Annotated in this window: 111 protein-coding genes and 1 pseudogene (2 of these 112 running past the window's edge); 57 read left to right on the top strand and 55 right to left on the bottom strand. The window is 64.5% G+C overall.

The features are described from left to right. Together WN73_RS10575 and WN73_RS10570 are read left to right on the top strand one after the other, a co-directional pair. Positions 1-220, top strand: partial view of a glutathione S-transferase family protein gene (locus WN73_RS10575; RefSeq protein WP_028173779.1) — the end only. Its footprint begins 425 nt before the window's first position; 220 of the gene's 645 nt are visible here — the last part of the coding sequence; its start codon lies beyond the left edge, outside the window; its stop codon occupies positions 218-220. A 17-nt stretch (positions 221-237) separates the two neighbouring features. Beyond that, entirely contained in the window at positions 238-666 is a 429-nt protein-coding gene (locus WN73_RS10570; protein ID WP_011090582.1) for a DUF6157 family protein, read from the top strand. Here WN73_RS10570 and WN73_RS10565 read toward each other — a convergent pair whose 3' ends face one another. The 4 genes from WN73_RS10565 to WN73_RS10550 form a co-directional block, all read right to left on the bottom strand. Next, positions 667-1,452: an enoyl-CoA hydratase/isomerase family protein gene (locus WN73_RS10565; protein ID WP_011090581.1), complete on the bottom strand. Its 786-nt coding sequence runs from the start codon at positions 1,450-1,452 to the stop codon at positions 667-669. Positions 1,453-1,464: 12 nt separating this feature from the next. Then, positions 1,465-2,574: a cyclic nucleotide-gated ion channel gene (locus WN73_RS10560; protein ID WP_011090580.1), complete on the bottom strand. Its 1,110-nt coding sequence runs from the start codon at positions 2,572-2,574 to the stop codon at positions 1,465-1,467. A gap of 205 nt (positions 2,575-2,779) precedes the next feature. Beyond that, on the bottom strand, positions 2,780-2,998 hold the full coding sequence (locus WN73_RS10555) for a hypothetical protein (protein WP_271552643.1): 219 nt from the start codon (positions 2,996-2,998) through the stop codon (positions 2,780-2,782). 123 nt (positions 2,999-3,121) lie between these two features. Continuing rightward, on the bottom strand, positions 3,122-4,567 hold the full coding sequence (locus WN73_RS10550; RefSeq protein ID WP_271552642.1) for a TAXI family TRAP transporter solute-binding subunit: 1,446 nt from the start codon (positions 4,565-4,567) through the stop codon (positions 3,122-3,124). Between the two features lie 405 nt (positions 4,568-4,972). On the opposite strand from WN73_RS10550, the gene WN73_RS10545 reads away from it, so the two are divergent. Next, complete coding sequence (locus WN73_RS10545) at positions 4,973-5,320, top strand: DUF3307 domain-containing protein (protein WP_049832502.1); 348 nt, start codon at positions 4,973-4,975, stop codon at positions 5,318-5,320. A gap of 221 nt (positions 5,321-5,541) precedes the next feature. After that, a complete protein-coding gene (locus tag WN73_RS10540) occupies positions 5,542-5,940 on the top strand; it encodes a hypothetical protein (protein WP_028173785.1) in 399 nt (132 codons plus the stop codon). On the opposite strand, the gene WN73_RS10535 is transcribed toward WN73_RS10540, so the two are convergent. Together WN73_RS10535 and WN73_RS10530 are read right to left on the bottom strand one after the other, a co-directional pair. Then, positions 5,937-6,260: a YkgJ family cysteine cluster protein gene (locus WN73_RS10535; RefSeq protein ID WP_028173786.1), complete on the bottom strand. Its 324-nt coding sequence runs from the start codon at positions 6,258-6,260 to the stop codon at positions 5,937-5,939. The genes WN73_RS10540 and WN73_RS10535 overlap by 4 nt on opposite strands. 5 nt (positions 6,261-6,265) lie before the next feature. Then, entirely contained in the window at positions 6,266-6,964 is a 699-nt protein-coding gene (locus tag WN73_RS10530; protein ID WP_011090575.1) for a helix-turn-helix transcriptional regulator, read from the bottom strand. A 124-nt stretch (positions 6,965-7,088) separates the two neighbouring features. Between WN73_RS10530 and WN73_RS10525 the strand changes: the two genes are divergently transcribed. Together WN73_RS10525 and WN73_RS10520 are read left to right on the top strand one after the other, a co-directional pair. Further along, positions 7,089-7,352 (top strand): hypothetical protein, encoded by a 264-nt coding sequence (locus WN73_RS10525; protein WP_011090574.1) that lies wholly within the window; start codon positions 7,089-7,091, stop codon positions 7,350-7,352. Positions 7,353-7,388: 36 nt separating this feature from the next. Next, positions 7,389-8,117, top strand: coding sequence for a glutathione S-transferase family protein (locus tag WN73_RS10520; protein WP_271552639.1), 729 nt, complete (start codon positions 7,389-7,391; stop codon positions 8,115-8,117). A 76-nt stretch (positions 8,118-8,193) separates the two neighbouring features. Here the strand turns inward: WN73_RS10520 and WN73_RS10515 are convergent, their stop codons facing one another. The 12 genes and pseudogenes from WN73_RS10515 to WN73_RS10460 all read right to left on the bottom strand — a co-directional run bounded on the left by WN73_RS10515 (position 8,194) and on the right by WN73_RS10460 (position 19,220). Beyond that, positions 8,194-9,345 (bottom strand): ABC transporter substrate-binding protein, encoded by a 1,152-nt coding sequence (locus WN73_RS10515; RefSeq protein ID WP_271552638.1) that lies wholly within the window; start codon positions 9,343-9,345, stop codon positions 8,194-8,196. 94 nt (positions 9,346-9,439) lie between these two features. Beyond that, on the bottom strand, positions 9,440-9,859 hold the full coding sequence (locus tag WN73_RS10510) for an acyl-CoA thioesterase (protein ID WP_271552637.1): 420 nt from the start codon (positions 9,857-9,859) through the stop codon (positions 9,440-9,442). 183 nt (positions 9,860-10,042) lie between these two features. Continuing rightward, positions 10,043-10,804, bottom strand: a complete 762-nt coding sequence (locus WN73_RS10505) for an SDR family NAD(P)-dependent oxidoreductase (protein WP_011090570.1) — start codon at positions 10,802-10,804, stop codon at positions 10,043-10,045. Between the two features lie 25 nt (positions 10,805-10,829). After that, complete coding sequence (locus WN73_RS10500) at positions 10,830-12,713, bottom strand: feruloyl-CoA synthase (protein WP_028173787.1); 1,884 nt, start codon at positions 12,711-12,713, stop codon at positions 10,830-10,832. Then, positions 12,710-13,519, bottom strand: a complete 810-nt coding sequence (locus tag WN73_RS10495) for a crotonase/enoyl-CoA hydratase family protein (protein ID WP_011090568.1) — start codon at positions 13,517-13,519, stop codon at positions 12,710-12,712. Before WN73_RS10495 ends, WN73_RS10500 begins: the two co-directional genes overlap by 4 nt. Positions 13,520-13,648: 129 nt before the next feature. Then, positions 13,649-14,329: a DUF2270 domain-containing protein gene (locus WN73_RS10490; protein WP_011090567.1), complete on the bottom strand. Its 681-nt coding sequence runs from the start codon at positions 14,327-14,329 to the stop codon at positions 13,649-13,651. A 79-nt stretch (positions 14,330-14,408) separates the two neighbouring features. Next, positions 14,409-14,525: pseudogene (locus tag WN73_RS10485) on the bottom strand (DUF3237 family protein); the annotation flags it as partial. Between the two features lie 7 nt (positions 14,526-14,532). Beyond that, positions 14,533-15,222 (bottom strand): hypothetical protein, encoded by a 690-nt coding sequence (locus WN73_RS10480; RefSeq protein ID WP_271552633.1) that lies wholly within the window; start codon positions 15,220-15,222, stop codon positions 14,533-14,535. A gap of 177 nt (positions 15,223-15,399) precedes the next feature. Beyond that, a complete protein-coding gene (locus WN73_RS10475; RefSeq protein ID WP_271552632.1) occupies positions 15,400-15,858 on the bottom strand; it encodes a DUF3237 domain-containing protein in 459 nt (152 codons plus the stop codon). 228 nt (positions 15,859-16,086) lie between these two features. Next, complete coding sequence (locus WN73_RS10470) at positions 16,087-17,406, bottom strand: TRAP transporter large permease (protein WP_028173789.1); 1,320 nt, start codon at positions 17,404-17,406, stop codon at positions 16,087-16,089. 2 nt (positions 17,407-17,408) lie between these two features. After that, on the bottom strand, positions 17,409-17,918 hold the full coding sequence (locus WN73_RS10465) for a TRAP transporter small permease (protein WP_011090564.1): 510 nt from the start codon (positions 17,916-17,918) through the stop codon (positions 17,409-17,411). 285 nt (positions 17,919-18,203) lie between these two features. Continuing rightward, the gene (locus WN73_RS10460) at positions 18,204-19,220 is read right to left on the bottom strand and encodes a TRAP transporter substrate-binding protein (RefSeq protein WP_271552631.1); all 1,017 of its coding nucleotides are present in this window, start codon (positions 19,218-19,220) and stop codon (positions 18,204-18,206) included. Between the two features lie 265 nt (positions 19,221-19,485). Between WN73_RS10460 and pobA the strand changes: the two genes are divergently transcribed. Further along, positions 19,486-20,655 carry a 4-hydroxybenzoate 3-monooxygenase gene (pobA, locus tag WN73_RS10455; protein ID WP_271552630.1) on the top strand — a complete coding sequence of 390 codons (1,170 nt, stop codon included), beginning with the start codon at positions 19,486-19,488 and terminating at the stop codon, positions 20,653-20,655. Positions 20,656-20,882: 227 nt separating this feature from the next. Next, the gene (locus WN73_RS10450; protein WP_271552628.1) at positions 20,883-21,302 is read left to right on the top strand and encodes a PaaI family thioesterase; all 420 of its coding nucleotides are present in this window, start codon (positions 20,883-20,885) and stop codon (positions 21,300-21,302) included. 86 nt (positions 21,303-21,388) lie between these two features. Here WN73_RS10450 and WN73_RS10445 read toward each other — a convergent pair whose 3' ends face one another. Further along, positions 21,389-22,273 (bottom strand): LysR family transcriptional regulator, encoded by an 885-nt coding sequence (locus tag WN73_RS10445; RefSeq protein WP_028173793.1) that lies wholly within the window; start codon positions 22,271-22,273, stop codon positions 21,389-21,391. Between the two features lie 121 nt (positions 22,274-22,394). Between WN73_RS10445 and WN73_RS10440 the strand changes: the two genes are divergently transcribed. After that, entirely contained in the window at positions 22,395-23,018 is a 624-nt protein-coding gene (locus WN73_RS10440; protein WP_011090559.1) for a pyridoxamine 5'-phosphate oxidase family protein, read from the top strand. A gap of 153 nt (positions 23,019-23,171) precedes the next feature. On the opposite strand, the gene WN73_RS10435 is transcribed toward WN73_RS10440, so the two are convergent. The 3 genes from WN73_RS10435 to WN73_RS10425 are packed head-to-tail and all read right to left on the bottom strand — an operon-like array spanning position 23,172 to position 26,717. After that, entirely contained in the window at positions 23,172-23,903 is a 732-nt protein-coding gene (locus tag WN73_RS10435) for an ABC transporter ATP-binding protein (RefSeq protein WP_011090558.1), read from the bottom strand. Beyond that, positions 23,900-25,669, bottom strand: coding sequence for a branched-chain amino acid ABC transporter ATP-binding protein/permease (locus tag WN73_RS10430; protein WP_271552626.1), 1,770 nt, complete (start codon positions 25,667-25,669; stop codon positions 23,900-23,902). The genes WN73_RS10435 and WN73_RS10430 overlap by 4 nt, the downstream gene beginning before the upstream one ends. Positions 25,670-25,676: 7 nt before the next feature. Next, complete coding sequence (locus WN73_RS10425) at positions 25,677-26,717, bottom strand: branched-chain amino acid ABC transporter permease (protein WP_060908881.1); 1,041 nt, start codon at positions 26,715-26,717, stop codon at positions 25,677-25,679. 177 nt (positions 26,718-26,894) lie between these two features. On the opposite strand from WN73_RS10425, the gene WN73_RS10420 reads away from it, so the two are divergent. Further along, on the top strand, positions 26,895-27,428 hold the full coding sequence (locus tag WN73_RS10420) for a MarR family winged helix-turn-helix transcriptional regulator (protein WP_011090555.1): 534 nt from the start codon (positions 26,895-26,897) through the stop codon (positions 27,426-27,428). Positions 27,429-27,784: 356 nt separating this feature from the next. Here the strand turns inward: WN73_RS10420 and WN73_RS10415 are convergent, their stop codons facing one another. The 9 genes from WN73_RS10415 to WN73_RS10375 all read right to left on the bottom strand — a co-directional run bounded on the left by WN73_RS10415 (position 27,785) and on the right by WN73_RS10375 (position 37,692). Then, positions 27,785-29,068 carry a glycerate kinase type-2 family protein gene (locus WN73_RS10415; protein WP_271552624.1) on the bottom strand — a complete coding sequence of 428 codons (1,284 nt, stop codon included), beginning with the start codon at positions 29,066-29,068 and terminating at the stop codon, positions 27,785-27,787. 197 nt (positions 29,069-29,265) lie between these two features. Then, on the bottom strand, positions 29,266-30,495 hold the full coding sequence (locus WN73_RS10410; RefSeq protein ID WP_011090553.1) for an ABC transporter substrate-binding protein: 1,230 nt from the start codon (positions 30,493-30,495) through the stop codon (positions 29,266-29,268). A 240-nt stretch (positions 30,496-30,735) separates the two neighbouring features. Continuing rightward, positions 30,736-31,962 carry an ABC transporter substrate-binding protein gene (locus WN73_RS10405; RefSeq protein WP_271552623.1) on the bottom strand — a complete coding sequence of 409 codons (1,227 nt, stop codon included), beginning with the start codon at positions 31,960-31,962 and terminating at the stop codon, positions 30,736-30,738. 121 nt (positions 31,963-32,083) lie between these two features. Then, positions 32,084-33,313, bottom strand: coding sequence for an ABC transporter substrate-binding protein (locus WN73_RS10400; protein ID WP_271552621.1), 1,230 nt, complete (start codon positions 33,311-33,313; stop codon positions 32,084-32,086). A gap of 25 nt (positions 33,314-33,338) precedes the next feature. Next, on the bottom strand, positions 33,339-34,358 hold the full coding sequence (locus tag WN73_RS10395; RefSeq protein WP_011090550.1) for a branched-chain amino acid ABC transporter permease: 1,020 nt from the start codon (positions 34,356-34,358) through the stop codon (positions 33,339-33,341). Positions 34,359-34,360: 2 nt separating this feature from the next. Continuing rightward, positions 34,361-35,239 (bottom strand): branched-chain amino acid ABC transporter permease, encoded by an 879-nt coding sequence (locus tag WN73_RS10390; RefSeq protein WP_011090549.1) that lies wholly within the window; start codon positions 35,237-35,239, stop codon positions 34,361-34,363. 12 nt (positions 35,240-35,251) lie between these two features. Further along, positions 35,252-35,965, bottom strand: coding sequence for an ABC transporter ATP-binding protein (locus tag WN73_RS10385; RefSeq protein WP_011090548.1), 714 nt, complete (start codon positions 35,963-35,965; stop codon positions 35,252-35,254). Next, entirely contained in the window at positions 35,962-36,759 is a 798-nt protein-coding gene (locus WN73_RS10380) for an ABC transporter ATP-binding protein (RefSeq protein ID WP_011090547.1), read from the bottom strand. The genes WN73_RS10385 and WN73_RS10380 overlap by 4 nt, the downstream gene beginning before the upstream one ends. 66 nt (positions 36,760-36,825) lie before the next feature. Next, the gene (locus WN73_RS10375; RefSeq protein WP_028173799.1) at positions 36,826-37,692 is read right to left on the bottom strand and encodes an IclR family transcriptional regulator; all 867 of its coding nucleotides are present in this window, start codon (positions 37,690-37,692) and stop codon (positions 36,826-36,828) included. 130 nt (positions 37,693-37,822) lie between these two features. Here WN73_RS10375 and WN73_RS10370 point away from each other — a divergent pair, with 130 nt between their 5' ends. From WN73_RS10370 to pimD, 5 genes are all read left to right on the top strand, one after another. After that, positions 37,823-39,919 (top strand): 3-hydroxyacyl-CoA dehydrogenase NAD-binding domain-containing protein, encoded by a 2,097-nt coding sequence (locus tag WN73_RS10370; protein WP_271552619.1) that lies wholly within the window; start codon positions 37,823-37,825, stop codon positions 39,917-39,919. Positions 39,920-40,064: 145 nt separating this feature from the next. Then, a complete protein-coding gene (pimA, locus tag WN73_RS10365; RefSeq protein ID WP_028173801.1) occupies positions 40,065-41,747 on the top strand; it encodes a dicarboxylate--CoA ligase PimA in 1,683 nt (560 codons plus the stop codon). After that, positions 41,744-42,931: an acetyl-CoA C-acyltransferase gene (locus WN73_RS10360; protein ID WP_028173802.1), complete on the top strand. Its 1,188-nt coding sequence runs from the start codon at positions 41,744-41,746 to the stop codon at positions 42,929-42,931. The genes pimA and WN73_RS10360 overlap by 4 nt, the downstream gene beginning before the upstream one ends. A gap of 142 nt (positions 42,932-43,073) precedes the next feature. Beyond that, positions 43,074-44,264 carry a pimeloyl-CoA dehydrogenase large subunit gene (gene pimC / locus WN73_RS10355; protein WP_028173803.1) on the top strand — a complete coding sequence of 397 codons (1,191 nt, stop codon included), beginning with the start codon at positions 43,074-43,076 and terminating at the stop codon, positions 44,262-44,264. A gap of 131 nt (positions 44,265-44,395) precedes the next feature. Further along, positions 44,396-45,538, top strand: a complete 1,143-nt coding sequence (pimD, locus tag WN73_RS10350) for a pimeloyl-CoA dehydrogenase small subunit (RefSeq protein WP_028173804.1) — start codon at positions 44,396-44,398, stop codon at positions 45,536-45,538. 320 nt (positions 45,539-45,858) lie between these two features. Here the strand turns inward: pimD and WN73_RS10345 are convergent, their stop codons facing one another. From WN73_RS10345 to WN73_RS10325, 5 genes are all read right to left on the bottom strand, one after another. After that, positions 45,859-46,950: a TRAP transporter substrate-binding protein gene (locus tag WN73_RS10345; protein ID WP_028173805.1), complete on the bottom strand. Its 1,092-nt coding sequence runs from the start codon at positions 46,948-46,950 to the stop codon at positions 45,859-45,861. Positions 46,951-47,247: 297 nt separating this feature from the next. Continuing rightward, positions 47,248-48,561, bottom strand: coding sequence for an NAD(P)H-dependent oxidoreductase (locus tag WN73_RS10340; protein WP_028173806.1), 1,314 nt, complete (start codon positions 48,559-48,561; stop codon positions 47,248-47,250). Between the two features lie 187 nt (positions 48,562-48,748). Next, complete coding sequence (locus WN73_RS10335; protein ID WP_028173807.1) at positions 48,749-49,549, bottom strand: phytanoyl-CoA dioxygenase family protein; 801 nt, start codon at positions 49,547-49,549, stop codon at positions 48,749-48,751. 139 nt (positions 49,550-49,688) lie between these two features. Then, positions 49,689-50,366, bottom strand: coding sequence for a GntR family transcriptional regulator (locus tag WN73_RS10330; protein WP_028173808.1), 678 nt, complete (start codon positions 50,364-50,366; stop codon positions 49,689-49,691). A 235-nt stretch (positions 50,367-50,601) separates the two neighbouring features. Then, a complete protein-coding gene (locus tag WN73_RS10325; RefSeq protein ID WP_028173809.1) occupies positions 50,602-51,471 on the bottom strand; it encodes a sigma-70 family RNA polymerase sigma factor in 870 nt (289 codons plus the stop codon). Between the two features lie 99 nt (positions 51,472-51,570). Here WN73_RS10325 and WN73_RS10320 point away from each other — a divergent pair, with 99 nt between their 5' ends. Continuing rightward, positions 51,571-52,029 (top strand): carboxymuconolactone decarboxylase family protein, encoded by a 459-nt coding sequence (locus WN73_RS10320; RefSeq protein WP_011090535.1) that lies wholly within the window; start codon positions 51,571-51,573, stop codon positions 52,027-52,029. Positions 52,030-52,096: 67 nt separating this feature from the next. Here WN73_RS10320 and WN73_RS10315 read toward each other — a convergent pair whose 3' ends face one another. Both WN73_RS10315 and WN73_RS10310 read right to left on the bottom strand, forming a co-directional pair. Next, positions 52,097-52,909, bottom strand: coding sequence for an alpha/beta fold hydrolase (locus WN73_RS10315; RefSeq protein WP_028173810.1), 813 nt, complete (start codon positions 52,907-52,909; stop codon positions 52,097-52,099). 2 nt (positions 52,910-52,911) lie between these two features. After that, on the bottom strand, positions 52,912-53,730 hold the full coding sequence (locus WN73_RS10310) for an alpha/beta fold hydrolase (protein WP_028173811.1): 819 nt from the start codon (positions 53,728-53,730) through the stop codon (positions 52,912-52,914). A gap of 134 nt (positions 53,731-53,864) precedes the next feature. Between WN73_RS10310 and WN73_RS10305 the strand changes: the two genes are divergently transcribed. Then, positions 53,865-54,407, top strand: coding sequence for a methylated-DNA--[protein]-cysteine S-methyltransferase (locus WN73_RS10305; RefSeq protein ID WP_011090532.1), 543 nt, complete (start codon positions 53,865-53,867; stop codon positions 54,405-54,407). A gap of 43 nt (positions 54,408-54,450) precedes the next feature. On the opposite strand, the gene WN73_RS10300 is transcribed toward WN73_RS10305, so the two are convergent. Together WN73_RS10300 and WN73_RS10295 are read right to left on the bottom strand one after the other, a co-directional pair. Then, positions 54,451-55,995: an acyl-CoA synthetase gene (locus tag WN73_RS10300; protein ID WP_028173812.1), complete on the bottom strand. Its 1,545-nt coding sequence runs from the start codon at positions 55,993-55,995 to the stop codon at positions 54,451-54,453. A 190-nt stretch (positions 55,996-56,185) separates the two neighbouring features. Continuing rightward, positions 56,186-57,358: an acetyl-CoA C-acetyltransferase gene (locus WN73_RS10295; protein ID WP_028173813.1), complete on the bottom strand. Its 1,173-nt coding sequence runs from the start codon at positions 57,356-57,358 to the stop codon at positions 56,186-56,188. Between the two features lie 214 nt (positions 57,359-57,572). On the opposite strand from WN73_RS10295, the gene WN73_RS10290 reads away from it, so the two are divergent. The 8 genes from WN73_RS10290 to WN73_RS10255 all read left to right on the top strand — a co-directional run bounded on the left by WN73_RS10290 (position 57,573) and on the right by WN73_RS10255 (position 66,646). Continuing rightward, positions 57,573-58,175, top strand: a complete 603-nt coding sequence (locus WN73_RS10290; RefSeq protein WP_028173814.1) for a TetR family transcriptional regulator — start codon at positions 57,573-57,575, stop codon at positions 58,173-58,175. A 67-nt stretch (positions 58,176-58,242) separates the two neighbouring features. Further along, a complete protein-coding gene (locus WN73_RS10285; protein WP_011090528.1) occupies positions 58,243-59,001 on the top strand; it encodes an SDR family NAD(P)-dependent oxidoreductase in 759 nt (252 codons plus the stop codon). 196 nt (positions 59,002-59,197) lie between these two features. Then, positions 59,198-60,004 (top strand): enoyl-CoA hydratase/isomerase family protein, encoded by an 807-nt coding sequence (locus tag WN73_RS10280; protein ID WP_028173815.1) that lies wholly within the window; start codon positions 59,198-59,200, stop codon positions 60,002-60,004. A gap of 43 nt (positions 60,005-60,047) precedes the next feature. Continuing rightward, positions 60,048-61,919: an AMP-binding protein gene (locus WN73_RS10275; protein ID WP_028173816.1), complete on the top strand. Its 1,872-nt coding sequence runs from the start codon at positions 60,048-60,050 to the stop codon at positions 61,917-61,919. A gap of 155 nt (positions 61,920-62,074) precedes the next feature. Continuing rightward, positions 62,075-63,202 (top strand): acyl-CoA dehydrogenase family protein, encoded by a 1,128-nt coding sequence (locus tag WN73_RS10270; protein WP_271552612.1) that lies wholly within the window; start codon positions 62,075-62,077, stop codon positions 63,200-63,202. Between the two features lie 119 nt (positions 63,203-63,321). After that, entirely contained in the window at positions 63,322-64,569 is a 1,248-nt protein-coding gene (locus tag WN73_RS10265; protein WP_271552610.1) for an acyl-CoA dehydrogenase, read from the top strand. Between the two features lie 9 nt (positions 64,570-64,578). After that, positions 64,579-65,823, top strand: coding sequence for an acyl-CoA dehydrogenase (locus WN73_RS10260; RefSeq protein ID WP_028173819.1), 1,245 nt, complete (start codon positions 64,579-64,581; stop codon positions 65,821-65,823). Positions 65,824-65,947: 124 nt separating this feature from the next. Then, entirely contained in the window at positions 65,948-66,646 is a 699-nt protein-coding gene (locus WN73_RS10255) for a nitroreductase (RefSeq protein ID WP_011090522.1), read from the top strand. Between the two features lie 94 nt (positions 66,647-66,740). On the opposite strand, the gene WN73_RS10250 is transcribed toward WN73_RS10255, so the two are convergent. Both WN73_RS10250 and WN73_RS10245 read right to left on the bottom strand, forming a co-directional pair. Then, positions 66,741-67,289 carry a sigma-70 family RNA polymerase sigma factor gene (locus tag WN73_RS10250; RefSeq protein ID WP_011090521.1) on the bottom strand — a complete coding sequence of 183 codons (549 nt, stop codon included), beginning with the start codon at positions 67,287-67,289 and terminating at the stop codon, positions 66,741-66,743. Next, complete coding sequence (locus WN73_RS10245) at positions 67,289-67,522, bottom strand: NepR family anti-sigma factor (protein ID WP_028173820.1); 234 nt, start codon at positions 67,520-67,522, stop codon at positions 67,289-67,291. Before WN73_RS10245 ends, WN73_RS10250 begins: the two co-directional genes overlap by 1 nt. A 228-nt stretch (positions 67,523-67,750) precedes the next feature. Between WN73_RS10245 and WN73_RS10240 the strand changes: the two genes are divergently transcribed. Beyond that, positions 67,751-68,557, top strand: coding sequence for a response regulator (locus WN73_RS10240; protein ID WP_028173821.1), 807 nt, complete (start codon positions 67,751-67,753; stop codon positions 68,555-68,557). A gap of 69 nt (positions 68,558-68,626) precedes the next feature. Here the strand turns inward: WN73_RS10240 and WN73_RS10235 are convergent, their stop codons facing one another. Beyond that, positions 68,627-69,418, bottom strand: coding sequence for an energy transducer TonB family protein (locus tag WN73_RS10235; RefSeq protein WP_028173822.1), 792 nt, complete (start codon positions 69,416-69,418; stop codon positions 68,627-68,629). Between the two features lie 183 nt (positions 69,419-69,601). On the opposite strand from WN73_RS10235, the gene WN73_RS10230 reads away from it, so the two are divergent. Together WN73_RS10230 and WN73_RS10225 are read left to right on the top strand one after the other, a co-directional pair. Beyond that, positions 69,602-70,201: a nuclear transport factor 2 family protein gene (locus WN73_RS10230; RefSeq protein WP_271552605.1), complete on the top strand. Its 600-nt coding sequence runs from the start codon at positions 69,602-69,604 to the stop codon at positions 70,199-70,201. Positions 70,202-70,726: 525 nt separating this feature from the next. Beyond that, complete coding sequence (locus WN73_RS10225; RefSeq protein WP_028173824.1) at positions 70,727-74,356, top strand: hypothetical protein; 3,630 nt, start codon at positions 70,727-70,729, stop codon at positions 74,354-74,356. 111 nt (positions 74,357-74,467) lie between these two features. On the opposite strand, the gene WN73_RS10220 is transcribed toward WN73_RS10225, so the two are convergent. After that, positions 74,468-76,249: an adenylate/guanylate cyclase domain-containing protein gene (locus WN73_RS10220; RefSeq protein ID WP_028173825.1), complete on the bottom strand. Its 1,782-nt coding sequence runs from the start codon at positions 76,247-76,249 to the stop codon at positions 74,468-74,470. Between the two features lie 681 nt (positions 76,250-76,930). On the opposite strand from WN73_RS10220, the gene WN73_RS10210 reads away from it, so the two are divergent. The 5 genes from WN73_RS10210 to WN73_RS10190 all read left to right on the top strand — a co-directional run bounded on the left by WN73_RS10210 (position 76,931) and on the right by WN73_RS10190 (position 80,733). Next, positions 76,931-77,341, top strand: coding sequence for a hypothetical protein (locus tag WN73_RS10210; RefSeq protein ID WP_028173826.1), 411 nt, complete (start codon positions 76,931-76,933; stop codon positions 77,339-77,341). Between the two features lie 135 nt (positions 77,342-77,476). Next, positions 77,477-79,354, top strand: coding sequence for a molecular chaperone HtpG (gene htpG / locus WN73_RS10205; RefSeq protein WP_271552601.1), 1,878 nt, complete (start codon positions 77,477-77,479; stop codon positions 79,352-79,354). A gap of 126 nt (positions 79,355-79,480) precedes the next feature. Further along, positions 79,481-79,762 carry a DUF3551 domain-containing protein gene (locus WN73_RS10200; protein ID WP_028173828.1) on the top strand — a complete coding sequence of 94 codons (282 nt, stop codon included), beginning with the start codon at positions 79,481-79,483 and terminating at the stop codon, positions 79,760-79,762. Positions 79,763-79,795: 33 nt separating this feature from the next. After that, positions 79,796-80,065, top strand: coding sequence for a DUF3551 domain-containing protein (locus WN73_RS10195; protein WP_028173829.1), 270 nt, complete (start codon positions 79,796-79,798; stop codon positions 80,063-80,065). A gap of 176 nt (positions 80,066-80,241) precedes the next feature. Then, on the top strand, positions 80,242-80,733 hold the full coding sequence (locus WN73_RS10190) for a hypothetical protein (RefSeq protein WP_271552599.1): 492 nt from the start codon (positions 80,242-80,244) through the stop codon (positions 80,731-80,733). Between the two features lie 37 nt (positions 80,734-80,770). Here WN73_RS10190 and WN73_RS10185 read toward each other — a convergent pair whose 3' ends face one another. Next, positions 80,771-81,751, bottom strand: a complete 981-nt coding sequence (locus WN73_RS10185; RefSeq protein ID WP_028173831.1) for a Bug family tripartite tricarboxylate transporter substrate binding protein — start codon at positions 81,749-81,751, stop codon at positions 80,771-80,773. A gap of 230 nt (positions 81,752-81,981) precedes the next feature. Here WN73_RS10185 and WN73_RS10180 point away from each other — a divergent pair, with 230 nt between their 5' ends. From WN73_RS10180 to WN73_RS10160, 5 genes are all read left to right on the top strand, one after another. Next, complete coding sequence (locus tag WN73_RS10180; RefSeq protein WP_028173832.1) at positions 81,982-83,796, top strand: long-chain-acyl-CoA synthetase; 1,815 nt, start codon at positions 81,982-81,984, stop codon at positions 83,794-83,796. Positions 83,797-84,159: 363 nt separating this feature from the next. Then, complete coding sequence (locus tag WN73_RS10175) at positions 84,160-84,405, top strand: acyl carrier protein (RefSeq protein WP_007597226.1); 246 nt, start codon at positions 84,160-84,162, stop codon at positions 84,403-84,405. Further along, complete coding sequence (locus tag WN73_RS10170) at positions 84,392-85,774, top strand: class I adenylate-forming enzyme family protein (protein WP_028173833.1); 1,383 nt, start codon at positions 84,392-84,394, stop codon at positions 85,772-85,774. Before WN73_RS10175 ends, WN73_RS10170 begins: the two co-directional genes overlap by 14 nt. Continuing rightward, the gene (locus WN73_RS10165) at positions 85,767-86,489 is read left to right on the top strand and encodes an SDR family NAD(P)-dependent oxidoreductase (protein ID WP_028173834.1); all 723 of its coding nucleotides are present in this window, start codon (positions 85,767-85,769) and stop codon (positions 86,487-86,489) included. The genes WN73_RS10170 and WN73_RS10165 overlap by 8 nt, the downstream gene beginning before the upstream one ends. Before the next feature lie 128 nt (positions 86,490-86,617). Then, a complete protein-coding gene (locus WN73_RS10160; RefSeq protein ID WP_028173835.1) occupies positions 86,618-86,827 on the top strand; it encodes a hypothetical protein in 210 nt (69 codons plus the stop codon). A 4-nt stretch (positions 86,828-86,831) separates the two neighbouring features. On the opposite strand, the gene WN73_RS10155 is transcribed toward WN73_RS10160, so the two are convergent. Next, positions 86,832-87,218 carry a hypothetical protein gene (locus WN73_RS10155; RefSeq protein WP_028173836.1) on the bottom strand — a complete coding sequence of 129 codons (387 nt, stop codon included), beginning with the start codon at positions 87,216-87,218 and terminating at the stop codon, positions 86,832-86,834. Positions 87,219-87,438: 220 nt separating this feature from the next. Here WN73_RS10155 and WN73_RS10150 point away from each other — a divergent pair, with 220 nt between their 5' ends. Beyond that, complete coding sequence (locus tag WN73_RS10150; RefSeq protein ID WP_028173837.1) at positions 87,439-88,584, top strand: DUF3095 domain-containing protein; 1,146 nt, start codon at positions 87,439-87,441, stop codon at positions 88,582-88,584. A gap of 4 nt (positions 88,585-88,588) precedes the next feature. Here the strand turns inward: WN73_RS10150 and WN73_RS10145 are convergent, their stop codons facing one another. From WN73_RS10145 to WN73_RS10135, 3 genes are all read right to left on the bottom strand, one after another. Continuing rightward, entirely contained in the window at positions 88,589-89,023 is a 435-nt protein-coding gene (locus tag WN73_RS10145; RefSeq protein WP_028173838.1) for a DUF2147 domain-containing protein, read from the bottom strand. 92 nt (positions 89,024-89,115) lie between these two features. Continuing rightward, positions 89,116-90,501, bottom strand: a complete 1,386-nt coding sequence (locus WN73_RS10140) for an MATE family efflux transporter (RefSeq protein WP_271552592.1) — start codon at positions 90,499-90,501, stop codon at positions 89,116-89,118. Positions 90,502-90,583: 82 nt separating this feature from the next. Then, positions 90,584-91,111, bottom strand: coding sequence for a GNAT family N-acetyltransferase (locus WN73_RS10135; protein WP_028173840.1), 528 nt, complete (start codon positions 91,109-91,111; stop codon positions 90,584-90,586). A gap of 245 nt (positions 91,112-91,356) precedes the next feature. Here WN73_RS10135 and WN73_RS10130 point away from each other — a divergent pair, with 245 nt between their 5' ends. The 13 genes from WN73_RS10130 (at position 91,357) to WN73_RS10070 (ending at position 100,822) form a co-directional block, all read left to right on the top strand. Beyond that, positions 91,357-91,953, top strand: coding sequence for a superoxide dismutase (locus WN73_RS10130; RefSeq protein WP_014491764.1), 597 nt, complete (start codon positions 91,357-91,359; stop codon positions 91,951-91,953). 245 nt (positions 91,954-92,198) lie between these two features. Further along, entirely contained in the window at positions 92,199-92,810 is a 612-nt protein-coding gene (locus WN73_RS10125) for a permease (RefSeq protein ID WP_028173841.1), read from the top strand. After that, on the top strand, positions 92,807-93,307 hold the full coding sequence (locus tag WN73_RS10120; RefSeq protein ID WP_008138982.1) for a hypothetical protein: 501 nt from the start codon (positions 92,807-92,809) through the stop codon (positions 93,305-93,307). Before WN73_RS10125 ends, WN73_RS10120 begins: the two co-directional genes overlap by 4 nt. Positions 93,308-93,350: 43 nt before the next feature. Then, positions 93,351-93,587, top strand: coding sequence for a hypothetical protein (locus WN73_RS10115; protein ID WP_028173842.1), 237 nt, complete (start codon positions 93,351-93,353; stop codon positions 93,585-93,587). A gap of 2 nt (positions 93,588-93,589) precedes the next feature. Then, a complete protein-coding gene (locus tag WN73_RS10110; protein ID WP_028173843.1) occupies positions 93,590-94,345 on the top strand; it encodes a metal ABC transporter ATP-binding protein in 756 nt (251 codons plus the stop codon). Between the two features lie 6 nt (positions 94,346-94,351). Further along, the gene (locus WN73_RS10105) at positions 94,352-95,221 is read left to right on the top strand and encodes a metal ABC transporter permease (RefSeq protein ID WP_011090495.1); all 870 of its coding nucleotides are present in this window, start codon (positions 94,352-94,354) and stop codon (positions 95,219-95,221) included. A 5-nt stretch (positions 95,222-95,226) separates the two neighbouring features. Continuing rightward, positions 95,227-96,090, top strand: coding sequence for a metal ABC transporter substrate-binding protein (locus tag WN73_RS10100; protein WP_028173844.1), 864 nt, complete (start codon positions 95,227-95,229; stop codon positions 96,088-96,090). A gap of 54 nt (positions 96,091-96,144) precedes the next feature. Continuing rightward, a complete protein-coding gene (locus tag WN73_RS10095; protein ID WP_011090493.1) occupies positions 96,145-97,191 on the top strand; it encodes a CobW family GTP-binding protein in 1,047 nt (348 codons plus the stop codon). Then, positions 97,191-98,210, top strand: a complete 1,020-nt coding sequence (locus WN73_RS10090) for a WD40 repeat domain-containing protein (protein ID WP_028173845.1) — start codon at positions 97,191-97,193, stop codon at positions 98,208-98,210. Before WN73_RS10095 ends, WN73_RS10090 begins: the two co-directional genes overlap by 1 nt. 30 nt (positions 98,211-98,240) lie before the next feature. Further along, positions 98,241-98,957, top strand: a complete 717-nt coding sequence (locus WN73_RS10085) for an MgtC/SapB family protein (RefSeq protein ID WP_011090491.1) — start codon at positions 98,241-98,243, stop codon at positions 98,955-98,957. A gap of 4 nt (positions 98,958-98,961) precedes the next feature. Then, a complete protein-coding gene (locus tag WN73_RS10080) occupies positions 98,962-99,573 on the top strand; it encodes a hypothetical protein (RefSeq protein ID WP_053815142.1) in 612 nt (203 codons plus the stop codon). 60 nt (positions 99,574-99,633) lie between these two features. Next, positions 99,634-99,966, top strand: coding sequence for a hypothetical protein (locus WN73_RS10075; protein WP_028173847.1), 333 nt, complete (start codon positions 99,634-99,636; stop codon positions 99,964-99,966). A 115-nt stretch (positions 99,967-100,081) separates the two neighbouring features. After that, positions 100,082-100,822, top strand: a complete 741-nt coding sequence (locus WN73_RS10070) for an acetoacetate decarboxylase (protein ID WP_028173848.1) — start codon at positions 100,082-100,084, stop codon at positions 100,820-100,822. A gap of 133 nt (positions 100,823-100,955) precedes the next feature. On the opposite strand, the gene WN73_RS10065 is transcribed toward WN73_RS10070, so the two are convergent. The 5 genes from WN73_RS10065 to WN73_RS10045 form a co-directional block, all read right to left on the bottom strand. Then, entirely contained in the window at positions 100,956-102,398 is a 1,443-nt protein-coding gene (locus tag WN73_RS10065) for a homospermidine synthase (RefSeq protein WP_011090487.1), read from the bottom strand. 47 nt (positions 102,399-102,445) lie between these two features. Then, positions 102,446-102,835, bottom strand: coding sequence for a RidA family protein (locus tag WN73_RS10060; RefSeq protein ID WP_028173849.1), 390 nt, complete (start codon positions 102,833-102,835; stop codon positions 102,446-102,448). Positions 102,836-102,982: 147 nt separating this feature from the next. Beyond that, positions 102,983-103,570: a GNAT family N-acetyltransferase gene (locus tag WN73_RS10055; protein WP_011090485.1), complete on the bottom strand. Its 588-nt coding sequence runs from the start codon at positions 103,568-103,570 to the stop codon at positions 102,983-102,985. A 145-nt stretch (positions 103,571-103,715) separates the two neighbouring features. Continuing rightward, a complete protein-coding gene (locus WN73_RS10050; protein ID WP_011090484.1) occupies positions 103,716-104,858 on the bottom strand; it encodes a type III PLP-dependent enzyme in 1,143 nt (380 codons plus the stop codon). Positions 104,859-105,533: 675 nt separating this feature from the next. Then, positions 105,534-105,785: a hypothetical protein gene (locus WN73_RS10045; protein ID WP_011090482.1), complete on the bottom strand. Its 252-nt coding sequence runs from the start codon at positions 105,783-105,785 to the stop codon at positions 105,534-105,536. Positions 105,786-105,923: 138 nt separating this feature from the next. Between WN73_RS10045 and WN73_RS10040 the strand changes: the two genes are divergently transcribed. From WN73_RS10040 to WN73_RS10030, 3 genes are read left to right on the top strand one after another with little or no spacing between them, the layout of a single operon-like run. Continuing rightward, entirely contained in the window at positions 105,924-108,005 is a 2,082-nt protein-coding gene (locus WN73_RS10040) for a M3 family metallopeptidase (protein ID WP_271552584.1), read from the top strand. After that, positions 108,005-108,643, top strand: a complete 639-nt coding sequence (locus tag WN73_RS10035) for a DUF1007 family protein (RefSeq protein ID WP_011090480.1) — start codon at positions 108,005-108,007, stop codon at positions 108,641-108,643. The genes WN73_RS10040 and WN73_RS10035 overlap by 1 nt, the downstream gene beginning before the upstream one ends. Then, positions 108,634-109,752: a nickel/cobalt transporter gene (locus WN73_RS10030; protein ID WP_271552582.1), complete on the top strand. Its 1,119-nt coding sequence runs from the start codon at positions 108,634-108,636 to the stop codon at positions 109,750-109,752. The genes WN73_RS10035 and WN73_RS10030 overlap by 10 nt, the downstream gene beginning before the upstream one ends. A 125-nt stretch (positions 109,753-109,877) precedes the next feature. Here WN73_RS10030 and WN73_RS10025 read toward each other — a convergent pair whose 3' ends face one another. Next, positions 109,878-110,276: an MAPEG family protein gene (locus WN73_RS10025; RefSeq protein WP_011090478.1), complete on the bottom strand. Its 399-nt coding sequence runs from the start codon at positions 110,274-110,276 to the stop codon at positions 109,878-109,880. Positions 110,277-110,358: 82 nt separating this feature from the next. On the opposite strand from WN73_RS10025, the gene hemH reads away from it, so the two are divergent. Next, positions 110,359-111,396: a ferrochelatase gene (gene hemH, locus WN73_RS10020; RefSeq protein ID WP_011090477.1), complete on the top strand. Its 1,038-nt coding sequence runs from the start codon at positions 110,359-110,361 to the stop codon at positions 111,394-111,396. Positions 111,397-111,422: 26 nt separating this feature from the next. Further along, on the top strand, positions 111,423-111,771 hold the start of the coding sequence (locus WN73_RS10015; protein ID WP_333925363.1) for an ABC transporter substrate-binding protein. It continues 629 nt past the right edge of the window; 349 of the gene's 978 nt are visible here — the first part of the coding sequence; the start codon lies at positions 111,423-111,425; its stop codon lies beyond the right edge, outside the window.

Below are 111,771 nucleotides of genomic sequence, written 5' to 3'. Positions count from 1 at the left end.
GCAATTGTCGAAGGGGCCGTATCTGCTCGGCGAGCGCATGACAGCAGCAGACGTGCTATGGGGCGTCGCGTTCAGCTGGACGATGATGTTCGGCATCGTGCCGAAAAAGGACGTCTTCGTCCGCTATGCCGAGCGGATGACGTCACGGCCAGCGTTCCAGCGGATCAATGCGGCAGATGACGAGATGGCGGCGCAGCATGCTGCGGCTGCTGGCGGTTGAATGATCCAGGGTTGCAGATGACAATTCACACGACCAACTGCTTCAACACCTTCATCCGGGTCGCTGAAGACTGTCCGGCGCATACTGGCGAGGAGCCGCCGCTGCGCGCGGGAAAGCCGACGGTGGCGTCCCTGCAATACGAGATGATCGCCAAGGCACCCTACAAACACACGTCCGACGACGTGATCTTCGCGACGTCTGCGCCGGGACGCGAGCTCGATGTGAAGGCGACGAAGACGGAGAAGCGTGCGGCTCGTGAAGCGTTCTTCTCCCGGGGGCAGGCGTGCATGAGGGCATCGAGCCTGGGCAAGCGTTTTGGCTGGGGCGTTCATGCCGACAGTGAGGGCCGGATCGCGATTTACGCCGTCGACAGCAAACGCTACCAAGCGCTCGTCCGCGATCCCAAGCTCACGCAGGTGCGCGCGATGCGGTCGAAGCGGGCGTGATCAGAATTTTGGCGGCCGCTTTTCCGCGAACGCCTTGATGCCTTCCTTGATCTCGTCGCCGCGCATGCTGTCGCGGTGGCGCTGGTCGGCGGCTTGTTCATCCAATTCGCCGCGGGCGAATTCGTTGATGGCGCGCTTCATGCCGCGCATCGCCTGTGGCGCGTTGCCGGCGAGGACGCCGGCAAGCTTGTCGACCTCCTCGTCGAGGAATTCCACCGCCACCATGGCGGTGAGATAGCCGATCCGCAGCATCTCCGGCGCGCTGATCTTTTGCGCGGTCAAAAACAGCCTCTTCGCATTGTCGACGCCGAGCCGCGTCACGTAGCGTTTGATGCCGCTCCGGTAATAGTGCAGCCCGAGCCGCGCCGCCGGCATGAACATCTCGGCGGTGTCGACGCCGATGCGGAAATCGCAGGCGAGCGCGAGGTCGGTCGAGCCGCCATAGACGCCGCCATTGAGCCGGCAGATGGTCGGCACGCCGAGATCCTCCAGCCGGTTGACGACCGCTTCGAAGGCCGAGCCCGCGCTCTGCTGCTCGCTTGCGCTCACCGCGCGCTCGGCGACCGAATTCAGATCATAGCCCGCCGAAAAGGCGCGCCCGGTGCCGGTCAGCACCAGCACGCGGATCGCGGGATCAGCCTCGATCCGGTCGAACAGTTTGACGAGTTCGCCGAGATCTTCGGCCTGGAGCCGGTTGAGATGCTTGGGACGATTGAGGCGGATGGTGGCCCGCGCGCCGTCGCGTTCGAGCACGGGGCCAGAGGCTGCGTCGGCTATATCCGACATTCTTGTCTCCCTTTACCTGTTTTCGAGCGTGCGCCGTTTCGCCTCGGCGTCGATGGTCTCGGCGAGGTCGGGATGCCGCGCCATCAGCACGCGGAAATCGACGAGATCGAGCACCAGGAGCCGCGACACCTTCGTGGTCGAGACGTTGGCGCCGCGCATGTTGTTGCCGAGCAGCGCCATCTCGCCGAAGAAGGCGCCTTCGCCGAGCTGAACCTTCTTGCCGGGCAGGTCGACCTCGACCGCGCCGGCAGCGATAAAATACATGCAGTCGCCCTGCGTGCCCTTGCGGATGATCATGGTGCGCGCCGGCAGCTCCATGGTCCGCAGCATATGGGTGACGTCGGCGATGGCCGCCGGTCCAAGCGCCGCAAAGAACGGCACCTTGCTGACGGATTCCCAGGTCTTGAGGAAATTGTCGCGCCGGGTCTCCGCGGCAAAGCCGGTTGCCAGGATACCGGTCCAGAGACCGAACACGCCGAGGCCGGAGATCATCACCAGCGCCGCCACCATGCGCCCCAGAGGCGTCACCGGCACGACGTCGCCATAGCCGGTCGTCGTCAAGGTGACCACCGCCCACCACAGCGCCGCCGGCACGCTGCCGAAGGTCTGAGGCTGCACGTCCCGCTCCAGGAAATATTCGGCGACGGAGGCGAGGAAAACCACCATCAGGAAGATCACGAGCACACTGACCAGCGGCCCCGATTCCAGCACCAGGACACGGCGGAGCTGGCGCAGGCCCGGAATGCCCGGCACCACCTTCAGCACCCAGAGCACGCTGAGCAGCCAGGCCGTCCGAAGCTCGACGCCGAGAACCAGCGCGACCGGCACGGCCAGTGCTCCGATCGCATCGACGATGCCGGCGGAGGAGGACATGTAGAGCGCAAGGCGCTCGGTTCGCCTCATGTGGCGCAGCCGGACGACCCATTCGAACACGAAATAGGCGAGGCAGGCCCAGAGCAGGGCATCGACCCAGCGGGGCGCCGTCTCATAGGCCGGGCCAACCGTCAGCAGCACCATGCTGAGCAGGCCGACGCCGACCGCAACATAGGCCGCCTTGGTCATGTTGCGGCCGGCCGTGGCGGCCACGAACTGGGCCAGAGCGGAGATCAGCGGCTTGAACATGCGGGAAGGTGGCTCGGTCTTGGCTTTTGCGGTCTTGGCTTTTGCGATCTTGGCTTTAGCGGTCTTCGCTTCAGCAGTCTCGGCTTTTGCGGTCCCGGCTGGGACCTCGGTGTCAAAGTGCCTGCCCGGGCCGAGGCCGTCAACGACGGGCGCGGGCCGCGGCAAATGGGAAGACGAAGGCGGGGGGCGGCAGCCGGTCCTGCCGCTACCTGAAATGCGGCGGCTCGTCGTAACCGCGGCGGCTGCTGAAGAACAGCAGGACCATCAGGCCGATGCCCACGACGACGGAAAATCCCGCCCCCAGCGCGAGAGCCACATAGCCTTCCGTCGGGATCGGCTCGCCTTCGACCGCCATCGCGGAATAAGCGAAATAGCCAACCGCTGCCAGCATTCCCACGAGGAAGATCATGAGGAGTATACGCATGGCGCGTTCTCCGGTTGTATCCGGAAACCAATGGTTGCGGATGGGGAGGGTTCCCGAGTTCCGGCGGTTGATCCTCCCGGAAGACGTCCGCCCGCCCTGCCCCGAGAGTGCCAGGTGGGCGGGTCAAGCGCTCTGCGCGGTCTTGACCACCACAACGTTGCTGTCGTCGTGCTGGGGAGGGCCGGCATCCTGGGCGGTCTCGTCGATCTCGCCGGCATGGCGCTTCAGGTAGTCGCGACGCATGCCGATCTCGTCGCGGACGAATTCGTAGCCGAGCTTGAAGGTGTCGAGCCCGTCGGTACTGATCGTGCCGTCCCGGAGGCCGATGACCGCGCCGCGCAGGATGCCTTCCAGCTCGTCCTGGAGACATTCGAGCTGATCCAGCGAGTGGGCGTGCTCGATGCGCTCGCCGATGTCGAGGATGGCGGTGGAGAGCTCGCTGGCCTTCTCCGGTGCGATCCGGGTGATCTTGGCGTAGATGGCGGCGAAGATCGAGCCGATGACGCTGAGCGCCGCGGCGCCGAGATACATCAGGTCGCTGTATTTATCCATGAACGACTTGGTGTCGTCGTTGATGTAATCGGCCGCGCCCTGATGCGCCATCACATAGGCGTCCTTCTCGACCGAGGCCGGCTCGATCCTGCTGGCGAAGCCGCTGTCGAGCCCGAGGGCCGACTTGTTCTCGTAGACGGTGCGCGCGAGTTCGCCCGCCGTGGCCGCCGACATCCTGGATTGCGCGACCAGCAGCCATTCCAGCCCGATCGTTTCGAGGTCGTCGTCGGGAATTTCAGGCGAGACCGACAGCGTCCCTGCCGTCAGCGTCTCGTCGGCAATGCCGGGGAATTTGCGTGCCAGCGCCTTGGTCTCGTCGATTGCGTTGAGCGTGAAGCCGCCGCGTTTGGCGACCTGCTCATAGGCCTTGTCCCGCACCGCTTTCGAGGCGTGGACGATGGCGATCACCGCACCGAAGCCGTTTCCCGGCGCAAGCAGCTTGTCGAGTGTTGCGCCCTGCGGCGCCATCTGGATCCTGGCGGCGTCCGGACCGTCGGGGATGTCGAGGATGCCGCGGACGAAGGCAAGCGAGGACTCGTTCTCGGCGAGGACTGCGACCTTCTTCTTCTTCAGCTCGGCAAGCGACTTGATCTTCTTGTTGCCGGGTCCAAGCAGGAGCACGAGATCGTGCTCGAGGATCGCGAGCGTGCGCGCCCGCAGCGGGACCTTGGCGTCGGTGCGCAGCACGGCGAGGTCGGCCTGCTTGCGGTCGAACTGGGCAAGCGCCTTGGCATTGTCAGGGTTGTTGACGATCTTGATGCGGAAGCGCGAGGCGTTGTTCTTCAGGAGTGCGGCGAGCTTGGCCGCGAACAGCGCCTCGTCGCTGTTGGGTGCGCCGACGGCAAAGGTCAGCGTCTCCGAATTGTGCACCAGCGCGCGGCCGGCCCAGACGGTGGCAAGCGACAGCAGCAGGGTCAGCACGACGTACAGCAGGACCTGCTGCTGATTGGTCTTGATTACCTTGGGGCGCCGGGGCGGCGGTTCGACCGACGATGTGGTCGGGCCTTCAGTACTCATGGCAGCACTCTGGCCTTATTCTGGGTCGCGGGCGGCTCGCGGATCCGATCGCTGCGTGCGCCCCTGCAATTCTTAAACGCCTGAAAAAAGAACGATATTCTCTATCGTCAATGATAGCTTGCCGGTACCGGAATGCAAATTTCGAGCCGGAGGTAACCTTACTCCACGCCGACGCGGCGATTGGTCATCCTATCACCAGTTAGCCACAGTTGGCGATTTTCCGGTTCCCCCCGGCTGCATTCCGGTGCGGGAGGTGTCATAAATCAGAGGTCCCGGCGATTTGACCGGTCCAAGAAGAAGTTGCGCTGAACGCTCCAATCTTTTCTTGTCACCTCAATGAGGGCGTCAGCTTTGTCGTTTCCACCCATGTCATCGGCGGTTCCGGTTGAGGCGCTCATTGGCTGGATGTTGTTGCTCACGTTCAAGCACATCATCGCTGATTTCGTCCTGCAGACCGCCTGGATGGCGCATGGCAAGGACCAGAAGCACGGCTGGGCCCTGCCGCTCCTGGTGCATTGCCTGATTCACCTTGCGGTTGCGCTGCCGCTGATCCTGATCGTCGCGCCGAAATTCTGGTTCGTGGCCTTCATCGATTTCGTGATCCACATCACGATCGACCGCGCCAAGGGGTTCGTCTCCGCCAATTTCGGGGTCGACCTTGCGCACCCCTGGTTCTGGACCCTGATCGGCGTCGACCAGGCGCTCCATCACCTGACCGGCTTCGGCCTCTCCATCTTCATGGCGGCGAACTGATTGCTTGCACCCGTCATTCCGGGGCGGTCCGCAGGACCGAACCCGGAATCTCGAGATTCCGGGTTCTCGCTTCGCGAGCCCCGGAATGACGGCAAGTGGCAATTCCCGCCGCCTCCGATTCGCGGGGAGGGCACAAGGAACCCCGGGTGACTACCGTCAGGGGTGGTTAACCTTCCGTTAGAGAATTGCGCTGCATCTTCCCCACACGAGGGAGAACTGCAATGTTTTCAAGCCGCGACGCCTTTGAAAGCGATTTCTGCCCGGTTCGCGACGAGCTCCTTGGCGAGATGTATCGCGCCAGCGAGAGTGGCCTGCCGAGGTTGGTTGAGAGTGTTTCCCCTGACGCACGCGCGAAGCTGGCGCTGTTCTGCTATCGCCGCAGCCATTTGCATTCGCTGGCGGTCGCGATCGCGGGCAGCTGCAGCGAGCGCGACCTGATCGAGAACGGCGGCCGTGTCGGCTCGACGCTCTACGCGCTGTCGCGCGAAGGCGTCGCCAAATCCTCACCGTCGCTGTCGGGTGGCCGCAAGCCGATCACGCTGTCGACCAAGCCGCTCTCGGTGCTTGCACCGCTCGATGACGAGCTCGACGACGAAATCAGCGAAGCTGTCCCCGCCTAAGGGTTCGCGATCATCGGCAGCCCGAACTTCCGCCGCGCCATTGCGCATTCGGCGTCGCCCGGCATGCAGGTGCGACAGACTTCCGGCCGCACGGCGTAGATGCCGCAGGCGGTCTCTTTCCCGATCTCCCCACGCAACGCCGAGCAGCGATCGCCTTCGCAGCGCATGCCGGACTGCCGCGCATTGACGAGCGCCTCCGGGATCGCCGCAAGCTCCTCGTCGCTCTCGATCGAGAAGCGGGGCCAGTTCTCCGAATAGCCGCAGCAGGCGCCGCAGCTCTGGCAGCAGCTCGACAGGTCGATGGGGGATGGCTCTTCCATCGTCGTCACGTGTCCTTTGGCGGGCCCCAGACCAGGCTCTGCCGCCATTTTGCGCGCAGCACGTCGCGCCGCTCCGGATATTTCTCGTCGAGATAGGTCGCCTCCACGACGCGGTCGGTGCGGAAGCTGCGGAAGTCGCTGCGCAGCTCGCACCAGGCCGCGAGCAGGCGCACGGCTTCGAGATAGCCGACCGAGATCGGCCAGATCATGCGCTCGCTGGGGCGGCCCTGCTCGTCGCGATAGCGCAGCATGATCTTCTTGCCTTCGTGGATCTGGGTGCGCGTGCGCGCCATGTCGAGGCGGTCCGGCTCCCTGTTCCAGCTTGGCCGCGCGCGGCTCGCGGGCTCCAGCACGAAGGGGCGCAGGCGCTCAGGCACGGTGTCGGCGATCTTCGCCATCAGATCTTCGGCCGCGCGCGCCAGTGTGGAATCGGCATGGCCCGCGACCCATTGCGCGCCCAGCACCGCCGCCTCGATCTCGTCGGGTGTCAGCATCAGGGGCGGCAGGTCAAAACCCTTTTCCAGGATGTAGCCCATGCCGGCTTCGCCGCGGATCGGCACGCGCTGGCCGATCAGTGTCGCGATGTCGCGATAGATCGTGCGCTTGGAGGTCTCGAGCTCGGCCGCAATCGCATCCGCCGTCAGCGGCTTACGCGTGCGCCTCAGCACCTGGATGATCTGAAACAGCCGGTCGGCGCGTCTCATGACAATTCTCTTTCCAAATTCCTGACCGCAGCCCGCTCAAAATCCGGCGCGTGGATGCTGACAGGATGTTGGCAGCAGGGGGGTTCTATACCGGGACAACACATCGACTGAAGAGGATTTGTCCATGATCATCCCAACCCATTTCAGCCCGGCCGGTCCGCTGTGGCGGGCGCAGGCCGTGCTGCACGCTTTGGCCTTCAGCCGGCTCATGTTTTTCGATCTCACCGTCGTCGACCTCCGCGTTGCGCTCGCGACCATGGTGACACGCTCGCTGATCCAGGCTGCGGACGCGCTGGTCCGCCACATCATGGGCCGCGCCTGGCGAGGGGCCCGTTTCGCAGAAGATATCACGGCTGCTGCCACCATGGTGGCAGCAGCCCGCGGTTAGGTTTCGTCAACTCTTTCGGTGGTTCAGGAGAGCTTTATGATCACGCTTTACGGCTTTGGCACCGGCTTCGGCTTGCCGGAAATCAGCCCCTTCGTCACTAAGACGGAGGTGCAGCTCAAGATGGCGGGACTGCCCTACCGGAAGGAGCGCGCGATGCCGCCCGCCTCCCCCAAGGGGCAGCTGCCGTTCATCGACGACGGCGGCGAGGCGGTGGCCGATTCCACCTTCATCCGCGCCCATATCGAGCGCCGCTACGGCTTCGATTTCGACGCCGGGCTCTCGTTGCAGGAGCGTGCACAGGCCTGGGCGTTCGAGCGCATGATCGAGCATCACGTCTACTGGGCGCTGGTCGGCGCGCGCTGGGTCGATCCGGTCAATTTCGCCAAGGGCCCGTCGCATTTCTTCGACGGCGCGCCGGAACACAATCGCGAAAAATTGCGCGAGGATGCGCAATTCCGTGTCGCCGAGAACTATCTGCTCTCCGGGCTCGGCCGCCACGCACCGGACGACGACGTCGATCTCGCGGTGCGCTCGCTGTTCGCGCTTTCGGTGCAGCTCGGCGACAAGGCCTATCTGATGGGCAACAAGCCCTGCGGTGTCGATGCCACCGCCTTCGGCGCACTCGCCGGAATCCTGACGCCGTTCTTCGAATCCGGTTTGCGGCAGCGGGCCGAGGGCTTCCCGAACCTCACCGCCTATGTCGACCGCATGATGGACAATTACTATCCGGAGTTCGCCTGGACCCCGCTGCGGCAGGCGGCTTAGCGTCGCCTCAAGGAAGCCAAAAGAAAAGAGCCGGCCCATCGGGCCGGCTCTCGTCGTCTCGAAACTGTCGCAGCGCTTACTTCACCAGCGTGTACTTGCCGTTCTTCACCGTGAGCAGGATGCGCGAGCGCTCGTCGAGGCCGTAGCGGTCCTTTTCGGTGAAGTTGTAGACGCCCTGGCTCGCCGCCAATTCCTTCTCCGACAGCAGCGCCTGGCGGATTGCTTCGCGGAATTCCGGCGTGCCGGGCTTGGCCGTCTTCAGCGCGGTCGGGATGACTCGCTTCAGGATCTCGAAGGCGTCATAGGAATGGCCGGCGAACTGGCTGCGGCTGTTCGAGCCGTACTTGCCTTCATAGGCCGAGTTGAGCGCGAGGCCCGGCTTCTTGGTGGCGGCTTCGTCCGGCTGGTCCTCGGGGTCCATGACGGGGCCCGAGGCCATCAGCACGCCTTCGGCCGCTTTGCCGGCGATGCGGATGAAGTCCATGCTGGCGGCGCCATGGGTCTGGTAGATCAGGCCCTGGTAGCCACGCTCGCGCAGCTCGGTCTGCGGCAGCGCGGCCGCGGTGCCGGAGGCGCCGACCAGGATCGCGTCGGGATTGGCGGCGACGAGCTTGAGCACCTGTCCGGTCACCGACGTATCGGGACGGGCGAAGCGCTCCTCGTCCACGATGGTCATGCCCATCGGCACGGCCTGCGCCTTCAGGTCGTTGAACCAGAGGTCGCCGTAGGAATCGGAGTAGCCGATATAGCCGAGGGTCTTCACACCCTTCGACTTCATGTGGTCGTACAGCACCTTGCCCACGATCGGGATCGGCTGCGGCATCGCCACCGACCACTTCATGCGCTCGGGCGTGATCGGGAACGGCGCGAGGCCGAAATGCGGAATGCCGGCTTCGTTGGCGACGTTGGAGACCGCGATGGTCGGCGGCGTCAGCGCCGAGCCCATGATGATGTCGGCCTTGGATTCGGTGACGAAGCGGCGGGCGTTGGTGGTCGCGGTGGTGGGATCGCCGCCGTCGTCGAGCACGATCACCTTCAGCGGCACGCCGCCGATCTCCTTCGGCACGAATTCCAGCGCATTGCGCTCGGGAATGCCGAGGGCGGCGCCCGGGCCGGTCGTGGTGGTGGTGATGCCGATGGTGATTTCGCTGGTCTGCGCCAGCGCGGGCAGGGCCGGCAGGGTAAGCGTCGCCGCGGCGATCGCGGCGGTCAGGTAAAAGCGTTTCATCTATTGTTCCTCCCTTGACGTGTTTCTTTGAAAGCAGAAATCGGGGGGTAATTCAGCCCCCTCTTTTGGTGATGCGGCGATTTAGCTCCCCGATCTAACTTCCCGTGAACTTGGTCACCATTTCCGCCGGAAACGGTGCCGATTTCAGCTTCTCCGGATTGGCCGGGTCGCGGCCGACCAGGACGCGGGTCTCGAATGCCTCGATGGCGAGATCGGCGGCCTTGTAGACGTTGTGCTTCACCTCGAAGCTCGAGCGCTTGATGCTCTCGATCTTCGTCTCGATGGTGATCCAGTCGCCATGGGTCGAGGGGATGTAGAACTTGGCCCGCGTGTCGACCATGGGGATACCGACCAGGCCGTATTTGTGGACCAGGTCCTGCTTCGAGAAGCCGGCCTTCTCGAACAGGACCGAGGTCGAATCGTCGAACATGCTGAAATAGCGCGGGTAATAGACGATGTTGGCGGGGTCGCAATCGCCCCATTGGATCTGTACGTCGCGCCGGTTCACGAACATGTGGTTGGTACTCGTTGGGGCCGGCTCTCACCTCTCCCGTAGGGAGAGGTCGAATTGCGCAGCAATTCGGGTGAGGGGTTTCGGTCTCTCGATAGTGCAAAGCCCCTCACCCGGCGCTGCGCGCCGACCTCTCCCAATGGGAGAGGTAAGGTCGAGGACGCTGCTGCAATATCGCTCATGAATTTACTTCGGCGCCATGCGCAGCGAGCCGTCGAGGCGCACCACCTCGCCGTTGAGGTACGAATTCTCGACCATGTGCAGCGCGAGCGCGGCGAACTCGTCGGCATTGCCGAGCCGGCGCGGGAAGGGGATCGCGGCCGCGAGCGAATCCTGGGCTTCCTGCGGCAGGTTCGCGAGCAGCGGGGTGAGGAACAGGCCGGGCGCGATCGTCAGCACGCGGATGCCGAACTGTGCGAGCTCGCGCGCGATCGGCAACGTCATGCCGACGATGCCGCCCTTCGAGGCCGAATAGGCCGACTGGCCGATCTGGCCGTCATAGGCGGCCACGGAGGCGGTGTTGATGATGACGCCGCGCTCGCCGGTCGCCTGCGGCTCGAGCTTGGACATCTCGGTTGCGGCGAGGCGGAGCATGTTGAAGGTGCCGATCAGGTTGACCTTGATCACCTTGTCGAAATCGGCGAGCGCCATCGGGCCATCGCGGCCGACGACGCGTTTTGCCACGCCGATGCCGGCGCAGTTGACCAGCACGCGCGCGGGGCCGTGGGCCTTGGTCGCCTGCGCGATCGCAGCTTCAGCGGAAGCGGCGTCGGAGACGTCGCAGGTCACCGCCACGCCCTTGATCTCGGCGGCGACGGTTTCGGCGAGCTTGGCATTGAGGTCGCACACCGCGACCTTGGCGCCCTGCGCCGCCAGTTTTCGCGCGGTGGCAGCGCCCAGCCCCGATGCGCCGCCGGTGACGATGGCTGCCTGATCCTTCAACAACATGGCGTTCTCCTATAGCGATGGTTTCTTAGCCGACCGATATCACACGGTCCGATGGATTGGCAGCGTAGAGCTCGTCGATCAGCGCGCCGCGATGCTCCAGCACCGCGCGCTGGTTGATCGAGCCCTTGTCGGTGACCTCGCCCTTGTCGATCGAGAGCGGCGTATCCATCAGGATCGCGCGCGTGATCCGCGTCGAGGAACCGGTAGCCGAGCCGAGGAAACGGGTCAGGCGCTCGCGAAAGGCCTCGCGCACCAGCCGGTCGCGCGTCGCGACGACGAGGTCGTCGGCCGGCAGCGTCGGGTTGACCAGCCTACAGCCGTCGAGGTCGAGCACGACCAGCGCGGAGACCTCGTCGCGGTTGATACCGGCGATGACGACGTCACGCACCAGCGGTGCGCAGGCCGCAACGAAGCGCGCGCGCAAGGGGCCGACACTGACCCAGGTACCGCTCGCGAGCTTGAAGTCCTCGCTGACGCGGCCGTCGAAATCGAAGCCGGCGTTGAGATCATCGGGATCGGCAGGCTTGAGCGCGTCGCCCAACTTGTAGAATCCTTCCTCGTCGAAGGATTTTGCGGTGATGTCCGCCTGGCGCCAGTAGCCGGGCATCACGTTCGGCCCCTTGGCGCGGACCTCGAGCTTGCCGTTGTTCGGCACCAGCTTGGCGTCGTTGCCGGAGACGGGGAGGCCGACATGGCCGGAGCGGCTGGTGCGCGGATTGACCGACATGAAGAACGGCGCGGTCTCGGTCGCGCCAAGGCCGGTCAGCATCGGCACGCGATAGCCTTTTTCCTTCACCGCGAGCTCGTCGAGGCTGTCCCAGACGAATGGCGACAGCGCCGCGCCCGAGAAGAACATCGCATGCAGCCGGTCGAAGAATTTCGCGCGCAGGCCCTGGTCGTCGCGCAGATAGGGCAGCAGCGACTCATAGCCCTTCGGCACGTTGAAATAGACGGTCGGCGAAATCTCCTGGAGATTGCGCACGGTCTCCTCGATGCCACCGGGCATCGGCTTGCCGGCGTCCAGATACATCGAGCCGCCATTGTAGAGCGTCAGGCCGATATTGTGGTTGCCGCCAAAGGTGTGATTCCAGGGCAGCCAGTCGATGATGACGGGCGGCTCGTCCTTGAGGAAGGCGAGGGTCTCGCGCAGCATCACCTGGTTGGCGCAGATCATGCGCTGGGTGTTGATGACGGCCTTGGGATTGCCGGTCGAGCCCGACGTCAGCAGGAATTTCGCGATCGTATCGGGGCCGATCTTGCCGTGGACTTCGTCGAGATCGCCGCGGATCGGCGTCGCCATGAGGTCGGCGAGCAGCGTGACGTCGCGGCCCGCCACATGGCCGTAGGAGGCGGCGATCTCGGTGCCGAGCGAAACATTGGCAGCGAGCGCATCTGAGAACTTGTCGGCGTCCTCGGCGAAGACGAGGCCGGGCGTCAAGAGCTTCATCAGATAGGAGAGCTTGCCGTAATCCTTCGACACCAGCGAATAGGCCGGCGACACCGGGCAGAACGGAACGCCGGCATAGAACGCGCCGAAAGCCAAAAGCGCATGGTCGATCGAATTGCCGGAGAGGATGACCACCGGCCGGTCCGCCGACAGGCCGCGCTGGATCAGCGCCGAGGCGATGTGCCGGCTCGCGGTGAGCAGCTCGGCATAGGTGATCTTGCGCCAGCCGCGGCCGCCTTCGCGCTCCGCCATGAAGACGCGGTCCGGCGTCGTCGTCGCCCAATGATGCAGACGGTCGGTGATGCGGACGGGATAGTCGCCGAGCGGCTGCTTCGGCCGCAGGTAGATCGTCCCGTCCTCGCGTCGTTCGATATTGACGACGGGATCGCCGAACGAAATGGGCCGCAGCGGGAAAGTGCTTGCGCCGCGCTCCGTGCCGGAAGAGGACGGCTGTGCACTCATGACTTTGGCTTCACCTTGGCGGTCTTGTGCTCGAGGAATTCGCGGATCCTGCGCTTTGCTTCCTTGTCGCTCTGGGCGACGGTGGCCATCAGCGATTCCATCAACAGGCCGGTCTGCGGATTGGCTTCCGCGATCATTGGCAGCGCCTGGAGCACGGCGAAATTCGTCAGCGGCGCGTTGGAGGCGATCTTGGTCGCAAGCTCAAGCGCCTTGCCGAGCCCGTTGCCGGCTTCGGTCAGATATTGCGCAAAGCCGTAGGAGGCGCCTTCGGTCGCGCTATAGACGCGGCCGGTCAGCATCATGTCCATCATCCTGGCAACGCCGATCAGCCGCGGCAGCCGCACCGAGCCGCCGCCGCCGACGAAGATGCCACGCTGCCCCTCCGGCAGCGCGAAATAGGTCGAGGGCTCGGCGACGCGAATATGGGCGGCGCAGGCGAGCTCCAGCCCGCCGCCGATCACGGCACCCCGGAGCGCGGCGATCACGGGCACGCGGCTATACTGGATGCGGTCGAACACCCGATGCCACATCTGCGAATGGAGCAGCCCGCCGGTCGCGTCGTGCTCCGTCAGTTCGGACAGGTCGAGGCCGGAGGAGAAATGGTCGCCGATGCCGTGGATGACGACCGCGCCGATATCCTCGGGCAGGGACGCAAAGCACTCGCCGATTTCCAGGATGATGCCGTCATTGAGCGCATTGCGCTTGGCGGGCCGGTTCAGGCCCACGGTCAGAACCCTGTCCGCCCGCTCGATCCTCAACAGCCCGGAGGCACCCGCGTCAGCGGTCTCGGCGTTTCCCTGTGTCATTTGCGTCCTTATCAGAATAGTTATGTTGTATAACGAATTTACAAGGAGTCAACAAGGGAGGCCCTCCCTGGCGTCGGGGCAGCTACGCTCGTCTCGGCTCCCCCGGGGAACGGGTAGCCGCCGATGTCATCAGCCCATCGCCACCCGGTCGCCCTTGGTCCCGTGCTCGCGTCGGTCGAGCCACATCGTGCCGAGCGCAAACGCCAGCCACCCGAAATTGTAGGCAAAGCCTACGATCAGAACGACCCAGCCGGGAATCGGTCCGACGGCGGCGCGATCGATAAGTTCCGTCAAGGTCATTGCAGGCGTCGGATGGATTGCAATCTTGCCGTAATAGGCTGTCGCCTGGATGGCGAATATCCAGACGTAGTTGCGACGCAACCGCCGTCCGGTAGCGCGGACAAATGAAATGTGATGGCGGGGCGCAGTGTAGTCGCGCGCGAGAACGGCCTTCCAGCTATCGTCGTGCGCTTCACCGGTGAAGATTGGCGCATAGAAATTCCTCTCCAGCCAACGAGCCCGGGCACGCCAGACATTGAAATAGCGATAACGCCGCGCCTCCATACCAAGGAACACGGCAAGGAGCAGTCCGACAAGCACGAGTGGTAGAGGCGAAGCCTCCGGGCTCGAAAATGTCGTCGACAGCGCGATGCCCATCGTGACGATCGCCCAATTGGTCGTGTTGTCGAGCCGCGTTCGCCAGATCGTCGATCGATAGACCTCGCCGCGGTAGAGATGAGCGATGGCGCCCATTTCGGCGGAGTCGAAGGTGTGTTGGGGGACTGGTTCGCTGGAAGCCATAAGAGACATGGTGGGACTCCCGTGGTCTGCACAACTTGGTGCAGATCACATTCTGAACCAGGTTCGCCCTGGGTCAAAGACCGATTCCTCACATCACCTGATGGACGTCGATCACGACGCGGTCCGCGTGGCGTGCGGCTGAGGCGACGAAAATGTGCTGCATCAGCCAGCGATACTGTGCGTGCCCGGTCTCGCACCGCGGCACGATGACTTTATGAACAATACCCGGGGAAATGCTCCTCGGTCGTACTGAGAAATCCAAGCCATGATTCCTGCAGTTGAGCGCGACGTCTGAGCGTCGCCTGCAATCTCATCTCGATGCATCGATCGATATCGAGCGGATAGACAATTACCGCCGTATTAGCTTTCGCGGTTCGGAATTGCGGTTGCGCTAAGTCGTCGGTATCCTTCCAGCTCGCAACCGTGGCTTTGTAGGATTCAACGTGAGAGATTAGCTCTACGAAGCTCGGATATATTCTGTTGCCATCGAGCAATTGCGAGTTCTCTACGATCGAAGACTCCATCTTTACGTTGATGGGCATGAACACAGATTTCATCCAGCGTCGCCAAACCTCGACGAGTTCGGCGTTCGGCATATCGTTGTCGTTGAAATAGTAGACCTTTCCCTTTCTGTAGGTGTTGTGTAGATCCTCCCATGCCTGCCTGCTGGCCACGCTGTAGGCATATAAGGGGCCATACAATTTTTCGATCTGGAGGTTTACGTTCTGGATTTGTGTTTTGCGATGTTCATCAACAAAGCTGACAGTGTAGCCAATGGCGGCACTCGCAATCGCGAGAAAGATCGAAGCTGCAACACCACTGTAGACTGAACCGCTCTCCTGCACCTTGGGTGATTTTGTCCTCGTGAAACGGGGATGTCGGACGACAAAGTATTTCTTCACTCATAGCCTCCAAAGTATGTTGCGCATCTGCTTTTGCGTTTATTAAAGTGCAAAGGCTATCTTAAGTTGAGGGTCTGGGAAAGATGGCCTGAGAACGCCGACGCAAAGTGAGCAGTTGCGGTGGCTGACCCCGGGCGAGCGGCCCCCGTGGAAATGGGGACTGTAGATTCGGTCGGACTACATCACCTGATGCACGTCGATCACCACGCGGTCCGCGTGGCGCGTGGCTGAGGCGACGAAAATGTGCTGCATCAGCCAGCGATAGTTTTCATGCCCCGTCTCGAACTTCGGCACGGTGCGGAAATAGATCAGTTTCGGATCGACGGCCTCGCCGCGCTTGAGCTTTTGCAGCAGCTCGACCGGACCGAAGCGGATGCCCTTGTTCTCGATATAGACGATGGCGCCGTCGGCGGTCTCGAAGGCGTATTTCGCTTCGAGGTCGATCAGCTCGTTGGGACGGATGGTCTGGAAGTCGGCGCCGAACGGCAGCACCTTGCCGGTGACCGCGCCCTTCACCTCGCCGCCGATGATCGGAATGATGCGGCGCACGCCGACGCCGGTCTCGCCGGCGGTGACGACGTCGCCGATGCGGGCGGTGATGGTGAAGACGTATTTGGTGTCGAGGGTGGGGGTCATGTGTCACTCCAACGGTCACACGGTCAGAAGGCGCCGGTGTCTTCGCCTCTCCCCGCCTGGGGGAGAGGCCGGAATTCAAGCGCAGCTTGAATTCCGGGTGAGGGGGAGTCTCCGCGAGTTCAACCGTCACCGTCCTCGCGGAGGCTCCCCCTCACCCCAACCCTCTCCCCGCAAGCGGGGCGAGGGAGATCACCGCCGTTGCGGCGAGAACCCGCATTCAATCCATCATCAGTGCGCCATCATCCGCGTCGGCAGCCACGTCGCCAGCAGCGGGAAGGCGATCAGGATCACCAGCCGCACCAGATCCGTCGCCACGAACGGGATCACGCCCTTGAAGATGGTGGAGAAGGAGACGTCCTTCACCACGCTTTTTATGACGAAGACGTTCATGCCGACCGGCGGGTGGATCAGGCCGAGCTCGACGGTCATCACGATGATGACGCCGAACCAGATCGGGTCGAAGCCGAGATGCATGATGACGGGGAAGATGATCGGCACGGTGAGGATGATCATCGCCATGGCGTCCATCAGGCAGCCGAGCACGAGATACATCACCATGATCAGTGCCAGCACGCCGTAGGGGCCAAGGCCGAGGCCGGTCAGGAATTCCGTCACCTTCTGCGGCGTCTGCGTCACCGTGAGGAAATAGCCGAAGATCAGCGCACCGATCAGCACGGTGAACACCGCGGCGGCGGTGCGCGTCGCCTGGAGCAGCGAGGCCAAAATCTTCTCGCGGTCGAGCCGGCCGGTGACGACGCCGATGATGAAGGCGCCGGTGGCCCCGACGCCGCCGGCTTCCGTCGGCGTGAAGCGCGGCAGGAAGGGCAAGCCGTAAAGGCCGCCGATGACGAAGACGAACAGCAGGACCGGCGCCCAGATCTCCTTCAGGCCGGCAAAGCGCTCGCGCCACGGCAGCACCTTGCCCTTGGGCAGGAAGTCCGGCCGGAAGTATCCGATCAGGGCGATCGTGATCATGTACATGGTCATCGCCAGCAGGCCCGGAATGATGCCGGCGATGAAGAGTTTTCCGATGTCCTGCTCGGTGATGATGCCGTAGACCGCCAGCACGGTGGAGGGCGGCAGCATCGCGCCGAGCGTGCCGCCGGCCGCGATCACGCCGGTCGCGAATGACTGCGGATAGCCGAAGCGGCGCATCTCGGGATATGCGACCGCGGAGAAGGTCGCGGCGGTCGCAACCGAGGAGCCGCAGATCGCGGCAAAGCCGCCGCAGGCCCCGACGGTGGCGATGCCGAGCCCGCCGCGCAAATGTCCGACGAACCCGTTGGCGGCGCGGAACAGCTCGCGGCTCATGCCGGAATTGCTGACGAAGGAGCCCATCAGCAGGAACATCGGGATGACGCCGAACGTGTAGTCGGTGACCGTGCGCATCGAGGTCTGGCCGACCAGCTTCAGCGCCGGCGTGGCGCCGACCAGATAGGAGAAGCCGGAGACGCCGACGAGGCCCATGGCCATGCCGACGGGCACGCGCAGCAGCATCAACGCAAACAGGGAAACGAAGCCGATTACGGCGACGGCATCGGTGCTCATGATTACTCCGTCGCCTTCAGCTTGGGGTCGTGCATTTCTTCGGGATGGAAGATCAGCCGGTAGGTGCGGATCGCGATCAGCAGCACGGCGGAGACGTCGCCGATCCAGGCGATCGCGAAGAACGGCCAGGTAGGCATGTGCATGTCGAAGGTCTGGACATTGTCGTTGTAGGTGCCGCGCACCTTGTCGAACAGGGTCCAGGTCTGCACCGTGACGACGAACAGCAGCACCAGGGTGGCGAACACGTCGATCCAGCGCTGATAGCGCGGCTCGACATTGCCCCAGACCAGGTCGACCGTGATGTGGGTGCCGCGATAGGAGGTCGCGGCGATGCCCCAGAAGATCAGGATGCCGAGCAGCATGCGGCCGATGTCGAAGCTGTCGGGGATCGAATAGTTCAGCGTGTTGCGCAGCAGAACCGACACGAAGATGTCGAGCGCCACGAGGCCGACGAAGCCGGCCGCGATCCATTCGATCGTGTCGATAAAGCGATCCATCCAGGCGCGCTTCATGGGTGTGTCCTGTGTGATGTCATTCTCGCTCTCGGCTCAGAAGGCGGTCGTTCGCCTCTCCCCGCTTGCGGGGAGAGGCCGGAATGCGCGCGCAAGCGCGGATTCCGGGTGAGGGGGGCTCTCCGCGAGTCCAACTTTCACCGTCCCCGCGGAGACTCCCCCTCACCCCAACCCTCTCCCCGCAGGCGGGGAGAGGGGGAGGAAGCGTCGTGCGCTCCTAACAGCGCACTTGCAGAATGACGGCGGCGAGATGTCTTTCGCCGCCGCATCTGTTTCAACGAAGCGCTACTCCGCCAGCGCGTTGTACTTCTTCAGCGAGGCCTTCAAATCGGCCAGCGCGGCGTCCGGATCGGCGCCCGCTTTCTTGGCGCCGTCGCCCCAGGTCTTGACCAGCGGCTCGGCGGCTTTCTTCCAGGCCGCGGTCTGCTCTTGTGTCAGCTTGTAGACCTCGTGCCCCTCTTCCGCCTTCACCTTGTCGACGCCGGCGTCCTCGAACTTGCCCCAGTGCTCGCCGACCACGCCGGCCATCTCGACCGAGCAGTTCTTGTCGATTGCGGCCTTCTGCTTGTCGGACATCGCATTGTACTTGTCCTTGTTGATCACGAACACGAAGGTCGTGGTGTAGAGCGGCGCCGCCATGTCGTACTTGGTCACCTTGTCGATGCCGAACAGCACGAGGGAACCCCATGGGAAAGTGACGCCGTCGGCGACGCCGCGCTCGATGATGTCGCGCACTTCGGGCGCGGAGGACTGCACATTGGTGCCGCCGAGCGAGGTGACGAAGTTCGCCATGGTGGCGTGCGCGGGACGGATCTTCAGGCCCTTCACGTCCTCCGGCATCACGATCTTCTTGGTCTTGGAGTGGAAGGAGGAGGGCGAGTGGACGAAGGCGAGGCAGTATTTGACGTCCTTCATCTCCTTCTCGGCATATTTGCGATACCAGGCGTCGAGCCCCATCGAGCCGCCCTTGGCATCCGAGATCAGGAACGGCAATTCGCCGGCACCGACGATCGGGAAGCGGCCGGGCTGATAGCCGGGATTGACATAGGTGACATCGGCGATGCCATCGCGCGCCATGTCGTAATGATCGAACGCCTTGCCGAGCTGCTGGGCCGGAAACACCTTGCCCGTAATGGTGCCGCCGGAATCCTTGTTCACCGCAGCCACCCAGTCTTCCAGCGATTTTTGCAGCGGGTGCGATGCCGGCACCCAGTGCGAGATCTTCAAGTCGAAGGTCTTGTCCTGCGCCAACGCCGGCGTCACACTTGCTGCGAGCAACAAAGCCAGACAGGCTTTCCTCATCACACGTCTCTCCCTGTTTTCGACGGCGGGCTTCGATGGCCCGGTCTCGTTATTTAACATGTTATCTAATTGGCCGGCGCGTTCAAGCCGGAATTGGCGCGCACGTTGTCGCGTCCTGTACGTCAGCCATGTTGCATGGATTTGTCGCTGCTAGCGCGACCAGCACTCCCCTTTTGCCCAACCGTTATATGATATAATTAACTTGCGCGGATCATCGCGGCAAGCGAGCCGCGACGAAAGCCTACAGGATCGGGAGGAGCAAGTATTGCGGACAAAAGTCGCAATCATCGGGGCCGGGCCGGCTGGATTGTTGCTTGGGCAACTGCTGCACAATTACGGCATCGACAATTTCATCCTGGAGCGGCAGAGCCCGGACTACGTGCTCGGCCGCATCCGCGCCGGTCTTCTGGAGGAGGGAACCGTCGCGCTGCTCGACCAGGTCGGTGCCGGCGTGCGGGCGCATGCCGAAGGCCTGGTGCATGAGGGCATTGAGCTGGCCTTTTCCGGCCGCCGTCATCGCATCGACATGAAGGCCGCGACCGGCAAGACGGTCATGATCTACGGCCAGACCGAGGTCACGCTCGACCTGATGAACGCGCGCAAGGCGGCCGGCCTCGATACGGTCTACGAGGCCAAGGACGTGCGACCGCATGATTTCGACGGCAGTCACCCGCGCGTAACCTGGGTCAGGGACGGCGTCACCCACACGCTCGATTGCGATTTCATCGCCGGCTGCGACGGTTTTCACGGCGTCAGCCGCGCCAGCGTTCCGGCCTCGGCGATCGAGGAGTTCGAGCGGGTCTATCCGTTCGGCTGGCTCGGCATTCTCTCCGAGACGCCGCCGGTCAGCCACGAGCTGATCTACTCCAACCACGCCCTCGGCTTTGCGCTCTGCACCATGCGCTCGATGAAGCGCAGCCGCTACTATGTGCAGTGCTCGCTGGACGACCATGTCGACCAATGGCCCGACGACCGCTTCTGGGACGAATTGAAGCGCCGGCTCGACCAGGAGGCCGCCGACAGCCTCGTCACCGGTCCCTCGATCGAGAAGAGCATCGCCCCCTTGCGCAGCTTCGTCGCCGAGCCGATGCGCTTCGGCAGGATGTTCCTGTGCGGCGACGCCGCCCACATCGTGCCGCCGACCGGCGCCAAGGGACTGAACCTTGCGGCCAGCGACGCGCATTATCTGTCGAGCGCGCTGCGCGAATTCTACGACGAGAAGTCCAGCGCCGGCATCGACGCCTATTCCGCCAAGGCACTGGCGCGCGTCTGGAAGGCGGTGCGCTTCTCCTGGTGGATGACCTCGATGCTGCACAAATTCCCCGACACCGGCACCATCGGCGCCCGCATCCAGCTCGCCGAACTCGACTACGTCACGCAGTCGCAGGCCGCGATGTCGTCGTTGTCGGAGAATTATGTGGGGCTGCCGTTTTAGAGAAGTGCCGTAGGGTGGGCAAAGCGAAGCGTGCCCACCAGCTTTGTGTTTGTGGAGAGATGGTGGGCACGGCGCGTTGCGCCTTTGCCCACCCTACGGGCGTTGCATTCCTCGCAACGCCGCCGCCCGTTTCAAACACCCCCGCAAATTCCGTTTAAAACTTTGTAGGTGATGCGTCCGCCACGCCCATCGCGTTCAATGCTGGCAACCAGCAACGCGAGACAGCCATGACCGCCACCGACATTCCCGCCGGCTTCGAGCCGCATTTCCGCAAAGCCCCGCTCACCGATCCCTGGGAGCCGCTCTACTCGAAGAAGGCCGACAAGGCCGTGATCATCGGCCTGCGCCTGGCCAAGCCGCACACCAACGCGCGCGGGCTCATCCATGGCGGACTGATCGCGGCGCTCGCCGATGCCGCCATGGGTTACAGCTGCGCACAGGCGACCGGCTGGACGACGTCCTTCGTCACGATCTCGCTGTCGGTCGACTTTGTCGGCGCCGCCGAAATCGGCCAATGGCTCGCGGTCGAGGGCGAGGCGATCAAGACCGGCAGCACGATCTGTTTCGCGCAGTGCCTGGTCAAGGCCGACGCCACCGTGATCGCGCGCGCCAGCGGAACGTTTCGGGTGGTGCCGAAGAAGGGCTAGCTGTCATTCCGGGGCGATGCGAAAGCATCGAACCCGGAATCTCGAGATTCCGGGTTCTCGCTTTGCGAGCCCCGGAATGACCGCCTTTACCCAAACCTCCACTCCGCCGTCTCCACCACGAGATCGACGAACGCGCGCACCTTGGCCGAGAGCAGGCGCGAGGTCGGGTAGACGACATGGATGGGCAGCGCCGGCTGCTCGTATTTCGCCAGCACGACCTTCAGCCGCCCGCGCTTCAAGCCCTCGGCGGCCTGATAGGCCAGCACCCGCGTGACGCCGCCGCCGGCCTCGGCATATTGCAGGGCGGCGTCAGCGCTATTGCTGGTGAAGCGCGGGTTCGTCGTCACCTCGATGTCGCGGCCGTCCTGCATGAAACGCCAGCTGGCGGATGGTCCGAACTGGATGGTCTGGTGCGAGGCGAGCGCTTCCGGCGTCTTCGGTTCGCCATGGCGCTTCAGATAGCCGGGCGCGGCCACCACGATCCGCCGCATCTCGCCGACCTGGCGCGCGACGAGGGACGAATCGGCGAGATGACCGATCCGCACCGCCACATCGACGGCGTCTTCCACGAGATTGACGAGATGGTCGGACAGCCGCAATTCGCCGGCAACCTCGGGATAGCGCTTGAGATAGGCGGTCATGACCGGCCCGACATGCAGCCGGCCGAAGCCGACTGGCGCCGACACCACCAGACGTCCGCTCGGCCGGTTACGCTCTTCCCGCGCCGAGCCGTCGGCCTCCTCGACATCGGCGAGAATGCGCCGCGCGCGCTCCAGATAGCGTGTGCCGACATCGGTCAGCGTCACCTGCCGCGTGGTCCGCTGCAACAGCCGGGCGCCGAGATGCTCTTCCAGCGCCGCGATCAGCCGCGTCACCGCCGAGGGCGACAGGTGCAGCTTGCGCGCCGCCGGCGCAAAGCCGCGCAGATCGGCAACGGTGACGAACACGTGCATGGCTTCCAGGCGGTCCATGGCATTATTTCATATATTGCAATGATGAAGTGTCAAGCCGGCGGATTGTTTTAGACGCCGAAAGGTCCATTTTAGTCGCCGAAAGACGCAGAAATGCGCCGGGATTCCAGGAGATGTTCCGATGACGGCAACCCTCACCTACGCCAGCGACGTGGCGTTCACGCCGGCGGTGAAATCGATCCAGACCCGAAAGGGATCGCGCGAAGGCTATGCCCATGCCGAGCAGCGCGGCTGGCGCACCGAGGTCGATGAGAACCTCGCGGCGTTCCTGGCCGATGCCAACAGCTTTTATTTCGCCACCGCCTCTGCCGATGGCCAGCCCTACATCCAGCACCGTGGCGGGCCGAAGGGGTTCTTGAAGGTGCTGGATAAGCAGACGTTGGCTTTCACGGACTACGCCGGCAACCGGCAGTACATCACGCAGGGAAACCTGTCCGAAAATCCCAAGGCCTACATCTTCGTGATGGACTACGCCCATCGCCGCCGGGTGAAGATCTGGGGCGAGGCGCGCGTGGTGGAGGATGACGATGCGCTGACGACGTCGCTGATGCCGAAGGGATATCGCGCGCGGCCGGAGCAGGTGATCCTGTTCAAGATCGCGGCCTGGGACACCAACTGCCCGCAGCACATTCCGCAGAAGTTCGATGCGACGGATGTCGCGGCCGCGCTGGCGGCGAGGGATCAGCGGATCGCCGAGCTGGAAGCGGAGGTGGCGGCGTTGAAGGAGAAGGCGGCGAGCATCTAGGCGCGAATCTCGTCGCATTCTTCGGTGTCATGCCCCGCGAAGGCGGGGCATCCAGTACGCAGCGACCTATCGATTCGACCACGGTCTTCTCGGAGTACTGGATCGTCCGCCTTCGCGGACGATGACAGTTGAGTTCGTGGCGACGCCTCAGAACTACAGAACGCTCGCACCTTCGTGCTGGAAGCCGAGATAGCTCGCCGCAACGCGTTCGTTCGCGGCGATGTCGCTGGCCTTGCCGCTGAGCACGAACTCGCCGAGCTCCATCACATAGGCCTGGTCCGCGATCTTGAGCGCGGCCTGCGCGTTCTGTTCGACCAGCAGCACCGAGACGCCGGCGGTGCGGAGCTCGGTGACGATGCGGAAGATGTCGGCGACGATAATCGGGGCGAGACCGAGGCTCGGTTCGTCCAGCATCAGGAGCTTCGGCTCGCCCATCAGCGCGCGACCCATCGCGAGCATCTGCTGCTCGCCGCCGGAGAGCGTGCCGGCGAGCTGCTTGCGCCGCTCCTTCAGCCGCGGGAACAGCGTGTAGACCCGCTCCATCGAGGCCTTCGACTTGCTCCGCTCGATGCGGAAGGCCCCGAGCTCGAGATTGTCCTCCACATTCATGGTCACGAACAATTCGCGGTGCTCCGGGACGAGGCCGAGGCCCATCGCGACGCGGTCCTCGATGTCGAGCCGGGCGAGGTCCTGGCCTGCGAAGGCGACGCGGCCTTTCAGCGGCAGGATGCCCATGATGGCCGACAGCAGCGTGGTCTTGCCGGCGCCGTTGGCGCCGACGATGGTGACGATCTGGTTCGCCCCGACCTCGAGCGAGACCGAACGCACCGCCTCGACCTTGCCGTAGGCGACATGCGCGTCGGTGACGGACAACAGCGCGCTCATGCCGCCACTCCGAGATAGGCCTTGATCACTTCGGGATTGGTCTTGATCGTGGCGGGCGTGCCCTCCGCGATCTTGGTGCCGAAATCGAGCACGACGATGCGGTCGGCGAGGTTCATGACAAAGCCCATGTCGTGCTCGACCAGCAGCACGCTCATGCCGCCGTCGCGCAATTCGCGCAGCAGCCTGGCAAGCTGCTGCTTCTCCATGTGGCGCAGGCCCGCGGCCGGCTCGTCGAGCAGCAGCAGCATCGGATCGACGCACAGCGCGCGCGCGATCTCGACGATGCGCTGCTGGCCGAGCGAGAGCGAACCTGCGAGCTGGTGCATCTGGTCCGCAAGCCCGACGCGCTCGATCTGGCGTGCGGCCTCGGCGAGCAGCTTTGCCTCGTCGGCGCGGTCGAGCCGCAGCATGGAGGAGATCGGCCCCGAATGACCGCGCAGATGCGCGCCGATAGCGACGTTCTCCAGCACGGTCATGTCGGGGACCAGCTTCACGTGCTGGAAGGTGCGGGAGATGCCGAGCTTGACGATCTCCTGCGGCGGCGCGTTGTCGAGCCTCTTGCCGAGCACCGAGATCGAGCCCGAGGTCGCCGACAGCACGCCGGTGATCAGGTTGAACGTCGTGCTCTTGCCGGCGCCGTTCGGCCCGATCAGCGCGACGATCTCGCGGGCCTGGACCTCGAAGGAAACGTTGTTGACCGCGATCACGCCGCCGAATTGCTTGCGTGCCTTCTCGACCTGGAGCAGGACGCTGGCTTCGCCGGGCGCGCGGGTGCGCTGCTCCAGCTTCAGCGAGGTGTCCGGCTTCCTGCCGCGGGTAGGCTCGGGCAGGAACGACATCAGCCAGGGCCAGACGCCGCCGGGCGCGAGTTGCAACAACGCCACCAGCATGATGCCGAACACGATCGTCTCGACCTGGCCGGAACCCGGCAGGAGCAGCGGCAGATAGCTTTGCAGCACCTCTTTCAGGACCACGACGATCGCCGCGCCCAGCACGCCGCCCCAGACATAGCCGGCGCCGCCGACCACCGCGATGAAGAGATATTCGATGCCGGCCTGTGCGCCGAACGGCGTCGGGTTCACCGCGCGCTGAAGGTGGGCATAGAGCCAGCCGGAGAGACCGGCTAGCACCGCGGCGTGGATGAACACCAGCAGCTTTGCCCGCGGCGTGTGCACGCCGAACGCCTCGGCCGCGACATGGCCGCGCCTGAGCGCGCGGATGGCGCGGCCGGTGCGGGAGTCCAGCAGGTTCATCGTGAGCAGGGCCGAGAGGATCACGGCGACCCAGATCGCGTAGTAGATCGAGCCGGGCGAGAGCATCTTGAACGCGCCGATCGACAGCGGCGGGATCGCCGAGATGCCGTCGTTGCGGCCCAAAAACTCCAGCTTGCTGAAGAGATAGAACAGGCCGAGCCCCCAGGCGAGCGTGCCGAGCGGCAGATAGTGGCCGGAGAGGCGGACGGTGACGAGGCCAAGCAGCACCGCCAGCGATCCGCTGACCACGAGCGACAACGGCAGCGTCAGCCAGGGCGACAGGCCGTAGCTCGTCGACAGCACCGCGGTGGTGTAGGCGCCAAAGCCGACGAAGGCGGCTTGTCCGAACGAGGTCAGGCCGCCGACGCCCGTCAGCAGCACGAGGCCCATCGCGACGAGGGCGGCAAGGCCGATATTGTCGAGCAGCACGATCCAGAACGGCGGCATGCCCGGGACAAACGGGATCACCGCCATGACAAGCGCGAAGACGAGGATGGGGAGCCGGCTCTGCATCTTAGCGTCAGTCCTTCTCTTCCTCGACCGCGGGCGCGGCGAGCGAGCGCAGCAGCAGCACGGGGATCAGCAGCATGAAGACGATCACTTCCTTGTAGTTGGAGGCGTAGAAGGACGAGAACGCCTCGACGATGCCGACGACCAGCGCGGCGACGGCGGTGAGGGGGTAGCTGACGAGGCCGCCGATGATCGCGGCAACGAAACCCTTCAGCCCGATCAGGAAGCCGCTGTCGTAATAGAGCGTCGTGATCGGCACGATCATGATGCCCGACAGCGCGCCGATGACGGACGCCAGCAGGAAGGCGATCTGCCCCGACAGCGTGGTGCGGATGCCAGCGAGCCGCGCCCCTAGCCGGTTCACGGCGGTCGCGCGCAGCGCCTTGCCGTAGAGCGTCAGGCCGAAGAACAGCCAGAGCCCGACGATGAAGGCGATGGTGATGGCGTAGACGGTGATGCTCTGGCCGGTGAAGCGCAGCGCGCCGGCGGTGAAAGAGCCGGACAGCACGGCAGGTCCGCGCTGGCCCTCGGCGCCGAAGAACAGCAGGCCCAGTCCCTGCAGCGCGAGGTGGACGCCCACGGAGGCGATCAGCAGCACCAGCACCGAGGTGTGCGCCAGCGGCTGGAACGCGATGCGGTAGAGATACAGGCCGATCATCGCCACGATCACCAGCGACAGCGCGATGCAGACCGCCACCGGCGGCTTCTGGGCGGCGAAGTAGATCGTCAGCGCCAGCACGATGGCCGGCAGCACGATATTGGTGAGGACGCTGCGCAGGATCAGCCGGCCATGCAGCGCCTTGCGGGCCACGAACAGATCGAAGGCAAAGGCGCCGATGCCGAGGGCGAGCGCGAGCTTTGCCGTGCCCGGCATCTGGCCCGCGGCCAGCGAGGCATAGGTCAGCGCGCCATAGGTGACGAACTCGCCCTGGGGAATGAGGATCACGCGGGTAACGGCGAACACCAGCACCAGCGCGAGGCCGAGCAGCGCATAGATCGCGCCATTGGTGATGCCGTCCTGCACCAGGAACAGCATGATAGTGGTGTTCAAGACCGGACGCTCCCCCTCAAAGATTAAGGACCGGTCTCCGCAATCGCGGTGGATGGTCCGTCACAGCCATTGAAATACGCTGACGATATTTGATATGGTGCATAACAATTATCAAATATAACTTCAAGGGTGGCGGGCGACCCGCCCCGAATTTAGCGGGATTACGAGCACGAGGCGATGACCGTTTCCAAAACCGCTGAAAAGTCTTCAGAAAAACCGGCTGACTCGGCCAAGGGCCGCAAGGACGCGGCCGAGGCCCAGGGCCAGGGCTCTACCGATGCCCTCCAGCTCGGCGAGCTCTCCGAACAGCTCGGCTATGTGCTGAAGCGGGCGCAGCTCAAGGTGTTCGAGAACTTCCTGCGCTGCATGGCCTCGCTCCAGCTCACCCCCGCGCAGTTCTCGGTGCTGCTGCTGGTCGAGAAGAACCCGGGGCGGAACCAGACCGAGATCGCCTCCACCCTCGGCATCCTGCGCCCGAATTTCGTGGCCATGCTCGACAATCTCGAAAGCCGCGACCTTTGCGCGCGGATCCGTTCCACCAACGACCGCCGCTCGCATATCCTGGTCCTGACCGACAAGGGCAAGGCTGTGCTGACGCGGGCGAAAAAGCTCGTCGCCACCAAGCACGAGGCGCGGCTGAACGACCTGCTCGGCCAGGCCAACCGCGAAGCCCTGATCGAGATGCTCTCGAAGATCGCCAACGAGTTTTGAGCTGGGCTTAACCGCACGCTCTCTCTGCTCCCTCCCCCCTTGCGGGGGCAGGGCTATCGCATGTGGATTTCACGAGAATTGTCCGCGGGTTTGCTCCGCCTCTCCCGCTTGCGGGAGAGGCCGACGCGCCCCGGGCGATGCGAAGCATCGTCCCGAGCGCGGCGGGTGAGGGCTCTCGCCACGCAGGGACGTTCTCCGCAATCCCAGGCAATCCCGACGCGGAGACACCCCCACCCCAGCCCTCCCCCGCAAGCGGGAGAGGGAGCCGAGTGCCGATGCCGCCGCATCATGCAAACCACATGCGATAGCCCTGCCCCGCAAGGGGGAGGGAACGCAGCGGAGCGAGAAGCGCTCGCTCAATCCACCAGGATCACCCTGATATCATTCACGTTCGTCAGCGTCGGGCCGGGCATCAGCAGATCGCCGGTCGCCTCGAAGAACGTCGTCGCGTCGTTGTTGTCGAGATAGGCCTGCGGCTGGAGTGCCAGCGCCTTCATCTTCGCAAACGTGGCCGCGTCGATCAGCGCGCCTGCGGGGTCGGTAGGGTGGCCGGCGCCGCCGTCGGCGCCGTCGGTGTCGCCCGCGAGCGCGGAGATGCCGGCCGTGTCCTTCAAGAGGCCGGCGAGCGCCAGCGCGTATTCCTGGTTCGGACCGCCGCGTCCCTGGCCGCGCACGGTGACCGTGAGCTCGCCGCCGGAGAGGATCGCGATGCGCTTGCCCTGCGCACGCGCCTGCAACGCGAGTCCGGCATGATGGGCCGCGACCTCGCGCGCCTCGCCTTCGAGATCGGCGCCGAGATCGATCGTCTCGTAGCCGGCCTCTTTCGCGAGCTTCACCGCGGCGTCGAGCGACTGCTTGGGCCGCGCGATCAATTCGAATGATGCGCGCGCAAAGGCGGCATCATCCGGCTTGCAGCTTTCGTTATCGGGATTGTCGAGCGCGCGGCGCACGGCATCGTCGATATCGAGCTTGTACCTGGCCACGATCGCGCGCGCATCCGCCAGCGTGGTCGGATCGGGCACGGTAGGGCCGGAGGCGATCGCGGAGGGATCGTCATGCGGCACGTCGGAGATCGCGAGCGTGACGATCTCGGCGGCGTTCCTGCCGGCGCGCGCCAGCCGCCCGCCCTTGATGCGCGAGAGATGCTTGCGCACGACGTTCATCTCGCCGATCGGCGCGCCCGAACGCAGCAGCGCCTTGTTGACCGCCTGCTTCTGCGCGAAACTGATGCCGTCCACCGGCGCGATCCAGTTCGCCGAGCCGCCGCCGGTGAGCAGGACCAGAAGCAGGTCGTCGGGCCCGGCCTCGCCCGCGAGCGCGAGCGTGTCGGCCGCGCCCTTGAGGCCGGCTTCATCGGGCACGGGATGGCCGGCTTCGACCACGCGGATGCGGCGTGTCGGCACGCCGTAGCCGTGGCGCGTGGTGGCGATGCCAACCAGCCGCTCCGGCGCGAGCTTCAGCGTGTCGAGATAATGTCGCTCGGCGGCCGCGGCCATCGCGCCGGCGCCCTTGCCGGCGGCGAGGCAGATCACGCGTCCTGTCGGAGCCGGCCGCAGATGCGGCGCCAGAATTGTACTCGGATGCGCGGCGGCAACGGCGGCGTCGTAGAGCGCGCGGAGCAGGGGACGTCGGTCGGTCATGACGATGGCCTTGAGCAGACTGAAGCGATGGCGACGAATTCGCCGTTCACCTGCCTACCGTATCATGCGCGAAAGCGTAAGCAGGGTTTACCATCATTCGATTGTGCAATCGCGTGATCATAATCGCCGCGCGACAAAAAGGCCCCCCGCGATGGTCTCGCGGGGGGCCTTTCGCGCAACTGGATGTTGCTGGACGGCTAGCCGCCGGCGTCGGCGCTGATCACGTCGCCGAACAGCTCCCAGCGTTCGCCCTTGAACTTTTCGAGCTGGAGCTGGCTGATCGGCGCGAAGTCGTTCGGCCCGGTGTTGATCTGGATGCCGGGCAGCAGCGCCTCGGTGCGGAAGTTCTTCAGGTTGGCGGCCTCCTTCATGATGTTCTCGCGCGTGAGATTGTCACCGCACTGCTTGAGGACCTGAACCACCGTCTGCGCCACGGCGAAGCCGACGATGGTGCCCTTGTCGAGCTTGTCGCCTTCCGGGAAGTACTTGGTCATGAAGGCGAGAAATTCCTTCATGCCAGCGTCATTGTTCCATGCCGGATCGGACACGTCCTTGAGATAGTCGGCCGAGATGATGTCCTGGCCGTTCTCGAAGCCGGCGGGCTTCATCACGCTGCCGACGGAGGCGGAGACGTTGTTGAGGAAGTGCAGCGGCTTCCAGCCGATCTCGGAATTCTTCTTGATCGCCTGCGCCGCGAATTTCGGCGTCGTGATGTTCATGAACACGTCGGCGCCGGTCGATTTCAGCTTGACGATGTGGTTGTCGATGGTCGGCTCGGAGGTCTCGTAGCTCTCCTCGATCACGATCATCGAGGCAGCCTTGGCTCCCAGGCCGTCCTTCAGGCCCTTGAGGTAGTCCTTGCCGTAATCGTCGTTCTGGTAGAGCACGGCGATCTTGGCGTCCGGCTTGTTCTTCAAGAGCCACTTCGCGTAGATCTGCGTCTCGCTCTGGTAGTTGGGCTGCCAGCCCATGGTCCAGGGGAAGTTCTGCGGATCGTTCCACTTGGTGGCGCCGGTGGCGACGAACAGCTGCGGCACCTTCTTCGAATTCATGTACTTCTGGATCGCCGAGTTGGGCGGCGTGCCGAGCGAGTTGAAGATGAACAGCACCTCGTCGCTCTCGACCAGCTTGCGCGCCTGCTCGACCGTCTTCGGCGGCGAATAGGCGTCGTCATAGCTGATGTAGTTGATCTTGCGGCCGTTGATCCCGCCCTCTTCGTTGATCTTCTTGAAATAAGCGGCTTCGGTCCGCCCGATGATGCCGTAGGCGGAGGCCGGTCCGCTGTAGGGCATGATGTTGCCGATCTTGATCTCGGTGTCGGTCGCGCCGGTATCGTATTTCTTCTGGGCCGATGCAGTGGAGGCCGAGGCCGCAACGAGCGCAAGCGCCAGTGACGCGGCCGCAAGTTTGCCGGTGACAGCGGGCATTCCTATCTCCCTATTTTCTTGGTGTGTGTGCGTCCCGTTTCTTGTCTTGATTGTTTTTGGCGACGCCGCCGCAATTCAATACGATTTGTCCTGTGCCTTCAACAGAAAGCCCCCGCGACGGCGTCGCAGGGGCTGCTTCTTTAGTAGTCAGGGACGGGCGCGGTTTCGTGTGCGAGTGCGAGACAACGCGACTGCTCTGAGTTGCTTAACGCGTACCAAGCGATTTTGAGTTGATCTGGCTCAGTGGCCCGTATCGCTCGAGATGATGTCGCCGAACAGCTCCCATTTCTTGCCCTTGAACCGCATCATCTGGAGCTGTTCAATCGGGGCGAAATTGTCCGGCGCGGTGTTGATCCTGATGCCGGGCAGCAGCGTGTCCGGCTCGAAATCCTTCAAGGAAGCGGCCTGCTTCATGACGTTCTCGCGGGTGAGGTCGTCGCCGCACATGTGCAGCACCTTCACCATGGTCTGGGCGGCGGCATAGCCGAACACCACGCCGGCATCGAGCTTGTTCGCCTTGGGATCGAATTGCGCGAGGAAGTTATAGAACTTCTTCATGCCCTCATCGGCGTTCCATTGCGGGTCCGAGCCGTCCTTGGTGTAGCTGGCCGAGAGGATGCCTTGCGAGATCTCGATTCCCGCCGGCTCCAGCACGCCGCCGACCGAGGCCGAGACGTTGGAGATGATCTGCATCGGATGCCAGTTGATCTCGGCCGCCTTCTTGATCGCCTGCGCGGCGAATTTCGGCGTGGTGATACTGATGAAGACGTCGGCGCCCGAGGCCTTCAGCTTCACGACGTGTTCGTCGACGGCCGGCTCCGAGGTGTCGTAGGCCTCTTCCACCACGATCATTGACGCCTTGGCCCCCAGGCCGCCCTTCAGCCCCTTCAGATAGTCCTTGCCGAAATCGTCGTTCTGGTAGAGCACTCCGATCTTCGCGTCCGGCTTCTCCTTCATGACGTACTTGGCATAGATGCGCGCCTCGCTCGCGTAGCTCGGCTGCCAGCCCATGGTCCAGGGATATTGCCTGGGATCGTTCCACTTCGAGGCGCCGCTCGCCACGAATAATTGCGGCACCTTTTTCTCGTTCATGTATTTGCGGATCGCGCCGTTGGTCGAGGTGCCGAGCGAGCCGAAGATCAGGAGCACCCCGTCGCTCTCGACCAGCTTGCGCGCCTGCTCCACCGTCTTCGGCGGCGAATAGCCGTCGTCATAGGAGATGAACTTGATCTTGCGGCCGTTGATGCCCCCCTCGGCATTGATCTTGTTGAAATAGGCTTCCTCGGTCTTGCCGATCACGGCATAGGCGGAGGCCGGCCCGCTATAGGGCATGATGTTGCCGATCTTGATCTCGGTATCGGAAGCGCCGCTGTCGTATTTCTTTTGCGCCAGCACCGGGCCAGTCATCGCAGTGCACAACGCGAGTGCGGCTGCGAGGGCCGCAACCTGAAAACGAACGGCAGTCATTGTTCTCCTACCCCGGGCTGGATCAGCGCCGCATTGAACAAGATTGACGCCCGCCGTCAACAAAAAGCCCCCGCGGTCGCCCGCGGGGGCTTCTTTACGGTCGGCCTATTGCGTCAGCGTGTCACTCGGAGGCGACGTCGCCGCTGATGATCTCGCCGAACAGTTCCCACCTCTCGCCCTTGAAGCGCTGCATCTGGAGCTGCGCGATCGGAGCGAAGTCGGTGGCGCTGGTGTTGATCTTGACCCCAGGCAGCAGGGTGTCCGGCGTGAAGTCCTTCAGGCTCGCCGCCTGCTTCATCAGGTTGGCGCGGGTGAGATCGTCACCGCACATTTCCAGCGCCTTGGCCAGGGTCGACGCGGCGCCATAGCCGTAGACCATGCTGGTGTCGGACTTGTCGGCACCCGGCATGTACTTGTCGACGAACTCGTTCCACTTCTTCATGCCGGGGTCGTTGGCCCACTGCGGATCCGTCGAGTCCTTGGCATAGGCCGCCGACAGCACGCCCTGCGCGTTCTCGAAGCCGGCCGGCTTCATCACGCTGCCGACCGAGATCGACACGTTGGTGAGGATCTGGAGCGGCTTCCAGTTGAGCTCGGCGGTCTTCTTGATGGTCTGGGCCGCGAACTTCGGGGTCGCATAGATCAGCAGCACGTCGGGATTGGCGGCCTTGATCTTGACGATGTGACCGTCGATCGACGGCTCGGATACCTCGTAGCTCTCCTCCATGATGATGGTCGAGGCCGCCTTGGCGCCGAGCCCGTCCTTGGTGCCCTTGAGGTAGTCTTTGCCGAAATCGTCGTTCTGGTAGAGGATCGCGACCTTGGCGTCGGGCTTTTCCTTCGTCAGCCATTTCGCGTAGATCTGCGCCTCGCTCTGGTAGGAGGGCTGCCAGCCCATGGTCCAGGGGAAGTTCTTCGGGTCGTTCCACTTGGTGGCGCCGGTGGCGACGAACAGCTGCGGGATCTTCTTGGCGTTCAGGTATTTCTGGATCGCGCTGTTCGAGGGCGTGCCGAGCGGGTTGAACACGGCCAGCACCTCGTCGCTCTCGACCAGCTTGCGGACCTGCTCCACGGCCTTCGGCGGCGAATAGCCGTCGTCATAGGTGACGAAGTTGATCTTGCGGCCGTTGATGCCGCCCTTGTCGTTGATCATCTTGAAATAGGCTTCTTCGGTCTTGCCGATGATGCCATAGGCCGACGCCGGACCGCTGTACGGCATGATGTTGCCGATCTTGATCTCGGTATCGGACGCGCCGGTGTCGTATTTCTTCTGAGCAAGTGCTGCGCCGGAGCTGAGGGTCGCGACCGCCGTTACGAGCGCGGTGGTTCGCAATATTCTTCCAAGAAACAATTTGGTCTCCTTCCTTAAGAGGGTTTCAGTTCTTTCTGAGCCTTCCGGCGAGTTGCTGGCCCAGGATTGCGATTTGCCTTGCGCCATGCGGCACGAGGTAGATGACGGCGAACAGGAGCACGCCGAACACGGCGCCGGAGAGGCCCTTGGAGATGCCTTCCGCGATGTTCGGCACGAAGATGATGAAGGCGGCGCCGACGATCGAGCCGGGCAGCCAGCCGACGCCGCCGACGACCATGCCGAGGAACAGCGAGATCGCGAGCGTGATGGTGTAGCTGTCGGGCGCCACGAACTGCACCGCGATGGCGCCGAGCGAGCCGGCGATACCGGTGATGGCCGCGGAGACGCCGAAGGCCAGGGTCTTGTACAGCGCGACGTCCACGCCCATGGCGGAGGCCGCGATCTCGTTGTCGCGGATCGCCATGAAGGCGCGGCCCGAACGGGAGCGCAGCAGGTTCACCGAGAAGATGTAGATCGCGATCACGACGACCAGCGTGAAGTAGTACAGCCACATGTCCTGCGACATCGGCAGGCCGAACGGCGCGTCGGGCTTGGTGACGACGAGGCCCTGCACGCCGCCGGTCCAGTGCTCGAGGAAGTTCAGCTTCAGAAGCTGCGGCATGGCGGTGGCGAGCGCGAAGGTCGCGAGCGCCAGATAGACGCCGGAGAGCCGCAGCGCCGGCTGTCCGAACAGGAAGCCGAAGCCGAAGCAGACCACGCCGGCGACCGGCAGCGTCAGCGCATAGTTGATGTTGAAGTGCTCCATCAGCACCGCCGTCGTATAGGCGCCGACGGCGTAGAAGGCGCTCTGGCCGAGCGAGAACTGGCCCGAGCCGCCGGTCAGGATGTTCAGCGCGAGCACCGCGAGCCCGTAGATCAGGAGCATCGTCATCTGGAAGATGATGAAGTTCTTGACGAAGACGGGTGCGATCAGCAGCGCAGCCAGCACCACCAGCGAGGTGCCGGTGCCCAGCGTCATGGCGCGCTTCGGAACGGCCTCGACCGCCTGATGGCCTTCGGCGACGACTTCTTCTGCTGCGCTCATGATCAAACTCGCTTGACGATGTGCCGGCCGAACAGACCAGCGGGTTTGACGACCAGGACGGAGATGATCAGCGCGAGCGCGATCGGGAGTTTCAGCTCGTTGCCGACGCCGGGGATGTAGGTGCCGGCGAGGTTCTCGAAGATGCCGACCAGGAAGCCGCCGACCACGGCGCCGAACGGGCTGGTCAGTCCGCCCAGCACCGCGGCGGCAAAGCCGTAGATCAGCACGCCGCCCATCATGTTGGGCTCGAGGAACACCACGGGCGCGATCAGCATGCCGGCGATCGAGCCGATCGCGGACGCCATGCCCCAGCCGAGCGCGATCATCCAGCTCGTGTTGATGCCTACGAGGCGCGCCGATTCAGGCACCGAGGCGGCCGCGCGCATGGCAAGGCCGATCCGCGTGTACTGGAAGAAGAAATACAGGCCGAGCAGCAGCAGCACGGTGACGCCGATCATGCCGGCCTGGTGGGTCGAGATCAGCTGGCTGCCGAGGAACGGCGAAGAGCCGAACGGGGTCGGATATTGCTTGATGGTGAAGTCCCAGATCAGGCCGGCCGAGGAGTTGATGATCGCGAACAGCGCGATGAAGCCGGCGACGTTGGTCAGCACGGGCGCCTTCGCCAGCGGCTTGAACAGGATGCGCTCGATCGCGATGCCGCCGACGAAGGAGAGCGCCAGCGTGATGACGAAAGCGGCCCAGTAGGGGATGCCCCACTGCATCAGCTGCCAGGAGATGAAGGTCGAGAACATCGCCATCTCGCCCTGCGCGAAGTTGAGATGGTCGATGGCCTGGTAGATCATGACCACGGCGAGCGCCATGCAGGCATAGATCGCGCCCGTGGCGATGCCGGCCAGCACTTGATTGGTGAAAAGCTCCATCGTGCCGGCTCCTCAGTAACCCAGATAGGATTTGCGGATTTCTTCGTTGTTCGCGATGTCCTTGGCGTTGCCCGACATCACGATGCGGCCGGTCTCGATCACGTAGGCCTGGTCGGCGAGCTCGAGCGCGAGCTGGGCGTTCTGCTCGACCACCAGGATCGACACCTTGTCCTCGCGGTTGATCTTGCCGAGGATGCCGAACAGGTCGCGCACGACGAGAGGGGCGAGGCCGAAGGACGGCTCGTCCAGCAGCATCAGGCGCGGCCGCAGCATCAGGGCGCGGGCGACCGCGAGCATCTGCTGCTCGCCGCCCGAGAGGGTGCCGGCCTGCTGGGTGTGGCGCTGCTTGAGCACCGGGAAATGCGCATACATGCGCTCGATGTCGGAGACGATGCCGGCGCCGTCCTTGCGGGTGATCGCTCCCAGCTGGAGGTTCTCCTCCACCGTCATGTTGGTGAAGGTGCCGCGGCCTTGCGGCACATGGGCGATGCCGAACCGCACGATGCTCTCGGTGGAGCGGTTGTTGAGCGGCTTGCCGTCGAACTCGATTCCGCCGGTCGAGCGCACCATGTTGCAGATCGCGCGCAACGTGGTGGTCTTGCCGGCGCCGTTGGCGCCCAGCAGCGTCGTCAGCGAGCCCTCGTTGAGCGAGAAGGACAGGCCATGGAGCGCCTGGACCTGGCCGTAATAGGCGCGCAGGTCCTTGACGTTGAGCAGTGTCGTCATTGGTCCTTGCTCCCGAGATAGGCCTTGATGACGTCGGGGTCCGCCTGCACCTGGGCGGGGGTGCCTTCCGCGAGCTTCTTGCCGAAATTGAGCGCGACGACGTGGTCGGCGATCGACATCACGAGGCCCATGTGATGCTCGACCAGCAGCACGGTCATGTGGCGGTCGTCGCGGATGCGGCGGATGAGGTCGCCAAGCACGTAGACTTCCTCGTGATTGAGGCCGCCGGCCGGCTCGTCGAGCAGCAGGATCTTCGGATCGGCCGCCAGTGCGCGCGCCAGCTCGACGCGCTTCTGCGTGCCGAAGGGCAGGCCGGACACGACGGTGTGCGCGACCTCCTCGAGGTCGAGATAGGCGAGGATCTCGTACACCTTCTTGTTCACGTCGTTCTCGCTGCGCCGGACCCAGGCCAGTCTCAGGGAGTCGCTGATGATGTCGCTGGAGGTCTTCGAATGGGCGCCGACGCGGACGTTGTCCATCACCGAGAGGTTCGGAAACAGCGCCACGTTCTGGAAGGTGCGGCCGATGCCGATCTCGGCGATCCGGTGCGGCGGCCGCGACAGGATGCTCGCGCCCTCCATCAGGATGTCGCCGGACGACGGCTGGTAGAGCCGCGAGAGGCAGTTGAAGAGCGTCGTCTTGCCGGCGCCGTTGGGGCCGATCAATCCGAGGATCTGGCCCTTGTGCATGTCGAAGGACACACCGTTGAGCGCGATGATGCCGCCGAACACGACGCTGACGTCGCGAACCGCGAGCAGGGGCGATGTCCCCTGCGCGAGCTGTGCCTGCGTCATCTCGTCTCGCCCACAAATTTCAGTGGGCGACGGGGCGATGCGAACCGCTCCCGATCATGACAAAGGCTATCTGAACCCCTCGGCCACACGCGCAACTTTTCCTCCTGATTTCAGCTTTTTGCTGACTTCTTTTTTGGAATGCGGCATCAGACCCCCGAGTGCCGCTTCGATGTTCCTTACCATCGCTAAGAGACGCGGTCCAATGTCGTTGATCAAACGCTCTTCCGTGAAGCGGAATGCGGGCGCGCCGCAATTGAATGCGTAAGGTCCGGTTCCATCGTTGAGCTTGAGCGCGACGCCGGCGGCGCCGATGTCGTCGTGCCAGTCGCCGACGGAAATCGCAAAGCCGTATTTCGCGACGGTCTCGCCGGAACGTTCGAGGCCATCGCGCATCTTCGGCCAGCGGCTGCCGTAATGCTCGCGCAGGACGCGCGACAGCTCGGCGCGATCTTCGTCAGCCAGCGCCCAGAAATAGGCGCGGCCCATGGCGCTGGTTGCAATCGGCACGCGGGAGCCGACGTCAAGTTGAACGCCGACCGTCTCGCTGCCGCGGCTCTGCCCGAAATAGATCATGCTGTGACGGTCGCGGCCCCCGATCGCGACCGCGCCGCCGGTCGCGCGCATCACTTCCTCGCGAAACGGTTCGGACAAATGCCGAACGCCGAGATTGGATAACGCCGCATAGCCGAGCGCCATCGCGGCCGGCGCGAGCTGGTACTTCTCGAAACGGGGAACCGGCGTCAGATAACCGAGCTTCGTCAACGTGTAGGTCAGGCGCGAAACGGTCGGCTTGGGCAGATTGGTGCGGGCCGCGATCTCCTGGTTGCCGAGAAGTCCGTCGCTGGGTTGGAATGCGCGCAATACATCAAGTCCGCGGGAAAGCGCGACGACGAAATTCCGATCGGTCGCAGTCTTCTTTCCTGTACGCTTCATCCCTGATCTGCTTCTTGCGCGGAGTCGTTGACAACGTCCGTGCTTCAAAATAACCCTGCCGTCAAGATGCGGAATTAAATTCCGCACCGCGAAATCGAACAAAAGTAAATCCCCACCAAGGAGGGAAACCGTGAGCGAAGTGGTCAAGCTTGAGCGTCATGACGAAGTCGGGATCGTCACGGTCGACAGCCCTCCGGTCAATGCGCTGAGTGCCGCAGTCCGCGGTGGCATTTTGGAGTGCATCAAGGCCGCGGTCGCCGATCCGGCGATCAAGGGCATCGTGCTGACCTGCGCCGGCCGCACCTTCATCGCCGGTGCCGATATCACCGAATTCGGCAAGCCGCCGAAGTCGCCCGCCCTCAACGACGTGCTGTCCGAGATCGAGAACTCGCCGAAGCCGGTCGTTGCCGCAATTCACGGCACCGCGCTCGGCGGCGGCCTCGAGGTCGCGCTGGCCTGTCATTTCCGCGTTGCGGTGAAGGAGGCCAAGCTCGGCCTGCCCGAGGTGAAGCTCGGCCTGCTGCCGGGCGCCGGCGGCACCCAGCGCCTGCCGCGCGCGGTCGGCCCCGAACTCGCCGTCAAGATGATCGTCGGCGGCGATCCGATCGGTGCGGCGGAAGCGCTCAAGAACGGCCTGATCGAGGAGATCGTCGAGGGTCCAGCCTCCGGCGGCGAAGCCTTCGTCCGCAAATTGCTGGCCGAGAAGCGTCCGCTGCGCCGCCTGCGCGACGACGATTCCAAGCTCGCGGCCGCCAAGGTCGACCGCTCGATCTTCACCAATGCGGTGGCCGCCATGACCAAGAAGTCGCGCGGGCTGGAGGCGCCGTTCGCGGCCGCCGACGCGGTCGGCTACGCCATCGATTTTCCGTTCGACGAGGGCCTGAAGAAGGAGCGCGAGGGCTTCCTCAAGCTGGTCGCCAGCGACCAGTCCAAGGCGCAGCGCTACGCCTTCTTCGCCGAGCGTGAGGCCGCCAAGATCGCCGGCGTGCCTGAGGGTACCAAGTCGCGCCCCGTCAACCGTGTTGCCATTCTCGGCGCCGGCACCATGGGCGGCGGCATCGCGATGTCGTTTGCCAATGCCGGGGTTCCCGTCACCCTGATCGAGACCGGCGAGGAGCAGCTCAAGCGCGGCCTCGGCATCATGCAGAAGAACTGGGAGGCGACCGCCGCGCGCGGCGGCATCCCGGCGGACGCGCCCGCCAAGCGCATGGCGCTGATCACCGGCGTCGTCGGCATCGAGAATGTCGGCGATGCCGACCTCGTCATCGAGGCCGTGTTCGAGACCATGGCGGTCAAGAAGGAAGTGTTCGGCAAGCTCGACCAGTTTGCGAAGCCCGGCGCCGTGCTCGCCTCCAACACCTCGTATCTCAACATCGACGAGATCGCGAAGTCGACCAAGCGTCCGCAGGACGTGCTCGGCATGCACTTCTTCTCGCCGGCCAACGTCATGAAGCTGTGCGAGATCGTCCGCGCCGACAAGACCGCGCCGGATGCGCTGGTGACCGCCGTCACCATCGCGCGCAAGATCGCGAAGGTGCCGGCCGTGGTCGGCGTCTGCGACGGCTTCGTCGGCAACCGCATGCTGGCACAGCGCGGCAAGCAGTCCGAGAAGCTGCTGTTCGAAGGCGCCTTGCCGCAGCAGGTCGACGCGGTCGTCACCAAGTTCGGCATGCCGATGGGGCCGTTCGCGATGGGCGATCTCGCCGGCCTCGACATCGGCTGGCGCTCGCGGAAAGACCGCGGCATCAAGTCCGAGATCGCGGACGCGCTCTGCGAAGCCGGACGCTTCGGCCAGAAGACCGGCAAGGGCTACTACAAGTACGAAGCCGGCTCCCGCTCGGCGCTGCCCGACCCTGAGGTCGAGAAGCTGATCGACGAGACGCTTGCCCGCCTCGGCCGCAAGAAGCGCGCCGTCAGCGACGAGGAGATCCTCGAGCGCATGATGTATCCGATGATCAACGAGGGCGCAAAGATCCTCGAGGAAGGCATCGCGGCGCGCCCCTCCGACATCGACGTGGTCTGGCTCTATGGCTATGGCTGGCCGATCTATCGCGGCGGCCCGATGTTCTGGGCCGACACCGTCGGCCTCAAGCACATCGCCGATCGCCTGTCGTTCTACGCCAAGGAGACCAACGACCCCAGCCTCGAGCCCGCGCCGCTGCTGAAGAAGCTCGCGGCGGAGGGCAAGACCTTCGCCTCGCTGGCGGCGGCGTCGAAGGCGGCGTGATGGCCGCTGGCTATCCTCTCGTCATTCCGGGATGGCCCGAAGGGCCAGACCCGGAATCCATTTCGCCTTCGAGTATGCTGCTCGATGGATTCCGGGTTCGCGACTTTGTCGCGCCCCGGAATGACCACTGAGTGTGATGTAGTAAATGACCCATCCCGGCGAACAGTTTTATCCCGAGGGCGTGCGTTGGGACGACACCATCGTCCAGGGCACGCTCCCCGACCTGCTGTCGAAAGCCGCCGCCGATTACGGCCCGCGCACCGCGCTGGAATTTCGCGAACGTCCGATCACCTACACCGAGCTCGCCGCGATGGCCGAGCGTGCCGCGGCGGCGTTCCTCCGCGCCGGCTGCGGCAAGAACGCCTCCGTCGCGCTGTTCCTCGGCAACACGCCCGATCACCCCGTCAATTTCTTCGGCGCGCTGAAGGCCGGCGCCCGCGTTGCCCATCTGTCGCCGCTCGACGGCGAGATCGCGCTGACCCACAAGGTGTCCGACTCCGGCTCGCGCCTGCTCGTCACCTCCAACCTCGCCGCGCTGCTGCCGACGGCGCTGAAATTTTTGGAGAAGGGCCTGATCGATCGCCTCGTCGTCTGCGAGGACGATAATTGGGGCAAGGTCGGCACGCCCCAGGCCGCGATCCCCCCTGATCCCCGCATCGTCACCTTCAAGACCTTCGTCGAAGACGCCGCCGCGCCGGCAGAGTGGCCAAAAGTCACGGCCGGCGACGTTGCCCTGCTGCAATATACCGGCGGCACCACCGGCCTGCCCAAGGGCGCGATGCTCACGCACGGTAATCTGACGTCGGCGGTGTCGATCTACGACGTCTGGGGCAAGTCATCGCGCGCGAGCCGCGGTGACGTCGTCGAGCGCGTGATCTGCGTGCTGCCGCTGTTCCACATCTACGCGCTCACCGTCGTGCTGTTGTCCTCGCTCCGCCGCGGCAATCTGATCTCGATCCACCAGCGCTTCGACGTCGAAGCTGTCATGCGCGACATCGAGGTCAAGCGCGCCACCTATTTCCCGGGCGTGCCGACGATGTGGATCGCGATCGCAGCGCTGCCCGATCTGGACAAGCGCGATTTCTCCTCGCTTGCGACGATCGGCTCCGGCGGCGCGCCGCTGCCGGTGGAGATCGCGAACTTTTTCGAGCGCAAGGTCGGCAAGAAGCTGCGCAGCGGCTGGGGCATGACCGAGACCTGCTCGCCCGGCACCGGCCATCCGCCCACGGGCCCCGACAAGCCCGGCTCGATCGGGCTGATGCTGCCCGGCATCGAGCTCGACGTCGTGTCGCTGGACGATCCGACAAAAGTGCTGCCGCCGGGCGAGGTCGGCGAGATCCGCATCAAGGGCCCGAACGTCACCAGGGGCTATTGGAACAAGCCCGAGGGATCCGCGGAGGCTTTCATCGACGGCCGCTTCCTCACCGGCGACATCGGCTATGTCGATACCGACGGCTATTTCTTCCTGGTCGACCGCAAGAAGGACATGATCATCTCCGGCGGCTTCAACGTCTATCCGCAGATGATCGAGCAGGCGATCTACACCCTTCCCGGCGTGCACGAGGTGATCGTGCTCGGCATCCCCGACCAGTATCGCGGCGAGGCCGCCAAGGCCTTCATCAAGCTCAAATCCGGCGCAAAACCGTTCTCGCTCGACGAGCTGCGCGCGCAGCTTGCCGGCAAGGTCGGCAAGCACGAAATGCCTGTAGAGGTCGAGTTCGTCGACGATCTGCCGCGCACGCCGGTCGGAAAACTGTCGCGTCACGAATTGCGCCAGCAGCAGAAACCGTCACAATCCACCCAACTTGCATCAGGAGGTCGTTCTTGACCGACGCCGTCATCGTTTCCACCGCCCGCACGCCGATCGGCAAGGCCTATCGCGGCATGCTCAACGCCACCGAGGGCGCCACGCTGCTCGGCCACGCCATCGGCGAAGCCGTTGCCCGCGCCAAGGTCGATCCGAAGGAGGTCGAGGACGTGGTGATGGGCGCCGCCCTCCAGCAGGGCGCGACCGGTGGCAACATCGCACGCAAGGCGCTGCTCCGCGCCGGCCTGCCCGTCACGGTCGCCGGCACCACCATCGACCGGCAGTGCGCCTCGGGCCTCCAGGCCATCGCGCTCGCCGCGCGCTCGGTGATCTTCGACGGCGTCGAGATCGCGGTCGGCGGCGGCGGCGAGTCGATCAGCCTCGTGCAGAACGACAAGATGAACGGCTTCCACGCCCAGGACCCGGCGCTGCTCAAGATCAAGGGCGAGGTCTACATGCCCATGATCGACACGGCCGAAATCGTCGCCAAGCGCTACGGCATCTCGCGCGAGAAGCAGGACGAATATTCGCTGGAGAGCCAGCGCCGCACCGCGGCCGCGCAGCAGGGCGGCAAGTTCAAGGACGAGCTCGCGCCGATCACCACGCAGATGGCGGTCACCGACAAGGCGACCGGCGCGGTCTCGTTCAAGGAGGTGACCTTGTCGCAGGACGAAGGCCCGCGCCCCGAGACCACGGCTGAAGGTCTCGCCGGCCTCAAGCCCGTGCGCGGCGAAGGCTTTTCCGTCACCGCCGGCAACGCCAGCCAGCTCTCGGATGGCGCCAGCGCCACCGTCATCATGAGCGACAAGGAGGCCGCTAAGCGCGGCCTCAAGCCGCTCGGCATCTTCCGCGGCTTCGTCTCCGCCGGCTGCGAGCCGGACGAGATGGGCATCGGCCCGGTCTTCGCCGTGCCGCGCCTGCTCAAGCGCCACGGCCTCACCGTCGACGACATCGGCCTCTGGGAGCTCAACGAAGCCTTCGCGGTGCAGGTGCTGTATTGCCGCGACAAGCTCGGCATCGACCCCGAGAAGATCAACGTCAATGGCGGTGCGATCGCGGTCGGCCATCCCTACGGCATGTCCGGCGCGCGCCTGACCGGCCACGCCCTGATCGAAGGCCGCCGCCGCAAGGCCAAGTACGCGGTCGTCACCATGTGCGTCGGCGGCGGCATGGGCGCGGCCGGGTTGTTCGAGGTGTTGCAGTAATTTTCTGTCGTCCTGGCGAAAGCCAGGACCCATACTCCGCAGCAGGAGTTTGGCGGACAGACAGCAGTTGCCTTCGCAAAACGAAGGTCGGTGGTAATGGGTCCTGGCTTTCGCCAGGACGACGGGGAAACAGGAGGATCCGATGGATCTCGCATTCACGAAAGAAGAGCAGGCGTTTCGCGAGGAAGTGCGGTCATTCTTCCGCGACAATGTGCCGCCGGATACGCGGCGCAAGCTGGTCGAGGGCCGCCACCTCTCGAAGGACGAGATGGTGACGTGGTGGCGCATCCTCAACAAGAAGGGCTGGGGCGTCAGCCACTGGCCGAAGCAATATGGCGGCACGGGGTGGACGTCCGTGCAGCACTACATCTTCAACGAGGAGCTGCAGTCCTATCCGGCGCCGCAGCCGCTCGCCTTCGGCGTCAGCATGGTCGGCCCCGTCATCTACACCTTCGGCAACGAGGAGCAGAAGAAGAAGTACCTGCCGCGCATCGCCAGCGTTGACGATTGGTGGTGCCAGGGCTTCTCCGAGCCCGGCTCCGGCTCTGATCTCGCCTCGCTGAAGACGAAGGCCGAGCGCAAGGGCGACAAGTGGATCATCAACGGCCAGAAGACCTGGACGACGCTGGCCCAGCACGCCGACATGATCTTCTGTCTCTGCCGCACCGACGCGACCGCCAAGAAGCAGATGGGCATCTCCTTCATCGTGTTCTCGATGAAGTCGAAGGGCGTCACCGTGCGCCCGATCCAGACCATCGACGGCGGCGTCGAGGTCAACGAGGTGTTCTTCGACGACGTCGAGGTGCCCTACGAGAACCTGATCGGCGAGGAGAACAAGGGCTGGGATTACGCAAAATTCCTGCTCGGCAATGAGCGCACCGGCATCGCGCGCGTCGGCGTCTCCAAGGAGCGGCTGCGCCGCATCCGCGATCTCGCTTCCAAGGTCGAATCCGGCGGCAAGCCGATCATCCAGGACGCCGCCTTCCGCGAGAAGCTGGCGGCCTGCGAGATCGAGCTGAAGGCGCTCGAGCTGACGCAGCTCCGCGTCGTCGCCGACGAGGGCAAGCACGGCAAGGGCAAGCCCAATCCGGCCTCCTCGGTGCTGAAGATCAAGGGCTCCGAGATCCAGCAGACCACCACCGAGCTGCTCATGGAAGTGATCGGCCCGTTCGCCGCGCCCTACGACGTGCACGGCGACGACGGCTCCAACGAAGCCATGGAGTGGACCGCCCAGATCGCGCCGAGCTACTTCAACAACCGCAAGGTCTCGATCTACGGCGGCTCCAACGAGATCCAGCGCAACATCATCGCCAAGGCGGTGCTGGGGCTCTAAACGTCATTCCGGGGCGCGCGCCAGCGCGAACCCGGAATCTCGCGCCACAATCTCTGGATTCCGGGTCCCCGCGCTATCGCGCGTGTCCCGGAATGACGAAGCAAAAATTCCGGGTACGAGGAACCAAAGAAATGGATTTTGATCTGTCCGAGGAGCAGCGGCTTCTCAAGGAAAGCATCGACGGCCTGCTGACCGATTCCTACGATTTCGAGAGCCGCAAGAAGTACATGAAGGAGAAGGGCGGCTGGAGCCAGGCCGTCTGGGGCAAGCTCGCGGAGCAGGGCCTGCTCGGCCTGCCGTTCGCGGAGGCCGATGGCGGCTTCGGCGGCGGCGGCGTCGAGACCATGATCGTGATGGAAGCGCTCGGCAAGGCGCTGGTGCTCGAGCCCTATCTCGCAACCGTCGTGATCGGCGGCGGCTTCCTGCGTCACGCCGGCTCGGATGCGCAGAAGGCTGCGCATGTGCCCGTGATCATCGACGGCAGCAAGACGCTTGCGTTTGCCCAGCTCGAGAAGAACTCGCGCTACGATCTGTTCGACGTCTCGACGACCGCGAAGAAGAAGGCCGACGGCTGGATCATCGACGGCGAAAAGTTCGTCGTGCTCAACGGCGAGAACGCCGCCACGCTTCTCGTGACCGCCCGCACCAAGGGTGACCGCCGCGACAAGACCGGGATCGGCGTGTTCCTGGTCCCGGCGAATGCCAAGGGCGTGACGAAGAAATCGTACCCGACCCAGGACGGCCTGCACGCCGCCGACATCACCTTCACCGGTGTCGAGGTGGGCGCGGATGCCGCGATCGGCAATCCCGAGGATTCGCTCTCGCTGATCGAACGCGTCGTTGACGAAGCTCGCGTCGCGCTTTGCGCCGAGGCGGTCGGCCTGATGGACGAGTCGCTCAAGACCACGGTCGAGTACATCAAGACGCGCAAGCAGTTCGGCGTCGCGATCGGCTCGTTCCAGTCGCTCCAGCACCGCGCGTCCGACATGTTCGTCGCCGCCGAGCAGGCACGCTCGATGTCGATGTTCGCAACCATGGCGAACGACTTCGAGAACGCCAAAGAGCGCTCCAACGCGATCGCCGCGGCCAAGGTGCAGATCGGCAAGTCGCTGAAATTCGTCGGCCAGCAGTCGATCCAGCTCCACGGCGGCATCGGCATGACCATGGAGGCGAAGATCGGCCACTACTTCAAGCGCCTGACGATGATCGAGAACACCTTCGGCGACACCGACTATCACCAGCGCCGCGTCGCGGATGCGGGCGGGTTGGTCTAGCGCGCGACGAGATAGGCTTGATTGCTGCAACGACGGAGGTGCACTCCCTCTCCCGCTTGCGGGAGAGGGGCGGGGAGAGGGTGTTTCCGCAATGGGACAATCCCCAAGAGGAGAAAGCCCTCACCCGGCGCTTCGCGCCGACCTCTCCCGCAAGCGGGAGAGGTAAGCGAGCCGCAGCGATCGATTTAACCTAAAGCCATTCCGCTCTAGCCGCACGACGGCTATCATCCCTCCCCGCGCAAGCGGAAAGACCAAAGCGAAAGCCCCGGAGACATCTCCGGGGCTTTCGTCGTTCCTGACGTCGTTCGCCGTTCGGCGCCTCACGTCCGCGTGCGCATCCGCATCATGAAGCTGTCGTAGCTGAGCTCGGCGACCTGCATCCAGGCGAGCGATTCGTTCCGGAATGCGGACAGGCTCGTGTACATCTTGGCGAAGTGCGGGTTGGTCTTGGAGAGATCCGCGTAGATCTCGTTCGCGGCGCTGTAGCAGGCCTCCAGCACCTCCTGCGGGAACGGCTTCAGGATCGCGCCGGCCACCAGCAGGCGCTTCAGCGCGGGCGGGTTGACGTAGTCGTATTTCCCGGTGACCCACGTGAAGGTATCGCGTGAGGCGATCTCGATCGCGGCCTGGTAGTGCTTGGGCAGCGCGTTCCACTTGTCGAGATTCATGATGTTGTGGCCCTGGCCGGTGCCTTCCCACCAGCCCGGATAGTAGTAGAATTTCGCGACCTTGACGAAGCCGAGCTTCTCGTCGTCATAGGGCCCGACCCATTCGGCCGCGTCGATCGTTCCCTTCTCCAGCGCCGGATAGATGTCGCCGCCCGCGATCTGTTGCGGCACGCCGCCGACCTTGGCGATGATCGTGCCGGCGAAGCCGCCGACGCGGAATTTCAATCCCTTGAAATCCTCCATCGACTTGATCTCCTTCCGGAACCATCCGCCCATCTGGGCGCCGGTCGAGCCGGTTGGAATGCCGACCGTATTGTATTCCTTCAGGAGGCCGTTGAGCAACTCGGTGCCGCCGCCGAACAGCAGCCAGGAAATATGCGCGCGCGTGTTCAGCCCGAACGGCAGCGACGTGCCGAAGGTGAAGGCGGGATTCTTGCCCCAATAGTAATACAACGCCGTGTTGCCCATCTCGACGGTGCCGTTCGACACGGCGTCGAGCACCTGCAGGCCCGGGACGATCTCGCCGGCTGCGAACGGTTGGATCTGGAATTTGTTGTCGGTGACTTCGGCGACGCGCTTGCAGAAATATTCACAGCCGCCATAGAGCGTGTCGAGCGCCTTGGGCCAGCTCGCGGCGAGCCGCCATTTCACCTCCGGCGCCGACTGAGCGATCGCCGGTGCGGCAACGGCCGTGCTTGCCGCTAGCCCAGCGCCTGTCACTTTCAAGAAATCACGACGTTTCATGCGTAGCCCTCCATTGCGCCGATTCCTCGACAAGGGGAACGATCTTCTGTCGTCCTTGCTTCGCCGATAACCGACGGGGTGTTGTGACGATGTGGGTGTTTCCGCTGGCCCTTGAGGGCTCTTTGTGGATCCCGTGCGTTGCGGTTCCGCTAGCGAGGATGACCGGGAGGCTCGCGAGAATCAAGCCTCGTGCCGCCCTCGCAAGTGCGAACGCCGGCGAAGCAGGCGGCCTATGCCTCTCCCGCGAGCGGGAGAGATGAGGGAGCTAGCGGCGCAAGTCCTTCAATCCAACACGCCTTAACCCTCTTTCGCGAACGCCGCTTCCATCGCCTTTCGCGTCCTGATCGTCTCGTTGCCGGCGTCGAACTCGACGTCGTCCCAGCGCACCACCGTGCCATGCGCAACGTCATGTTTCAGCTTCACGCGATGGGCGAGCCCGATCGGCAGCGCGCCGGCCTTGAGGCTCGCGGCCGCCGGCACCAGCTTGCCCCACACAGTGTAGCCGCCTTCGCCGTCGAGCATTTCGCCGGCGCGCAACGCCCGCTTGGCCACCGCTGCGACGTCGCCGCGGAAGCCGTGGGGCTGGCCGGTCGGCTCACCCCGCAACGCGGCCGACAGCACCGAGATGTTCAGCTCGAGCCCGATCAGGTGATAGGGCTTGTACATCGCAGCAAAGCGTCCGCTGGAATCGGTCTTGAGGCCGTACTGCTTGAAGCAGTCGGCGGCATAGTCGTTCGGAGCCTCCAGCACGACATAGACGCCCCAGCGCAGGTCGCGAAACACCGGCCGTCCGTCGCGTTCGAGCGAGGAGACGACTTCCACCACGCCGGAGCGCTCCAGCACGCCGCCACGCGATCGCGGCCGCATGATGTGCGGCAGATCGTCGACGCCGCAGGGCGGAAACAGCAGTCCCTCCGCCGGCACGTCGAGGCCGCAGGCATTGGCGATCGCGGCCATCTCGATCGCCGACTTGGTGCCGTCGAGGAAGGAGTTGAACATCTGCGGGTTCATGCCGGCCGACTGTGCTTCGCCGGCGGTCAGGCCGTAATGCTGCCAGACGCCGTCCGGCGTCACGTCGTGATAGGCCGGCAGATATTTCGTACCCTTGCCGGCGGCGACGACGCGAAAGCCGGTGGCGCGGGCCCAGTCGACCATCTCCGCCGTCAATGCCGGCTGGTCGCCATAGGCGAGCGAATAGACCACGCCCGCCTTGCGCGCCTCCTCGGCGAGCAGCGGGCCCGCCAGCACGTCGGCCTCGACATTGACCATCACGATATGCTTGCCCGCCGCGATCGCCGCGCGCGCGTGCCTGATGCCGACGGCCGGATTGCCGGTCGCTTCCACCACCACGTCCATTGCGCCGCCGGCGATGGCGCGTGCGCCGTCATCGGTGAACACGGTCGCGGCGATGCGCGCCGCATCCCAGCCGACCGTGCGGCAGGCCTCGCGCGCGCGGTCGCGGTCGATGTCGACGATGATGGGCACCTCCAGCCCCGGCGTGTGCGGCACCTGCGCGAGAAACATCGAGCCGAATTTGCCCGCACCGATCAGCGCGACACGGACAGGCTTGCCGGCGGACGCGCGGGCCTGGAGGAGGCGGAAGAGGTTCATGGGAGACATCCAAGAGTGCTATCGCGGTCGGGACGACGCGAACGATCAGGTTCAGTCATTCCGGGCGACGCGACGGGACCGCGCGAAGCGCGCCCCGGGAGCGTCGAGCCCGGAATCCATCGGGCCGCAAAGGACGCGGATAAATGGATTCCGGGCTCGCGACTTCGTCGCGCCCCGGAATGACAGCTTACTCCGCCGCCTGCCGCGGCGCACGGGCAAGGCGCAGCAGGGCGTCGTCGTCCACCGTCTTGATCGGCGCGAAATCGCGGTGGGCGATGTATTCGGGCCGCGTGGGGGTACGGATATAATTCGAGACCGCGTTCAGCGTCAGGTACACGATCTTGCGCGGGTAGGGCGTGATGTTGCCGGCCGAGCCGTGCACGAGATTGCCGTGGAACATCAGCATGCCGCCGGGCTTGCCCGTGGGCGCCACGATGCCGCCCTGCTTGACGAGGCGCGTCACGGTGTCCTCGTCCAGCGTCCACAGCGGGTAGGACGTGGTGGCAAGGTCATGCGAGGCTTCGAGATCGCCGGCATTCTGGCTGCGCGGCACCAGCATCAGGGGGCCGTTGATCGGCATCACCTCGTCGAGGAAGATCGCGATGTTCATCGCGCGCGGCTCCGGCATGCCGTCGTCGCGCTTCCAGGTGCCGTAATCCTGGTGCCATTGCCAGACGTCGCCGGTGAAGGCCGATTTCGCGTTGATCTTGAACTGGTGCATGTAGACAGGCTCGCCGAACAATTGCTCGACCGGGTCGATCATGCGCGGATGCGCGCCCAGAATGCGGAAGGCCTCGTTGTAGAGATGCGCGGCAAACGCCGTGCGCGGCGCGCCGCTCTTCTCGCGCCAGACCTCCGGCCGGTTGGCGTCGTAAATGCCGACCGCCTCGCGCGCGAGCAGATCGACCTCCTCCTGGCTGAACAATTCGGGCAGGAACAGCCAGCCCTCGCGGTGGAAGAACTCCAATTGCTCCTGAGACAGTCTCATGGGTCGTCCTCCCGTTGTTTTGTTCTTGTCATTCCGGGGCGATGCGCAGCATCGAACCCGGAATCCATTGATCCGCAGTCTCTGTGGCCCAATGGATTCCGGGTTCACGCTTCGCGTGCCCCGGAATGACAGCGTTTAGCTACGCCGCCGCCTCGTCCGTCGCCCGCAACCTCTCCTCGGTCATCCGTCCCGCCGTCTGCGCATGCGCCAGCGCGGCGCGTTCGGCGGCCTTCGCGTCGCCTGCGAGAATGTGAGCTGCGATGTCGGCATGCTCGGCCCAGGCGCTGTCGCGATAGTCGAGCTCCGACAGCACGGTCGCCATCGAGCGGCGCATGTGCGGCCATTGCGGCGCGATGGTCTCCTCGATCACGGGATTGCCGGCGAGCTGATAGATCGCGCGATGAAAATCGACGTCGAGTGTGATGAGCTCGGCAAGCGGCGTCTTGCGATCGATGCGGCGCCCGGCGGCGAGCGCCACCTCGAGCCGCGCGCGTCCTGCCGCGTCGCTTGCGGCGCGCGTCGCGGCGAGCCGCGCGGCCAGCGCATCAATGGCGCCGCGCACCTCGTAGAGCTGGCGGATACGCGCGGGATCGAGCTGGGTGACCTCAAAGCCGCGCCGGCCGCTTTCGGCGACGAGGCCCTGCCGATGCAGCAGATGCAGCGCATGCGACACCGGCTGGCGCGACACGCCGAGCTTGTCGGCGAGCTCGTTCTGCCGGATGCGCTGGCCGGGCTGCAACGTGCGATCGGAGATCGCCTCCAGGATCCGGGCATAGACCTGGTCGATCAGGTTCGGGAGCGGGTCGAGAGGGATCACGCCGGCGGCTCCAACAGCACTTAGATGGAATACGGAATTCCGTGTTCGAAGGTACGTCGGGGGGCGGAAGGCGTCAAGCGCGTCCCGACGCGGCGTCAGCCGCCGTTGTGGGGGGCTGCTAAACGATTGATATCATTAGGGCCACCTACTGTGCATGGGGTTGTTTTCGCGATAACGGCCTTACCCGGCTGGGCGCCTACTTCTTCTTGCCCTGCTCGATCAGCATCCGGCCGGCCTAGCGTTCGAGCACCTCCACCTCGAGCGCCGCGATCGCTTCTGCATCGGCCACCGCCTCGATCGCCGCGATCCGGTCGCCGCTGAAGGTCACGCGCAGCGCGATGCGCAATTGCCCGCCGAGGATGACCGCAACACCGATCTCGCCATCGACCAGTGCCGTGCGCGCGGCCTGGGCGCGGCCCTTGTAGAGCTTCGCGACCGCATCCGCGCCGCGGATCTCCGGCAGCGTACCGAGCCGCACCGCGGCCTGGTCGGCGCGAAAGACGACGTCGGGATCGAGCACGGCGAGCAGCCCCTCGAAATTGCCTTCGCGCGAAGCCGCGAGGAAGGCATCGACGATCTTGCGTTGACGCGACAGGTCCGTCTCGGGCACCGGCGCGCCCTGCACGCGCCGCCGCGCACGGCTGGCAAGCTGGCGCGAAGCATCGACGGAGCGCCCGACGATCGGCGCTATCTCTTCGAAGGGCACCGCGAACATGTCATGCAGCACGAAGGCGAGCCGCTCGGCCGGCTGCAATGTTTCCAGCACGATCAGGAGTGCCGCGCCGACGGAATCGGCCATCTCCGCTTCGCGCTCCCGCGTCTCGTCGACCGGCTCCGGCACATGCGGGCCCATCGGGTCCTCCCGGCGCGACTTTCGTGCGCGCAGCATGTCGAGGCAGATGCGCGCGACCACGGTGGTCAGCCAGCCCCGCAGATTCGCGACATCGGACGTATCGCTCCGGCTGAGCCGCAGCCAGGCCTCCTGCACGGCATCGTCGATCTCGCCGCGGGAACCCAGCATCCGGTAGGCGACCGCGCGCAAATGATCCCTGTTGGCCTCGAACTGCTGGCTGAGAAAATCTTCTTCAAAGTTTTTTTGGGTCATCAGTCACATTCCCTCATCGCGATCCGTCATGCCCATGACGAAGCCAATCCGGCCAATGTGACCGGAACCTTCGAAATTCGACAGATGGAGACGACAACGATGCACGCCCGCATGAATCACCCCGTCATGGTCCTGCCCGAGGCCATGAATGTTCTGCAATCTCTCGGCAATTTGACCAAACAGGGCCTGCCGGAAAAGCTCCTGGAACTGGTGCACCTGCGCGCCAGCCAGATCAATGGTTGCAGCGTCTGCGTCGACATGCACCCGAAGATCGCCCGCAAGGCCGGCGAGACCGACGAGCGCCTGTTCGCCGTCTCGGCCTGGCGCGACGCGCCTTATTTCAGCGAAGCCGAGCGCGCCGCGCTGGCTCTGACCGAGGCGGTCACCCGTCTCGCCGACCGTGAGGATCCGGTGTCCGACACGATCTGGAATGAGGCCGCCAAGCATTTCGACGAGCGCGAGCTTGCAACGCTGATCCTCTCGATCGCGACCATCAACGTCTGGAACCGCCTCAACGCGACGATCAAGATGCCGGTCGGCGTGTGGAAGGTGGCGTGAGTGCAAGTGAGGGAGGCACCAGCCGTGCACTCCCTCGCCCCGCTTGCGGGGAGAGGCGAACAAGCAGCTACTCCGCCAGGAACCTGTTCACCTCCTCGCCATACTCCAGCGGCGCCTGCTCGAACATCCAGTGGCCGGCATTCGCGATCACCGCCGTCCTGGCTCCTGCGATGTGCTCCGCCAGCACGCGCCACATCACCGACAGGCTTCCCGTCGTCGCGCCGCCGCCGATCAGGAGCGTCGGCGTCCTGATCGCCTGCGCATCCGCGAGCGTGTAGGGCCGGCGCTGCTCGTTGATCTGGCCGAGGAAGGTGAGCGTATTGTCGCGCAATTGCTGCTTGGCCGCCGCCGGCACGCGGCGCCAGGAGCCGTCGCCTTCGATGCCCTCGTAGAAATTCTGCAGCGCGCCCTCGATGTCGCCGGCGCGGATCATCTCGACCGAGCGCGCCGTGCGCGCCGCGAGCGGCGGGTACGCGGGCGTGCCTTCGGGCACCGGCAGGCTGGCATCCAGATCGCCGCCGGGCTCGGCCAGCACCAGCTTGCGCAACAGATCAGGCCGCGCCTGCGCGACGCGGAACGCGATGTGGCCGCCGCGCGAATGGCCCATCAGGTTGACGGGTGCGGGCCTGACCTGCTCGATGAAGGCGATCACGTCGGCGACGTGCTGCGCCATCCTGTAGTCGTCGCCGCCGGCGTCCCAATGCTCGGGAAAGAAATGCCGCAGGCTGACCGAGATCACCCGATGGCTCTTCGACAGCGGGCCGAGCACCGAATACCAGGTGCGGAAATCGCCGAGCGTGCCATGCACGCAGACCAGCGGCGGACCATCCCCGACTTCGAGATAGGCCATGTCGTAACCGTTGACGCGAAAGCTCTGCATGGTCAGCTCGCCAGGAAATCCAGAACGACTTCGGAGTATTTCTGCGGCGCCTGCTCGAACATCGGATGCGTCGCGTTCGGGATGATCGCTGTCTTGGAGTAGGGCACGTGCGCGGCCAGCGCATGCAGCACCTTCGGCAGCAGGCCCTTGGTCCGCGCGCCCAGGATGAACAGCGTCGGCATCAGAACCGATTCCGCATCCGCCTTCGAGAAGGGCGGGCGGTTGTCGCGGACCTGGCCGATCAACGTCATGGCGTTGTCGCGCAGATTCTGCTTCACCATCGCCGGCAGCCGCGGCCAGGTGCCGGCGCCCTCCAGCGTGTCGACGAACACGGCGAGGCCGCCGTCGACATCGCCCGCCGCGATCTTCTCCGCCGAGGCCGTGAATCGCGCCAAGAGCGGCGAGGGCCCGCCGGCATAATCGGGATCGAGGCTCGCATCGAGCTCTCCGCCGGGCTCGGCCAGGATCAGCCGCCGCAACAGATCGGGGCGCGCCTGCGCCACGCGAAAGCAGATGTGTCCGCCGCGGGAATGGCCCATCAGATCGACCGGGCCGACGTCGAGCTTCTCGATGAAGGCGATGACGTCCTGGACATGCTGGGCGATCGAATAGGTATCGCCGACGCCGTCCCAGCGGTCGGGGAAGAAATGGCGCAAGCTGACGGCGATCACCCGATGCCGCTGCGTCAGCGGCCCGAGCACGCAGCCCCAGACGCGGAAGTCATTGAGCGAGCCGTGCACGCAGACCAGCGGGGGCCGGCCTCGGTCTTCACCCACGTCTATATAGGCCATGTCGTAACCATTGACGTGGAGGCTTTGCATTCCGGGCTCGCGAGATAGTGGAACTCCTGTGCAAGATTCCCGGAAACCGGGTGGATCGCAACTATTTCCAAGCCTAGATTTGGTCAGAGTTCACATTGGGGGCATGCGTTGAGGACGCAGCCAGGAACCAAGCCATGACCGACCAGCATTTTGCCCTGTTCGATACCAGGATCGGCCTCTGCGCCGTCGCCTGGGGCCCGCGCGGCATCAACGGCACGCAGCTGCCGATGGGCGGCGAGCAGAAGATCCGCACCCGCATCAGTCAGCGCCACGCTGATGCCAGCGAAGCCGAGCCGACCGCCGAGGTGCAGCAGGCGATCGACCGCATCACAAATCTGCTCGCAGGCGAGCCGGATGACCTCACCGACATCCCGCTCGATCTCGACGGCGTGCCCGACTTCAACCGCGGCGTCTACGAGATCGCCCGTACCATCCCGCCCGGCAAGACCATCACCTATGGCGACATTGCCAAGCAGCTCGGTGGCGTCCAGCTGTCGCGCGACGTCGGCCAGGCGCTCGGCCGCAACCCGTGCCCGATCGTCGTGCCCTGCCACCGCGTGCTGGCGGCCGGCAACAAGCCCGGCGGCTTCTCGGCCAATGGCGGCGTGGTCACCAAACTGAAGATGCTCGAGATCGAAGGCGCGCTGGTGAACCACACGCCGAGCCTGTTTGATTGAGGATGCCGCCACCCTCCCGGGAGGGGGAGGGGAAGAGAGAGCGCTAGATCTTCGCTGTTGTCTTCGGCCAATACCTGTCGCGCAAATGCCGCTTCACCAGCTTGCCCGTCGGCGTGCGCGGCAGCTCCGCCTCGAAATCGATCGAACGCGGGCACTTGATCGCGGAGAGGCGACCCTTGCAGAACGCGATCAGGTCGGCCTCGAGCGCCTTGCCCGCACGCGTCATGTCGTGCGGCTGCACCACCGCCTTCACCTCCTCGCCCATCTCCTCGTTCGGCACGCCGAACACGGCGACGTCGGCGACATCGGGGTGGGTGATGAGCACGTCCTCGGTCTCCTGCGGGTAGATGTTCACCCCGCCGGAAATGATCATGTAGGACTTGCGGTCGGTGAGAAACAGGAAGCCGTCCTTGTCGAGATAGCCGACGTCACCGAGCGTCGACCAGCCCTTGGCATTGTAGGCCTTCTTCGTCTTCTCGGGGTCGTTGTGATAGGCGAAAGCAGGCGCGTCGGCGAAATAGACCGTGCCGATTTCGCCGGTCGGTTGCTCCTCGTCGTTTTCGTCGAGAATCTTGATCTTGCCGACCACGGCGCGGCCGACGCTGCCGCGATGCTCCAGCCATTGCTGCGAGTTGCAGACGGTGACGCCGTTGCCTTCCGAGCCGGCGTAATACTCGATCAGGATCGGTCCCCACCATTCGATCATTTTGGCTTTGACGTCGACCGGGCAGGGGGCTGCGGCGTGGATTGCGCCCTTGAGCGTCGAGACGTTGTACCGGTAGCGTACCTCGTCCGGCAGCTTGAGCATCCGCACGAACATGGTCGGCACAAGCTGCGACTGCGTGACCTCATACTTTTCGACCAGCTTCAAGAATTCTTCGGCGTCGAAATGCTCCATGATGATGGAGGTGCCGCCGAGCACGATCGCCATCATGTTGAAGCGCAGGGGCGCCGCGTGATAGAGCGGCGCCGGCGAGAGGTACGTGCTCGCCGCATTCATGCCGCACATGTCGGCGCAGAGCACGCGCAAGAAGGCGTTCGGCACGTCGATCTTGTTGCCCTCGAACGCCTTCTTGATTCCCTTGGGCCGGCCGGTGGTGCCGGACGAATACAGCATGTCGTAGCCGGCGACCTCGTCGGAGATCGGCGTCGTCGGCTGCGCGGCGGCTTCCTTGTCGTAGGAGCGGAAGCCGGGCAGCGGTTCGTCCATCATGTAGAAGACCGGCTCGCCGGGCGTGCCCTTGATCAGGGCCTTGATCTGGTCGGCGCATTTCGGCGTGGTGATCACGACCTTGGCGCCGCAATCGGCGATGATGTAGTCGATCTCGTCCTGCTTCAGGTAACGGCTGATCGCGGTGTAATAGAGCCCGCTGCGCTGCGCGGCCCAGCAGAGCTCCATGAAGGCAAGCCGGTTCTCCATCAACAGTGCGATGTGATCGCCGGCCTTCAGGCCGAGCGAGCGGAACAGGTGTGCGCCCTGGTTCGAGAGCTCGTCGAGTTCGCGATAGGTGATCGCCTTGCCGGTGCCCGCCATCTGGTAAGCGATCTTGTTCGGCGTGGCGCGGGCGTGGATGGAGGGGTGGGTCATGAGCGTAGGTCTCTCAACAAGAAAGGTGTCATCCCGGCGAAGGCCGGGATCCATAACCACAGGCCTCGGTTGTTGAAACGAGATGGAGCTCCAGCGCGGCATAACCACAGCCTTCTGTGGCTATGGATCCCGGATCGGCGCGCGCTTTAGGCGCGCTTGTCCGGGACGACACCGTCTGTGTCGAAGCAGCTTACAGCCGCTCCACGATCGTCACATTGGCCATGCCGCCGCCTTCGCACATGGTCTGCAGGCCGTAGCGCTTGCCGCGCTGGTGCAGCGCGTGGATCAGCGTGGTCATCAGCTTGGTGCCGGAGCCGCCGAGCGGATGGCCGAGCGCGATGGCCCCGCCATTGACGTTGAGACGCTCCGGATCGGCGCCGGTGGTCTTGAGCCAGGCGGTCGGCACCGAGGCGAAGGCCTCGTTGACCTCGAACAGGTCGATGTCGCCGATCGTCATGCCGGCCTTCTCCAGCGCGCGCTTGGTGGCGTGTAGCGGCGCGTCGAGCATGATCACGGGATCGCCGCCGGTCATGGTCATGTGATGGATGCGCGCGAGCGGCTTGACGCCGAGCTGCTTCAGGCCGCGCTCGTTCACCACCATGACGCCGGAAGCGCCGTCGCAGATCTGGCTGGCGCTGGCCGCGGAAAGCTTGCCGTTCTCGGCGATCAGCTTGACGCCCTTGATGCCTTCGAGCGTGGCGTCGAAGCGGATGCCCTCGTCGATGTGGTGGGTATCCTTGGAGCCGTCGGCGCGGGTGATCTCGAGCGGCACGATCTCCTTCTTGAAGTGACCGGCTTGCGTCGCCGCGATCGCGCGCTGATGGCTGTTGTAGGAGTATTCGTCGAGCTCATTCTTCGACAAGCCGTACTTCTCGGCCATCATCTCGGCGCCGGTGAACTGGCTGAACACGATGTTCGGATACCTCGCCTCGATGCCCGGGCTCTTGTAATTGCCAAATCCGTTCTTGGCCGGGAGCTGCGATGACAGGCCCATCGGCACGCGCGTCATCGATTCCACGCCGGCCGCGATCACGACGTCCATCGTGCCGGACATCACGGCTTGGGCTGCGAAGTGCAACGCCTGCTGCGAGGAGCCGCACTGGCGGTCGATCGAGGTGCCCGGCACGCTCTCCGGCAGCTTCGAGGCCATGATCGCATTGCGCGCGACATTGTTGGACTGTTCGCCGACCTGCATCACGCAGCCCATGATCACGTCCTCGACCAAGGCCGGGTCGACCTTGGCGCGATCGACCAACTCGTCCAGCACTTTTGCGGCGAGATCGGCCGGATGCCAGCCGGCGAGGCGGCCCCCCTTGCGCCCGCCCGCGGTACGCGCAGCGGCGACGATGTAAGCCTCGGCCATTTCGGTTTCTCCCTGGATTTTTCTGGATCGGGTTGGGTTGTCGGGGCGGATTAAAAGGGTGCGGCATCATTTAGTCAATCGATCAATTAACTCTTGTGATGAGGCGCTACTTGGGCTTATCTGCGCCCCGCCTCAAGCGGCGAGAACAGGGAACTCCGTGGCTACCAGCGTACCGACCAAGCTCCCCAGCGGAAAGAATTCCACGGCAGAGAAATTGCTCGTGGCCGCAAGCGAGCTGATGATCGAACGTTCCTCGATCGAGATTTCGCTCTCCGACATCGCCCAGAAGTCGGGCGCCAACGCCGCGCTGGTCAAATATCACTTCGGCAACAAGGACGGCCTGCTGCTGGCGCTGCTCGAGCGCGATGCGGGGACGGAGCTGTCCAATCTCGAATATCTGCTGGCGCAGCCGATCACGCCGACCGCGAAGCTGAAGCTGCATATCGGCGGCATCATCCGCGCCTATCACCGGTTCCCCTACATGAATCGGCTGATCCACTATCTCCTGCACGAGAGCGTTGCCGGCTCTGCCGACGAAGTCTCGAAATTCTTCGTCGCGCCGCTGCTGGATTTTCATCGCCGCCTGCTCGCCGAAGGCGTCAGCAGCGGCGAATTCCGCCAGACCGATCCGGTGCTGTTCTACACCAGCCTGATCGGCGCCTGCGATCATCTGTTCTTCGGCCGGCACGCGATGTCCCGCGCGACCGGCGTCGGCCCGGTCACCGACGAAGTCTGCCGGCAATACATCAAGCACATGGAAACGCTGATCTGCGGCGGCATCCTCACCAACGTAGGGGAAGCTGCCGCGGCCGGATGATCCGGCCGAACGCTTCAAGTCCAGAGAAGAAACGCCCAAGGAAAAGGTAGAGGAAAGGTAGCTCACGATGCAGTTGAAAGACGTAGCCGTTCTCATCACCGGCGGTGGTTCGGGCCTGGGTGCCGCGACCGCGCGCGCCATGGCCGCCAAGGGCGCCAAGATCGGCGTGATCGACCAGAGCAAGGAAAACGCCGAGAAGGTTGCGGCCGAAGTGAAGGGCGTCGCGCTGCATGCCGACGTCACCAGCGAGGAGCAGATCAAGGCGGCGATCGCCAAGGCGGAAGCCGCCCATGGCATCGCCCGCGTGCTGATGAACTGCGCCGGCATCGGCGGCTCGCAGCGCATCGTCGGCCGCGACGGCGTCTATCCCTTGGAAAAGTTCGCGCGCATCATCAACGTCAACCTGATCGGCACCTTCAACTGCCTGCGGCTGTTCGCCGAGCGCCTCGTCACCGCCGAGCCGATCGGCGAAGAGCGCGGCGTCATCGTCAACACCGCTTCTGTTGCCGCCTATGAAGGTCAGATCGGCCAGATCGCCTATGCGGCCTCCAAGGGCGGTGTCGTCGGTCTCACGCTGCCAGCCGCGCGCGACCTCGCCAGTCAGAAGATCCGCGTCAACACCATCGCGCCCGGCCTGTTCTTGACGCCGCTGTTGATGGGCTTGAACGAAGAGGCCCGCAAGAGCCTGGGCGCCCAGGTGCCGCATCCCGCGCGCCTCGGCGATGCCAATGAATACGGCATGCTCGCGGTGCACATCGTCGAGAACCCGATGCTCAACGGCGAGACCATCCGCCTCGACGGCGCCATCCGCATGGCGCCGCGGTAGAGCTCTCTTCCCTTCTCCCCTTGTGGGAGAAGGTGGCGCGCGTAGCGCGACGGATGAAGGGTTCGCTCCGCGATCTCATCTGTGGAGGCAGACCCCTCACCCGAGCGAATGCGCGTCGAGCGACGTACATGCCCTCTCCCACAAGGGGAGAGGGCGCAGCAATCGGCACCATCGTTGCGGATGAAGGAGATCGCGCATGTCCCAACCGCTGCTGATCGAGCACAACGACGGCGTCGACCGGGTGACGCTCAATCGTCCTGACAGCCTCAACGCGCTCGATCCAGCGCTGATCGATGCGCTCAACGCCTACTTCCAGGGGCTGCAGCGCAACCGCGATACGCGCGTGGTGGTGCTGAAGGGCGCCGGCAAGAATTTTTGCGCGGGCCTCGATCTCAAGGCCGCGATGGCGCGCCGTGCCGGGCAGCAGGAGCCGCCCGGCGTCACCGAGTCGCTGGACTCGCAGCGCCGCATTGCCGACATCGTGATGCTGATGCGGCGCTGTCCGCAGCCGATCCTGGCGCTGGTGCAGGGCGCGGCGGCGGGCGGCGGCTTTGCGCTGGCGCTCGCCTCCGACATCCGGGTCGCGACGAAATCGGCGCGGATGAACTGCGCCTTCATCAAGCTCGGCCTCGGCGGCTGCGACATCGGCACCAGCTATTTCCTGCCGCGCCTCGTCGGTGTCTCCGTCGCCTCCGAGCTGATCCTCACGGGACGCTTCATCGGCGCCGAGCGGGCGCTCGCGGTCGGTCTCGTCTCAGAGGTCGTAGACGAAGACAAGCTCGATGACGCTGCCGAGCCTTACATCGATGCGATGATCACGGCCTCGCCCGTGGGGCTTCGCCTCTCGAAAGAATGTCTCAACATGAGCGTCGATGCCGGATCGCTGGAAGCCGCGATCGCGATGGAGGACCGCAATCAGGTCCTGTGCAGCCGATCCGAGGAATTTTCGGAAGGCATCAGGGCCTTCCTTGAGAAGCGAAAGCCTGTCTATATCAGGCGCTGAACGACGAAGATCCGCAAAGGACAGTAATTCCGGGAGACGCAAAATGAGTGGCAGCGCGGCGGCGGTGATGACGAAGCCCGCCTTTCGCAAGGTCGAGTGGCTGGCACGCGACATCGACGTCGAGCGCCGCGGCGACGGCACGGTGGTGCTGAAGTCGCGCATTCCGCTGCAACCTTACGAGAAGCACATCCCGGCCTCGTTGGCGAAATGGGCGACGCAAGCACCCGAGCGCATCTGGCTCGCCCAGCGCGGCGGACCGAACCGCGAATGGCGGAAGGTCTCTTACGGCGAAGCCAAGCGCACCGTGGATGCACTGACGCAAGGCCTGCTCAATCTCGGTCTCGATGGCCGCCCGGTCACGATCCTGTCCGGCAACTCGATCGAGCATGCGCTGATGACGCAGGCCGCGATGCAGACGCGCGTTCCGGCGGCTCCCGTGTCGCCGGCCTATTCGTTGATGAGCCACGATCACGTCAAGCTGAAATATTTGTTCGACCTGATCAAGCCGGCCGTGGTGATGGTGCAGGACGGCCCGACCTTCGAGAAGGCACTGAGGGCGATCGACCTCACCGGCGTCACCGTCGTTCACGTCTTGCGGCCCTGCGAGGGTATCAAGAGCGTCAGCTTTGCCGAGCTTGCGGCAACGCCGGTGACCGCCGCCGTCGAGGAGTCGATTGCCAGGATCACGCCCGACACCGTCGGCAAGCTGCTGTTCACGTCAGGTTCGACCGGCATGCCAAAAGCCGTCATCAACACGCAAGCGATGATGTGCGCCAATGCGGCGATGATGATGCAGGTGCGGCCGCGCGATCCGGGCGGTCCGATCTCGACCATGCTGGACTGGATGCCGTGGAACCACACGATGGGCGGCAATGCGGCGTTCCATCCCATTCTGGTCGATGGCGGCACGCTCTATATCGACGACGGCCGGCCGATGCCGGGCCAGTTCGAGGAGACGCTGCGCAATCTGCGCGAGATCTCGCCGACCTATTACGCCAACGTGCCGGCCGGCTACGCCGCGCTTGCCGCTGCCATGGAGAAGGACGATGCGCTCTGCCGCTCCTTCTTCAAGAACCTGTCGATCATGGCCTATGGCGGCGCGCGGCTGCCTGATGATCTCTACGACCGCATGCAGGACCTCGCGGTGAAGACCACCGGCGAACGGATCGTGTTCTACACCGGCTGGGGCTCGACCGAGACTGCGCCGACCTCGACCGGCACCTATTGGGACACCGAGCGCGTCGGCCTGATCGGCCTGCCGTTCCCCGGCGTCGAATTGAAGATGGTGCCGTGCGGCTCGAAATACGAGCTGCGTCTGCGCGGCGTCAACGTCACGCCCGGCTATTTCGGCCAGCCGGAGCTGACCAGGAAGATGTTCGACGAGGAAGGCTTCTACTGCATCGGCGATGCCGGCATTTTTGTCGACGATGCCGATCCGGTGAAGGGCATCATCTTCGCCGGGCGCGTCGTCGAAGACTTCAAGCTCACCACCGGCACGTTCGTCCATGTCGGCTCGCTCCGCACCGACACCATCGCAGCCACGACGCCTGTCGTGCATGACGCGCTGGTTGCGGGGCAGGATCGCGCCTTCATCGGCCTGCTCGCCTGGCCGAACCTGCATGCCTGCCGCCAGCTCGTCGGCAATCCCGATCTCAGCTTTGAGGATGCCGTGAAGCATCCCGAGGTGATCGCCTGCTTCAGGCGCGGTCTGGAGACGCACAACAAGGAGTGCGAAGGCGCCAGCAGCCGCATCATCGCGCGCGCCATGCTGATGGTCGAGCCGCCCTCGATCGACGGCAATGAGCTGACCGACAAGGGTTACATCAACCAGCGCGCTGGCCTGGAGCGCCGCGCCGCGCTGGTGGAGCGGCTCTATGCGGACAAGCCGGATCAGGATGTGGTCGTGCTGCGATGAAACACTCCTCTCTCCATTCGTCATTCCGGGATGCGCCGAGAGGCGCAGGCCCGGAATCCATAACCCCGGCTGGTGGATATGGATTCCGGGCTCGCGCTCCGCGCGCCCCGGAATGACGGCAATAAATGACAACGAATAAACAAAGGTAGCCCGCCATGAACTTCGACTTCTCCGACGACCAGAAGCAGCTTCGCGATCAGGCGCGCAAATTCCTCACCGAAAAATGCCCGCCCAAGGCGGTGCGCGTCGTGCTCGACGGCAAGGCGCCCTACGACAAGGAGCTGTGGAAGGGGCTTGCCGAGATGGGATTTCTCGGCGTCGCAATCCCCGAGGAATTCGGCGGCGCCGGCGCCGGCCATCTCGAGCTTTGCGTGATCGCGGAAGAGATGGGCCGGGCCAACGCGCCGGTGCCGTTCTCCTCGACCGTTTATCTCGCCGCCGAAGCACTGCTGATCGCCGGCAGCGACGCGCAGAAGAAAAAATGGCTGCCGGCAATTGCCTCGGGCGAGGCGATCGGGACGCTGGCGCTGTTCGAGGGCAAGGGCAATCCGTCGCCGAAGGCCATCAAGCTCGCTGCTGCGAATGGCGTGCTTAACGGCGTCAAGAAGCCTGTGGCCGATGGCGCGATCGCCGACTTCGCCGTCGTTGCAGCTCGCACGGGTTCGAGCGGGCGTGAGAGCGACATCTCGCTATTCCTGGTCGATCTCAAGGGCGACGGCGTCGAGGTGAAAGGCCTGACCAACCTCGATCCGACTCGTGGCCAGGCGGAGATCACTTTCAAGGACTGCAAGGCCGAGCCGCTGGGCGCTGCCGGCGAGGGCTGGAGCATCCTCACCCAGGTGCTCGACCGTGCCGCCGTGCTGTGCGCCTTCGAGCAGGTTGGCGGCTCCGACCGCGCGCTGGAGATGGGCCGCGACTACGCGCTCGACCGCATCGCCTTCGGCCGCCAGATCGGCTCGTTCCAGGCGGTCAAGCACATGCTGGCCGACATGTATGTCTCGGCGACGCTGGCGCGTTCGAACAGCTATTACGGCGCCTGGGCGCTTTCGACCAATGCATCCGAATTGCCGGAAGCCGCCGCCGCCGCCCGCATCAGCGCCACGCAGGCGTTCCAGCACTGCGCCAAGAACAACATCCAGGTGCACGGCGGCATGGGTTTCACCTGGGAGTTCGACTGCCACATGTACTACCGCCGCGCCAACGCGATGGCGCTGGCCCTCGGCAGCCTGTCCTATTGGGAAGACCAGCTGATCGACCGCATGCGCAAGAAGAACGCGGCTTGATGTTGTCGTCATTCCGGGGCGCCGCAACGCGGCGAACCCGGAATCCGGAGATGAGTGAATAGCATCGAGATTCCGGGTTCGCGCTGCGCGCGCCCCGGAATGACAGAGAGAACAGCACCATGAACTTCGACGACACCCCCCAGGAAGCCGAATTCCGCGCCACCGCGCGTGCCTGGATATCGGCGAATGCGCCGAAGCAGTACGAGGAAGAGCTGCGCAAATCCTCGCTCGGCCGCACCCAGCTCAAGAACGCCAACATTCTCGAGGTCGCGAAGGCCTGGCAGAAGAAGAAGGCCGATGCCGGCTGGGCCTGCCTGCACTGGCCGAAGGAGTATGGCGGCCGCGGCGCCTCGCCGATCGAGCGCGTGATCTGGCAGCAGGAAGAGGGCCCGTTCGGAAAACTCTCCCATATGTTCATCATCGGCCACGGCATGTGCGGGCCGACCATGATGGCGTTCGCACGCGAGGAGCACAAGCGCAGCTATCTGCCGCCGCTCGCCTCCGGCGAAAAGGTCTGGTGCCAGCTGTTCTCCGAGCCCGCCGGCGGCTCCGACGTCGCGGGCCTGCGCACGCGGGCGGAGAAGGACGGCGATGAATGGGTCATCAACGGCCAGAAGATCTGGACATCAGGCGCGCATTATTCCGATTACGGCATCCTGCTCACCCGCACCGATCCGACCGTGCCCAAGCACAAGGGTCTCACCATGTTCTTCCTGGACATGAAGAGCCCGGGCGTCGAGGTCAGGCCGATCAAGCAGGCGAGCGGCGCCTCCGATTTCAACGAGGTCTATTTCACCAACGTGCGGATTCCCGACCATCAGCGCCTCGGCGAGGTCAATGACGGATGGAACGTCTCGCTGACCACGCTGATGAACGAGCGCATGTCGATCGGCGCGGGCGTCTCGACCGGTTTCCCTGAGTTGTTCGACTATTGCTCCAGCCTGATGCTGGACAACGGTCCGGCGATCGAGGATCGCGCCGTGCGCTCGAAGCTGGCGAACTGGGCGGTGAAGGCGAGCGGGCTGCGCTACACCAGCATGCGCGCGATCTCGGCGCTGTCGAAGGGCGAGCGGCCGGGGCCGGAAAATTCGATCGGCAAGCTGGTGGCGGGCTCGATGATCCAGGACGTCGCGACCTACGCGCTGGACTTGCAGGGCGCGAGCGGTGTCCTCAGCGGCCCCGAGGATGCCGAACTCGCCGGCCGTTTCCAGGCCATGCTGCTGCGTGCGCCGGGCACCCGTGTCGAAGGCGGCACCGACGAGATCATGCGCAACATCATCGCCGAGCGGGTGCTGGGCCTGCCGGGCGACATCCGGGTCGACAAGGACGTGCCGTTCAACAAGATCCCGACGAAGGGAAGAGGTTAGAGGTCCGCCATGAATTTCGACGATACCCCGCAGGAAGCCGCATTCCGCGAGACTGCGCGCCAATGGGTCGAGGCCAACGCGCCGAAGGAGCTGCATGCCGAGCTGTCAAAATCCTCGCTTGGTCGCATCCGGCTTGCGAAGCACGACATCGTCGATGTCGGCAAGGCCTGGCAGAAGAAGAAGTTCGAGGGCAATTGGGCCTGCCTGCACTGGCCGAAGGAATATGGCGGCCGCGGCGCCACGCCGATCGAGCGCGTGATCTGGCAGCAGGAGGAGGGCGTCTACGGCAAGCTGACGCAGCCGTTCCAGATCGGCGAAGGCATGTGCGGGCCGACCGTGATGGCCTGGGGCAGCGAGGACGCCAAGCGTCGCCATCTGCCGAAGCTCGCCTCGGGCGAGGAGATCTGGTGCCAGCTGTTCTCTGAACCCTCGGCCGGCTCTGACGTTGCGGGCTTGCGCACGCGTGCGGAGAAGAAGGGCGACAATTGGGTCGTCAACGGCCAGAAGATCTGGACCTCGGGCGCGCATTATTCCGACTTCGGTCTTCTGATCGCGCGCACCGATCCGAGCGTACCCAAGCACAAGGGCCTCACCATGTTCTTCCTGGACATGAAGAGCCCGGGCGTCGAGGTGCGGCCGATCAAGCAGGCCAACGGCATGCAGGAGTTCAACGAGGTCTATTTCACCGACGTGGTGATATCAGACAGCCAGCGGCTCGGCGCCGTCGGCGAGGGCTGGAGCGTGTCGCTGACCACGCTGATGAACGAGCGCATGTCGATCGGCTCGCGGCTCGCGACCGGCGTGCCTGAGATGTTCGAGTTCTGCTCGAACCTGATGCTGGAGGACGGGCTTGCCATCGACGATCCCGCGGTGCGCTCGAAGCTTGCGAGCTGGGCGGTGAAGTCGAGCGGGCTGAAATATACCAGCTACCGCGCGATCTCGGCGCTGTCGAAAGGCGAGCAGCCGGGTCCGGAGAACTCGATCGGCAAGCTGGTCTCGGGCATGATGCTCCAGGACATCGCGACCTACGCCATGGACCTCCAGGGTGCGGCCGCCGTTCTCACGGGCAGCGATGAGGAGACGGTGCAGGGCCAGTTCCAGCAGATGCTGCTGTCCTCGCCCTCGATGCGCATTGCCGGCGGCACTGACGAGATCCTGCGCAACATCATCGCGGAGCGCGTGCTGGGCCTGCCGGGCGACATCCGCGTCGACAAGGACGTGCCGTATAACAAGATCCCGACCAAGGGACGCTAGTATCGTAGGGTGGGCAAAGCGAAGCGTGCCCACCATATGCAGGTGCGCCGAGGTAGGTCTGTTGGTGGGCGCGGCGCTATGGCGCCTTTGCCCACCCTACGAAGAGAACAATGCGAGCTGATCAATGGACGCAAAAGTGAATCAGAATAACCGCATCGGCGTGCTCGAAGAGCTGCTCAACGAGCGCTACTCCGTCCGCGCTTTCCTTCCCAAAGAGGTCGATCGCGCCACCATCGAGCACGTGCTGACCACCGCGCAGCGCACCGCGTCCTGGTGCAACAGCCAGCCCTGGCAGGTCATCATCGCCAGCGGCGAGGCCAAGGAGCGCTTTCGCCGGCTGATCTACAAGGAAGCCTCCAGCGGACTCGGCGACGATTACGATTTCACCCCGCCGCGCGAATATGTCGGCGTCTATCTCGATCGCCGCCGTGAGAGCGGCTTTCAGCTCTACAACACGCTCGGGATTCCCCGCGGCGACAGAAGCGGCTACGCCAGGCAGGCGCTGGAGAACTACAATTTCTTCGGCGCGCCGCATGTCGCAGTCATCCACACCAACGAGCCGCTCGGCATCTACGGCGCGATCGATTGCGGTGCCTATGTCTCCAATTTCATGCTGGCCGCCCAGGCGCTCGGGCTCGGCACGATTCCGCAGGCGGCGCTGGCGCGCCACTCCGGCCTGATCCGCCGTCACTTCAATCTGCCCGATGACCGCCGCGTCGTCTGCGGCATCTCGTTCGGCTATGCGGACCACGCCCACAAGGTCAACAGCTACCGCACCTCGCGGGCGAGCGTCGCTGACACCGTGACATTCGTGGACGAGTGATCGAGCGGCACGCCCGATACTCACGCGCGCATCAAGGCGGCCGCGGAAACGGCCGCCTTCATGCTTGTCGTCTCAGTCCGGTTGACGCGTGCCGCTATCCGCCGCTGCCGCCGATCACGGCGCGCACGGTCTCGTCGGGCCCGAAATCCTCGGCGCCGTCGACATAGAGCAGCGCGGCGAGCTTCGAGCGCGCCCGGTTGACCCGGCTCTTGATCGTGCCGACCGCACAGCCGCAGATCGAGGCCGCGTCCTCATAGGAGAAGCCGGACGCGCCGACCAGGATCAGCGCTTCGCGCTGGTCCTGCGGAAGCTTCTCGAGCGCGGTGCGAAACTCCTCGAACTCGAGATGCGCGTTCTGCGAGGGCTGAGTCTTCAGCGTCTTCGCATAATTGCCCTCGGCGTCCTCGACCTCGCGCCGCCGCTTGCGATAGTCGGAGCGGAACAGATTGCGCAGGATCGTGAACAGCCAGGCCGGCAGGTTGGAGCCGGGCTGGAACGAGTCGATGTTGGCAAGCGCGCGCAACAGCGTTTCCTGCACCAGATCGTCGGCGCGGTCGGCGTTGCCGCTGAGCGAGATCGCGAACGCGCGCAGACTTGGCACGGCCGCGAGGATGTCGTTACGCAGGGAGTCCGTGAGAGGCATTAATCCCTCCCATTGTTGTTGTCGTTGGATCCGCCCTCATTTCCCACTTGGGATGTCGCTCCCGGCGCATCAAGCTTCTTGATCAGTTCTGCGAACCGATCTGGAACCCCCTGCCGTACGACGTCGTCGTACATGGCGCGGAGCTGATGCCCGATCCGGGATTGGATCTCCGGAGTGAGCCCTCCCTTGCCGGGGGTCGTGCTTTTGCTGGCTTGAGACTTGAGATCTTTCATGACCTGTTCCACGTTTCCCCGAGTTAAGTGACTGTAAATTCGAGAAGTTTCCTCAACCGGGAGCCGTTCCCTGGATAGGCACAATTCCAGGTTCGAGAAAAAGTTCCGCCGGCTGCGGAACTTTTCTTACCCTGAGGCGTAGTCAGCCCCAGCAGGGGAACCCGGGCCTCCCCTCGTGATGTCTCTAAAGTCTTCTCTAAGGTCGGTCCGAAGATGAATGGAGTGGGGATGTCCCGTTCACAGCTTGTCGCTGAACACTTGCCGTTGTTGCGCCGGTATGCACGCGCCCTGACGGGCAGCCAGGCTTCCGGCGACGCCTATGTCGCAGCCATGTTGGAAGCCATGCTCGGTGATCCCGCCGTGCTCGACGAAAGCCATGGCCCGCGCGCGGGCCTGTTCCGGCTGTTCACCCAGATCTGGAATTCCGTCTCCGTCAACGACGACGCCGAGGTGACCACCCTGCCGATGCCGCCGGAGCGGCGGCTGTCGAACATCACGCCGCTGCCGCGGCAGGCCTTCCTGCTGCTTTCGCTCGAGGGATTTTCGGAAGAGGAGGTCGCCTTCATCCTCAGCACCGATGTCGCCGAGACACGGCGGCTCGCGGACGCCGCGGGGCGCGAGATGGCGGCGGAGATCGCCACCGACGTGCTGATCATCGAGGACGAGACCTTCATCGCCATGGACCTCGAGAGCCTGGTGAAGAATCTCGGCCACAACGTCGTCGGCGTCGCGCGCACGCATGCCGATGCCGTGGCGCTGGCCAAGAACAGGCGGCCGGGCCTGATCCTCGCCGACATCCAGCTCGCTGACGGCTCGTCGGGGCTCGACGCGGTCAACGAATTGCTGCGTACCTTCGAGGTGCCGGTGGTGTTCATCACCGCCTACCCGGAGCGCTTCCTCACCGGCGAGCGCCCGGAGCCCGCGTTCCTGATCTCGAAGCCGTTCCAGCCGGCGATGGTGTCGGCGGTGGCAAGCCAGGCGCTGTTCTTCCAGCGCAACTCGCGCAACCGCACGCCCAAGGCGCCGGCGGCGTAAGAAGACCTGTATCGAACAAGAAGACGGTGCGTCGCAAGGCGCGCCGTTTTTTGTTTGCCGATACCCTGTTCAACAACCTCGGCAGACGCTGTTGATCTTGGCCTTCAATTTGGCCTCGTCCGCCCACGGCCCGGGCTCGACCAAGCGTTGCACGCCGTCGAGAGTCATGAAGATGGTAATCCGCTGGAGGTCGTCCTTGGCCTCGGGAGGCGGCTTCGGGAATGGTTCGCTTCGCTCCACCATTTTGAGAGCTGCTGCATCCAGGGGCGGGGAGCCTGTGCTTTCCACCAAAGCGTGCGAGATCAATTTGCCCGAGCGGTCGATCACGAATGTGACGCCAGCATTGCCTATCTGACCCATCGCCTCCGAAGGAAACACCCTGTGACGCCAGACATGTTCGGTGGCCACCTTCCGCCAGGCGGCCATGGCATCCTCCTCCGTGAGCACAGGACCGGGCCTGCTCAGCACTAGCCCGGAAGGTTGCAGCTGGAATTGACGGCCATTGAAGACAATCGGCACTGTCAACGTGAGTGACTCATCCTTGAGCTCCGAAGGCGGCGCCGGAAACGGTTGGGCACGAGCGACGATCTGCAGCGCGGCAACGTCGAGTGGCCGAGAGCCGGTGCTTACGGCCAGAGCCTGTGAGATCAACCTGCCGGACCGGTCGATGACGAATGTGACCCTGGCCTCGCCGGTTTGCCCCAGTGCTTCAGCCGGAAATTGACGGTAGCCGGCTATGTGCGCCGACAGTCTTGCCTTCCAGGCCGTCGCGCGTTCGGTCTGCAAATCTGTTTGCGCGTGTGTGGGGGAAACCGCGAGTAATCCGAGAAACGCGGCCAATAAAGGGAATTTCATCTGCATCGGTGCGGATATTAGTCGCGGCCAGGTTGATCGCAAGGCTCGTTGCTCGTATCGCGTTTCTCTCGCTGTGGGCAATTCGAACGGTGGTGAAGCATCGGGCGCTTGACGGCAACCCAATTGCCCCGTTGATACGTCGGGCCGATGACATCCATCGCAGCCTCAAGCCGCCCGGAGAGACGTACCATGGACCCGCAACTCCTCGATCGTCTCGCCATCCGCGACCTCGTCGAAAACTGGGCGGTCTGGCGGGATGCCGGCGACTGGGAGCGGTTTGCGACCGTCTGGCACGAGGAAGGCTGGATGTCCGCCACCTGGTTTCAGGGGCCGGCGCGGGATTTCATCCGCGTCAGCCAGGAGGGGTTCGCAAAGGGCGTGTGCATCCTGCATTTCCTCGGCGGCACCAGCATCGATCTGTCCGGCGAGCACGCCATTGCGCAGACCAAGATGACCATCTCGCAGCGCGCTTTGGTGCACGACGTGCTCTGCGACGTCGTCTGCACCGGGCGCTTCTACGATTTCCTGGAGAAGCGGCAGGGAAAATGGGGCATCGTCCGCCGCCAGCCGATCTACGAGAAGGACCGGATCGACCCGGTCGATCCCGCCGCGACGCTCCGCCTCGACCAGCAAGCGCTCGCCGCGCTGCCCGAAGGCTACCGCCATCTCGCCTACATGCAGGAGCTGATCGGCTACAAGGTGAAGCGCGACATGCCGGGCCTCACCGGTGCCGAGGTCGAGAAGCTCTACGGCGAGGGGCGGGAGTGGCTGGCGGGGAAGGCGAAGTAAGCCCCGGACCAGAGTAAGCGCGACTGGCTTTGTGCCGGGCGGCTCCCGTCGATATCTTGTTGCGCATCGTTGCCGATGAGCTCTCCAGGAAGCTTGGGTTGCCGATCATCGTTGCGGCAGAGCCGGTGCGAGGGAAACATTGCGGCAGATGCCGCCACGCATCGCGATGATAGCCTGTTGCCGCTGCGTAGAGGCTCCGAGAGTGGCCAGCGTAGCGCGGAACGATAACGGAACTTTCGATGCGCTATGATCGGCTTCTCACGCGGATGCCTCGCGCAAATCTTGAATGCGCGTGGTCGCCGTAATTTTCGTTACGCTGCTGATAAATTCATCCGGCAATACTCGCGCGCGCGCACGTCACGGCATTGTCAGCAGAGAACGCGCAAGACGCCGTTCAAAATCTTCATTGAAAAATAGGGTCTGCTTGACAGGCATTCTCAGCTAGCGCAGTTTTAGGTTGAATGGTCGTCGCATGATTTTGCTTTGCTCGTTTGATTTTCCAAGCACCGAACGCGGAGCATTCGTATGACGGTTATTCCTCCCGCCAGTGGCATGACGCTCCATGACGGCGACACGATGGATGTCAGTGGCGGCATCTCCGTCGATAGCACGACGATCCTGGCCGGCGCCTTGCAGACGGTCGGCGGATCCTTCGCAACGAGCACGGCAACCCACACTGTCATCAACGGCGGAGAACAGGACGTCGTCTTTGACGGCGTCGCCAGCTACACGACCATCAACGCGGGCGGCGTCCAGCGTGTCACGGGCGAATATATCCATGAAGGTCCAACCCCGGGCGAGGTCGATCACACCACGATCAATGGCGGCGGCGAGCAGGACGTCGACACGGGCATCGCAACGACGACGACCGTCAATTCCGGTGGCGTTCAGAACGTGACGAATGGCGGCAGCGCCAGCGGCACCATCGTCAATTCTGGCGGTGTTCTCAGGGTTTCGGGTGAAACTGTGGAAACGGCGCCCGTGTACCCGGAGCCGGTGATCCGAAGCGTGGCGACCGTTGCAACCATCAACTACCAGGGCGAGCTCGACGTCACTGGCGGCGGGACCGCAGTGAACGCCATCGTCAACGGCGGCGTCATGACTGTCTCGGGATCGATCCCGGATCCGTTCGCCAATGTCCCCGGCCAGCCGGCCGTCGACGCCAGCATGGCGACCGGCACCATCGTTGAAGGTTTTGGAACATTGACGGTGTCGGACGGAGCGTTGGTGTCGGGCACGATACTCCAGAACTTCGGCACGCTGAATGTCGATGCAGGTGGCACGGCAACGGGCACGACGATCAATTACGGAACGATGGTGCTGTCCGCGGGCGCGACGGCGATCAACACGACCGTCAATCAGTACGGCGGGCTTGTCGTGCTTGGTAACGCCGATTTTTCGGGCACGGTCTTCAACGCCGGCAGCACATTGCAGATCGGCAACGGCACGATTGAAAACGGATTCACTGTCCCGAAGAGCGTGACGCTGGCCGTCCTGGACGGTGGTGTGCTCAGTAACAGCGTCATTTCCGCGGGCGCAACGCTCATCGCTGAAGCTGGCGCGACGCTGTCCATCACGACCTTCCAGAGTGGCGCAACGTTTGTTGCCGACTATGGCTACACGGAAAACGGCTTCACCGTATCGGACGGCATCTTGTTCAAGGTGTTCGGTACGGCCACGAACACGACGATATCAGCGGGCGGTAAGCAGATCCTGGGCAACTACGACTTAGGGGCCACCGCCAGCAACACGGTCATCAATGGCGGCGAGCAGAATGTCGGGCTTGCATCCACCGCGAGCTACACCACGATCAACACGGGCGGTATCCAACGTGTCGCCGGCATTTACCTGCACGATGCGCCGGGTCCAGGGCGGGCCGATCACACCACTGTCAACAATGGCGCCGAGCAGGACGTCGATACCGGCATCGTGACGTCAACCACCGTCAATGCCGGGGGTGTCCAGAATCTCACCAATGGGGGCTTTGCCAGCGGCACTGTCGTCAACTCGGGTGGTGTCATCAACGCTTCGGGAGAGACGATCTATTATCCTCCCGGAGGCCCGTACGGCATCGTCTTCAGAAGCGAAGTCGATTTTGCCGTTGTCGGCAGCGGCGGCCAATTGCACCTGTTCGGGGCGGGGATCGCCAAGAAAGCCACCATCAATGGTGGCGTGATGACGGTTTCGGGATCCGTTGCAGACCCTACGAACGACCCGAGTGCACCGGCGGTCGACGCCAGCGCGGCGAGCGGGACAGTCCTCAACTCAGGAAGCGTCTCTGTCTCGGACGGCGGCATCGTCACCTCCACTATCCTGAACGGCGGCACGCTTGATGTGCTCGATCAGGGCACCGCGAACGCTTCGACGGTTCTTCGTGGAGCCACAGAACTCGTCGAAGCCGGTGGCATTGCCGGCGCGACCACGATCGCCGGCGGCACGCTTGATCTCAAGGCCGGCGCGATTTCCGATGACACGATCACCTTCTCTGGCCAAGGCACGCTCAAGATCGAGCAGAAGCTGGTTTCGGGCTCATCGGCCTTTGCAAGCCAGATCAAGGGCATCGCGCTCGGTGACCAGATCGACCTGTCCGGGCTGTCCTATACGAGCGGCGCAACGGTGACTGTATCCGGCTCGAAGCTCACGGTCAGCAACGGTGCGGCCAGCGAGACCTTTACACTGGCGGATACTTCGGTCACGCGCTTCGGCATCGCGAAAGACAGCTCCGGCGGCATTCTGCTGACAGCCGCGGCCTTGCCGGCCATCGCTGGAGCCGTATCGGGACAAGCGACCAGCAACCAAGCTGCTATCAATCCATTCGCGACCGTAACGATCACGGATCCAAACGCAGCGGCAACGGACAGCCTGATCATCACGCTCGCAGGTGCGGCTGGCATCCTGTCCGGGTCAGGACTGATCTCGCTTGGAAACGGAACCTACGAGCTGGCGGCAACCAGCGCTGCCAACCTGACCGCCGAGTTGCACGCCCTCACGTTTGTAGCCTCGCCGCACGGAGATGGCAGCGTAACGACCACGTTCACTCTGAGCGACACAAGCAGCGTCGGCTTGACCGTCAGCGACACCAACACCTCTGTCACGGACACGCATCAAGCCGGTACCACGACGATCGACGGCCCGGCCTCCGGTTATGCGATCATTCAGGGTACGACGGGCAACGACATCATCCACGCCTATGGCATGTTCAATACCATCCACGGCAATGGCGGCAGCGACACGATCTACGCCGGATTATACGGTACGGTTGATGTGCCGAGCGGCGACAGCGCCGTCTATCTGCAGGGGATCGTCAACCACGTCACCGGCGGCAACGGCAATGTTACGGTGACGGGATCGACAGGCGCCACGACGATTGCGCTCGGTAACGGCAATGACACCATCGACGCCAGCGGATACGGGAACGTCATCACGCTGGGTAACGGCAACGATATTGTCCATCCCGGTGACGGTGCAAGCCAAACGACCGCCGGCAACGGCAACGACCGGGTGACGCTCTCTGGATATGGCAACACGGTCATGCTGGGGAATGGCAATGATGTCGTTGCGGGTGGAGATGGCGCCAACAGCGTTACTCTCGGTGACGGCAACAATACCGTGAATCTCGGCGGGATGGGAAACCAGATCACCGTCGGCTCGGGAACGAACACGATCATAGCCGGCAGCGGATCGGACAACGTCGTTGCTGGCGCGGGCCACGATACAATCATGCTTGGCGGAGCTGCCAATCACGTGGTGCTCAACGGGTCCCAGGCAAATGTGACAAACCAAATTGGCCAGGACGTCATTACGGTCAATGGCGGGTCAGACCAGTTTAACTTTGCCGGGTTTGGCAATCAGGCGATCATCAATGGCCCGGCCCATGTCGACATCATCGATCACGGCACGGGTCTGACCGTCTCCGTCAATTCCAGCAGCCAGGTCGATACGATCTCCGGATTTGGCAATGACACGCTCGGAATCGTCGCTCTTGCGAACGGTGTGGGCGATTATCACTCCGTCGCCGACATCATGAGCGCGCTTAGGAGCGATGGACACGGCGGGACCCTGCTCGCGCTGGGGAGCGGTTCTAACGCAGGGTCCATTGACTTCGTTGATACCGCGATCAGCCAATTGCACGCATCGAATTTCATGATCGTGTAGAGGCTCAGGATACGCACCCGCTGATGCCAGCTTGATCTGCTTGGTATGGCCTTTCGGCCCGCCCTGATCGCGGCGGCCTCGGCTGCTCGAGAGGCGCGACTGGCATCACAACTATTCCGGAACTCCAGCCATGTGCAGGCCCTTTACGAGGCGCCTGCTTCCTGCGCGGAATGTAGGATCGTCCGAAAGCCAAACATTCTTCAGGCGACGAATGGCGAAAGCGGGATCCAGTGCAAGTCCGTCTCGCTTGGCTGCCACCGCATCATCCATCTTTCCGATGAGGGCTAGAACCGCTGCTGATACAAAATGGGCAACGGGGTAGTTTGGGTTGGCCTTTATGCTTCGCCGTAACCACTCAATCGCCTCGCCCTCGGCTCCGAGGCATAATTTGGCTAAGCCAACGCAGCACAGCCACCGATGTGCGCCGTCGTCACGTGGAGACAGGCGCAATGCATCTCGTACGTATCCCTCCATTTCTTCTGGGTGACCGAGAAGCATTTTTGCGACGCCAAAGAGAGCATGAGCCTCCGCCAAATTTCGGTTCAGAGCCAGTGCGCGCTCGCATTCGGCAACTCCTTTCTCCGCGCGCTGCGTACATACTTGCACGACGCCTAAAGCCATGTGAGCGAGAGCGTGTTGCGGGTCTAACGAAAGCGCTTTCATTGAAGCCGCCTCTGACGCCGCGAAATATCGGCAAGGGTCATCAGCGAAAACAACGCTAGCCATTGCCGCATCGACCAGCGCGATCCCTACCAATGCCTCAACGTTATCCGGCTCAAGTCCCAAGGCCCGCTCAAAGAAGCTTCGAGCCTGCCTCAGGTGAGGAGAAGTCCAACTCTTGTTCCAAAGGGCCATTCCTTGGAAATAAAAGTCCAACGCGCTCGGTTGCAATGAGCGTTCCGCCCGCCGTGCCTCCGCAGCGATAAGTTGGGCATTAAGCGCGTTGGCCAATCTCGACACAATTTCGTCCTGCATCTCGAAGAGATCGGCTAGGGGTTTGTCAAAGCGGTCCGCCCAGAGGTGGCTTCCTGTTTCAGTGTCGACCAGTTGGACATTCACTCGAAAGCGGTCTCCGCTGCGCTGTACGGACCCTTCGAGCACGTAGCGAACGTCAAGGTCGCGGCCAATCTGCTTCAGGTCGATCGGCTTGCCTTTGTAGGTATATGCAGTGTGGCGGCCGATCACGAGCGATCCACTGATGCGCGACAGGTCGGTGGTCAGGCTCTCGGTCACGCCATCGACGAAATAATCCTGCAAGGGGTCGCCGCTAAGATTGGCGAAAGGCAGCACGACAATGGAGAGGCGGGGCGGTGAGCGGGGCACCTTCGCGCCAACGGGTCTTTGGGGGTAGAGGCCATCTAGGAGGGCGGCATAGGTTTGGATCGGAAGATCAATATTCTTGAAAGTCTGCTCTCCACAATTTGCAAACTCAATGCCGACCTTGCCCCTGATGTGATCGTAGGCAGACGAGGAAATGCAGATTCCGCCGGGGTCAGCGATACTCTCTAGCCGTGCCGCGATATTGACGCCGTCACCAAAAACATCATGCGGTTCGACAATCACATCGCCTACATTGATGCCGACGCGAAAGGCAATTCGTCGTTCTTCCGCATCGGCGGCGGTAAGCTCCCTGATGCGAGTCTGAAACTGCACTGCGGCGCGAACCGCTTCGACCGCGCTTGGAAACTCTGCCAAGAACCCATCGCCGGTGTTCTTCACGATCCGGCCTCCGTGTTCGGAGATGGCAGGCGCGACCCCTTCGGCAAGGAGACTTGTCAATTTGGAGTGGGTTGCTTCTTCGTCATGGTGCATTAGCCGCGAATAGCCCGCCACGTCAGCGGCCATTATCGCTGATAGCCTGCGTTCAAGACGAACCGGCCGCTCCTGCTCCATGGCAATATTCCAACCCACTGTCGCTGGTGGCGGATCAGAGAAGTGCCGAACGCGCTGTTCTCGTTTCCATCATGCCCACGCGGAGGCAGGGGGTCAAAATGATAGTGGGTCCAAGTCGCAATTTTTCAGCCGCTACGGCTGATCTAGCGGGCGTTTCCGAAATCCGACCTGCTCTTTTCTCCGCGCCTTCGCGCTCGCAATCCGCTCGAGCTGCCGGCCGCGGCGAAGGTTGATCCCGAATTCGGCAAATACGTCGAGCCTATTGAAGGCCCCCTTGCCCGCCGCGAACTGCAGTAATCTCAAGGCGATGATCGGGCCGGAAACCTCTACCGCGCGTCGCGGACTTCAGGGACGAGGAAAATTCGGCTTGGAAAGAGCTTCTGCCATGGGGCAGAGGCGGCCGAGAGGGTGCCAAAATTCTCTCGCCCAATAAGAAAAGAAAAAAAGTAAGGCGCGACTGGCATCACCACAGTCGCGCCCTACGTCGCCGGCTTATGGGGCAGGGGGGAATAGCCGGCTGTTGATACGACTCCCAGGCGCGGAAGTCGTTCCAGGGCTCCCGAAATATTTTTCGCGGCGCGACCTTTTTCGCACACGGTTAAGTGATCGTGACTGCCGAGAACCCCCGCTCCTCCGGCTGCGTTGTTCCCGCGATCGCCATGGGGCGAGGGGTCGACAGCCATGTCACAGATTCAAAAGGTATTTTTGGGCGCCGCCGCGATTGCCGCGATGCTCGGCGCGGCGCAGGTGCAACTGGCCTCCGGCCATGATCTGGCCGACCGCTGGCAGGCGGTCGCCGACAAGCCCGGCCACGACGTCAATCGGACCGGCAAGGCCGACCGGCTCGCCGAGATCAAGTCGGCGGCGGTTCCCACCCGCACCGTGTCGATGCGGCTGAACGACCTTGCCGATACCTCGGTGCTGCTGCGGGTCCCCGCGGTGATCGAGACCGGCAATGCAAAGCCGCCGGTGACGCTCCAGAACCAGAATCAGAAGCAGGGCCGCAACAAGCCGACCATCGCCTGCGAGCCGATGGTCAGCTCCCTGACCGAGGTCGCCAAGCTGCTCCAGCCGGGCCGCTGCGTGACCTGATCGCCCCAGGCCAAGGGACAGGTCAAGGGACAGGCTGCCTCTGCCGCGGGCAGGGACGGCTGCTCACGTCCTCTTGATCCGCCGTCCCATCGCGTTATATCCCGGTTTTCCCCTTTTGATTGACCGGGTAAACGCATGACGACGTCAGATACAGCTGTGCATACGCAGCCCTTCCAGGCCGAGGTTTCCGAGCTGCTGCACCTCATGGTGCACTCCGTCTATTCGGAGACCGACATCTTCCTGCGCGAGCTCGTCTCCAACGCCTCGGATGCCTGTGACAAGCTCCGCTACGAGGCGATCGAAAGTCCCGCGCTGCTGGGCGAGGGCGACGCGCTCAAGATCCGCATCATCCCGAACAAGACGGCCGGAACGCTCACGATCGCCGATAACGGCATCGGCATGGAGCGGCAGGAGCTGATCGACCATCTCGGCACCATCGCCCGCTCTGGCACCAAGGCGTTCGTCTCGAAGCTGAAGGAGGCCAAGGACGGCCTCGGCCTGATCGGCCAGTTCGGCGTCGGCTTCTATTCCGCCTTCATGGTCGCCGACAAGATCGTCGTCGTCAGCCGCCGCGCCGGCGAGAGCGACGTCTGGAGCTGGACGTCCTCCGGCGGCTCCGGCTTCGAGATCGCGCGGGCCAGCGAGGAAGACGCGGCGCGCGTGACATGCGGCACCGAGATCGTCCTGCACCTGAAGGACGACGCCAAGAAATATCTCGAGACCTACGAGATCGAGCGCATCGTCGGTGCCTATTCCGACAACATCCTGTTTCCCATCGAGCTGGTGCCGGAAGAGGGCGAGCCGCGCCAGATCAACTCGGCGAGCGCGCTGTGGCAGCGATCGAAATCGGAGCTTTCAGCCGAGGACTACAAGAAGGCCTATCAGCAGATCGCCTCCGCCTTCGACGACCCTGCGATGACGCTGCACTACCGCGCCGAGGGCCGCTACTCCTACGCTGTGCTGCTGTTTGCGCCGTCGACCAAGCCGTTCGACCTGTTCGAGCCCTCGCGCAAGGGGCGCGTCAAGCTCTATGTCCGCCGCGTCTTCATCACCGATGATGCCGATCTGCTCCCGGGCTATCTGCGCTTCATCCGCGGCGTCGTCGACAGCGAGGATCTTCCGCTCAACATCTCGCGCGAGATGCTCCAGAACAATCCGCAGCTCGTGCAGATCCGCAAGGCCGTGGCGACCCGTGTCGTGTCCGAGCTCGAGGGCCTCGCCGAGAAGGACGCGGAGAACTTCGCGAAGATCTGGGATGCTTTCGGCGCGGTGCTGAAAGAGGGCATCTACGAGGATTTCGAGCGTCGCGAAAAGCTGCTGGCGCTGTCGCGCTTCACCACCACGACGGGCGAGAAGCGGTCGCTGAAGCAGGTTGTCGCCGATTTCAAGCCGAACCAGACCGAGATCTATTATCTCGTCGGTGACAGCATCGAACGGCTGAAGTCCAACCCGCGGCTCGAGGCGGCGACCGCGCGCGGCATCGAGGTGCTGCTGCTGTCCGATCCGGTCGATGCCTTCTGGACCTCGATGCCGACGGAGTTCGAGGGCAAGCCGCTGAAGTCGCTGAGCCTGGGCGATCTCAATCTCGACCTGATCCCGCGCGTCGACGCGACGGACGAGGCGAAGAAGGACGAGCCGGAGGCGGACGAGGCCGCCACCATCGCGGTGATCAAGGCCGCCCTCGGCGAGCGCGTCAGCGACGTCAAGGCGTCCACGCGCCTCACCAGCTCGGCCTCCTGCCTCGTTGCCGACAGCCAGGGGCCGAGCCGCGAGCTCGAGCGAATCCTGTCGCAGCAGAACCGCGGCATGCGCGCCAAGCCGGTCCTCGAGATCAATCTGCGCCATCCGATGGTGGGGGCGATCACCAAGGCTCAGGCCGGCTCCAAGGCCGTCGACGATCTCAGCCTGCTCCTGCTCGAGCAGGCGCAGATCCTGGACGGCGAGTTGCCGGAGGACCCGGCGGCGTTTGCGGCGAGGTTGAACCGGCTCGTGTTGCAGGGGCTCGGCGGATAGCGCCGCGGCGCACCGCCTCACCTTGCCGTCATCTGTACTTCGGAACAGTCGCCTCCGGCGTGGTGTTATGCCATATCAGGCCGTCGGCACCCGATCCGCCGACGCTACCGATTCGAGGATGTCTCCATGCGTTTGCCGATCCTGACCCTCACCGCGATTGTCACGCTGTTTGCTGCGGCAGATGCGCGCGCCCAGACCTATGACCCGCGCTATCCGGTGTGCATGCACGTCTACACGCCCGGCGGTTGGGGCGGCGGCGGCGACTATTACGACTGCTCCTTCACCTCGCTGCCGCAGTGCCGCGCCACGGCGTCGGGCCGCTCCGCGAGCTGCGACCTCAATCCCTATTACGCTTTTGACGAGCCTCCGCCGCCGCCGCGCCGGCGTCACAAGAAGGTGCAACAATAGCGATCCGCGATGCGGCACGCTGGAGCACTGCTCATGCGTTTCTCGTTCGGCCTGATCGTAAGCATCGGTGCGGTGGTCGCGGCCGCGCCGTCGCATGCGCAAACCTTCGATCCCCGCTATCCCGTCTGCATGCACGTCTATTCCGGCTCGAGCGGCGGCGGCGGGGAGTGGTATGACTGCTCCTTCACCTCGCTGCCGCAGTGTCGCGCCACGGCGGCGGGCCGCGCCGCGACCTGCGATCTCAATCCGTATTATCCGGTCAGCGTGCCGTCGCCGCGCCAGCGTCACAGGCGAAGCGGCTAGCGCTGACTACGCGGCCACCAATCCCTGTGCTTTCACCAGTCGCCAGCGCCTCCTGCGGTTGACCCAGATCAACGCGCGGAATTGCAATCCTCGTCACCCTTGTCTCGAAGCTCGGCATCAGGAGCCCGGCATCACGCCGGCCTGTTAGATCGGGCGCTTGAGGCGAGGACATCTGCATGAACAAGCGCACCGTTATCACGCTCATCGGCGCGGCCTTTGGTTTGATCGCCGTTTCCCAGCCGGCCCGCGCGGACATGATCGCGCGTTACGAATGCAGCACCGCCGGTTTCTATAGCCAGGAGCCGATCGGCGACCGCCCCGACCACAATTTGGTGACTCAGGACTACGTCTGCGTCGGTGTCGATGGCCTGCTGAAAGGCGCGGTCTATTCCGCCTCCAATGCGGTGGAATGGGACGGCCCAAAAGCGATCATCGTATTCGGTGGTGGCGTGCACCGGATTCCCGGTGGACGTCTCGTCACGCAACTGATCGAAGGCTCCGCTCAGGCGGTCATGAAGGACGGCAAGCCCATTGGCGTCGAGTCCTCGGGCAAGGGGATCGTCAAATTCGGTTCGGGTCCGTTCGCCGGGTTGAGCGGCAAAAGCGTTAAGTTCGTCACCACTCCCGTCAATCCAATCCGGTTCAACCTCGAATTCACGGCAGACTGACGCCGCTGCGGAGGCGTGGCTTGCACCTCGGGAAACGCTATTCCTTCTTGATCCCCGACAGCTCGACCACCTTGCGCCAGCGCTCGGTCTCCGCCGTCAGCATGCCGCCGAACTCGCCGGCATTGCCGTGCAGCGGGATCGCGCCGAGTTCGGCGATGCGGACCTTGATCTCGGCGTCGGAGAGCGCGGTGTCGATCTCGCGATTGAGAAGATCGACGATCTCGCGCGGCGTGTCGTGCGGGGCGCCGACGCCGTAGAATGAGCTCGTCTCGTAGCCGGGCAGCGTCTCCGCGATCGGCGGCACGTCCGGCAGGATCTCCGAACGCTCGCGCGTGGTGACGCCGAGCGCGCGCAGCTTTCCGGCGCGCACCAGCTCGAAGGACGAGGTGACGTTGTCGAACATGCCCTGGATCTGGCCGCTCATCACGTCGGTCAGGCCCGGCGCCGAGCCGCGATAGGGGACGTGGGTGAACCGCACGCCGGCCAGCGACTTGAACAGCTCGCCGGACAGATGCAGCGAGGTGCCGATGCCGGAGGAAGCGATCGACATCTGGCCGGGATTGGCCTTGGCGTAGGCGATGAAGTCGGCGACGGTCTTCACCGGCAGGTCGTTGTTGACGACCAGCACCAGCGGAATCCGCGCGACACCCGCGATCGGCGCGATGCTCTTGGCGAAATCATACGGCAGCGAAGGATCGAACGAGGCGTTGATCGCGTTCGCGGTCGAGGTCAGCAGCAGCGTGTAGCCGTCAGGGGCGGACGTGATGACCGCCTGCGTCCCGATATTGCTGCCGGCGCCCGGCTTGTTCTCGACGACGAAGGTCTGGCCGAGCCGGTCGGACAGGCGCTGGCAGAGCAGCCGCGACAGCACGTCGGTGGCGCCGCCCGGGGCATAAGGCACCACCCATTTCACGCTGCGCGATGGATAGGAGGGGTTGCCGATCGCAAAGGCGCGCGGCGCTACTAGCGCAGCGACGGCACAGGCGGCGGTGTGGAGGAAATGTCGCTTGGTGATCATGGTCGTCTCCAATTCCCCTGTCCCCGCAGCCGAGGCGAGGACACGCGCAGCGCGCCCAAATGACTCGTCTTGGTATCGCAAGAATTGCGCTGCGGCGCACGCCGATCCCACCGGCTTGGTAAAGGATGACTAGAGTTAATCGCGCACTAACCGGCTTTTACCTTGTCTCTTAACACCTGGGCAGGGCGCGCGGGCTAAGCTTGGGGAACCAGCAGACACGTTCCGAAAGTATGAACGGCATGACCACCGGCGTCATCGAGCAACCGAAGGCCGCGCGCGCGCCATCGGCGTCAAAGATCTGGCTGAAGGCGATCGAGCTGACCGCGCGGATCGAGACGCTGCCGGGCCGGCTGTTTGCCGACGTCGTCGACGATTGGGCGCAGCGTCAGCCCGACCGCGTCGCGCTGATCACGGATGACGCAGCGCTCGACTACGAAGGTTTGTCGAAACGCATCAACCGCTATGCGCGCTGGGCGCGCTCGGTCGGTGTGAGCAAGGGCGAAACTGTCGGCCTGATCATGCCGAACGGCCTCGACTACGTTGCCGCCTGGCTCGGCATCAGCCGGATCGGCGGTGTGGTCGCACTGATCAATACAAAGCTTGTCGGGCAATCGCTCGCGCATTGCCTCGATGTCGCGAGGCCCCTGCACATCATCGTCGCGCACGACCTGGTGGAGACGCTGGAGAGTGCGAAGCCACATCTGAAGACCGAGGCCGAGGTCTGGACCCATGGCGATGCCCGCAGCGAGCGGGCCATCGACGTCGCGCTTGCCGCGCTCGACGACGGCCCGCTTTGTCCCGGAGAGCACGGCGACGTCACCATCGATGATCGCGCGCTGCTGATCTACACGTCCGGCACGACAGGCCTGCCCAAGGCCGCCAGCATCAGCCATCGCCGCATCCTCAATTGGGGCTTTTGGTTCGCCGGCCTCACCGGCGCCGGCCCACAGGACCGGCTCTACGATTGTCTGCCGCTGTTCCACTCGGTCGGCGGCATCGTCGCGCCGTGCAGCATGCTGGCCGCCGGCGGCTCGGTGGTGATCGCGGACAAGTTCTCGGCGTCGAATTTCTGGTCCGACATCGTGCGGCACGACTGCACGCTGTTCCAGTATATCGGCGAGCTCTGCCGCTATCTGCTCAAGGCGCCGCCGTCGGAATACGAGAACCGCCATCGGCTGCGGCTCGTCTGCGGCAACGGCCTGCGCGGCGACATCTGGGAGGACTTTCAGACCCGCTTCGCCATTCCTCGCATCCTCGAATTCTATGCGGCGACCGAAGGCAATTTCTCGCTGTTCAACGTCGAGGGCCAGCCCGGCGCGATCGGCCGCATCCCGCCGCTGCTCGCGCATCGTTTCCCCGCGAGCCTCGTCAAGCTCGACCCTGACAGCGGCGCGCCGTTGCGCAATGAAGAGGGTCTTTGCATCGCCTCCGCCCGCGGCGAGGCGGGCGAGGCCATCGGCCGCATCGGCACGGCGGACCAGGGCGGCGGCCGCTTCGAGGGCTACACGGACGCCGGGGAGACCGAGAAGAAGATCCTGCGTGACGTCTTCGCCAGGGGCGATGCCTGGTTCCGCACCGGCGATCTGATGCGGCTCGACGACAAGGGCTTCTTCCATTTCGTCGATCGCATCGGCGACACCTTTCGCTGGAAGGGCGAGAACGTCGCGACCTCGGAGGTCAACGACGCCGTGCGCGATTTTACCGGCGTCATCGACGCCACCACTTACGGCGTCAGCATCCCTGGCACCGACGGCCGCGCCGGCATGAGCGCAATCGTCGTGAACGAGGGATTTGACGTCGCGGCATTGCCCGCGCATCTCGCACAGCGCCTGCCGGCCTACGCCCGCCCGGTCTTCATCCGCATCTCGCGCGAGCTCGATGCGACCGAGACGTTCAAGCAGAAGAAGGGCGAGCTCGCGCGCGAGGGATTCGACCCCGGCGCGATCTCCGAGCCGCTGTTCATGGCGGAGCCGAAATCCGGCGACTATGTCGCACTGACTTCCGAGGCTTATGCGCAAATCGTCGACGGTGCGATCAGGTTCTAAACGGATAAACGAGAATCGCCGCCACGAACTCCCTGCGTTCCCTCCCCCCCTTGTGGGGGAGGGTTAGGGAGGGGGTAGCCCAGCAAAAGGTGTCTGAGAGTTCGCAAGCTGCCTGGAAGCGATGGAGGGAGTCCCCGTGTGGCCCCCCTCCCTGCCCCTCCCCCACAAGGGGGGAGGGAATGAGAGAGTAGTGCTCACCTCACTTTGAACTCACGGCAAAATCCGCCAGATAGGTCCAATTTTATCTGAATTGTCCAAGAAGCCATTTACTTCTGTCGGGTAAGCAGACGGCCATGGGGAGGCGGTCATCAAGAGCCGCCGCAAGACATACGATCGATCAACAAAGCAAGAGGCAAGCCAGCCATGTCGGTAAGGTCCAAGGTCATTGAAGCGATCCAGCAGATCGCCAAGGAACAGCACGTCGCGCTTCCCGCGCTCTCGGATGATCTGTCCCTGCACGAGACGGGTTTCGACTCGCTCGCCTTCGCGATCCTTGTCGCTCGGCTCGAGGACGAGACCGGTGTCGATCCGTTCACCATTTCCGAGGACGCAGCGTTCCCCGCCACGGTCGGCGATTTCGTGCGGGCCTACGAAAATGTCCCCGCGTGAGATCTTTGCGCTTCGCGATCATCTCGGCGCGGAGCTGAAGGGCCGTACGCTGTCGGATGCGCACGATGTCGTGTCGCTGACCGACATCCTGTCGCAGACGGTCCTGGGCGGCCGCCTGCGCGAGCTGTCCGGCCGCGCGGTGCTGCTCAAATTGTCCGACCAGCTCCGGTCGGGCCTTGCCATGATCGAGCTCGACGGCATCGCCCGCCGCATGCTGCTGTGTCCGCCCGATCTCAATCCGGCGTATCTGGACGCGCTGATCGCGGATGCCGGGATCGATGCCGTCGTCACCGACGAGCCCGATCGCTGGGCTGAGACCGGCGTGCCGCTGGTCGTCACCGCACAATTGCCGCTTCAAGCCACCGCGCCCGCGCAGACCGAGCGCGTCACCGAATGGCTGATGCTGACCTCGGGCACGTCAGGCGTGCCGAAGATCGCCGGCCATACGCTGGAAGCGCTGACCGGCGCGATCGTCGCCGAAGGCCCCGCGCGCGGACCGGCGCCGGTGTGGGCGACGTTCTACGACATTCGCCGCTATGGCGGCCTCCAGATCTTCCTCCGCGCCATCCTCTCCGGCGGCTCCATGGTGCTGTCGGATCCGCATGAGGCCCTCGCCGATCACGTCGCGCGGCTGAACGCGCGCGCGGTCTCCCACATCTCCGGCACGCCCTCGCACTGGCGCAAGCTTCTGATGAGCGGCTCGGCCGCGCAATTCGCGCCGGCTTACGTCCGTCTCTCCGGCGAGATCGCCGACCAGGCGGTGCTCGACGGCCTGAAGGCGGCATTCCCGAATTCCTCGGTCGGCCATGCCTACGCCTCGACCGAGGCCGGTGTCGGCTTCGCCGTGAATGACGGGCTCGAAGGCTTTCCGGCCGACTATCTCGGCAACCGCAACGGCGTCGAGATGAAGGTCGTGGACGGCTCGCTGCGCATCCGCTCGATGCGCACCGCACATGCCTATATCGGCCGCGACGCCGCCGCACTCACCGATGATGACGGATTTGTCGACAGCGGCGATATTGTCGAGCTGCGCGGCGACCGCTATTATTTCGTCGGCCGCCGCGGCGGCATCATCAATATCGGTGGGCTGAAGGTCCACCCCGAGGAGATCGAGGCTGTCATCAATCGCCATTCCGACGTCCGGATGTCGCGGGCCAAGTCGCGGAAGAGTCCGATCACCGGCGGCATCGTGGTCGCCGACGTGATCCTCGCCGACGGCACCGACCAGGCGCGCGCGAAGGAGATTCGCGACCAGATCCTGGATCAATGCCGCGCGCAGCTCGCTTCCCACAAGGTGCCGGCGGTGATCCGCTTCGTCGAGACGCTCGACGTCACCCCGGCCGGCAAACTGGCGCGCACCGATGCATAATGTCCTCGTCACCGGCGGCAGCCGCGGTATCGGCCTTGCGATCGGCAAGCGTCTGGCTGGCACCGGCTACAACGTGATTGCCGCAGCGCGGCGCGAGAGCGACGAGCTCAGGGCCGCCATTGGCGAGTCCGAGGGCCGTCTGCATTTCCGAGCCTGCGATCTCGCGGTGATCGACGCGATTCCCGCTTTCGCAAAGCTCGTGCGCGACGAATTCGGCCCGATCTACGGCCTCGTCAACAATGCCGGCCTCGGCACCGAAGGCCTGCTCGCGACCATGCACAATTCCGAGATCGAGGCGCTGGTGCAGCTCAACGTGCTGTCGCCGATCATTCTCACCAAATATGTCGCACGGCAGATGATGGCCGATGGTGCCGGCCGCATCATCAACATCTCCTCGATCATCGCGACGACCGGCTATAACGGCCTGTCCGTCTATGGCGCGACCAAGGCGGCCGCCACCGGCTTTACCCGCTCGCTCGCACGTGAAGTCGGCAAGCTCGGCATCACCGTGAACGCGATTGCGCCTGGTTTCATCGACACCGAGCTGACTCACAATCTCTCCGACGAAGGACGCAAACGCATCGCGGGCCGAAGTGCATTGCGCCGGCTGCCGGAGACGGAAGACGTCGCACGGATGGTGGAATATCTGCTCGGCGATGGCGGCCGCAACGTCACGGGCACCGTGTTCACGGTCGACGCCGGGAACACGGCGTAAGGCGGAACTTCACCGCCACAATTGCATTGATTCGGCGCAATGACATTCGACCGGATTTGGTCGTAAGATGCCCCCGCAATCGATTGGGTTACGTCAATCGATCTGCCCCAATCGACAGGGAGCAGTGCATGACCATGCGAAACATGACCGCTTCAAATCAGGGCCGGACGGAGCAATCGCGCGCGAAGCCGGACGACGTCCGTTGTCCGCCGATGACGCACCAGAATTCCGGCGATCACGGTCACGAGATGTACCCGCAGCAATTCGTGCGCTTGGTCGGCTGCCATGACGCGTCTCACGACGCCTTGCGCAACCGTGAGGATGAGAAGCTGCACTAGTCGCTCACGTCCGAGGCTTAGGCAGGTCAATCCGTTCGTGTGAGAATTCCGGCGGCCCTTCGGTGAGGCGGCGGATGCGACGCTCGCGTTCGTCCTCCGGCAATGCGGGATCGAGCAGTCCCTCGATCTCATGCACCGCGAGCTCCTCGAGCCTGGTCGCGTCCGAGACGACCGTGGACCCCGATGCCGGTGTGGGAGGCGCGATCCTCAGGCCGAACTCGACCAGCTTGCAGATCGCATCCGAGCGCGACAGTTGATGGGCCTCCGCCCAGGCATCGACAGTGGCGGTCAGCAGCTCCGGCATTTTCACCGCACTGATCGCGTCCAGCCCCGTGCGTCGGCGTACCGGCGAGGTGGAGTCCTTGCTACCAAAATCAGACACCCCGATCATCCCGCGCAACCATTTCAGATGGCTCAACCGTAAACGTCATTTTCGGCCGGCTGTTTGATGCTGATCAATGACAAGCTGCGGCATTGCGGCGCGGTGCGATCTTGTTGTCCGCCGCCATTTCGGCCAATGATCGGGACTTCGAGGGGGCGCCAGCCGGCGAACCCGGATCGGTCCTGCCACGTACTTCTCCTGGACGCGTCCAACCATTCGGCATCATCCGATGACATCAGGCGAATCCTTCTATGGCGGCATCCCCGTCTTCCGCGGCTTCACCAGCCTGATGGACCCCGCGCTCTATGCGTCGCTGCCGGATGACTGGAGCATCGGTGTCGCCGACATCGTCGATTCCACCAAGGCGATCGCGGCGCAGCGCTACAAGGCGGTCAACATGGCCGGCGCTGCCGTGATCGCGGCGGTGACCAATGCGCTTGAGGGACGGGAATTCCCCTTCGTGTTCGGCGGTGACGGCGCGAGCTTTGCGGTCGCGCCCGGCGATCTCGATCGCGCCCGGGACGCGCTGGCTGCGACCGCGACCTGGGTACGGGAGGATCTCGATCTGACGATGCGTGTTGCGCTGGTGCCGGTGAGTGCGATCCGGGCGCAAGGTCTCGACGTGCGCGTCGCGCGCTTCGGTCCGTCGGCGAACCTGTCCTATGCGATGTTCTCCGGCGGCGGGCTCGCCTGGGCCGACGCCGCGATGAAGCGCGGCGAGTTCGCCGTCGCTGAGGCGCCGGCCGGCACGCAGCCGGATCTGTCCGGCCTGTCCTGCCGCTTCGAGGTGATTCCGGCCTCGCGCGGCCTGATCCTGTCGGTTCTGGTGATGCCGGCACGCGGCGCGGACCCGCCGGCGTTCCGCAAGGTGATCGAGGACATCATCCACCTCGTCGAACGCAGCCCGGACGGCGCCCGCCCGGTGCCGCCACAGGGGCCGCCGCTGAAATGGCCGCCGCAGGGGCTGGACTACGAAGCCCGCACCAAGCGCGGCGGCCCGCTGCTCGCGCGCCGCGCCGGCGTGCTGGCCTACACGCTGTTCGCCTATCTGATCATGCGCTTCGACATCAAGGTCGGCGGTTTCGTGCCCAACCTCTACAAACGTCAGGTGGTCGAGAACTCGGACTTCAGGAAATATGACGACGGCCTGCGCATGATCCTCGACTGTACACCCGAGCTCGAACGCACCCTCAGCGATCGTCTCGCGGCTGCCGCGCGCGAGGGCGTCGTGCGCTACGGCCTCTACCCGCAGGACGCCGCGATGATGACCTGCTTCACGCCGTCGGCGCTGCGCAGCGACCACGTGCACTTCATCGACGGCGCGCGGGGCGGCTACGCCTCGGCGGCGACGGCGCTGAAGGCGATGATGGCTTGAAGCGCTAGCGTCCCGCGCGCGTCCAGGTTTCGCCCCCGCAAAGCGCGCCGACGCAGCCTTCGACCCGCAGCGAGTCTGCACCCGTGACCGAGACGCTGCTCGCATAGGTGCTGCCGTCGTCGGCATTGTAGATCTGGCCCGACCATTTGTTCGGGCCGGACGGCTGCATGCCGCTGAACAACGGCAGGCCGATCATCGGCCGTCTCGCCAGCGCGGGATTGGGATTCTTGCTGTCGGTGGCGGGCTGGCCGGTCGCGGTGTCCATGGGTTCGCGCAGCCAGATGATAACGCCGCAGAGGCCGCCGCCGCACTTGCTGATCTTGACGCGGGCGTCACCGGCCTGTGTGAGCCAGGTCCCGTCGGCGCTCTGCGCCTGGGCGGCAGTCGCGCCAAGCAGCGCAGCCAGAAGGACGATGAGAGTAGCGAATCTGGAAATCATGGAGGGGCCCCGAAGTGGAGCGCCTCCATAGCAGCCCAGCAGGATAGTGCAACGCTGGATGGAATCACATTCCCGCGCTTATTTGCCTGCGCTCATTTGCCCCAGCGCGCGAAAGCGACGGAGGCCGCGGTAGACAGTCCGAACACCACCATCGCGCCGCCGACCAGCGCGAACAAGGTCCAGGCCGGCGCTTGCGCCATTATGAGGACGCCGCCGCCGATCGCGACGATCAGAAGCCGCGCGGTGGAGGCCAGCACCGGTCCGCCGACGCGCGCGGCGCCCTGCGAGGAGAAGTACAGCGACACGCCCATGCCGAAGAACGCGAAGGCCGGGCCGGCCCAGTGGAAATAGCTGTGCGCGGCGGCGGTGACGCCGGGGTCGGCCGTGAAGAGCGAGGCACACAACGCGGGATCGAGCGCAATGACGAGTCCGATCAGGCCGACGGTGAGGGCGGACGCCGCGGCTGCGGTCCAGGCCACGCGCCGTGCGCGCTTCACATGCCCGGCGCCGATCGCCATGCCGACCATCGGCACCGAGGCGATGCCGAAGGCGAAGGTGATCGGGATCAGCAGAAATTCCAGCCGCGAGCCGATGCCGTAACCGGCCAGCATCTCGGTGCCGAACGTCGCCAGGATCCTGGTGAAGATCAGAATGGTGAGCACGGTCTGCAGCGGCGAGAGGCAGGCGACCGCGCCCACCTTGAGGATGTCCAGGAACATCGCGCGCTCAAAATGAAACGCGCGGAAATCCAGCGGCAGCCGGCTGCGGCCTGACAAGAGATACCAGAGGAAGAAGACCGCGGCGCAGGTGAATGCGATCAACTGGCCGGCGGCGACGCCCGGCATGCCGAATTGCTTCACGCCGAACAGGCCGAGCCCCAGCGTGCCGCCGAGCGCGATCTGGAGCACGCTTGCCCCGATCAGTGTCATCGAGGGCAGGCGCATGTCGCCGGTGCCGCGGATCACCGAGGCCAGCGTGTTGACGAGCCAGATCGCGACCGCGCCGGAGAACAGCACCTGCGAATAACCGCTGGCTTCCTCGAGCACGCGCTCGCGGCCGCCGAGCAGCGTGAAGAACGAGCGGCCGAAGACCAGCATCGTTACCGTGAAGAACAGCCCGCCGCAGAGGCCGATGATGGCGGCATGCAGCGCCAGCGTCGCGGCGCGGTCGCGATCCCCGGCGCCGAGCGCGCGGCTGATCGCGGATGAGACGCCGCCGCCCATCGCGCCCGCGCTCATCATCTGCGTCAGCATCGCGAACGGGAACACCAGCGCGATCGCCGCGAGCGGGATGGTGCCGAGCCGGCCGATATAGGAGGTCTCGGCGATCGCGACCAGCGTGCTGCCGACCATCGCGATCATGTTGGGGATCGCGAGCCGCAGCAGCGTCGGCAGGATCGGCGCCGTCAGCAGGCTGGCGATGGTGGAGGCGACCGGTGCACGCGGCGGGGCGGCGTCTATGGGGGCGTCGATCGTCATGTCCACGGTGCGGAATATTGGATGATGACCGACATATTACAGGGCGTGGCTCTCTGGCACCAGCCCTCCGGTCACGCAGGGCTCACCAGGGCAAGCCGCATAGGTCGATGGTGCCCAGCGTCGGCGCGCGGACGATGTTGAAGACGTACGGCGCCATGTAGTCGAAGCGGATCCGCCCCTCCGGCTGCTCGCAATAGACCTCGCCCTTGAAGGGCAGCCAGCTGCGGGATTCGTAGAACGCAAAATTGTGCGGCTCGCAGAACAGCAGCGCGAAGCGGACCGCCTCGTTGGCGCGCATGGTGTGCACCGCCGCGTCGATAGCCATGGTGGCGTAGCCGCGACCGCGCCGGTCCTCGCGCGTGCAGACGCCGCCGATGCCGCCGGCGTGAACCTTCTGCCCGTTCCAGGTGACGGTGCGAAAGTAGACGCCGACGTGGCAGACGAGGCCGTCCTCGGGCGTCTCGAGCAGCACGCGAAGATGGGCGTTGTCCCATTTGACGTGAGCCCAGGGCTTGTCCGCGACCACATGCGGTCCCCAGACCGCCTGATGCAGCGGCTCGGCGATCGGCCACGAGGCGTCGCCGTTCAAGATGTCGATCTCGATGGTCATGGCTTCGTCCTTCGCAGCTCCGCTTCGTGGCGCATTCGTTCTGTCATAAGCGCTTCAAAGGCAACGATATTTTATGGCGAACCGCACGGCTGATGACCAGCGCGTGCTGCGACGATTTTATGCAATCCAGCCAAGCGGCACCCATCACGCGTTTTCGCAAATTCTGAGGTATTTAACGGCCGCGGAACCTTCTATAAGGGATGACCGTTAGAACACGTTCCCCACCCAGTTGCGGACAAGAACCCATGACCTTTACGCTGCCCCCTCTCCCTTACGCCTATGACGCCCTCGGCCAGTTCATGTCGAAGGAGACGCTCGAATTCCACCACGACAAGCATCATCAGGCCTACGTCACCAACGGCAACAACGCGCTCAAGGGCACCGAATGGGAAGGCAAGTCCCTTGAGGAGATCGTCAAGGGCTCGTTCGGCAAGAACCCCGCGGTGTTCAACAATGCCGGCCAGCACTACAACCACATCCACTTCTGGAGCTGGATGAAGCCCAATGGCGGCGGCACCAAGCTGCCCGGCAAGCTCGAGAAGAAGATCAACGAGGACCTCGGCGGCTTCGAGAAGTTCAAGACCGACTTCCAGGCGGCCGGCGTCGGCCAGTTCGGCTCCGGCTGGTGCTGGCTCCAGGTCAAGAACGGCAAGCTCGAGATCTCCAAGACCCCGAACGGCGAGAATCCGCTGGTGCACGGCGCCACCCCGATCCTCGGCTGCGACGTCTGGGAGCACTCCTACTACATCGACTATCGCAACCGCCGTCCGGACTATCTCAAGGCGTTCGTCGAGAACCTCGTGAACTGGGAATACGTCGAGTCCCTGTTCGACAAGGCGTAAGGCTTTACTCCGTCATTCCGGGGCGATGCGTAGCATCGAACCCGGAATCTCGAGATTCCGGGTTCGGCTTCGCCGCCCCGGAATGACAGACAAGGCGGTCGCATGCGCGGCCGCCTTTTTGCTGTGCGGAATTGATTGAACCAGTCCTGCGTCATGCGCGCATCGGTCTGTGATCGTACCGTTTGCATCGCATGGACGGCGCCCTTAATCAGGACGGGCATCACCATCGAGCCGCCCCACACCCGTTGTCAGACCCTTCCCCGAAAGACCCGGCGCCTGCCGAGGACGCGGAGTCCGAGCCGCGGCCGGGCCGTGTGCGCAAGCCGATCGGCTGGTCGACGATCATCATCGCGGCCCTGGTGGCGGTCAGCGCGGCGCTGGTGTGGCGGCGTGACGGCACCGACGGCGTTCTCGACATTCTCACCCACGACCTCTCGCTGTTCGGCGGCATCCTGCCGCGCGTGCTGGCCGGCTGCCTGCTCGGCGCCTTCATCTCCGAGATCCTGCCGCACGAAAAAGTCTCGCGCTCGCTCGGGCCGCAATCCGGCCTGAAGGGCCTTCTGATCGGCACCGCCTTTGGCGCGATCCTGCCGGGCGGTCCTTTCACCGCCTATCCCGTGGCGAGCGCGCTGCTGGCGGTCGGCGCCGATTTCGGCGCCACCATCGCCATGGTCGTGAGCTGGACCCTGATCGGCTACGGCCGGGCGGTCGCCTGGGAAATCCCGATCATGGGCACCGATTTCACGCTGTGGCGGATCGTCATCTCGCTGCCGCTGCCGGTGCTCGCAGGCGGCCTCGGCCGCTTCGTCTATGTCCGGCTCTATCCGAAGCGTGACAGCGATGAGGAGGCGAGTTGAGCGCGGCGCTCCTCATCGACATCCTGCTATGGGGCTCGGTCTTCGGCGTCGGCCTGATCGCTTTCCGTCGCGGCCCGCCGGTGTTCAAGGCCTCGCTGCGCGAAGGCTCGATGGACTTCATCAACATCGTGCCGCGGATCGCGTTGGGGGTGATCGGCTCAGGCTACATCGCCGCCATCATCCCCCAGGAAGTGATCACCGGCTGGCTTGGCCCCGACAGCGGCTGGCTTGGGGTCGCGACCGCCGTGGTCGCCGGCGCCGCCACGCCCGGCGGCCCCGTGATCGGCTTCTCCATCGGGACCGTGGCGCTGAAGTCGGGCGGCGGGGTGCCGCAAGTGGTCGCCTATGTCGTCGCCTGGGCGCTGTTTGCCTTCCAGCGGGTGATTTTGTGGGAAATCCCGTTCATGCCGGCCCGTTTCGTCTGGTTCCGCTGCGCCGTTTCGGTGCCGTTCCCGTTCGTGGCGGCCGCCATCGCGATGGTGATCGGCAAGCCCTGAGCCCGGCGTGGACAGGCATAATGTTATAATATAACGTCCAGACATGGTTCCCGCCGCGTCCCACGCCCACCATCACGACCATGCCCACGGCCATTCTCATGGCGACGCGCATTCGCACGGGCACGACCACACCCATGCCCACGTCCATGACGCGACCTCGCCGCATCCGGCCCAGGCGGCGCCCTGGTCGATCCTGCGCATGACCATGGCGGGCCGCCTCTCGGCCGCCGTTGCCGTCTGCGCCGTGCTCTGGGGCATCGTCTTTCTGGCAATGAGGTGACGATGGCGGCGCTGCATTTCCACAACGTCACGCTGGGCTACGACCGGCATCCGGCCGTGCACCATCTCAACGGCGAGGTTGCGCCGGGTGCGCTGGTCGCCGTGATCGGCCCGAACGGCGCCGGCAAGTCGACCCTGCTGCGCGGCATCGTCGGCATCCTCAGGCCGCTCGACGGCAGCATCCATCTCGGCGGGCTCGACTCCCGCGATATCGCCTATCTGCCGCAGAGCGCGGAGATCGACCGCAGCTTCCCCATCTCGGTGTTCGACTTCGTCGGCACCGGCCTGTGGCGCGGCACCGGCCTGTTCGGCGGAATCGGCAAAGCCGCGCGCGAAAAAATCCTCCGCGCGATCGGCGCCGTTGGGCTGAATGGCTTCGAGAACCGCCCGATCGGCACGCTCTCCGGCGGTCAGATGCAGCGCGTGCTGTTCGCGCGCGTGTTGCTCCAGGACGCGCGGTTGATCGTGCTCGACGAGCCCTTCAACGCCATCGACAGCAAGACCACGACTGACCTGCTCGCGCTGGTGAAGCGCTGGCACGGCGAGGGCCGCACGGTGCTCGCCGCGCTGCATGACATGGAGATGGTGCGCAGCCATTTCACCGAGACCCTGGTGCTGGCGCGCGGCCCTGTGGCATGGGGCCCGACGGCGGAGGTGCTGACGCCGGAGAACCTCATGGTCGCGATGCGGATGTGCGAGGCGTTCGACGACAGCGCCGCGGCCTGCGCGGCCGACGATGCCCGCTCGCGGGCGGCGTGACCGCAAATGCTCCATGACGCGCTGATCGGTCCGTTCACCGAATTCGAGTTCATGCGGCGCGCGCTTGCCGCCGTGATCGCGCTGTCGCTCGCGGGCGCGCCGATCGGCGTATTCCTGATGCTGCGGCGGATGAGCCTCGTCGGCGATGCCATGGCGCATGCGATCCTGCCGGGCGCGGCGGTCGGCTTCCTGCTCTCCGGTCTCAATCTGTTTGCAATGACGGCCGGCGGCCTGTTCGCGGGCTTTGCGGTCGCGATCCTCGCCGGTGTGGTCGCGCGCTCGACCGGGCTGAAGGAGGACGCGTCGCTCGCGACCTTCTACCTGGCCTCGCTGGCGCTGGGGGTGACCATCGTCTCGATCAAGGGCACCAATATCGACCTGCTGCACGTGCTGTTCGGCAACATCCTCGCGATGGACGACCAGACGCTGCTGGTGGTCGCCTTCAACGCCACGGTGACGCTGCTGGTGCTCGCCGTGATCTACCGCCCGCTGGTGATCGAGAGTGTCGATCCGCTGTTCCTGCGCACTGTCAGCCGGGCCGGGGGGCCTGCGCATCTCGCTTTCCTCGCGCTCGTCGTGATCAACCTCGTCAACGGCTTTCAGGCGCTCGGCACGCTGCTCGCGGTGGGGCTGATGATCCTGCCGGCCGGCATCGCGCGGTTCTGGTCGCGCGATCTCACGGCGATGATCTGCATCGCGGTCGTCGCTGCCGCGGTCTCGGGCTATGCCGGCCTCGTGCTGTCGTTCCAGACCCGCGTGCCGTCGGGCCCCGCGATCATTCTGGTCGCGACCGTGCTCTACATCGTCTCGGTGCTGTTCGGCCGGGTCGGCGGCATCGTCCGGCAGTTGTTTCCCGGCCGGCATCTGGAAGCGTGACGGCGATGCGCTTCCTTCTGCTCCTTGCATTGCTGCTGACCGCCTCGCCGCTGCATGCCGCGGAACGGCTCAACGTCGTCACGAGCTTCTCGATCCTCGGCGACTTCGTCCGCAACGTCGGCGGCGACCGGGTCAGCGTCACCACGCTGGTCGGCCCCGACAGCGACGTCCATGTCTACACTCCGGCGCCAAGCGATGCGAAGCGGATCGCGGACGCAAAGTTCGTTGTCGTCAATGGGCTCGGCCTCGAGGGCTGGCTGCCGCGCCTCGTGCAATCCTCCGGCAGCAAGGCAACGGTCGTCACCGCCAGCGCCGGCATCGCGCCCCTGAAGCTTGGCTCGGCTGCCGATCCGCATGCCTGGCAGTCCGTCCCCAACGCCAAGGTTTACGTGACGGATATCGCCAACGCGCTGGCCGCGGCCGATCCCGAGGACGCGGAGTTCTTCCGCGCCCAGGCCAAGGCCTATCTGGAAAAGCTCGAAACGCTCGACCGCGAGGTGCGCGAGGCCGTTGCGAAAATTCCGCCCGAGCGGCGCAAGGTGATCTCCACCCATGACGCCTTCGGCTATTTCGCCGCCGAATACGGTATCCAGTTCATCGCGCCGCTCGGCGTCTCCACCGAAACCGAGCCGAGCGCGCGGGACATCGCCGCCATCATCGGCCAGATCAAAGGCCAGAAGATCCCGGCGGTATTCTTGGAGAATATCAGCGACGACCGCCTGATCCGGCGGATCGCGGCCGAGACCGGGGCAAAGGTCGGCGGGACCTTGATTTCGGACGGTTTGACGGGTGAAAAGGGGTCCGCACCCACTTACATTGACATGGTCAGGCACAATATAAAGGCCCTGACCAGCGCGCTTGACCACTAGGGCAGGGGCCACCCCGCCTCGCGTCGCGCGAAAGAGCCCGACCCCGGAGTAGTTATGTCTGAAGCGACCTCCCAGAAAATTCCCGTGACCGTCCTGACCGGCTATCTCGGCGCCGGCAAGACAACGCTTTTGAACCGCATCCTTTCGGAAAACCACGGCAAGAAATACGCCGTCATCGTCAACGAGTTCGGCGAGATAGGCATCGACAACGACCTCATCATCGGTGCCGATGAGGAAGTGTTCGAGATGAACAATGGCTGCATCTGCTGCACCGTGCGCGGCGACCTCGTGCGCATCATGGACGGGCTGATGAAGCGCAAGGGCAAGTTCGACGCCATCATCGTCGAGACCACCGGCCTTGCCGATCCGGCGCCGGTGGCCCAGACCTTCTTTGTCGACGAGGACGTGCAGAAGAACGCGCGCCTCGACGCGGTGGTGACGGTTGCCGACGCCAAATGGCTGTCCGACCGTCTGAAGGACGCGCCCGAGGCCAAGAACCAGATCGCCTTTGCCGACGTCATCGTGCTGAACAAGACCGACCTCGTCACCAAGGGTGAGCTCGCCGAGGTCGAGGCCCGCATCCGCGCCATCAACCCCTATGCGAAACTCCACCGCACCGAGCGCTGCTCGGTGGCGCTGGCCGACGTGCTCGACCGCGGCGCGTTCGACCTCGACCGCATCCTCGACATCGAGCCGGACTTTTTGGAGGCCGACGATCATGACCACGACCATGATCATCACCACCACGGCCACGACCATCATCACCACGATCACGGCCACGGCCTGAAGCACTATCACGACGAGGACATGCAATCGCTGTCGCTCAAGACCGACAAGCCGCTCGATCCGAACATGTTCATGCCCTGGCTCCAGAACCTGGTGCAGGTCGAGGGCGGCAAGATCCTGCGCTCCAAGGGCATACTCGCCTTCCACGACGACGATGACCGCTACGTCTTCCAGGGCGTCCATATGATGCTGGAGGGTAACCACCAGCGGAAATGGAAGGACGGCGAGCCGCGCGAGAGCCGCCTCGTCTTCATCGGCCGCGAATTGCCGGAAGAGGCCATCCGCAAGGGTTTTGAGAGCTGCATCGTCTCGTGATGAAAGAGTTTACGCCCGCCCCCGATTCCGCTTCGATCGTCTCCGTCACCGACCGCGTCAAGCCGGTCGCGCTCGGCATGGGCGTGACGTCGGTGCATTTCCTCGGTGACCGCGCCGCCTTCGTCGGCGGCGAGGAGAACGTCGCGTTCGTCGATAGCCAGGGCGAGATCACCACCGTCGCCGTCCACGGCGGCGGCATTCTCTCGACCGCGTCCGACGGCAAGCGCCTCGTCATGGGCGGCGACGACGGCAAGGTCGTGTCGCTCGATGCCAAGGGCGAGGTGACGTTGCTCGCCACCGACCCCAAGCGCCGCTGGATCGACGCGGTGGCGCTGCACGCGGACGGGGCCTTCGCCTGGTCCGCCGGCAAGACGGCGACCGTCAAGAGCGGCAAGAACGAGGAAAAGTCGCTCGAGGTGCCCTCGACCGTCGGCGGCCTTGCGTTCGCGCCGAAGGGCCTGCGGCTCGCGATTGCGCATTACAACGGCGCGACGCTGTGGTTTCCGAACATGGCGGCATCGGCCGAATTCCTGCCCTGGGCCGGCTCGCATCACGCGGTGACCTTCAGCCCGGACAACAAATTCCTGGTCACCGCGATGCACGAACCGGCGCTGCACGGCTGGCGGCTCGCCGACAACCGCCACATGCGCATGACCGGCTATCCCGGCCGCGTTCGCTCGATGTCCTGGAGCGCGGGCGGCAAGGCGCTTGCGACCTCGGGCGCCGATACCGTCATCCTGTGGCCGTTCGGCAGCAAGGATGGCCCGATGGGCAAGGAGCCCGCGATGCTCGCGCCGCTTCAGGCGCGCGTCTCGGTCGTCGCCTGCCATCCCAAGAACGACATCCTCGCCGCGGGTTACAGCGACGGCACCGTGCTGATGGTGCGGCTGGAGGACGGCGCCGAGATCCTGGTCCGCCGCAATGGCACACCGCCGGTGGCGGCGCTCGCCTGGAACGTCAAGGGCACGCTGCTGGCGTTTGCGGATGAAAATGGGGACGGCGGCCTGCTGGAGCTTTGATCTGTCATCGTTCCGGCCGTATAGGGGGCCATGCGGTTTCTGACGACGTTCCAGATTGCTGATTTCGCCGACACGCTGGTCAGCCTGTTCACGGCCTTCGTGCTGGGCACGCTGATCGGCGCCGAGCGGCAGTATCGCCAGCGCACCGCGGGCCTGCGCACCAACGTGCTGGTCGCGGTGGGTGCGGCCGCCTTCGTCGATCTCGCCATGCACCTGACCGGGGCCGACGGCGCGGTGCGCGTGATCTCCTACGTCGTCTCCGGCATCGGCTTCCTCGGCGCCGGCGTTATCATGAAGCAGGGCATGGACGTGCGCGGGCTCAACACCGCGGCGACGCTGTGGGCCTCGGCCGCGGTCGGCTCCTGCGCCGGCGCCGACATGGTCGCGCAGGCGGCCGCGCTGACCGTGTTCGTCATCGCCGGCAACACCATGCTGCGCCCGCTGGTCAACGCCATCAACCGCATTCCGCTGAATGAGAAGACTTCGGAGGCGACCTACTATTTCAAGCTCGCGGTGGCGGCGGATGCCTTGCCCGACATGCGCGACCGGCTGGTCGAGAAGCTCGAGGGCGCAAAATATCCGGTGGCCGATATCGACGTGGTCGAGACCGGGGACGATCTGATCGAGATCGTCGCAAAGCTGGTCGCGACCGCGGTCGATCCGAACGAGCTGAACGCGGTGGCGACCGATCTTCAGCACCTGCCGGGCGTGCGCCACGCCACCTGGGAAGTCAGCACAACGGACTGAGGGCATGGCCGAACAGGCTCGCGGACTGTTTATGCGATTGTGCCGCCTAGCAATCCTGCGGATTGCGCTCTCGTCAGTTGTGCCGTTCATCGCTCCGGCGCATGCCGACAGAATCGGCTATGAGGGCGTCGTCGATATCTCGGCTGAGGCGGGGACGCTTCGCGCCGAACATCATCACGATTGGGGCTATAGTAGCGAAAAATCACGCTGGAAGATGATCTCTTCGACAAGAAACCCCTTCACCGCGGACAATGACTATTCCTATCTGCGCTTGCACGACACCACGACCGGTACAGAGTTATTTCGCCGCCCCGTTCCGGCACTGACATACATCTGGATTTCGCCCAATCTGAAATACGTTGTCGGGCTTTCGCACATCATGCTTTGGAATCCGTGCCAACTCGTTGTTTTTTCCAAGTCGGGCGATCGCTTGCTTGAACGGGACATGGTCAGCGCGGATTGGCCGGGAGTAAGATGGAGCGCGTCAAATTGGATTTACTGGTACAAAGAGCCCGCGCCGAAGATCGCCATCGCTGACGACGGGACTAACGCCACGCTCACAATCGAAGATCCGCTTGGGGTTCCCCGTCAGTTTCAGTTCCCGGCGGCTCGCTAGCCGCGGCGGAACCGGTGCGCTCCAATTTCGTTGATCCCGCGGACAAAGGCGGTGATCGACATGCCCGGCCAATATGACAAGCGCAGACTGAAAATCGACCTGATGATCGCCTGTTCGCTGTTTGCAGCCGGCGTCGTGGTGTCAGGCCTGTCGCTGGCGCAAATCCGCGCCGAGAGCCGGATGCAGACGGCGCAGGCGACAGGGCCGCTCCAGGGCACGCCGTCCGACGATCAGAGCAAGACTCCGGCTGAATCAAAGCCCGGCGGAGACCGGCCGACCACACCGGCGCCCGAGCCCGCGCGCCCCGATCCGCAGACGCAAGGCGCAGCCACCAAGCCGGCACTGCCGGCGGCGCCCGCGGAGAAGATCGCGCCGCCGATCAGGGAGAAGTAGCCCGACGGCCGGCATATTGTGACGCGCATTTGACGACCGATGCTAATTATACGATCTCGCATCGGCAGGCGGCCCGATCCATAATCCGTCACGCCAACGACAGATGGGGCCTCCCATGAAGATCGAAGACGTCCGCCGCACCGCTTATTCGATGCCGCTCACCAATCCGGCATTTCCGCCGGGGCCATATCGCTTCTTCGACCGCGAATATTTCATCATCACCTACAGGACCGATCCCGAAGCCCTCGCCACCATCGTGCCCGAGCCGCTTGAGGTGGCGGAGCCGTTGGTGAAATACGAATTCATTCGCATGCCAGACTCGACCGGATTCGGCGACTACACCGAAACCGGGCAGGTGATCCCGGTCCGCTTCAAGGGCGAGGAGGGCGGCTACACCCACGCGATGTATCTGGACGACGAGGCCCCGATCGCCGGCGGCCGCGAGTTGTGGGGCTTTCCGAAGAAGCTCGCGAGGCCCAAGATCGAGGTCGAGAGCGACGTCCTGGTCGGCTCGCTGCATTACGGCTCGGTACTCTGCGCTTCGGCCACGATGGGTTACAAGCACCGCAAGGTCGACCACGACACGGTGCTGAAGTCGATGGCGTCGCCGAACTTCATCCTGAAGATCATCCCGCATGTCGACGGCAGCCCGCGGATCTGCGAGCTGGTGCGCTTTCATCTCGATGACGTCGTGCTGAAGGAAGCGTGGACTGGCCCTGCCGCACTCGGCCTGTTTCCCCACGCACTCTGCGACGTCGCCCGCCTGCCGGTGCGCGAGGTGATCTCGGCGCTGCATTTCAAAGCGGACCTGACGCTTGGGCTCGGCAGCGTGGCGTTCGATTACATGGCCAAGTAACGAACGTCATTCCGGGGCATCGCGCCAGCGATGAACTATGGTGCGCACTCGCGCACCTGAGAATCTCTTGCTAGGAACTTCGAGATCCCGGGTCTGCGCGCCTGGCGCGCATCCCGGGATGACCCCTTCGGGGTCAACGCACCAGAATATTCCGGAACTGCCAGGGATCGCTGGTATCGATATCTTCCGGAAACAGTCCTGGACGGTCCGTCAGCGGCGTCCAGTCGGTGTAGAAACCCTTCACCGGGCCGAGATAGGGCAGCTGGATTTCCAGCAGGCGATCGAAATCCATCTCGTCGGCTTCGACGATGCCCTCGTTCGGGTTTTCCAGTGCCCACACCATGCCGCCGAGCACGGCGGAGGTCACTTGCAGGCCGGTGGCGTTCTGATAGGGCGCCAGTTTGCGGGTCTCCTCGATGGAGAGCTGCGAGCCGTACCAGTAGGCATTGTTGTCATGGCCGAACAGCAGCACGCCGAGCTCGTCGATGCCGTCGACGATTTCGTTCTCATCGAGGATGTGGTGCTTTTCCTGCATCTTCGCGGCGCGGCCGAACATCTCATGCAGCGACAGCACGGCATCGTCAGCCGGATGATAGGCGTAGTGGCAGGTCGGCCGATAGACCGCCTTGCCCGAGGCGTCACGCACCGTGAAGTAATCGGCGATCGAGATCGACTCGTTGTGGGTGACGAGGAAGCCGTACTGCGCGCCGCGGGTCGGGCACCAGGTGCGCACGCGCGTGTTGGCGCCGGGCTGCATCAGATAGATGGCGGCGCCGCAGCCGGCTTCGTGGGTCCGCGCATTCTCGGGCATCCATTTTTCATGGGTGCCCCAGCCGAGCTCGGACGGCTGCACGCCTTCCGACAGGAAACCTTCCACCGACCAGGTGTTGACGAAGACATCAGGCTCTTTCGGCTTCTTGGAGCGCTGGGTGTCGCGTTCGGCGATGTGGATGCCCTTGATGCCGGCCTGCCGCATCAGGTCCGCCCATTCGGCCTTGGTCTTCGGCTTGGGGGCATTGAGCTTCAGGTCGGCGGCGACATTGAGCAGCGCCTGCTTGACGAAGAAGGACACCATGCCGGGATTGGCGCCGCAGCAGGAGACGGCCGTGGTCGAGCCCGCCGGGCGCGCCTTCTTGGCGGCCAGCGTCACTTCGCGCAGGGCGTAGTTGGAGCGCGCTTCCGGGCCCTTCGACGAATCGAAATAGAAGCCGAGCCAGGGCTCGTTGACGGTATCGATATAAAGAGCGCCGAGCTCGTTGCAGAGCTCCATGATGTCGGTCGAGCCGGTATCGACCGAGAGATTGACGCAAAAGCCCTGGCCGCCGCCTTCGGTGAGCAGCGGGGTCAGCAACTCGCGATAATTGTCCTTGGTCACGCCCTTCTGGATGAAGCGGACATTGTGCTTCTCGCAATGTGCCTTGCGGCCCTCGTCCTTGGGATCGATCACAGTGACGCGCGACTTGTCGTAATCGAGATGCCGCTCGATCAGCGGCAGCGTGCCTTTGCCGATGGAGCCGAAGCCGACCATGACGATGGGACCAGTGATCTTCGCGTAGATCTGCGAGGCGGGGCTCATGGGATGGTTTCTCCGGAACGTGCTGGCGGACAAAGGGTGAGGGTGGATCAGGCGCTGCGGCGCTTGGCGGTGACTTCGATCTCGACCTTCATCTCAGGCTTGTAGAGCGCCGAGACAACGAGGAGCGTTGCCGCCGGGCGGATGTCGCCGAGGACTTCGCCGCAAACGGCAAAGTGCGCGTCTGCATCCTTGATGTCGGTGAGGTAGTAGGTCACGCGGACGATGTCGGCCATCTCGAAACCACCCTCCTTCAGGGCAGCTTCGATGGTCTTGAAGCAGTTGCGTGACTGGCTCGTGACATCGGCCGGCATCGTCATCGTGGTGTAGTCATAGCCGGTGGTTCCCGCGACGAAGGCGAAGTCGCCGTCGACCACGGCGCGGCTGTAGCCGGCGGTCTTCTCGAACGGGGAGCCGGTGGAGATCAGGCGACGGGACATGGGTTCGGCCTCGACTGAAAGAGGTGTTTCGCGGGGTTAAAGGGTGTTTCCGGGGCCTGCGCAACCCCAAAGGAAATGAGCTTGGCGCGGGCGCGACCGGGCGTTGCTGCTCACTGCAGCTTCGGTCGTCGCCATCATGACAATCCCTTAGGCCGCGTGCGCCTGGAGGGGGCGAACCACCCTCCGTTTGGCCAGGGCCGCGCCGGTCGGGACGATCATCCCCTCGGCGCCATCCAGCGCACCGGCCTGGAATTCGATCGCCAGCAGGCGGTCTCGCTCGAACGGGCCGGGCAGCATCAGTGCGCCGGTCCTCTCGGCCGAGAAGCCGAAACGCGCATAGTAGGGGGCATCGCCAAGCAGGATCACGGCGGCATGCCCGCGCGCCCGGGCGGCGGCCAGCGCTTGTTGCATCAGCGCGGCGCCGATCCCGAGCTCGCGGCAGGCAGGGTCCACCGCCAGCGGTCCGAGGACCAGAGCGGGCCTGCCTCCGGCGCTGACGTGCCACAGCCGCACGGTTCCCACGAGTGTCCCCTCGCGCACAGCCGACAGGGCAAGGCCTGAGGCAGGTGCACGTCCGTCGCGCAGGCGCTGGCAGGTGCGGCCATGGCGGTTCTCGCCAAAGCTGGCATCGAGCAGCGCTTCACGGGCGGCGACGTCGGCAGCACGCTCCGCACGGATCGCGAACGGAGCGGCTTTCGAAGTGAGGGCGACTTGTGGCTTCCGAAAAGCAGTCATGGCGCGTCAGTCCCCGCTTGAACCGACATGCGATCAGCACGCCGGCTCAAGACGTCGTCAGAAATCAGAAATGTGAGGGAGGAGCCGGCAAGCCGGCTCCCGGGTTCGTCAGGCCTCGAGAGCGAGGCGGGTCAGATGTGGCAAATCAGATATGGTAGGTCTTCAGCGGCGGGATACCGTTGAACGCCACCGACGAGTAGGTGGACGTATAGGCCCCGGTGCCTTCGATCAGCACCTTGTCGCCGATCTCGAGCGTCACCGGGAGCGGATACGGGTTCTTCTCGTACAGCACGTCGGCGCTGTCGCAGGTGGGTCCCGCGAGCACGCACGGCGTCATGTCCGCGCCGTCATGGGCGGTGCGGATGGCGTAGCGGATCGACTCGTCCATGGTCTCGGCCAGGCCGCCGAACTTGCCGATGTCGAGATAGACCCAGCGCACCTCGTCCTCGTCGCTCTTCTTCGAGATGAGCACGACCTCGGACTCGATGATGCCGGCGTTGCCCACCATGCCGCGGCCCGGCTCGATGATGGTCTCCGGGATCTGGTTGCCGAAGTGCTTGCGCAGCGCGCGGAAGATCGAGCGGCCGTAGGTCACCACCGGCGGCACGTCCTTCAGGTACTTGGTCGGGAAGCCGCCGCCCATGTTGACCATGGAGAGGTTGATGCCGCGCTCGGCACAGTCGCGGAACACCTGCGAGGCCATCGCCAGCGCACGGTCCCACGCCTTCACCTTGCGCTGCTGCGAGCCGACATGGAAGGAGATGCCGCACGGCTCCAGGCCCAGGCGCTTGGCGACGTCCAGCACGTCGACGGCCATCTCCGGGTCGCAACCGAACTTGCGCGACAGCGGCCACTCGGCGCCGGCGCAGTCATAGAGGATGCGGCAGAACACCTTCGCGCCGGGAGCGGCACGGGCGATCTTCTCGACCTCGGCGGCGCAATCGACCGCGAACAGCCGAATGCCGAGCGCGAAGGCGCGCGCGATGTCGCGCTCCTTCTTGATCGTGTTGCCGAAGGAGATGCGGTCGGGCGTAGCGCCGGCGGCCAGCGCCATCTCGATCTCGGCGACGGTCGCGGTGTCGAAGCAGGAGCCCATGGAGGCGAGCAGGGCCAGCACTTCCGGCGCCGGGTTCGCCTTGACGGCATAGAACACGCGGCTGTCGGGCAGCGCCTTGGAAAAGGTCTGGTAATTGTCGCGCACGACCTCGAGGTCGACGACGAGGCACGGCTCGGTGTCCCGGCCCTCGCTGCGGCGATTGCGCAGGAATTCCTGAATACGTTCGGTCATAGCACTCTCCCAAACGGCCCAGCGACGGGGATCCGTTCAAAAAATGACGTCGGATAAGAGCGCTCTGGCCGGATTGCGCGATGGAGGCGCAACGAAGCCAAAAGACTCAAACCAGACTGTGCTGCCGTGGATTGGTTGGGAATTTCCCGCCCGCACACCTGGCAATGAAGGACAAGCCTTTTCAGTAGCCCGCGCCGGCGTTGGACTGCCGGTAGAGACCAAAAAAGCCCGATCCGTCGTTGCTTTAAGTCGCGTCCCCCGTTGAGAGCGGGGTGCGCCGGTTCGCCTCCGGCTGCCAGTCACGGTTGCAAAGAGTGAAGTCACCTTCGACATGGCATCTCTTGAGAGAGATGCTGGACGCTCCGGGTTTGCTTCGTCGTCCGACCTTTCGGTCTTTTGACTTCCGCACTTCCGAAGAGCCCCTCGGCTTCTTCACCCCTTGGCGGCTGTCCGGCCTCTTGTCCGGATACCTACCGACTGACACACGACCACAGGCACGTGCGAAATTGGGCAAGAGCGCACATAAGCGTTTTGACTCTGCTTCGCAACAATTTTTTTAGGCTGAGAACAGATTTGCCTAACATCTGCTTGCGCAGTGTTGCGCGAGCGACGCGGAAGATGAACGCGCGTTAAGTTTTCAAGCCTGCGCGCGTGTCTCTCTCGCGCGAGCGAGCGTCAGCCGCGCTTCGTGAAGGGCTCGACGCGCTGCGCGGCGCGGACGAACGCGGTCATCACCAGCACGCCGAGTGCGAACAGCACGGCCTGGAGGATGTGCGCGCCCTGATCGCCTAAACCGAACAGGATCGCGAGCGCCCAGCCGCCGGCAAAGGCCGCGCCGAACACCTCCGCGCCGATCAGGATGGCGGCGCTGATGACGGTGATGACGCTGGGCCAGACGATCTGGCGGGAAGAGGAAGGCGCGTTCATGGGGCTCAGGGATCCCTAGTCTTCGAGGGCCGCAATCTCTCCGAAAAGGCAGGCGGGAGCAAGGCCAAATGGCCCAAAAAAGCCCGATCGCATGCTATAGCTGGCCGCAACAAACCAGCTCGAAAACCGGGACTTGCGATGTCAGAAACCCGCCAAACTACGGACCCCGAGACCAACCCGCTGCTGAAGGCCTGGGTGACGCCGTTCGCGACCCCGCCCTTCGACGAGATCACGCCGGAGCACTTCCTGCCGGCCTTCGAGCAGGCCTTCGCCGACCATTCCGCCGAGATCGCGGCGATCACCAACGACCCGGCCGCGCCCGACTTCGCCAACACCATCACGGCGCTGGAGCGCTCGGGCAAGCTGCTGAGCAAGGTGGCGGCGGTGTTCTATGACCTCGTCTCGGCGCATTCCAACCCGGCCATCCTGGAGATCGACAAGGAGGTTTCCTTGCGGATGGCGCGGCACTGGAATCCGATCATGATGAACGCCGTGCTGTTTGGTCGCATCGCCCAGCTGCACGAGAACCGCGCCAATCTGGGGCTTTCGCCCGAACAGCTCCGCCTGCTGGAGCGCACCTATACCCGCTTCCACCGCGCCGGCGCCGGCCTCTCCGAGGAGGCCAAGACGCGGATGGCCGAGATCAACGAGAGGCTCGCCCAGCTCGGCACCGGCTTCAGCCATCATCTGCTCGGCGACGAGCAGGAATGGTTCATGGAGCTAGGGGAGGCCGACCGCCAGGGCCTGCCGGAGAGCTTCGTCGCCAGCGCCAAGGCTGCGGCGGAAGAGCGCGGCATGGCCGGCAAGGCCATCGTCACGCTGTCGCGCTCCTCGGTCGAATCGTTCCTGAAGAGTTCGGCCCGGCGCGACCTGCGCGAGAAGGTCTACAAGGCCTTCACCGCGCGCGGCGACAACGGCAACGCCAACGACAACAATACGACCATCGTCGAGATCCTGAAGCTGCGCGAGGAGAGCGCGAACCTGCTGGGCTATCCGACCTACGCCGCCTACCGGCTCGAGGACTCCATGGCCAAGACGCCGGAAGCGGTGCGGGGGCTGCTCGAGCGGGTCTGGAAGCCGGCGCGCGCCCGGGCGCTCGCCGATCGCGACGAGATGCAGACGCTGATCACGGAAGAGGGCGGCAATTTCAAGCTCGCGCCGTGGGACTGGCGCTTCTACGCCGAAAAGCTCCGTCTTCAGCGGGCCAATTTCGACGACGCTGCGATCAAGCCGTATCTCGCGCTCGACCACATGATCGCCGCCGCCTTCGACTGCGCCACGCGCCTGTTCGGCATCACCTTCGAGGAGCGCAAGGACGTGCCGGTCTGGCACCCGGACGTCCGGGTCTGGGAGGTGAATGGGCGGGACGGCAAGCACAAGGCGCTGTTCTATGGCGACTACTTCGCCCGGCCGTCGAAGCGCTCCGGCGCCTGGATGACCTCGCTGCGCGACCAGCAGAAGCTCGACGGCGACGTCGCGCCGCTCGTTCTCAATATCTGCAATTTTGCCAAGGGGGCCGGCGGCGAGCCCTCGCTGCTGTCGCCTGACGACGCCCGCACCCTGTTCCACGAGTTCGGCCACGGCCTGCACGGCATGCTGTCCAACGTGACCTATCCGTCGCTGTCGGGCACCTCCGTGTTCACCGACTTCGTCGAGCTGCCGTCGCAGCTCTACGAGCACTGGCAGGAACGGCCCGAGGTGCTCCAGCAATTCGCCCGCCACTACCAGACCGGCGAGCCGCTGCCGGACGACCTGCTCCAGCGCTTCCTCGCCGCGCGAAAATTCAACCAGGGCTTTGCCACGGTCGAGTTCGTCTCCTCGGCGCTGGTGGACCTCGAATTCCACACCCAGCCGGCCGCGGCGGCCAGCGACGTACGGGCCTTCGAGAAGAAGGAGCTGGAGAAGATCGGCATGCCCGAGGAGATCGCGCTGCGTCATCGGCCGACGCAATTCGGTCACATCTTCACCGGCGACCATTATGCCGCCGGCTATTACAGCTACATGTGGTCGGAGGTGATGGACGCCGACGCCTTCGGCGCGTTCGAGGAGGCCGGCGACATCTTCGATCCGGCCGTCGCAAAACGTCTGCATGACGACATCTACTCCTCGGGCGGATCGGTCGATCCGGAGGCCGCCTATGAGGCCTTCCGCGGCCGCCCGCCGGAGCCCGACGCACTGCTCCGCCGCCGCGGCCTGCTCGACGACGCCAGGGCGGCCTGATGGGTATGCGCGCCCTGCTCGGTCTGTTGCTCGCCGCCGTCCTCACGCTCGCGGCGGGTGCGGCGCGCGCGCATCCGCATGTCTGGATCACCGCGACCAGCGAGCTCCTTTACGCCGCGGACGGCAGCATCACCGGCGTCCGCCACGCCTGGACCTTCGACGACATGTTCTCGGCCTATGCCGTGCAGGGGCTCGAGAGCAAGACCAAGGGCGCCTATACGCGCGAGGAGCTCGGGCCGCTGGCGCAGACCAATGTCGAGTCGCTGAAGGAATATGCCTACTTCACCTTCGCGCGAGCGGACGGCAAGAAGGAGCGATTCCAGGAGCCGGTCGACTACTTCCTCGACTACAAGGATACGGTGCTGACCCTGCACTTCACGCTGCCGCTGAAGAACCCGGTCAAGCCCAAGCAACTGGTGCTCGAAGTGTTCGACCGTTCCTTCTTCATCGACTTCCAGATGGCCAAGGACAATCCGGTCAAGCTGGTCGGCGCGCCCGCCGGCTGCCAGATGAAGCTGGACCGGCCGAACGACGGCTCGGCCACCGCCCAGAAGCTCAACGAGCAGACCTTCCTGAACGGCGAGAACAGCAATTTCGGCATGATGTTCGCCAACAAGATCACGGTGGATTGCCCTTGACCGGTAGCCTGCATTCGCCGCTTGCCCGCGGGCTGCTCGCCTGTGCTGCGGTTGTCGTCGTGCTCGGCGTGGCTGATGCCGCGCTTCACGATCTCCTCGCGCAAAATCCGTTCGGCGCACCGAGACCCGCGCCGGCGGCCGAGCCCGAGGCCAGCGGCCTCATCGGCTGGCTATTGGCAAAACAGTCGGAATTCTATCGCCAGATGTCGGCGACCATCCGCGCCGCCAAGTCCGACGGTTCGGCGGTGTGGACGCTGCTCTTCATCTCATTTGCCTATGGCATCTTCCATGCCGCCGGCCCCGGCCACGGCAAGGCGGTGATCGCCTCCTATCTCGTCGCCAACCGCGAGACCGCGCGGCGCGGCATCGCGCTCTCGTTTGCCTCGGCCCTGATGCAGTCGGTGGTCGCGATCCTGATCGTCGGCATCTCGGCCTGGATCCTGAATGCGACGGCCAAGACCATGTGCAAGGCCGAAGGCGTGATCGAGATCGCGAGCTATGGCCTGATCGCGCTGTTCGGCCTGCGGCTGGTCTGGGTCAAGGGCGGCGCCTTCATCCGCGCGCTTCAGGCGACCCAGCCGGTGCCGGCGATCGCAGGCGTGCCGCAGCACCATGATCACGGCCATCACCACCATCGTGAGGCGCATGATCATCATGATCACGATCACCATGATCATGGTCACGCCCATCACGATCACGGGCACGACCACGTCCACGACGAGCATTGCGGCCATTCCCACGGTCCCGCGCCGAGCGAGCTGGCCGGGCCCGGCGGCTGGCGGCGCGGGTTCGCCGCGATCCTGACCGTCGGCATCCGCCCTTGCTCGGGTGCGATCCTGGTGCTGGTGTTCGCGCTGGCCCAGGGCCTGTTCTGGGCCGGCATCGCCGCGACCTTCCTGATGGGGCTCGGCACCGCGATCACGGTCGCGGCCATTGCCGTCGTCGCCGTCTCCGCCAAGGACATCGCCGCCCGCCTGAGCGCAGGGCGCGACGGCGGCGGCGCGCTGTTCATGCGCGGCATCGAATTCGGCGCCGCAGGTCTCGTGCTGCTGTTCGGCGTCGGCCTGTTGTTCGGCTACATCGCCGCCGAACGGACGACGTGTTTTTGAGCGGAGCACTTCGCTCCATCCGGGCTACGATCAACTATCACCGTCGGCCTTCGAGGCTCACCCCACGGTGCTTTGCACCGCGGGGCTCGCACCTCAGGATGACGGGTTGAAGGGCGCGCGCCGCCTCACACCGGCAAGAACCGCTTCAGCATCGGCATGAAGAAGATCACGAGATTGATCGCAAAGCCGATGCTCCAGAGGATCGAGCGCAGCGTCGGGCGGTTGCCGAGATAGGTCAGCACGTAGGCGATCCGCACGATCAGGAACAGCACCGCGAGCTCGTCGATCAGCCGCTGCGGCGAGTCCCTGAATTCGGCGAGCAGCACCGCGAAGGCGAAGAACGGAAAGGTCTCGATGCCGTTCTGGTGGGCGCCGAGCGCGCGCTGCGCGATGGCGTCCTCATAGAAGGCGGGATCGCGTGGCCGGGAATTGTCGAACCCGCGAAACCGGATCCATTTGATCGAGGCGATCGTCGCAAGGTAGAGCAGCAGCGCTCCGAATACGCACCATTCCGCGAGTGTCATCTTCCCTCCCCCGCTTGGGTGCGACCCTAGCGAAACCGAGCTCATCTTGACAAGTTCGGTGCAACGCGCGACGCAACTGATCATGTCGACCGCCGCTCCCAACGAGACCACACAGCCAACCGTCCAGTCCGGCCAGAAGCGGGTCGGCGTGCTCCTGGTCAATCTCGGCACGCCCGATACGGCCGATGCGCCGGGGGTGCGGGTCTATCTCAAGGAATTCCTCTCGGACGCCCGGGTCATCGAGGACCAGGGCCTGGTCTGGAAGGTGGTGCTGAACGGGATCATCCTGCGCAGCCGTCCCCGCACCAAGGCGCTCGACTACCAGAAGATCTGGAACAACGAGAAGAACGAGTCGCCACTGAAGACCATCACGCGGTCGCAAAGCGACAAGCTCGCCGCCGCGCTGTCGGATCGCGATCACGTCGTGGTGGACTGGGCGATGCGCTACGGCAATCCCTCGATCAAGTCGGGCATCGACGCGCTGATCGCGGAGGGATGCGACCGCATCCTCGCGGTCCCGCTTTATCCGCAATATTCCGCCTCGACCTCGGCGACCGTCTGCGACGAGGTGTTCCGCGTGCTCGCCCGCCTGCGTGCGCAGCCGACGCTGCGGGTGACGCCGCCGTACTACGAGGACGAGGCCTATATCGAGGCGCTCGCCGTCTCGATCGAGACGCATCTGGCAACCCTGCCGTTCAAGCCGGAGCTGATCGTCGCCTCCTTCCACGGCATGCCGAAATCCTATGTCGACAAGGGCGATCCCTATCAGGAGCATTGCATCGCCACGACCGAGGCGCTGCGCCGCCGGCTCGGCGTGGACGCATCAAAATTGCTGCTGACCTTCCAGTCGCGCTTCGGCAATGACGAGTGGCTCCAGCCCTACACCGACAAGACGATGGAGCGGCTCGCGAAAGAGGGCGTGCGCCGCATCGCGGTGGTGACGCCGGGTTTTGCCGCCGACTGCCTGGAGACGCTGGAGGAGATCGCGCAGGAGAATGCCGAGATCTTCAAGCACAATGGCGGCGAGCAGTTTTCCGCGATCCCCTGCCTCAACGACAGCGAACCCGGCATGGACGTGATCCGCACCCTGGTGCTGCGCGAGCTCCAGGGCTGGATATAGTGAGCCTGGATCTGATGATTCGCCCGGTGAACCGCCGCGCGTGTCTGGCGCTTCTTGGGACGATCGTCGTGCTGCCGGCTTCGGCACAGGCGCAGCAGGCGAATGCGACGCGGCGGCTCGGCGTGCTCTCGGTCACGGCTGCCGACGATGCGATCGGGCAGACGCGCAGCGCCATCCTGGTCGAGGCGCTCGCCGCCCATGGCTGGAAGGAGCACGGCAATCTCAGGATCGACTGGCGCAGCGGCGCCGGCGACCGGGCGCGGATCGCCGGGCTCGCCGACGAGCTGATCGCGCTCAAGCCCGACATCCTGCTCGCGGTCGGCACGCCCTCGGTCGAAGAGCTGCGCCGGCGCACCGCGACGATCCCGATCGTGT

The sequence above is a fragment of the Bradyrhizobium sp. CCBAU 45394 genome (assembly GCF_028128655.1).
In the GTDB taxonomy this organism is placed as follows: Bacteria; Pseudomonadota; Alphaproteobacteria; order Rhizobiales; family Xanthobacteraceae; genus Bradyrhizobium; species Bradyrhizobium diazoefficiens.
Note: the sequence above shows the minus strand (reverse complement) of the source record. Positions and strands in the feature narration are given on the sequence as shown.

Bases quoted from the DNA above. Each gene is read 5' to 3' on its own strand.
- WN73_RS10045 (WP_011090482.1), bottom strand. From the start codon at position 105,785: ATGAACGCGCCTTCCTCTTCCCGCCAGATCGTCTGGCCCAGCGTCATC.
- WN73_RS10035 (WP_011090480.1), top strand. From the start codon at position 108,005: ATGGGTATGCGCGCCCTGCTCGGTCTGTTGCTCGCCGCCGTCCTCACG.
- hemH (WP_011090477.1), top strand. From the start codon at position 110,359: ATGTCGACCGCCGCTCCCAACGAGACCACACAGCCAACCGTCCAGTCC.
- WN73_RS10520 (WP_271552639.1), top strand. From the start codon at position 7,389: ATGATCACGCTTTACGGCTTTGGCACCGGCTTCGGCTTGCCGGAAATC.
- WN73_RS10310 (WP_028173811.1), bottom strand. From the start codon at position 53,730: ATGCAAAGCCTCCACGTCAATGGTTACGACATGGCCTATATAGACGTG.
- WN73_RS10335 (WP_028173807.1), bottom strand. From the start codon at position 49,549: ATGAGACTGTCTCAGGAGCAATTGGAGTTCTTCCACCGCGAGGGCTGG.
- WN73_RS10155 (WP_028173836.1), bottom strand. From the start codon at position 87,218: ATGATCGGGGTGTCTGATTTTGGTAGCAAGGACTCCACCTCGCCGGTA.
- WN73_RS10320 (WP_011090535.1), top strand. From the start codon at position 51,571: ATGCACGCCCGCATGAATCACCCCGTCATGGTCCTGCCCGAGGCCATG.
- WN73_RS10180 (WP_028173832.1), top strand. From the start codon at position 81,982: ATGAACGGCATGACCACCGGCGTCATCGAGCAACCGAAGGCCGCGCGC.
- WN73_RS10095 (WP_011090493.1), top strand. From the start codon at position 96,145: ATGTCTGAAGCGACCTCCCAGAAAATTCCCGTGACCGTCCTGACCGGC.
- WN73_RS10300 (WP_028173812.1), bottom strand. From the start codon at position 55,995: ATGACCCACCCCTCCATCCACGCCCGCGCCACGCCGAACAAGATCGCT.
- WN73_RS10165 (WP_028173834.1), top strand. From the start codon at position 85,767: ATGCATAATGTCCTCGTCACCGGCGGCAGCCGCGGTATCGGCCTTGCG.
- WN73_RS10115 (WP_028173842.1), top strand. From the start codon at position 93,351: ATGGTTCCCGCCGCGTCCCACGCCCACCATCACGACCATGCCCACGGC.
- WN73_RS10110 (WP_028173843.1), top strand. From the start codon at position 93,590: ATGGCGGCGCTGCATTTCCACAACGTCACGCTGGGCTACGACCGGCAT.
- WN73_RS10085 (WP_011090491.1), top strand. From the start codon at position 98,241: ATGCGGTTTCTGACGACGTTCCAGATTGCTGATTTCGCCGACACGCTG.
- WN73_RS10190 (WP_271552599.1), top strand. From the start codon at position 80,242: ATGAACAAGCGCACCGTTATCACGCTCATCGGCGCGGCCTTTGGTTTG.
- WN73_RS10510 (WP_271552637.1), bottom strand. From the start codon at position 9,859: ATGTTCGTGAACCGGCGCGACGTACAGATCCAATGGGGCGATTGCGAC.
- WN73_RS10150 (WP_028173837.1), top strand. From the start codon at position 87,439: ATGACATCAGGCGAATCCTTCTATGGCGGCATCCCCGTCTTCCGCGGC.
- WN73_RS10220 (WP_028173825.1), bottom strand. From the start codon at position 76,249: ATGGAGCAGGAGCGGCCGGTTCGTCTTGAACGCAGGCTATCAGCGATA.
- WN73_RS10560 (WP_011090580.1), bottom strand. From the start codon at position 2,574: ATGTTCAAGCCGCTGATCTCCGCTCTGGCCCAGTTCGTGGCCGCCACG.
- WN73_RS10280 (WP_028173815.1), top strand. From the start codon at position 59,198: ATGTCCCAACCGCTGCTGATCGAGCACAACGACGGCGTCGACCGGGTG.
- WN73_RS10250 (WP_011090521.1), bottom strand. From the start codon at position 67,289: ATGCCTCTCACGGACTCCCTGCGTAACGACATCCTCGCGGCCGTGCCA.
- WN73_RS10040 (WP_271552584.1), top strand. From the start codon at position 105,924: ATGTCAGAAACCCGCCAAACTACGGACCCCGAGACCAACCCGCTGCTG.
- WN73_RS10270 (WP_271552612.1), top strand. From the start codon at position 62,075: ATGAACTTCGACTTCTCCGACGACCAGAAGCAGCTTCGCGATCAGGCG.
- pimD (WP_028173804.1), top strand. From the start codon at position 44,396: ATGGATTTTGATCTGTCCGAGGAGCAGCGGCTTCTCAAGGAAAGCATC.
- WN73_RS10260 (WP_028173819.1), top strand. From the start codon at position 64,579: ATGAATTTCGACGATACCCCGCAGGAAGCCGCATTCCGCGAGACTGCG.
- WN73_RS10550 (WP_271552642.1), bottom strand. From the start codon at position 4,567: ATGAGTACTGAAGGCCCGACCACATCGTCGGTCGAACCGCCGCCCCGG.
- WN73_RS10315 (WP_028173810.1), bottom strand. From the start codon at position 52,909: ATGCAGAGCTTTCGCGTCAACGGTTACGACATGGCCTATCTCGAAGTC.
- WN73_RS10470 (WP_028173789.1), bottom strand. From the start codon at position 17,406: ATGAGCACCGATGCCGTCGCCGTAATCGGCTTCGTTTCCCTGTTTGCG.
- WN73_RS10375 (WP_028173799.1), bottom strand. From the start codon at position 37,692: ATGAAGCGTACAGGAAAGAAGACTGCGACCGATCGGAATTTCGTCGTC.
- WN73_RS10410 (WP_011090553.1), bottom strand. From the start codon at position 30,495: ATGCCCGCTGTCACCGGCAAACTTGCGGCCGCGTCACTGGCGCTTGCG.
- WN73_RS10055 (WP_011090485.1), bottom strand. From the start codon at position 103,570: ATGACTGCTTTTCGGAAGCCACAAGTCGCCCTCACTTCGAAAGCCGCT.
- WN73_RS10135 (WP_028173840.1), bottom strand. From the start codon at position 91,111: ATGACCATCGAGATCGACATCTTGAACGGCGACGCCTCGTGGCCGATC.
- WN73_RS10565 (WP_011090581.1), bottom strand. From the start codon at position 1,452: ATGTCGGATATAGCCGACGCAGCCTCTGGCCCCGTGCTCGAACGCGAC.
- WN73_RS10545 (WP_049832502.1), top strand. From the start codon at position 4,973: ATGTTGTTGCTCACGTTCAAGCACATCATCGCTGATTTCGTCCTGCAG.
- WN73_RS10065 (WP_011090487.1), bottom strand. From the start codon at position 102,398: ATGAGCCCCGCCTCGCAGATCTACGCGAAGATCACTGGTCCCATCGTC.
- WN73_RS10265 (WP_271552610.1), top strand. From the start codon at position 63,322: ATGAACTTCGACGACACCCCCCAGGAAGCCGAATTCCGCGCCACCGCG.
- WN73_RS10225 (WP_028173824.1), top strand. From the start codon at position 70,727: ATGACGGTTATTCCTCCCGCCAGTGGCATGACGCTCCATGACGGCGAC.
- WN73_RS10450 (WP_271552628.1), top strand. From the start codon at position 20,883: ATGACCGCCACCGACATTCCCGCCGGCTTCGAGCCGCATTTCCGCAAA.
- WN73_RS10435 (WP_011090558.1), bottom strand. From the start codon at position 23,903: ATGAGCGCGCTGTTGTCCGTCACCGACGCGCATGTCGCCTACGGCAAG.
- WN73_RS10285 (WP_011090528.1), top strand. From the start codon at position 58,243: ATGCAGTTGAAAGACGTAGCCGTTCTCATCACCGGCGGTGGTTCGGGC.
- WN73_RS10445 (WP_028173793.1), bottom strand. From the start codon at position 22,273: ATGGACCGCCTGGAAGCCATGCACGTGTTCGTCACCGTTGCCGATCTG.
- WN73_RS10105 (WP_011090495.1), top strand. From the start codon at position 94,352: ATGCTCCATGACGCGCTGATCGGTCCGTTCACCGAATTCGAGTTCATG.
- WN73_RS10145 (WP_028173838.1), bottom strand. From the start codon at position 89,023: ATGATTTCCAGATTCGCTACTCTCATCGTCCTTCTGGCTGCGCTGCTT.
- WN73_RS10200 (WP_028173828.1), top strand. From the start codon at position 79,481: ATGCGTTTGCCGATCCTGACCCTCACCGCGATTGTCACGCTGTTTGCT.
- WN73_RS10340 (WP_028173806.1), bottom strand. From the start codon at position 48,561: ATGAACCTCTTCCGCCTCCTCCAGGCCCGCGCGTCCGCCGGCAAGCCT.
- WN73_RS10025 (WP_011090478.1), bottom strand. From the start codon at position 110,276: ATGACACTCGCGGAATGGTGCGTATTCGGAGCGCTGCTGCTCTACCTT.
- WN73_RS10440 (WP_011090559.1), top strand. From the start codon at position 22,395: ATGACGGCAACCCTCACCTACGCCAGCGACGTGGCGTTCACGCCGGCG.
- WN73_RS10505 (WP_011090570.1), bottom strand. From the start codon at position 10,804: ATGTTGTTGAAGGATCAGGCAGCCATCGTCACCGGCGGCGCATCGGGG.
- pimA (WP_028173801.1), top strand. From the start codon at position 40,065: ATGACCCATCCCGGCGAACAGTTTTATCCCGAGGGCGTGCGTTGGGAC.
- WN73_RS10075 (WP_028173847.1), top strand. From the start codon at position 99,634: ATGCCCGGCCAATATGACAAGCGCAGACTGAAAATCGACCTGATGATC.
- WN73_RS10230 (WP_271552605.1), top strand. From the start codon at position 69,602: ATGGACCCGCAACTCCTCGATCGTCTCGCCATCCGCGACCTCGTCGAA.
- WN73_RS10210 (WP_028173826.1), top strand. From the start codon at position 76,931: ATGTCACAGATTCAAAAGGTATTTTTGGGCGCCGCCGCGATTGCCGCG.
- WN73_RS10240 (WP_028173821.1), top strand. From the start codon at position 67,751: ATGTCCCGTTCACAGCTTGTCGCTGAACACTTGCCGTTGTTGCGCCGG.
- htpG (WP_271552601.1), top strand. From the start codon at position 77,477: ATGACGACGTCAGATACAGCTGTGCATACGCAGCCCTTCCAGGCCGAG.
- WN73_RS10515 (WP_271552638.1), bottom strand. From the start codon at position 9,345: ATGAAACGCTTTTACCTGACCGCCGCGATCGCCGCGGCGACGCTTACC.
- WN73_RS10540 (WP_028173785.1), top strand. From the start codon at position 5,542: ATGTTTTCAAGCCGCGACGCCTTTGAAAGCGATTTCTGCCCGGTTCGC.
- WN73_RS10535 (WP_028173786.1), bottom strand. From the start codon at position 6,260: ATGGAAGAGCCATCCCCCATCGACCTGTCGAGCTGCTGCCAGAGCTGC.
- WN73_RS10495 (WP_011090568.1), bottom strand. From the start codon at position 13,519: ATGACACAGGGAAACGCCGAGACCGCTGACGCGGGTGCCTCCGGGCTG.
- WN73_RS10070 (WP_028173848.1), top strand. From the start codon at position 100,082: ATGAAGATCGAAGACGTCCGCCGCACCGCTTATTCGATGCCGCTCACC.
- WN73_RS10555 (WP_271552643.1), bottom strand. From the start codon at position 2,998: ATGCGTATACTCCTCATGATCTTCCTCGTGGGAATGCTGGCAGCGGTT.
- WN73_RS10475 (WP_271552632.1), bottom strand. From the start codon at position 15,858: ATGACCCCCACCCTCGACACCAAATACGTCTTCACCATCACCGCCCGC.
- WN73_RS10060 (WP_028173849.1), bottom strand. From the start codon at position 102,835: ATGTCCCGTCGCCTGATCTCCACCGGCTCCCCGTTCGAGAAGACCGCC.
- WN73_RS10530 (WP_011090575.1), bottom strand. From the start codon at position 6,964: ATGAGACGCGCCGACCGGCTGTTTCAGATCATCCAGGTGCTGAGGCGC.
- WN73_RS10100 (WP_028173844.1), top strand. From the start codon at position 95,227: ATGCGCTTCCTTCTGCTCCTTGCATTGCTGCTGACCGCCTCGCCGCTG.
- WN73_RS10460 (WP_271552631.1), bottom strand. From the start codon at position 19,220: ATGAGGAAAGCCTGTCTGGCTTTGTTGCTCGCAGCAAGTGTGACGCCG.
- WN73_RS10295 (WP_028173813.1), bottom strand. From the start codon at position 57,358: ATGGCCGAGGCTTACATCGTCGCCGCTGCGCGTACCGCGGGCGGGCGC.
- WN73_RS10430 (WP_271552626.1), bottom strand. From the start codon at position 25,669: ATGCAGAGCCGGCTCCCCATCCTCGTCTTCGCGCTTGTCATGGCGGTG.
- WN73_RS10170 (WP_028173833.1), top strand. From the start codon at position 84,392: ATGTCCCCGCGTGAGATCTTTGCGCTTCGCGATCATCTCGGCGCGGAG.
- WN73_RS10345 (WP_028173805.1), bottom strand. From the start codon at position 46,950: ATGAAACGTCGTGATTTCTTGAAAGTGACAGGCGCTGGGCTAGCGGCA.
- WN73_RS10245 (WP_028173820.1), bottom strand. From the start codon at position 67,522: ATGAAAGATCTCAAGTCTCAAGCCAGCAAAAGCACGACCCCCGGCAAG.
- WN73_RS10415 (WP_271552624.1), bottom strand. From the start codon at position 29,068: ATGACCGACCGACGTCCCCTGCTCCGCGCGCTCTACGACGCCGCCGTT.
- WN73_RS10525 (WP_011090574.1), top strand. From the start codon at position 7,089: ATGATCATCCCAACCCATTTCAGCCCGGCCGGTCCGCTGTGGCGGGCG.
- WN73_RS10395 (WP_011090550.1), bottom strand. From the start codon at position 34,358: ATGAGCGCAGCAGAAGAAGTCGTCGCCGAAGGCCATCAGGCGGTCGAG.
- WN73_RS10255 (WP_011090522.1), top strand. From the start codon at position 65,948: ATGGACGCAAAAGTGAATCAGAATAACCGCATCGGCGTGCTCGAAGAG.
- WN73_RS10235 (WP_028173822.1), bottom strand. From the start codon at position 69,418: ATGCAGATGAAATTCCCTTTATTGGCCGCGTTTCTCGGATTACTCGCG.
- WN73_RS10325 (WP_028173809.1), bottom strand. From the start codon at position 51,471: ATGACCCAAAAAAACTTTGAAGAAGATTTTCTCAGCCAGCAGTTCGAG.
- WN73_RS10490 (WP_011090567.1), bottom strand. From the start codon at position 14,329: ATGTCTCTTATGGCTTCCAGCGAACCAGTCCCCCAACACACCTTCGAC.
- WN73_RS10160 (WP_028173835.1), top strand. From the start codon at position 86,618: ATGACCATGCGAAACATGACCGCTTCAAATCAGGGCCGGACGGAGCAA.
- WN73_RS10140 (WP_271552592.1), bottom strand. From the start codon at position 90,501: ATGACGATCGACGCCCCCATAGACGCCGCCCCGCCGCGTGCACCGGTC.
- WN73_RS10380 (WP_011090547.1), bottom strand. From the start codon at position 36,759: ATGACGCAGGCACAGCTCGCGCAGGGGACATCGCCCCTGCTCGCGGTT.
- WN73_RS10385 (WP_011090548.1), bottom strand. From the start codon at position 35,965: ATGACGACACTGCTCAACGTCAAGGACCTGCGCGCCTATTACGGCCAG.
- WN73_RS10130 (WP_014491764.1), top strand. From the start codon at position 91,357: ATGACCTTTACGCTGCCCCCTCTCCCTTACGCCTATGACGCCCTCGGC.
- WN73_RS10465 (WP_011090564.1), bottom strand. From the start codon at position 17,918: ATGAAGCGCGCCTGGATGGATCGCTTTATCGACACGATCGAATGGATC.
- WN73_RS10305 (WP_011090532.1), top strand. From the start codon at position 53,865: ATGACCGACCAGCATTTTGCCCTGTTCGATACCAGGATCGGCCTCTGC.
- WN73_RS10080 (WP_053815142.1), top strand. From the start codon at position 98,962: ATGGCCGAACAGGCTCGCGGACTGTTTATGCGATTGTGCCGCCTAGCA.
- WN73_RS10195 (WP_028173829.1), top strand. From the start codon at position 79,796: ATGCGTTTCTCGTTCGGCCTGATCGTAAGCATCGGTGCGGTGGTCGCG.
- WN73_RS10185 (WP_028173831.1), bottom strand. From the start codon at position 81,751: ATGATCACCAAGCGACATTTCCTCCACACCGCCGCCTGTGCCGTCGCT.
- WN73_RS10390 (WP_011090549.1), bottom strand. From the start codon at position 35,239: ATGGAGCTTTTCACCAATCAAGTGCTGGCCGGCATCGCCACGGGCGCG.
- WN73_RS10420 (WP_011090555.1), top strand. From the start codon at position 26,895: ATGACCGTTTCCAAAACCGCTGAAAAGTCTTCAGAAAAACCGGCTGAC.
- WN73_RS10050 (WP_011090484.1), bottom strand. From the start codon at position 104,858: ATGACCGAACGTATTCAGGAATTCCTGCGCAATCGCCGCAGCGAGGGC.
- WN73_RS10175 (WP_007597226.1), top strand. From the start codon at position 84,160: ATGTCGGTAAGGTCCAAGGTCATTGAAGCGATCCAGCAGATCGCCAAG.
- WN73_RS10405 (WP_271552623.1), bottom strand. From the start codon at position 31,962: ATGACTGCCGTTCGTTTTCAGGTTGCGGCCCTCGCAGCCGCACTCGCG.
- WN73_RS10090 (WP_028173845.1), top strand. From the start codon at position 97,191: ATGAAAGAGTTTACGCCCGCCCCCGATTCCGCTTCGATCGTCTCCGTC.
- WN73_RS10500 (WP_028173787.1), bottom strand. From the start codon at position 12,713: ATGAGTGCACAGCCGTCCTCTTCCGGCACGGAGCGCGGCGCAAGCACT.
- WN73_RS10570 (WP_011090582.1), top strand. From the start codon at position 238: ATGACAATTCACACGACCAACTGCTTCAACACCTTCATCCGGGTCGCT.
- pimC (WP_028173803.1), top strand. From the start codon at position 43,074: ATGGATCTCGCATTCACGAAAGAAGAGCAGGCGTTTCGCGAGGAAGTG.
- WN73_RS10275 (WP_028173816.1), top strand. From the start codon at position 60,048: ATGAGTGGCAGCGCGGCGGCGGTGATGACGAAGCCCGCCTTTCGCAAG.